Source organism: Nonomuraea sp. NPDC001699 (assembly GCF_053596455.1).
In genome coordinates this window covers 115343-227240 of record NZ_JBSFGF010000010.1, presented here as the reverse complement: position 1 = coordinate 227240, position 111898 = coordinate 115343, and the positions used below count along the sequence as shown (strand labels likewise).

Genomic DNA, 111898 nt, shown 5'->3' with positions numbered 1-111898 from the left:
CGGATCGCCACGGCGACCACCACCGGCCACCCCTTCACCACCCGATGAGGCCCCCGGTGGCCTCTCCCCGTCCCTGTCCCCGTCGCGCGGCGACCGCGCGGCCTTCCCCGACCCACGGAATGCGGTGATCATCTCGTGGCCGCCGAACTGAGACGTCTGACCCGGGCCGTGCAGGAGGCGCGCCCGCTGGTGGATGTCCTGCGGCATCCGGTGCGCCTGGCCGGCCCGCCCGGCCTCGCCTCCCTCTTGGGCCGTGTGACCCGACGGCTGGGCGCACCGGAGTTCGCACTGGACGACCACGGCTCGCTCGACACCTTCGAGCGCCTGGTCAGCGACCATCTCGCGCTGCGCGACGGCATGGGCGAGGACCTGCCGCCGGCCGTCGCCGACGAGGTCGTGGACGAGGCGGCGCGGGACGGCTTCGAGGGGCTGTGCGTCCGCGACGAGGTCGCACCGGCGGACGGAGGCCCGCCGCTGCCCGCCTACACGGCCGGCGACCCGGCGGCCCCGGCGGTCGTGATCGTGGCCGCCTGCGGCATGCCGGCCCGCCTGTGCGAGCAGTGGATGCGTTTCCTGTCCCGCACCCATCGCGTGCTGACCTGGGAGACCCGCGCGTTGTTCGGGCAGGCCCCGGCGGCGGACGTCCCCGACGTGGGGGTGACGGCGCAGGCCGGTGACCTGTTCGCGGTCATGGACCATTTCGGCGTCCGCCGCGCTCACGTGATGTGCCTGTGCGGCGGAGCCGTCATCGGCCTGGCCGCCGCGCACCTCGACCCCGGCCGCGTCGAGTCCCTCAGCCTCTGGCACGGCGACTTCGCCGCGGTGAAGGGCGCCGACCGCACCCACCACCAGCAGAACCTGGTGGCGCTCATGGAGATGGCCGCGACCGGCCCCGACCGGGCCGCCGCCATCCATCCCGTGCTCTGCCAGACGATGCTCGCCTCGGTGCCGCCCGACCTGGCGCACCTGGTGGTCTATCCGTACGCGACGCCCGAGCTGCTGCACCGCTACTGCCGCCTGAACGGCGAGATCATGACGACGGACGTGAGCCCCTGGCTGGGCGCGATCGACCAGCCCGTCCTGGTGGTCTCCAGCCATGACGACGAGACCGCCCACCCCGCGGGGTCGAAGGCGGTGGCGGCCGCGCTGCCGGACGCCGTCCTGCATCTCCGGGCGCACGGCGATCACATCTCGCTGTTCAAGGGTGACCCGGAGTTGATGGATATGGCGCGCGACTTTATTGATTCCGCGATGGCCCGATAAAGACCGAAATCCGCCTCCAGGCAATTCTCCGGACATGTCAGAGAATTGTGGTACGCCTTGTTAATCAGTCGATTGATGGGTAGAGGCAACGGCGACGTGAAATAAAGCCGAGGGGCGGAAAAATGAAGTCATCCGACGTCGCGCGACTTAGATCCGGACTGCGCTCCCTCGTCTCGCAGGAAACGTCCGGCGGTTGCTCGATCCGGGTGCCGAGACGCGCCAACATCTACAACTGCGGTCAGCGCGACAGCAACATCTACGTGATCGAGAGCGGCCAGATCAAGACCCAGATGTACGCCCGCTGCGGCAAGGAGTGTCTGCTGTCGATCTTCACCGCCGGCGACATCTTCGGCGAGTCCTCCCTGCTCGGGGCCGATCGCAGCGAGACGGCCACCGCCATGCGGACCACCTGGGTCCGCCGCATCCCGGCCGCCCGCTTCCGCGCCGCCATGGCCGAGAACGAGCTCATGGACGGGTTCATCGACTATCTCGCGTTACGACTGCGAGAACAGCAGGAAGTGATCGCGACAATGGTCACGATGGACAGCGAGCAGCGCCTCGCCTCCGTTCTTCTGCGCTTATCCAGAAAGATCGGTAAGCACCGTGCCCCGAATGTGCGGGCCATCGAGGAGCGCATCACCCAGGAAGAACTGTCCGGCATGGTCGGCACCACCCGGTCGCGCGTCGGATTCTTTCTCAAACGCTTCAAGGACGCCGGCCTGGTCCTGCCGACCTCGGACCCGTTCCTGGTCGTGAACGAGGAACGCCTGGCCGAATACGTCGACGAGGTCGGCTGACGGGTCCGCCCCCGGCCCGGCGGTGACAAGCCGGGCCGGGGGGCCGCTCAGCAGGCGATCAGCTCGAACGGCACCGCCGGACGGCCGCCGAACCGCTGACCGGCGGCGTTCACGAACCCCTCCAGCGGCACCCGCGCCCCACCCGGCGGCACCCCGAGCGCCGACAGGTACGCCGCGTGCGCCTCGACCGAGGCCAGCGCCGCGTCCAGGTACCCGGTCACGTCCACGGCGTGCGTCGGCCGGACGGAACCGGCGATCGCCACGTACTTGACGCCGTCCCACGGTTCGGCGCCGGCGTCGGGCAGGATCCAGCGGTTGCCCGCGTCGAGGACCGCGTCCAGCACGGCCCGTCCGGTGACGCGGTGGTCGGGGCTGTTCCACTTGCCGGTGAAGGTGAGGTCGTGGTGGTTGAACGTGATCACCAGCTCGGGCCGGTGCCTGCGCAGCGCCGCCACCAGATCGTGCCGGAGCCGGGGGGAACGTTCGATCGCGCCGTCCGGATGGTCGAGGAACTCCACCGACGAGACGCCGACGATGGCGGCGCTCGCGTGCTGCTCCTCCTCCCGCACCTTCCGCGCCTGCTCCGGAGGCATCGAGTCGATGCCCGCCTCGCCGCGGGTGAGCAGGAGGTAGCCGACCTGCTTGCCGGCCCCGGTCCAGGCGGCCACGGCGCCGGCGCTGCCGAACTCCATGTCGTCGGGGTGGGCCACGACGGCCAGGGCTCTGGTCCAGTCATCGGGCATGGGCTGTAAGTCGTCCGTCATGCCCTTCCCCCTGACATGCACGGAGATCGCTAAACCTCCGGCGACGACTGAGATCCAGGCCTCCGGGCGGCGGGCCTGGTCGCAGGTCGGCGGGGACGGCCGCCCGGGCTGGGTCAGCCGGTAGACCTGCGCTTGCGGTAGGCGCGTTGTTGGCAGGCCCGCGAGCAGTAGACGCGGGGGCGGCCCGAGGGGGCGGTTTCCAGTGGTGTGCCGCACTCGGGACACTTTTCGTCACGGCTTTCGTCACGCTCTCGGATCAGAACCTCGACGCCGTCCAGGAGGCGGCGCAGGCCGAACGTGAAGGAGTCCTCCGGGTCGTCCCAGCCGCCCGTCTCCCACAGGCGCGAGAGGGCGGGATAGCGGTCGAGGCGTTCGTACAGGGAGTCGCGGGCGCCCCACCACTCCTGCTCGGACACGCCGCTGCGGCGTTCCTCGCGCCGGGTCTCGGCCAGGAGCAGCGCCTCGGCGTCCACGAACCGGCCGAGCAGGCCGACCACCGCGACCACCTCGGACGGCCGCAGCGCGGTGCCGGTCAGCGCGCCGAGCATGTGGTCGTAGTGGGCGACCGCGTTCGGGCCCGGCAGGTGGCGGGAGCCGCGCACCTCGGCCAGCCACGGGTGGCGGATGCGGAGCTCCCACGCCCGCCGGGCCGCCTCCTCCAGCCGCCCCCGCCAGCCACCGTCGGCGTCCGGGACGGCGTCCGGGGCGAATTCTGGGCCGGAGTCCGGGGCGGCGTCGAGGGCTTCGCCCAGCACCTCGTCGCGCATCAGGTCCACGAGCTGGTCGCGGCCGGGGACGTGGCGGTAGAGGGACATGGTCGTGAAGCCCAGCCGGTCGGCGACCTTGCGCATCGACAACCCTTCCAGGCCCTCGGCGTCGGCCAGCTCGACCGCGGCCCGCACGATCCGGCCCAGGCTGAGGCCGGGCCGCGGCTCCCGTTCCGCGTCCCGCCACAGCAGCTCGACCCCGTGGTCCGGGTCCCCCGCCGCACCTCGCGCCATTGGCACCTCCCTCGTTTATGGTGTATTACTCCGTGTACGCCATAAACAGCAAAGGGGAAACCTGTGTTCCACTTCCATGTCGCACCCGGCGGGGACGACTCCTGGCCCGGCTCCCTCGAACGCCCCTTCGCCACCCTTGAACGCGCCCGCGAGGCCGCCAGGGAGTCCGGCGGGGAGTCCGTCGTCCACCTCAGGGGTGGCGTCCACGTGCTGAGCGAGCCGCTGGAGCTCACCGACGCCGACTCGGGCACCGTCTACCAGGCGTACGGCCACGGCACCCCCGACCAGGAGGACGCCGTGCTGAGCGGCGGCCGGACGATCACCGGCTGGCAGGTGAGCGACGGCGTCTGGCTGGCCGACGTCGGCGACCTGGAGACCCGCCAGCTCTACGTGGACGGCCGCCGCGCCGCCCGGGCCGCGATCGAGGAGCTGCCCGGTTCGTCCCCGGCCGCGACCGCCACCGGCTACGTCACCGACAGCGCCGCGCCGCTGGCCTGGACCAGCCCGCGCGACGTGGAGTTCGTCCACCGCGGCGTGTACCCGTGGACCGAGGGCCGCCTGCCCGTCGCGGACGTCGCCCAGGACGGCGACCGGACCGTGATCACCATGGCGGCGCCCGCCTTCGGGTGGGCCGCCGAGCTGTACAACTCCACTTGGGAGGGCACCACCTCCGCCGGGCCCGGCCTGCCCACCAGGATCGAGAACGACCCGAGCTTCCTGCGCGAGCCGGGCACGTTCGTGCTCGACCGCTCCCGGCCGGGCCACCACGTGCTGCGCTACCTGCCCCTTCCCGGCGAGGACCCGGAGCGTACGCGAGTGGTCGCCCCGGAGCTGGAGACCCTGGTGCGCGGGTCCGGCGCGCGGCGGGTGACCTTCCGCGGGCTGACGTTCGCCGAGGCGACCTGGTTGCGCCCGAGCCGTCCCGAGGGCTTCGTGCACTATCACGGCAGCGGCTTCTACGAGGGCGGCGGCGTCGGCGTGGCGGAGCTGGGCGAGGGGGCGTCCGTGACGTATCCCACGGCTTCCGTGACGATTCCCGCCTGCGTCACGTTCGAGGACTGCTCGGACGTGGTGATCGAGGGGTGCCGGTTCACCAGGCTGGGGGCGTTCGGGCTGGGGGTGTCCGGCGGCGAGGGGCAGGTCGTGCGCGGCTGCGACTTCGACACGCTCTCGGCGGGGGCCGTCGTGGTGACGGGCAGCCGGGGCACGGTGATCGAGGACAACCTGGTGCGCGGCGTCGGGCTCGAATATCCGGGTTCACCGGGCATCGCGGTGATGGGGACGTCCGGCTGCGTCGTCGCGCACAACGAGGTCAGGGACGTGCCGCACTGCGGCATCACCGCCGGGCCCGGCGAGGGCACCCGGATCGTCCGCAACCGGACCGCCGACACCATGCAGGTGCTGGCCGACGGTGGCGGCGTGTACGTGTCGGGGCCGCAGGGCGCTTCCCATGACGACGGGGCGCTGGTGCTGGGCAACGTCATCGAGGACACCCGCACGCCGTACAACTTCGGGCTCTACACCGACTACGGCGCCTCCTGGGTGCGGGTGGAGGAGAACGTCGTCGCGCGCGCCGACAACACGGCGGTGCTGCACGTGGGCCCGCCGCTGGAGAACGTCGTCTACCGGGGCAACTTCTGGGACGCCGACCCGCTCGGCCACGACGCCCCGCCGCCCGGGGTCACGTACGAGGAGAACCGCACCATCAAGGACGAGCAGGAACTGAACGCCGCGACCACCGCCATCCGCGCCCAGGCGGGCCCGCGCCGCGCCCTCTGACGAACGGACGCCCGAGCCGGGATCAGCCGTCCCGGCCGGGCCGGTCGCGGTAACCTTCTACTCCAGGTAGAAGGCGCGAGGAGGCGAGGGTGCAGCTCGGCAACCTCGAACGTTCGATCATGGAAGCCCTGTGGCGGCATCCTGAGGGCATGTTCGCCCACGACCTCGCGGCCGGCCTGCCCTCCGGTCCCGCCGTCACGACGGTGCTGACCGTGCTGATGCGCCTGGCGAACAAGGGCATGGTGGCCCGCGAGCGCGTCGGGCGGGCCCATCTCTACAAGGCGACCGCGGGCAAGGACGCCTTCGTCGCCGAGGCCATGCGCGCGGCGCTGGAGGAGGCCGGCGACGTGGTGGCGGCGGTGCAACGGTTCGTCGGCACGGTGACGCCCGAGGTGGCCACGGCGCTGCGCGCGGCGCTGGAAGGACAGGACGGACCGGAATGATGATCGCCTGGTTCGTCGCCGCCGGGGTGGCGCTGCTGCCGGTGACCCTGGGCGGCCGCGTCGCCCGCGCCCTGGCCGGAGCGGCCTGGACACACCGTTGCCCGCGTGCGGCGCTGGCACTGTGGCAGGCCATCGGCCTGGGGGCGGGGCTGGGCGCGGTCGGCCTCGGGCTGGTGGCCGCGGTCGCGCCGCCGGCGGCGGTGTTCCCGCACGGGATGCACACGCTGCTGAAGCAGATCGCCCGCGGGCACGGGCCGGACGGCCTCGGGCCCATGCACCTGCTGGCCCTGGCCTGGTCGGCGGGCCTGCTGGGGTGGCTGGCCGTCCACACGGCGCGCGTCACGGCCAAGACCGTCCGCGAGCGTCGGCGGCAGCGGCTGCTGGTCGACGTCGTGGCCGATCACCATCCGGCCTACGACGCCTACGTGCTGCCGGTGGCCGGGCATGCGGCCTACTGCGTGCCGGGCAGGCGCCGGCGCATCGTGCTGAGCCAGGGCACCGTCGACGCGCTGACGCCGGTGGAGCTGGAGGCCGTCCTGCGGCACGAGCAGGCGCACGCCCGCGGCCGTCACCACCTGGCCCTGCTGCCATTCGTGGCGTTGTCGCACGCGTTCTCGTGGCTGCCCGCCGCGCGGACGGCGCGCCAGGCGGTGGCCGTCCTGCTGGAGATGATCGCCGACGATCACGCCTGCCGGGCGCACGGCGAGCTGCCGCTGGCGCGGGCCCTGGTACGCATGGCGGGCGGCGGCGCGGAACCGTGGCCCCGGATCGTCGTGACCGGTGGGCCGAGGTTCAGGTGTGAGGGGACCACGGGCGGCGTCCCGGGTCACGCCGGTCGGCGGCGCCTGCCCGGTCGGCGTAGCGCAGCAGGTGCTGGGCGGAGGCTTCCAGGTCGGCGGCGGCCGTGACGCAGGATGTCAGGTGAGCGGTCACGGCCGCGCGCAGCCAGGGCGGCGTCCCGTCGCCGGCCTTCAGCCCCGCCTCGATCGTGCGCAGGCGCTCGGCGCAGGCGGTGAGGGCACGGGCGTCGGCACGCAGGACTTCGGCGTGGGCGATGATCGCGGCGATCCGGGCGGACATGGCTCCTCCGTCAGCCAGGCGGCACCGGGACGGCGGCGTCCCGGAGCGTCCGGCGGGTGGTGGCCGACAGGCACAGCAGCGGGCGGGCGCCGTCGAGGGCCAGCTCGCGGAGCCGTCCGGCCAGTGGATGGTCCGAGCCGGGCTCGACGGTCAGCCGCAGGGACGGCGCCACGTGCAGCCGGGCCCGCCCGCGGGCACGTACGCAGGACCGCAGGACGTCACCGGCCGTGCCGGAGTAACCGACCAGGCCGGGGTCGCGTACGGACAGCCCCGGGCCGAGCCGTCCGCGCAGGGTGAGGACCTGCGCGGCGGCGAGATGGGCGGTCCGGGCACCGAGCCGAAGCTCCAGGGGCGTCAGGTACGTCTCGCCGCCCCAGAGCCGCGGGCCGAACGCGTGCACGGCCGGGGAGTCGACCATGGAACCGACGAGAAGGCTTCCCGAGCGCCGGTGTCCGGCCTCCCGCAGCAGGTCAAGCCCGCCGGGCCAGCCGAGACCCCGCCGAGTCAGGCCGGGCGGCCCGGACCGCGCGGAAGCGCGGAACCCCCCAGGGCGGGCGTGGAACGGGCCGGGGACGACCACGCCGACCTGCATCTCCGCGTAACCCCCCGCGCTGGTCCGCCGGTTCCACGCGGCGTGCACGGCGACCAGCGCGCGGCCCCCCACCTGGACGGCGGGGCCCAGCCCCGTCCCCTCCAGCAGGCCGGCCGCCGCCACCGGGCTCACGGCGAAGTACGCCGTGAGGGCGTCGCCGTCGTGACACCTGACAGGCAGGCCGGCGGTGCCCCCAGGACCGTCCACGGCGTGGGCGGGCACGGCCGGGAAGGGGAACTCCGCCGGGTCGGGCGGCCGGTCGAACAGCAGGTACGCCTGGGAACGCACGACCCGTCCACGGAACGGCGCGAGCCGCTCCTCGATGAGGTCGCGGGCCTCGGGCAGGTCGTCGGCGATGTTGGCGAGGTAGCGCTCGATGCTGTGGCATTGCGGGAACAGGTGGGTGGAATCGCAGTAGTCCACCACGTACCAGTCGGGGTGCAGGTCGAAGCAGGTGCCGGCGCCCTGCCCGTCGAGGGTGGGGATGATGTCGTGCTGGTTGGTGATGCTGGCCACCCAGGTACGCGGGTCGGCTGGCCGTTTGAAGTCGACGGGCGAGCCGACGGCGACGGCGTGCGTGACCGTGTGCCGGGCGCAGAAGGCCGGGTCCTGCGCCAGGTTCATGATCGCCGCGCCGCCCGCGCTGTGCCCGACGAGCGCCAGTTCGGCGCCCGGCGGCGGCCCGTAGTCGGCGACGGCCAGGGCCAGGGCGCGGCTGTAGGGGCTGGCGGCCAGGACGGCGCTGCTGAACGCGCCGAGCAGGTCCTGGGGCGACTCGCCGTCGGGACGTCCGATGCGCATGCCCGGCGCGTGGAGGACGTGACGGATCACGCCGTCGGGGCCTTCGACGCTCTGGATGAGGGCCCGCCCGGTGGTGCCGATCGTGCTGATGTTGGCCAGGAAGCCGAGCAGCGACCCGCGGGTGCACAGCCGGGCGGACTCGGCCGCGGTCAGCTCGGCCCGGCGCGCGGCGCCCTCCCCGACGTCGAGAACGGCGATCGCCCTGTTGCTCAGGCCGATGACCGGATCGGCGGTGGCGAAGCCCCTTCCCGTCGCGATGAGCCAGGCGGTGGCGTCGTTGAGCGGGTTCTCGTCCAGCAGCGCGCGCAGCGCGAGGACCTCGCCGAAGACCGGCGCGAGCTGGCTGAGCGCGCGCACCGCGCCACGGTCCTTGAACAGCGCGCGCAGGGCCCGGACGGCCTCCAGGTCGCGGTCGGCGGCGGCCGCGTCGATGAGCCGGGCGAGCATGGGGTCCCCGGTCAGCTCCGGATGGGTGACCGCCACGGCCGCCACGCGCAGCCGCAGCGACGTGGCCAGCACCCGTACGGCCAGGCTCTCGGCCCCCAGCATGGCGCCGGCCTTGGCGGCCGCGGTGGCCACCCGGCCGCCGGCGAAGGAGTAGCCGAGGCCCTGGCGGTTCGTCGTGGCCCGGAGCAGCGCGCGGTAGGCGGGCCGGGCCGCCCCGGGAGCGCGCGGCAGGGCGCGCAGCAGCGCGTCGTCGGTGAGCGCGGCCGTGGCGTGCGCCGCCGCGTCCTGGATCGTGACCGCGACGTCCACCAGCTCGCGGGCCAGGTCGCGCAGTGGCCCGGCGGCCGGATCGTCCCGCTCGGTCATGGCCGGGGCCGCCGCGACATGCCGACCTGGCGGGGGGCCGGGTCCTCCGGCGTGTTGCGGCGCAGGACGTCCGACAGCGTGCGGGTGGCCGCGATGATCCGCAGGCCCTGCGGGGAGAACGTGGCGGCGTTGAAGATGCGCGGGGCCAGCAGCGGGTTGGTGAGCGCCTGGGAGAACGCGTCGATGGCGATGATCTTGGTCAGCAGCGGCGGCAGGATCGCCTCGGGGGAGCCGGGTTCCTCGGCGAACAGCCCGACGTACAGGTCGACGTCGTCGACGTCGCGGTAGAGCTCGCGCAGCGCGCCGCTGACCCGCCGGTCGCCGGTGATCTGCTCGAACGTGGGCACGGCGGGGAACCGGCAGTGCTCCCGGTAGCCGTTGTACGGCGCCAGTCCGAGCGCCCGCGAGTCGGCGATGCTGGCCACGTCGATCTCGCGCAGCACGGGGTCGGTGTTGAACAGGCCGATGCGGCCGGCGCGCTGGCGGGAGGCGTCCTCGAACAGCCGTCCAAGGCCGGGCTCGGGGATCAGGTCGCCGGCGAAGAAGGTCTCGGCCATCGGCAGCTCGCGCCCGCCCACCGACAGGCGGGACGGGACCAGGCTGTGCCAGCGGTAGACGAGGTTGAACTCCACCGAGGCCCAGTTCTGCCGGTGCCAGGCCGCGTGGTCGAGGCGCGCCGGCAGCCACGGGTCGAGGGTGAACCGGAAGTGGTAGGGGGTGATGTGGTTGATGTACTCCTCGACGACGAGCTTGATCAGCAGCACGATGAGGATGTTGCGGGCCGTCTGGAACAGCCGCTCGTCGTCCCAGCGCGGATTCTCCCGGGCCAGCAGCCGCGCCACCCTGTTGTGCTCGCGCAGGAACAGCACCGTGAGCATGGTGAAGCCGACCTGGCCGTTGCCCCGGTCGCTGCCGGTGGCGAACAGCGTGTCGCGCCGCGCGTCGGACAGGTGGTCGAAGCGGACGACCCTCAGCGGGGCGAACTCGGGCTTGATCTTGCCGTTCTCGCACAGGTAGGGCGGGAACTCGCCGCGGTTGAGGATCTGGCTCTTGAGCAGCCCGCCGTCGAACGCGCGCAGCGCGGCGGTCGCCGCCTCGTCGAGTCCGTACACCTGGTTGAGGTCGATGTGGTGGTTGGAGCTGTTCTTGCGCGGATCGCGTGGGACGTTGGTGTCGCCGCGCAGGAAACCGTCGGTGAACCACTGGGCGAAGTACGCGAACAGCACCGTGGAACGCGGGCAGGGGATCATCGACTCGCCGCGGGTGAACAGGTCGGCGGCCCTTTCGGCGCCGGGCAGCCTCCCTTCGGCGACGGCGACCGGGGGCAGGTGCCGGCCGCTGTAGGTGCGGTCGGTCAGGGAGGCCCACGAGGTGTAGTCGGCCATGGTGCTCAGCGGCTCGGGGCGCGGCGGCATCTCGCGGATCGCGTGGTCGATCAGCGAGGCGTTGATCCGGCGGCGGACCGGGCGGCTGCTCTGCAGCAGGTCCCAGATCGGCCGGCCGCTGGTCAGGGCCAGGAACCTGAGCCGGTTGGACAGGCCGTCCGTGGCGATGCTGCGTGCTCGGGGCGCCATCGTCAGCCGTCCTTGCGTTCGGGGCCGAAGCCGAGGGTGAAGGCGTCGGGGAAGATGCCGAGCGTGCGCTCGACGCGGCCCGCCGGCGGCGGGAGCAGCCGCACCCCGGGACGCAGCAGCAGGCGGCGCACGGTCTCGGCGATCACCACGTCGGCCACGTGCACGCCGAGGCAGGCGTGATGACCGGACCCGAAGAACAGCCGATGATGGCCGGGACGGTCGAGGCGGAACTCGCCGGGCTCCGGCACCACGGCGTCGTCGAACATGGCCGAGGCCGGCGCCGCCAGCACGAACGTGCCCGCCGGGATCGTCGTGGCGCGCGGGGTGCCGGCGGCCAGGACGTGGTCGCGCTCGCACAGCCGGGGAAGCAGCTTGAAGAACGGGCTGAACCGCAGCGCCTCCCAGACGTACGGATCGAACCGCCCGGGGTCGGCGGCGACGGCCATGGCCTCGGCGAGCACCCGCGGGCGCAGCAGAAGCTGCTCGACCGCCTCGACCATGGCCCCGGGCGCGCTCTCCACGAAGCCCAGCGGCAGCCCCGCCATGTTGACCACGATGCGGTCGTCGGTCACGGCGGACCCGGCGGGCAGGCAGGTGCGGACGAGGCGGGCGAAGACGTCGTCGGGGAGTTCGCCTCCGGCGCTCAGCGTGGCGCGGTGCTCGGCGAGGCGGTCGCGCACGTGTCCGACCAGCTCGGCGCCCGCCTTGACGGAGGCCGCCTGGAGCTCGGGATCGCCGGCGAAGTTGGCGAAGCCGTCGGCGACGATCGCCCGCGTCCACCGGCCCAGGGTCCGCGGGTCGGGGCCGGGCACGCCGAAGTACCGCGCGCACACGCCGAGGGCGATCGGGCGGAACAGCCCGTGGACCGCTTCCAGGCGTCCGCCGGGCCGGGCGGCGTCGAGCAGGTCGTCGGCGAGGCGGCCGGTCAGCTCGCGCACGTCGGCCGCGTCCTCGGGGGCGAGCAGGAGCCGCATCAGGCCCTTCTCCCGCCAGTTCATCGGCGTGGCGTCCCTGCCGAGCATGAACGGGGCGCCCAGCGCGGCGTCCAGGCGCGGGCCGAAGGCGCGTACGGAGAAGATCCGCTCGTGGGAGAGCACCTCGGCGACGTCGGCGAAGCGGGTCACGACCGTGAAGGCGGGGGTGACGAAGACGGGACGCCGCTCGCGCAACTCGGCGAACAGGCTCCGCCAGTCGGTCCGCATCCACTCCCGGACCAGGCCGAACGCGGATATCGGGTCCCTGGCCAGGGCCTCGTCGTACCTCTCCAGATAGCCGCCCGTCGTCGCCTGATCGACAGCACCCATTCCGCGGACCTTCCACCTGATGTCGGAGCGCACAGGGATGATCACGATGCGCAATCACAATCTAGGGATGCGTCACAGCCTTTCTTCATGCCGGGAGAGTGCATTGTTTGGTGCCTCACAGTAACTACTCCGTCACTGTCAGGACATTGCCGCAGTCCATGGGCCTGGTCATTGAATAAGGAGCCTGATCGCCCCGTGCCGCTCATCGGAGGAAACGTGACGTCACCCATGCCGCAGCCGGGCACGGCGGAGACGGTGACGGTCCCCACCGGCCGCCGCACCGCCTATCTGGTCGTCCTGGTCGTCCTGCCCGTGCTGCTGCTGGCCCTCGCGGTGCCGGCCGCCTGGGGCTGGGGCATCGGCCCCGGCGACCTGGTGATCGCGGTCGTGATGTACCTGGTGAGCATCTTCGGGATCGCCATCGGCTACCACCGCCTGTTCACCCACCGCGCCTTCAAGGCCAACCGGGGGCTGCGGATCGCGCTCATGCTGGCCGGCGGCATGGCCGTCGAGGGCCCTCTCACGCTGTGGGCCGCCGAGCACCGCCGCCACCACAAGTACGCCGACCGCGAGGGCGACCCGCACTCGCCGTGGCGCTACGGCGACAGCGGCCCGGCGCTGCTGCGCGGCATGCTGCACGCCCACATCGGCTGGTTCTACACGGCCCGTCAGCGCTCCAGCCGCCGCCACTGGGTGCCGGACCTGCTGGCCGACCCGGACGTGCGCCGCTTCGACGCCGCCTACCCCTGGGTCGTCCTGCTGTCGTTCGCGCTCCCGGCCGCGGCCGGCGGGCTGTGGTCGATGTCGTGGTCGGGCGCGTGGAGCGGGCTCCTGTGGGGCGGCCTGATCCGGTACGCCGTGGTGCACCACGTCACCTGGTCGGTGAACTCGATCGCGCACACCTTCGGCGACCGCCCGTTCCGCACCCGGGACCGTTCGTCCAACGTGTGGTGGGTGGCGATGCTGACGCTCGGCGAGGGCTGGCACAACTGGCACCACGTGGAGCCCGCCTGCGCCCGGCACGGCGTGCTCAGGGGCCAGCTCGACCCCAGCGCGCGGCTGATCCGCTGGTTCGAGCGGGCGGGCTGGGCCCAAGGCGTGCGCTGGCCGGCCCCCGACCGCCTCACGGCCCGCCGCGCCGAGCACCTCCCCGACTCCTCGCGCTGACCCGGCGGCCGGCGTTCGCGTGTGATACCGCGACGCGGCGTCCCCTTATGGGACGATGGAGCCAGTCAGGTCGCTTCAGCCCTCCTCCCACGAGCACGACGTTGGAGAGGACGGCCATGGAGATCAGGCCGCAGGCGGTCGTCATCCCTAAGGAGACCGGCCACCTGGAACAGGGCAAGTACGGGCCCGTCTTCCCGCGCGGCCCCGCGTGTTACGGCTTCACCATCATCGCCGGCGTCAAGCCCGGCCGGGCCGACGCGATCCGGAGCTACGGCGACACGCTCGCCGAGGCGCTGCGGGACGACCCGACCCTGCTGGCCCCCCTGAAACTGCACTACCTGCGCTGGGTGCTGTTCGACGACGACACCCGCTTCATGTACCAGGGGATCTTCGACACCGACTTCGACAAGTACACCGAGGACGCCATCGCGCTGTTCACCCGGGCGGGGGTGAGCACGGTCTTCGAGAACCTCGAAGGCTTCCCGGAGGACTGGAAGACCAACCCTGAGGCGTTCGTCAGGTTCGTCCGCGCGCATCACTGCCCGAGCTTCATCGAGTACGGCGAGTACCCGTACGTCACCGCCGACGAGATCAAGAAGGCCCTGCGGATCAAGGGCGCTCTGTCGGAGATGCTCGACCAGTTGCAGTGACGGCCTCGCACGGCGCAGGAGATCAGATGAGTGAGTCGAAGACGGCGCGCACCTACAACCAGGACCACGTGCCGCGCCCGTACGCCCCCGGCCGGCGGCGGGTGAGCATCTACGTCGCATGGAGCTACCCGGCCGAAGCGGGCCGGGACGTGACCGTGCTGGACAACCGGTTCTCCACGATGACCGAGGTGCGCCGCGTCCAGTGGCCGGCCTACGAGGACCCGCAGTGGTCGGACCCCATGCGCTTCCAGCAGGGCATCGCGGGCGGGCTGGAACTGTTCTTCTGGGGCTGGCTGCCCTTCCAGCGGTTCGTCCGGGAGGCCACCGGGTACCCGGTGCCCGTGTATCAGCGCGTCGACCAGGCCGGGTTCCACACTCCGCTGGACGAACGGGTGCTGGCCGACACCGACACCCTGTTCGTGTGGGGGCTGGACCACATGATCACGGGACAGGAGGCCACGCCGGCGGAGATCGAGGCGCTGCGCGAGTTCCTCACGCGTGAAGGGACCTGTCTGGCTCTGGGGCCGCATCACGACGTCGGCGCGACCGACGACATGGCGGTGCGTGACCTGGAGTACCACCATCACGGCGACGCGCTCGTGCCCCGCCAGCAGCGCTTCGGCAGGTACACCCGGTCGCTGATGGAAGGGCTGGGCGTGCCGGTGGAGAACCGATACGGCCTGCGTCCCGCGGTGACGGACGCGGGCACGAACGCCCCGCTGACCATCGCCAGGGACCTGGACACCCGGGGGTGGCTGGACGGGGTGTCCCACTTCAACTTCCACATGCACCTTCCCCACTACGCCGTGACCACCGACGACCCGGACGCCGTCCGGGTGCTGGGCCGGCAGCCGGTCGATCTGACCAGGCCGCCGCACCCGTTCGTCGAGGCCGGGAACACCGAGTTCAACATGTTCCTGTGGCTGCCTCCGCGCGGTGACCGGGCCGGGGACGTGATCCTCGCCGACTCCACGATCTTCAGCTCCCTGTTCGGCGTGGACGACAGCCTGCGCGCCTTCTGGAACAACCTCGTCAGAGCCACGTGAGCGAACTCCGGTGAACGAACACACTCCGGCCCTGCTCGACCTGGACGACATCCAGCGTGGCGTCCTCGGCGCGCGGCCGACCCCGTACGCGGCGACGTACCTCCTGTTCCGCATCGACGACCGCGCGCAGGGCCGGGAGCTGATGCGGCGGGTGAGCGCCGTGGTGACCTCCGCCGCCGACGCCATGAGCCCCCTGGGGGAGACGTGGGTCAGCGTCGCGCTCACCTACCACGGGCTGGACGCCCTCGGCGTCCCCCGGCGGTCGCTGGACACGTTCGCGTGGGAGTTCAGGCAGGGCATGGCCGCCCGCGCCGCCGCTCTGGGGGACACCGGGGACAGCGCCCCCGTCCATTGGGAGCCGCCGCTCGGCACCCCCGACGTGCACGTGGTGCTGGTGGCGGTCGCGCCCGACAGCGCGCGGCTGCGGGCCGCGATCGAGCGCGCCCGCCCGGCCTACGAGGCCCTGTCCGGCGTGACGGCGATCTGGCGGCAGGACTGTCACGCCCTGCCCACCGAGACCGAGCCCTTCGGCTACCGCGACGGCATCAGCCATCCCGCCGTCGAGGGCAGCGGCGTCGCCGGTTCCAACCCCCTGGAGGTGCCGCTCAAGGCGGGCGAGTTCGTGCTCGGCCACCCCGACGAGCTCGGCGGCACCCAGGCCCCGCAACCCGACGTGCTCGGACGCAACGGCACCTACGTGGCCTTCCGCAAGCTCCACCAGCGGGTCGCGTTGTTCCGGCGCTACCTCAAGGACAACGCCACCGGCCCGGAGGACGAGGAACTGCTCGCCGCGAAGATCATGGGACGCTGGCGCAGCGGCGCGCCGCTGGCGCTCTCCCCGCTCCACGACGACCCCGGCCTCGGCGCCGACGCCGCCCGCCGCAACGCCTTCCTGTACCGGCGGGACGACCCCGCGGGCCTCACCACGCCCGGCGGCTGCCACATCCGCCGGGCCAACCCTCGTGACGCGGAGGTGGCCGGAGTCCCGAGGTTGCACCGCATGATCAGGCGCGGCACCGTCTACGGGCCGCCGCTGCCCGACGGCGTCCTGGACGACGACGGCGCCGACCGCGGGCTGATGTTCGCCTTCGTCGGCGCCCATCTCGGGCGGCAGTTCGAGTTCGTCCAGAGCGAATGGATGAACGACGGCGTCTTCTTCGGCGCGGGCCCGGCCAGGGATCCCCTGACCGGCTCCGCCGACGGCTCCGGCGACTTCACCATCCCCCGGCGTCCCGTACGGCGGCGCCTGCGGTCCCTGCCGCGGTTCGTCGTCACGCGTGGCGGCGAGTACGGCTTCATGCCGAGCCTGACCGCGCTGCGCTGGCTGGGCGACCTCACGGGCTGACGTCCGTGGACGCCGTGCGCCCGTGCGGGTCACCGGCCCAGGTCGTCCCAGTCCTGGAGCAGGTGGGACGTGGCCGCGGCGGGGGCGGTGAACGACCAGCGGCCCGGCGGCAGGTCCAGGGCGCAGCCCCCGTCGGCCAGCCTGGTGGTCGGCAGCTGCTCGCCGAGGCCCATGAGGAAGGTTCCGTTGACGGCCATCCCGTCCCACGCGCCGCGTACGGGCAGCACCGCGCGTGCGGTCACGCCCTCCGGGACGGCGAACGTGAACTGCACCCCGTCCGGCCCGGCCCGCCAGCCCGACTCGACGGTCCCCGACGCGCTGTCGTAGCGGGCGTGCGCCTGCCGCAGCAGCGGGACGGGCCCCGGACGCAGCAGCAGCTCGCCGAAGCCGCCGTTCGTCCCGCGCGGGTCGTCGCCCAGGCCCGCCACGTGCCGGAACAGCCAGTCGCCCACGCAGCCGTAGGCGTAGTGGTTGAAGGAGTTCATGGCGGGGGTCTGCAGGCCGTACCGGTGATGCCAGGCGTCCCAGCGCTCCCACATGGTCGTCGCCCCGGCGCGGAGCTGGTAGCGCCAGGACGGGTAACCCTCCTGGTTGAAGATCCGGCACGCCAGGTCGTGGTGGCCGGTCTCCGACAGCACGGGCAGCAGCAGGGGGGTGCCGACGAAGCCCGTCATGAGCCGGTGTCCGGCGGCGCGGACCAGCTCGGCCAGCGCCTGCGCCGACGCGGCCCGGTCCTCGGGTGGGACCAGGTCCCAGGCCAGGGCGACGGCGTAGCCCGTCTGCGTCTCGGTGCGCAGCTTCGGCCCGTCGAGGAAGGCCCGCCGGAAGGCGTCCGTGACGCGGGCGGACGCCTCGCCGTACTCGGCGGCGTGCGGCTCGCCGAGCACGTCGGCCGCCTGCGCGACCAGGCGGAGGGTGCGGGCCAGGGCGGCGGTGGCGATGAGGTTCTTGGGCGTCTCGACCGTGCCGGGGGCCAGCCAGTCGCCCAGCGCCCTGCCCGGTCTGACGCCGTCCTCGGACTGGGCCAGGCAGTAGTCGGCCCATCGCCGCATCGGCTCGTACGCGCGGCGCAGCGTGCGGTCGTCGCCGTAGCGCCGCCACAGCAGCCACGGCACCTCGACCAGCGCGTCGGACCACACGGGGGAGTCGTACCCGTACTCGGGCAGGACCGGCGCGACGTGCGGGACCGCGCCGTCGGCGCGCTGCCCGTCGATCAGCGTCGTCACCCAGCCGGACAGGAACGCCTGCGTGTGCCGCAGGAAGCTGAGCGTCGAGCCGAACACCGAGATGTCGGCCGTCCAGCCGGTCCGCTCGTCGCGCTGCGGGCAGTCGGTCGGCACGCTGACCAGGTTGCCGTCCGCCGACGCGCCGATGTTGGCGACGAGCTGCCGTACGGCGGGGTCGCTCACGGTCAGCGAGCCCGTGACGGCGAGCGCGGACGACAGCAGCACCGCCTCCAGGTCGTCCGGCCTCAGCGCGCCCGGCCAGCCGGTGACCTCCGCGTAGCGGAACCCGTGCAGGGTGAACGCGGGCTCCACGACGTGCGATCCCGGGCCGAGGACGAACTCGTCGATCTGGTCCGCGGTGCGCAGGTTGTCGGTGTAGAGCCGCCCGGTCGCGGTCAGCTCCTCCCCGTGCCGCACCACGATCCGCACGGGCCCCGGCGCGTCGACGCGCAGCCGGACGCGCCCGACGACGTTCCGCCCGAAGTCGGCCACCTGCACGCCCGGCGCGGGTTCGGTCACCGACACCGCGGGCGCCGTGCCGATCACCCGTACCGGGGGAGCGGGGTCGGCCTCCACCAGGATCTCCGGGGCGGCCGCCGTCCCGGCCGGTCCGGCCTGGGGGGAAGGCGCCTGGACGGTCTCGCCCATCACCAGGTCGGCGCGCGGGCGGCCGAGGTCCCGCCGGGTCCAGGAGGCGTCCGTGGCGAACACGCGGCGCGGGCCGTCGTCGTCCCGTACGAGCAGCTGGGCGCTGGCGGCGGGCCGGTCGCCGTAGCGGCGCGGGCCGCCGCCGGCGACGTGACCGGCGTACCAGCCGGGAGCCAGCCACAGCTCCAGCTCGTTCTCGCCGGGCACGAGCAGGTCGGTGAGTTCCAACAGCCGGTAGCGGGTCCGGTGGCCGTAGTCGGTCCAGCCGGGGGTCAGCTCCTCCTCGCCCAGCCGCGTCCCGTTGAGCAGGGCCCGGTAGACGCCGAGCGCGGTGGCGGCCAGCCAGGCGCGCCCCGGAGCGGGACGCCAGGTGAACGACCCGCGCAGGCCCACCGCCGCCTGGGGGTCGCCCGGCAGCCAGGCGGCGTCCCACTCACCGCGCGCCCGCAGGCCCGTGGTGAACGCGCCGGTCGCGTGCCCGTCCACCCGCCACGTGTACGGCGTCAGCGGCGCCAGCCGCTCGTCCGGCACGTCCACGCCGTGCGCTCCGGCGGGCACGGACGACCGCCACACCTCGCGGCCGTCCGCGGACAGCACCACGGTGGCCTCCTCGGGCAGCCGGGCGTCCCACGACAGCCGGGGCGACGGCTCGTCCACGCCCACCGGATCCGCCAGACCACACGTCAGGCCCGCCCGCGTACCGGGCGGGACCGAACGGATGTAGGGCGTCTGCGCGCCCGAGACCTGCACCCCCGATTCCCGGTTCACGCATCTAGCCCGGTGGTGAAGGCGTTGTGCAGGCCGTCGACGTCGACGCCGTACAGGCTCGGCGCCATCACGTTGATCAGCAGCACGAAGCACGCGTCCTGCTCCGGGTACATCCACCACTGGCAGCCCGAGGCGCCGCCGTGGCCGTACAGCCGGCGTTCGAGCAGCCCGGGGGCCGAGTGGCGCAGGTTCCAGGTCAGGCCCCAGTCCTGCCCGGCGTTGACCGGGTCGGGCTGGAGCTTGACCAGGCCCGTCGTCTGCGGGGTCGTCATGGCGGCCAGCGTGGTCGGGTGGATCAGCGCGCGGTCGCCGCGCAGCAGCGCCCCGCCCAGCGCCAGGAGGTCCTCGGCGCGGGAGAACAGCGCCCCCGCCGGATGGCGGAGCCGGACGAACGCGTCGAAGTCGAAGCCGGGGCCGAGCAGCTCGACGCCGTGGACCTCGGCCGCCTCGCACGCCGGGTCGAACGTGATGCGCCCGCCGCCCGGCACCAGCGTGTTCAGGTCGGAGTCGATCAGGTCGGCCACGTCGCGGCCCGTGACGTCGCGGACCATCTCCGCGATCCCGGCGAAGGCCAGGTTGGAGTAGTGGCTGAGGGTGCCCGCCTCGAACATCGCCGGCGCGGTGACGAGGTGCTCCAGCAGGTCGTCGGGCGTGAGCGTCTGCTCGGCGATGCCGCTGGTGTGGGTGAGCAGGTGCCAGAGCGTCACGTCGGGCCGCGCGAAGTTCGGCAGCGCGTCCCGCAGCGGGCGGCGCAGCGACAGCAGCCCGCGCTCGACCTGGCGCAGGGCGAGCAGCCCCATCAGCGGCTTGGTCACCGAGAACAGGGCGAAGTGGTCCTCGGTCCTGGTCGCGCGGCCGTCGTGCTCGCCGAACGCCTCCAGCACCTGGATCCCGTCGGAGGTGGCGGCGCCGAACACCGCGCACGGCAGCCGTCCCTCCTTGATCTCGCGCCTGACCCAGTCGAGCGCGATGTCGTGCGTGGTCATCCCTTCAGTGCACCTTCCGTGAGGCCGGCCAGGACGCGCTTCTGCGCGACGACGTACACCGCCACGAGGGGCAGTGTGGTGAGCAGGACGTGGGCGAAGACGAGGTTCCAGTTCAGGCTCTGCAAGGTGCCGGAGGCGAACTGGAACAGGCTCAGCGGCAGCGTGGCGTTCGCGCTGCCCTGGAGCAGGAAGAGGGCGAAGAAGAAGTCGTTCCAGACGTTGATGATCAGGATCACGCCGCCGACGAACAGCACCGGCCGCAGCAGCGGCAGCAGGATGCGGACGAACACCTGCGGGCGCGAGGCGCCGTCGATGGCGGCGGCGTGCTCCAGGTCCGGCGGGAACGCCCGGACGAACCCGGTCGCCAGGAAGATCACGATGCCCAGGCGGCAGCCGGTCATCGTCAGCACGTAGCCGAGCGAGCCGCCGTCCAGCGACAGGGCGCGCAGCAGGTAGACGGTCGGGATGATGGACGGCGGCAGCAGGATCGACAGGCCCATCACGAAGTAGGCCGCCTGCAACCAGCGCGACCGGCTGCGCCCGAAGGCCCACGCCGCCGCCGCGCCGAGGAGCACCACGGCCACCACGATCGGCACCGTCACCTTGAGGCTGTTGAGCAGCCCGGTCAGGTAGCCGCCGCGGTCGAGCACGATGCCGTAGTTCTCGGCGATCGCCCACGTCCTGGGCAGGCCGAGGCCGAGCTCGGCGGCCTCGCCCGCGGGCTTGAAGGAGTTGACGACCACGAGCCAGACGGGCACCAGCACCCACGGGATCGCGAAGAGCGTCAGCGCCGCGTACTTGAGGGCCGCTCTCATCCCGTCACCTCCCTGCGTCGCAGCCACCACACCAGGGGCACGGCGGTGGCGATCACCAGCAGCGTCACGGTGAACCCCAGTGCGCTGGCCGAGCCGAAGAAGCCCTGTCCCCACTGCTGGCGCATCACCACGTTCAGCGCCCGCGTGTGGTCGCCGGGCCCGCCGCCGGTGGTGGCGGCGATCACGTCGTACGCGCTGAGCGCGCCCACCAGCGTGACCGCCACGTTGAAGGTCAGCGCCGGGGCGAGCATCGGGAACACCACCCGCCGGAGCCGGGTCCACGGGCCGGCCCCGTCCACGGTCGCCGACTCCAGCAGCGCCTGCGGGATGGAGTTGAGGCCCGCGATGTAGACGAGGGTGATCAGCCCGCTCCACTTCCAGGCGTCGATGAACGCGACCACCACCAGCGCGGTGGACGGTTCGCCCAGCCACGCCCACTCGATGCCGAGGAAGGAGTTGACCGCGCCGTCGGGGGCCAGCAGGCCGCGCCAGATGTATCCGGCGGCCAGCGGCGAGATGAGCGTCGGCAGGAAGAACGCCGAGCGGAAGACGGTGTTGATCCGGCTGGTCCGCTGGAGGGCCAGGGCCAGCGAGAGGCTGACGGTGTTCTGGATCGCCATGCACAGGATCGCGTACAGCACGGTCACGGTGACCGCGTTGGCCAGCAGGTCCTGGTCGATCAGCGTGCGGACGTTCTCCAGCCCGTTCCAGGTGATCTCGGCCCGGAAGCTCGTCCAGGAGGAGAACGCGAACCGCACGTTGAGCAGGAACGGGGCGACGAAGAAGACCGTGACCAGCACGATCGCGGGCAGGGCCCACGGCAGCCAGGCCGCCCTGTTCCGCATCACCATCCGGGCAGCCCTGCCGCCTTGGCCGCCTGCTCGACCTGGCCCTGGAGCTGGGTCGCCGCCTTCTGCGGGTCCTTCTGCCCGGCGATCAGCTCGGACATGAGCTGGGCCAGCCCGCCCATGCCGGGGATGTCGGAGTTGAAGGCGATGACCGCGCCGGTGTCGTAGGCCTTCTTGACGTCCTGCAGCACGGACGAGACGCCCTGCGGGTCGGGCACGTCCTTGAGCACGGGGAAGGTCTTGGACGCGGCGATGTACTCGGCGTAGGCCGGGCCGGTCATGAAGCGCACGAAGTCGAGCGAGGCCTTCTCCCGCGCCGCGTCCCCGGTCTTGGGCAGGTAGAACGTGCCGATCGGGCCGGGCGCGTACGTCACCAGCGGCTTGTCGCTGGACAGGCCGACGAAGCCGACGGACTCGTCCACGGTCTTCTGGTCGCCGCCGGCGGCCGCGAGCAGGGCCGGGAGCATGTCGGAGTGCTGGGCGACCATGGCGGACTCGCCGGTGACGAGGGCCTTCATGGAGTCCTCGAACTTGGCGGTGACGATGTCCTTGTTGAAGCAGCCGTCGGCCTTGAGCTTGGCGTAGGCGGTCAGACCGGCGACGAAGGGCGAGCCGGGGTCGGCCAGCGTGCTGCTGTGGCCCGCGATGGCCTTGCCGTACGCGTTGCCCTGGTTGGCGCCGGCCAGGTAGAGGATGGGCAGGATCTGCACCGGCCAGATCGACCCGCCCGACTCGAAGACCGGGGTGACCCCGGCGGCCTTGAGCTTGGGGCAGGCGGCGGCGAGCTCGGTGAAGTCGGCGGGCGGGGTCAGCCCGGCCTTGGTGAAGACCTTCTTGTTGTAGTAGAGGCCGAAGACCTGGGGGAAGCCGGTGATGGCCGCGTAGACCTTGCCGTTGACGGACCCGGCGGCCTGGTAGAGGTCGCCGGACCTGGCGATGTAGGCCTCGCCGGTCAGGTCGCGCAGGTTCTCGGCCGGGTTGAGGGCGAGCAGGCCGCTCACCGTCGCGTGGTACTCCAGGACGTCCGGACGGTCGCCGGTGGCCCACTTGGTCTGGGTGGTGTCCTCGAAGCCGTCGGACGGGATGGACACCAGCTCGACCTTGTGACCGGACTGCTTCTCGAACTTCTTGTACATCTCCAGCAGCGGCGCCGGATCCGCGCTGTTGTGCCAGATGGTCAGCTTCACCTGGCCGGTCCCCTCGGGGGCGGAGGACCCGCAGCCGGAGAGGGACAGGGCGAGGACGGCGCCGAGCGCCGCGCCGAGCGGACGAGTGGGTGCTCTCACGCTCGTTCTCCTGTTCGTGTGGGGGAGAATTGTGTAGAACGTTCTACGGCATCCCAGAAACGCCCGTCAAGGGGGTGGACCTGAGGAGTGGTGGGGCGTTAGCCTCTGCTCTCAGCAAATGTGTAGTTCGTTCTACAGGGACACATGAAGGACGGCGTGTGACGAGCGGACGAGTGACGATCGCCGATGTGGCCAGGCGGGCCGGGGTCTCCACGGCCGCCGTGTCCAAGGTGGTACGCGGGGCCTACGGCGTGAGCGCGGAGATGCAGGCCAAGGTGACGCAGGCCATCGACGAGCTGGGCTACCGCCCGCACGCCGCGGCCCGCGCCCTGCGCGGACGCACCTACACCCTCGGCGTCATGCTCTCCGACACCCGCAACCCGTTCTTCCCCGACATCATCGAGGGCATCACCGGCCGGCTGGGCGACACCGAGTACCAGGTGCTGCTCGGACCCGGCGGGATCGAGCCCAAGACGCAGGCCAGGATGACCGACGCCATGATCGACCGGAGCATGGACGGGCTCATCCTGATCTCGCCGGTCATGACGGACGCCGAACTCGCCGCCATCGCGGCGGCCGCCCCGGTCGTCGTGGTGGGCAGGCACGGCGGCGCCGCGGCCTACGACGCGGTCGTCGACGACGACGTGATGGGGGCCCGGCTCGTGGTCGACCACCTGGTCGGGCTCGGGCACACCCGGATCGCCCACATCACCCACCTGGAGCGGGCCCGCGCCCAGGGACTGCCGCACATGGTGCGCGCCGAAGGCTACCGCCAGGCGATGCGCGCCCACGGGCTCGCCGACGACGTGCTGGCCACCTCCTTCACCGAGGAGGGCGGCTTCGAGGGCGCGCGGGAACTGCTCGCCCGCGACGACCGGCCCACCGCGATCTTCGCCGGGGCCGACATCGCGGCGCTCGGCGTGCTGCGCGCCGCCGACGAGGCGGGCCTGTCGGTGCCGGAGGACCTCTCCGTCGCCGGATACGACAACATCGGCATCGCCTCGCTCAAACGCATCTCGCTCACCAGCGTCGACCAGGACGGACGGGTGATCGGGGCGACCGCCGCGCGCCTGCTCGTCGAGCGCATCGAAGGACGCACGCGATCGGTGGCGTCGTCGGTGTCGCCCACGCTGATCGTCCGCGGGACCACAGGACCACCTCGCCACTGAGGGCCCGGCCGCACGTCGGGGGACTGCCGCGGACCATGCATTAAAACGATTCGATGGAAGGACCCCCACGTGAGACGACTCGCTCTCCTAGCCCTTCTCCTCCCGCTGGTCGCGCCCGCGCAACCGGCCTTCGCCCGGCCGGCCGCCGCGACCACCTGCCCGGCCAGGGTCGACCCCGCCGCGTTCGCCTCCGAGGCCCGCCTGGGCACCCTGGCCGGGCAGCAGAAGGCGTTCGGGCCCCGGCCGACCGGTTCCGCCGCGCACGCCGGCTACGTCGACTGGCTGGAGCAGGAGATGGCGGCCATCCCCGGCCTCCAGCTCTCCTCCATGCCCTACGCCATCGACCGCTGGGACAACCTCGGCACCGGCCTGACCGTCGGCGGCACGTCCGTGCAGGTCGCGGCGCCCGTGCCGTTCTCGTCCTCGACCGGTGCGGGTGGCGTCTCGGCGCCGCTCGTCCACCTGGCCGCGGGGACGAACATCACCGCGGCCAACGCCGCCGGGAAGATCGTCGTCCGGGACCTGCCCTGGACCAACGTGCCCAACCTGCTGTTCTATCCGCCCACGCTCGGCTACTCCATGTACGACCCGGGCATGACGATCAACCTGCTCGGCTCGGAGTCGATGGAGGCCCCGGCCGCCGCCGACGCCGACCTCAAGGCGGCCGCCGCCGCGGGCGCGCTGGGCGTGATCGAGATCAGCCAGCTCCCGCACGCCCAGATCAAGGACATGTACGCGCCCTACGAGGGCCTGCCGTACGGCGTGCCCGGCGCGTACGTCGGCGCCGACCAGGGCAAGCAGATCAAGGACGCGCTGGCCGCCGGGCAGCCGGTGCAGGCCGCGCTGACCGTGAACGCCGCCTGGACGCCGACGACCACCCGGACCCTGCTCGCCACGCTGCCCGGCGGGAGCGCCCAGAAGATCGTCGTGGAGAGCCACACCGACGGCATGAGCCCGGTGTGGGACAACGGCCCGCTCACCATGATCGAGATGGCCCGCTACCTGTCGTCGCTGCCGGTGGCGTGCCGTCCGCGGACCGTGCAGTTCGCGTTCGTGACCGGCCACCTCTACCAGCACCTGACCGGTCCCGACGTCCGGGAGGGCGGCGCCGGCCAGCTCGCCGCCCAGCTCGACGCCGAGTACGACCAGGGCAAGGTCTCCTCCGTCGTCGTGCTCGAACACCTCGGCGCCAAGCGTTACGACGCGGTCGCCAGGCCGAACGGCCTGCCGGGCAAGCAGCTCGTCGCCAGCCCCAACCTCACCGAGCTGCTGTGGGTCCCCGTCAGCGAGAGCACGCCGCTGCGCGAGCTCGTCAAGGGCCACATCGAGTACTGGGACGTGCGGCGCACCGCGATCCTGAAGGGCCTGTCGGCCGCCGACCTCGCCACGGTCCCGCACCACTGCAGCTTCGGCGGCGAGGGCACGCCGTACAACCAGCACCTGCTGCCCGTCATCGCGCCCATCGCCGCGCCCAAGACGCTGTTCTCGCCGCAGTTCGGCGTCGAGGCGATCGACCTGCCGGTGATGCGCAAGGCGTCGCTCGCCTTCACCGACGTCGTGCTCGACCTCGGCCCGATGGCCCAGTCGGACGTGGCGGGCGACGTGACCGCCATGCGCCAGCAGCGCGCCTCCGGCACGCCGGGGTGTGCGTGAGCGTGGACAGGAGGGCACTCGTGCGCCGGCACACCGTCGCCGACGCCGGGTGCCCGCTCACCGTGGGAAACGGGGAGTTCGCCTTCACCGCCGACGCCACCGGGCTGCAGACCTTCGCGCCGCTGGGCACGCAGGCGCAGTGGGGCTGGCACACGATGCCCAACCCCAAGGGCCACGTGCTGGAGGACGCGCTCACCGACTACGACGGCGTCGGTTATCCGGACCTGTACCCGGCCACCGAGGCGGGCGGCTGGCTGCACGTGAACCCGCACCGCCTGCATCTCGGGCGGATCGGCCTCGACGCCGACGAGAGCGCCGCGCTCGGCCGGTCGGCGCAGACCCTCGACCTGTGGACCGGCACGCTGTCCAGCTCGTTCGAGCTGGGCGGCCTGCCGTACGAGGTGGAGACGGTCTGCCATCCCGAGCGGGACCTGCTGGCCGTACGCGTGGTGGGCGGCACGGGGATCAGGATCGCCTTCCCCTACGCCAGCGACGGCTGGCACACCACCGCCGACTGGGACAGACCCGACCGGCACAGCACCACGTGCACCCAGCGCGGCTCGCGCTGCGACTTCACCCGCGTCCTGGATCAGGACCGCTACCACGTGGCGGCCGAGTGGACCGGACCGGCGCGGCTCACCTCGCCCGGCCCGCACGTGTACCTGATCCAGGGCGACGAGCTGGAGCTCGTCGTCGAGTTCGCCCGCGAGCCCGTCGGCGCCGCCCTGCCGTCCTTCTCACAGGTCCGTACGGCCGCCGCCGCCCACTGGGAGCGGTTCTGGACGAGCGGCGGAGCGGTGAGCTTCGCGGGCAGCACCGACCCGCGGGCGCCCGAGCTCGAACGCCGGGTCGTGCTCTCGCAGTACCTCACCGCGGTCAACTGCGCGGGCTCCACCCCGCCGCAGGAGACCGGGCTGGTCGTCAACTCCTGGAGCGGCAAGTTCCACCTGGAGATGCACTGGTGGCACGCCGCCCATTTCGTCCTGTGGGGCAGGCCGGAGCTGCTGGAGCGGAGCCTGCCGTGGTACCGCTCGATCCTGCCGCGGGCCAGGGCCACGGCCGCGCGGCAGGGGTTCCGCGGCGCCCGCTGGCCCAAGCAGGTGGGGCCGGAGGGCCGGGAGAGCCCGAGCGAGATCGGCGCGTTCATCGTCTGGCAGCAGCCGCACCTGATCTACTTCGCCGAGCTGCTCCGCCGGGCCCGCCCGGGGGCGCTGGAGGACTACCGGGACCTGGTGTTCGAGACGGCCGAGTTCATGGCCTCCTTCGCCGGCGGCGGGCATCTGGGGCCGCCGCTGGTCCCGGCGCAGGAGTCCTACCACGAGTCCAGGCGGACGGTGCGCGATCCCGCGTTCGAGCTGGCCTACTGGTGGTGGGGGCTGGAGACGGCCCAGCGGTGGCGGGGCCTGCTCGGCCTCGACCCGGACCCGGAGTGGGCGCGGGTCCTGGACGGCCTGGCCCGGCCGCTGGTGCGCGACGGCGTCTACGCGGCCGTCGGCGTGGAGCCGTACACGGTCAGGACGGACCATCCCTCGATGACCGGCGCGCTCGGGTTCGTGCCGCCCACCCCGCTGATCGACCCCGAGATCATGCGGGCCACCCTGCACGACGTGCTCGCCGACTGGGACTGGGAGAGCGCCTGGGGCTGGGACTTCCCGATGCTCGCCCTGTGCGCGGCCCGGCTCGGCGAGCCCGCCACGGCCGTGGACGCGCTGCTGATGGACGCCCCGAAGAACACCTACCTGGCCGGCGGCCACAACCACCAATGGGACGGCCTGCTGCCGCTCTACCTGCCGGGCAACGGCGGTCTGCTGGCCGCCGTCGCCCACATGGCGGCGGAGGGGTGTTTCCCCCAAGGCTGGCTGGTTCAGGCGGAAGGGGTGGTCGCCATGCCGTGATCGGGGCCCGCGAGCAGGGCGACCGTGTAGTGGTAGAGGTCGCCGGCCGACGACGTCAGGGTGGCGGCGCGGCCCGCGCGCACCTCCGAGGCGACGTACTCGGTGGTCCCGTAGACGATCAGGCGGGGGATCGGGGCGCGCAGCGGCGGCAGCGCGGGATCCTCCGCCCTGGCCCGCGCGGCCAGCGCCCCGAGCATGTCCAGGAAGGGCCGGTAGGCGGCGTCACGCTGCTCGACGGCCCGCTCGCCCGCCCTGGGCAGCTCCACGAAGTACGCCTGCGCGTACTCCGGGCGCTCCTGCCACCAGCTCAGATAGGCGACCATGCCCAGCCGCAACGCCTCGCGCCAGCGGCCGCCGGTGCCCGACGCGGCCGTGTGGATCGCGTCGATCATGTCGGGCAGGTCGCGCTCGCACCCGGCGAGGAAGCACGCCTCCTTGTCGGCGAACTGGGCGTAGAAGGCGTTGCGCGAGACCCGCGCGGCGGCGATCACGTCCGGGACGCTCGTGGCGGCGTAGCCGCGCCGCGCGACGAGCCGCAGCATGGCCTCCACGAGGCGGTCGCGCTGGGACTCGCGAACCGTGTCGGGGGAGAGCCCGTGCCGCCCTCTGGGAAGTGGCCGGACCGCCGGAACTTCCTTCTGTTCATCTCTTGACATCGCTCACCGATCGTACTTCCCTCTCTTAGGAGACGTTCACGTCTCCAAATATCCCACGAGGTGACCATGGAGAACTTCACCCGTCGGCAGGCGTTGCGGGCAGGGGCACTCGGCCTCATGTCGGCCGGATTCCTGTCGTGGACCACCGAGGCCGGCGCCGCCTCCACCATCGAGACGACCTACAAGGCGACGGGTCCGTGGCAGGTCGCCACCGGCACCTCGGGCGGCCACCGGCTCTACTACCCGGCCGACCTGGGAGCGGGCGGCGTCACCCACCCGATCGTGACCTGGGGCAACGGCTCGTGGGCCACCCCCGACAACTACCCGGGGCTGCTCAACCACCTGGCCTCCTGGGGCTTCGCGGTGGTCGCCTCCACCGACACCACCACGGGCACCGGCGCCGAGATCCTCGCCGCCGCCCAGCACCTCGTCGGCCTCGGCGGCGACCCCGCCAGCGTCTTCCACGGCAAGCTGAACACCGCCCAGGTCGGCGCCGTCGGCCACTCCCAGGGGGCGGGCGGGGTCGTCAACGCGGCCAACCACTCCGCCGGGCTGATCAAGACCGTCGTGCCGATCGCCGTGCCCGCGCAGTGGATGGCCAGCCCCGGAGACGAGTTCTCGGTGGCCGCCCTGACCTGCCCGGTGCTCTTCCTCAGCGGCGCGGACGACTGGCTGATCTCCTCGGCCGGGACCGTCCAGGGCTACTACGACCAGGCCACCGCCGGAGCGGGCCGGGCGCTGCTCAAGGGCGCCGGGCACAACGACATCCAGAACACCGGCGGCGGCTTCCTCGGCTACGTGACCGCCTGGCTGAGGTACCGCCTCCAGGCCGACGCCCAGGCCCGCGCGGCGTTCACCGGCGGCGCCCCCGAGCTCCCCACCAACACCGCCTGGCAGAACCAGGCGCTCAAGAACCTCACCTAGGAGAACCACCATGGCGGATCTGACGCGGCGTGGGCTCCTCGCCGCCGGCGCGCTCACCCTGCTCGCCGGATGCGGCAAGGACCAGCCCCGGCAGCAGGCCGCGGGCGGCGGGCCGCGCGGCGAGGTCACCGTCTGGCTGCACGGCTCGCAGGACACCGGCCAGCAGTTCCAGGATCTCGTGCACCGCTACATCGCCGAGTTCAAGGTCGACGTGAAGCTGCTCTACCTGCCCGTGGGCCAGCTCGACGCCAAACTGCTGACCGCCTTCAGCGGCGGCGCCCCGCCCGACGTCTTCAAGATCGGCCACTGGAGCTTCCCCGCCCACGCCAGGAAGCAGCGGCTCGCGCCCGTCGACACCAAGGCGCTGCCGCTGCAGAACTACGAGCCGGGCACGACCACCCCGCTCACCTATCAGGACGTTCCCTACGGCGTGCCCATCGACTTCAACCCCTGCATGCTCTACTACCGCAAGGACCGGTTCGAGCAGGCCGGGCTCGACCCCGACAAGCCTCCGGCGACCTGGGAGGAGATCGCCGAGTACAGCGCCAAGCTCACCTCGAAGGACCGCGCGCTGGTCGGCCTCCAATGGCTCTATGGCGACCCGCAGTGGGCCCTCATGGCGCTGACCGCCCTCGTCCGCGGCAAGGGCGGCGAACTCGTCACGGCGGGCGGCACGAAGGCGTCGCTCGCCACCGAGCAGGGCATCGGCGCCCTGACGTACATGTCGGGGATCGGCAACCCCAAGCTCTCCAACCCGCTGGGCGCGCTCGGCCTGTTCTACTCCGGCCAGGCCGCCATGGTCGTCAGCGGCGCCTTCCTCGGCCCGGCGCTGGAGAAGCTCGGCAAGGACAAGCTCACCTTCGGCAAGCAGTACGGCGTCGCGCCCATGCCCACCTGGGCCGGCGGCCCGTCCGTCGTGCCCGCCTACACCTGGGGCTGGGGCGTGGCCAAGGACTCGCCCAACCAGTTCACCGCCTGGCACCTCGTCAACTACCTCCAGGGCGGCCCGTCGGTGACGGCCAACCTGGACAACGGCATCATCATCCCCACCAAGGGCTGGCGCGACGCCGGGCCGCGCGGCAAGTCCGAGATCATGACGATCGTCGCCGACAGCCTCCCGCACGTCGACTTCGGCCCGATCATCCCCGGCACCCTCGAACTGGCGAAGGCCGCGGCCGGCGCCGTGGACTCCGTCGCGCACGGCAAGGCGACCCCCGCCGAGGCCGCGGCGACCTTCGACGCCGCCGTGCGGCCGGCCCTGTGAGCGTGCTCGGCGAGGTCGGAGCCCGTCCCCGTGGGCCGGTGGGCGTGCTCGGCAGGGTCAGGGCCCGTCCCGAGGCCACGGCGGGCGTGGCGCTGACCCTTCCGGTGGCCGTCTTCTTCGTGGTGTTCTGGCTCGTCCCGTTCCTGTCGGCGATCTATCTCAGCTTCACCGACTACGAGATGGCCGGGACGCCCAACTGGATCGGGCTGGCCAACTACGAGCGCATGTTCGCCGATCCCGGCTTCCTCAACTCGGCGTGGATCACCGTCGTCTACACGGTCTGCACGGTCGTCCCGACGATCGTGCTGGCCCTGCTGGTGGCCGTGCCGCTGAGCAGGCCGGGACGGCTCAACCGCTGGCTCAGGGCGCTCGTCATGATCCCGGCCGTGATGCCGCTCGCCGCGACGTCGATGGTCTGGGTGATCATCTACTCCGACCGCGGCCTGGCCAACACCCTGCTCGGCCTGGTCGGGGTCGCGCCGCAGTCCTGGCTGACCAGCTCCGGCCTGGCCATCTGGGCGCTGGTCGTGATGGTCGTCTGGAAGAGCATGGGACTGTTCGTGATCATCCTGACCGCCGGGCTGCAGGCGCTGCCCGGCGAGGTGTACGAGGCCGCCGCCATCGACGGCTCGGGGCCGGTGACCACGTTCACCCGGATCACGCTCCCGCTGCTGCGCAGGACCCTGCTGTTCGTCCTGGTCATCTCGGTGGCCGGATCGATGCAGGCGTTCGTGCCCGCCTTCCTGCTCACCGGCGGCGGGCCCGCCGACGCCACCCAGGTGCTGCCCTACTACATCTGGGCCAACGCCTTCCCCTACGAGCACATGGGCTACGCCGCCGCGATGGGCATGGTGCTGCTGGCCGCCATGGTGATCGTCTCGGCGCTGCAGTTCACGTTCCTGAAGGGCGGCGACGAATGAGGGTCCTGCGTACCGCCTGGCTGATCGTCGCGGTCGGGTTCATGCTGCTGCCGGTCTACGCCATGATCGTGGTCGCCTCGGCGCCCGACGACACCGACCTGCGCGGGCTGGTCTTCAACGGCTTCCACCTGCCCGAGAACATCGGGGTGCTGTTCGGCGACGGCAACCTGCCCACGTACCTGCGCAACAGCCTCATCCTGTGCGTCGGCACCGCCGTCCTGGACGTGATCTTCTCGGCCGCCGCCGGGCACGCGATGGCCCAGCTGTCCTTCCCCGGCCGCCGCCTGCTGTTCGCGCTGGTCGTCGGCACGCTGGCGCTCACGCCGATGGTCCTGGTCATCCCGGTCTTCCTCATCGTGAAGGAGCTCGGCTGGGTCAACACGTTCCAGGGCATGATGGTGCCGGGCATGATCAGCGCGTTCGGCGTCTTCCTGGTGCGGCAGTTCGCCCTCGGCATCCCCAAGGAGCTGCTGCTGGCCGCGCGGGTCGACGGCGCGGGGGAGTTCCGCATCTTCGCGCGCATCGCCGTGCCGCTGCTCAAGCCGGCGCTCATCACCCTGTTCCTGGTGCATTTCCTGGCGCAGTGGGACAACCTGCTGTGGCCGCTGATCGTGGCCAACGAGCAGGAGCTGTGGCCGTTGCCGGTGGGGCTGGCCAACTTCCAGAGCGAGGTCGGCGTCACCTACCACCTGACCACCACCGCGGCACTGGTCACCGCCGTGCCGCCGTTCGTCCTCATGGTCGCGCTGCAGCGCTACTACGTGGCGGGGCTCACCTTCGGAGGGCTGAAACGATGATCCCGGACCTGGTCCCCGGCGCCGCGCGGATGATGGCGTGGATCGAGACGGTCACCTCGCGGGGCGTCAGGCGTCCCGGCTACCCGGCCGACGACTGGACCGCCGCGTGGGCGGCCGAGCGCTTCACCGGGTTCGGGCTGCGCGACGTCCGGCTGACGCCGGTCGAGCTGCCCGTCTGGCGGCCGGTGACGGCGGCCCTGGAGGTGTGCCTGGACGCCGACCCGTCCAGGGGCGTCCGGGTGGCGGCCTCCGCCCTGCCCTACACCACGCCGAAGGCGGTCGTGCGCGCGCCGGTCAGCCGCGAGGTCGTGCCGGGGGCGATCGTCGTGCCCGAGTACGCCTTCACCGAGCTGCCGCAGTCCTACGTCAGGGACCTGGCGACGGCCGTGCACGACCCCGAGGACGTCTTCGGCGAGCTGGTCCAGACGCTGCCGTTCCAGCTCGACCACCTCGACGTCCTCCAGGGCGTCATCGACGGCGGCGCCGCCGCCTTCGCGGGCGCGCTGACCGGGGTGCCGTGGGAGACCCGCGACTACTACGTGCCCTACGACGCCGTCCACCGCGGCCTGCCGGCCGTCTGGCTGTCGGGCGGCGACTCGCGCCGGGTGCTCGACCTGGTCGACGAGGGGCCCTGCACGGGCACGCTCACCGTCGAGTCGGAGACGGGCCCGGCCGTCTCGCACAACGTGATCGGCACGCTCCCCGGCCGCTCCGACCAGTGGGTGATCATCGGCTCGCACCACGACGCGCCCTGGGCCTCGGCCGTCGAGGACGCCTCCGGGATCGCGCTGGTGCTGGCCGCCGCCCAGTACTGGGCCGCGGTGCCCGAGCGCGACCGGCCGCACAACCTGCTCTTCCTGCTGACCGCGGGCCACATGGCGCACGCCGCCGGCACCCGGGCCTTCATCGAGGACAACCGCGGCCTGCTGGACGACGTCGTCCTCCAGCTCCACCTGGAGCACGCCGCCCGGCGGTGCGTGGTCGAGGACGGCGAGCTCACGCCCACCGGCGACCCCGAGACCCGCTGGTGGTTCACCAGCAGGAAGCCGGAGCTGGAGAGCCTGGTGGCGGCGGCCCTCGTCGCGGAGGACCTGAGACGCTCGTTCGTGCTGCCGCCGGACGTGTTCTCGCCGATGCCGCCCACCGACGGGGCCTTCTTCCATCCTGAAGGGGTGCCGCTCGTGCACTTCCTGTCGGCTCCCATGTACCTGTTCGACTCGGCCGACACCCTGGACAAGGTGGACGAGGCCGGGCTTGAGCCGCTCACCCGGGCGGCCGTCAGAATCGTCGAAGGGACGGCCGGATGGCGCCGGGCATGATCGTGCGTACCGCGTCGGGGCTGGTCGAGGGCATGGTCGAGGAGGGGGTGCTCGCCTTTCTCGGGGTGCCGTACGCCGCCCCGCCCTTCGGCGAGCGCCGCTTCGGCGCGCCCGTCCCGCCACCGGCGTGGGACGGCGTGCGGCCCGCCGTCACGCGCGGCCCCGCCGCCCCGCAGGCGGCCGGTGAGGACATCGGCCTGTACGCGCCCGACGTCTTCCAGGCCGGCGAGGACTGCCTCAACCTCGACGTGCGCACCCCGCGGACCGGCCCGGCGGGGCTGCCCGTCCTGGTCTGGATCCACGGCGGCGCGTTCTCCATCGGCGGCAACGGGGCGGCCTGGCACCAGGGCCACCGCTTCGCCCGCGACGGCGTGGTCTGCGTGGCCGTCAACTACCGGCTCGGCTTCGAGGGCTTCCTGGCCCTGGAGGACGCCCCGCTCAACCGGGGCGTCCTCGACTGGCTGGCCGCGCTGGAGTGGGTGCGCGACAACATCGCGGCCTTCGGCGGCGACCCCGGCAACGTGACGGTCGCCGGGCAGTCGGCGGGCGCCGCCGCCGTCGCCACCCTGCTGACGATGCCCCGTGCCGCAGGGCTGTTCCATCGCGCGATCGTGATGAGCGGCTCGGCCACCCTGGTCGCGGGCGAGCAGGAGGCCCGCGACCATGCCAAGGCGCTCGCCGCCCGGCTGGGCATCGCCCCGACCAGGTCGGCCTTCGCCGCGCTGTCCCCCGAGGCGCTCGTCGCCGAACAGCCGCCGCCGCTGACCGGCGACTCCGGCGGGCTGAACGAGTCGGTGCCGGTCAAGCCGGTCGTGGACGGCGACCTGATCCCGGACGTCCCGCTGGCCGCCCTGCGCGCGGGCGCGAGCGGGGCTCTGCCCCTGCTGGTCGGCTGCACGTCCCAGGAGGCCGACGTGTTCGTCCGCCGGATGGCCGCCGATGTCGACGAGGCCGGTGCGCAGGCCCTGCTGGACCATCTCGGCGTCCAGGTGGACGAACCCGGCCGCACGCCCGCCGAACGCGTCGGACGCGCCGTCACCGAGCACCTGTTCACCCGCGAGACTCGCTGGATCCGCGAGGCCAGGCCCGCCCACGGCTACGAGTTCCGGTGGGAGTCGCCCGTCGAGAGCCCGGTCGGCGGCGGACGCGTGGGCGCGGTGCACAACCTCGACCTGCCGTTCGTCTTCGACGTGCTGGACGCGCCCGGCGTCGCACGCACCGCGGGGCCGGACGCGCCGCAGGCGGTGGCCGACGCGATGCACGCCGCCTGGGTGCGTTTCGCCCGCACCGGCGACCCCGGCTGGCCGCTCGGGCACACCATGATCTTCGGTGAGCCCGCCGGCGGGTGAGGTTCGAGACCGCCGGCCCGGAGGAGATGACCTCCGGGCCGGAGGTGGTCAGGCGACTACCTGGTCAGGACCATCAGCGTGAAGAAACCGGTGTACTCGCAGAAGTACGACAGGTAGGCGCCGCTGGCCTTGAGCTGCTTGCCCTTGGCGACGCACTTCGCCTCGCTGGAGTAGTCGCCGTACTTGATCCAGGTGGACGCCGCGACCGAGGTGGACGACGTGGCGGAGGTGGTCGCGGAGCTGGCGGGCGCGGTCAGCGCGGAGCAGGTCGCGGCCAGGGCGACCGCCGCGAACGTGGTCGCGGCGGCACGGGTGAGCTTGGGCATAGCATCCCTTCGGGGGTGGGGCGGCCATCACGGCGGAACGGTAGATCATTTCCGCCGCGATCTTGATCATAATCATGCGCCCGGCACTCGCCCTACGCCGCCCCCGGTGATTCCAGCGTCCTGGATCGCGAAATAGGCCGATACCTCAGGGGATACCGGCGGCACCGCGCACGGCGTGGACCCCGAGCGGAGCGACAGGGTCGCGTGGTACGCCGCCGCCACGGCGTCCCGGGCGGCCACGGGCGAGGTGTCGGTGGCCCCGCCGTCCCTGGCGAAGCGGAGGAACTCCGTCATCAGCGCCCGGTCGGCCCCGCCGTGCCCGCCTTCGGCCTCGGGCACGGTGACGACCAGGTCGCCGTCGGCGTCGTAGTCGCGCCGGCGCCTGTTCCACACCCGTACGACGCCGGTGCCCCGATGGTCGCCGAAGTTCTCCAGCCTGCCCTCGGTGCCGATCACCGTGTAGTTGCGCCAGTAGTCGGGCGTGTAGTGGCACTGCTGGTAGCTGGCCTGCACGCCGTTGTCCAGCCGCATCAGGACCATCGACAGGTCCTCCACGTCGATGACCGGGTTGAGGCCGCGCTGGCTGAGCGGCGGCCAGTTGCGCCCGGGGTCGAACCAGTGCTCGTCCAGGCCGGGTGAGCGGTCCTCGACGCGGCCGTAGACGCCCAGGGAGCCCATGGCCGTCACCAGGCCGGTGCGCGAACCGGCCAGCCAGTGGATGACGTCGAGGTCGTGGGCGCCCTTCTGCAGCAGCAGGCCGGTGGTGTTGCGGCGGTCGGCGTGCCAGTCCTTGAAGTAGTAGTCACCGCCGTGGCCGACGAAGTGGCGGCACCAGACGGCCGTCACCTCGCCGACCGCGCCCTGCCCGATCAACGAGCGCATCTCGCGGACGACCGGCATGTGACGCATGTTGTGGCCGACGTACAGGCGGGCGCCGTGGGCGCGGGCCGCCTCCAGGACGCGGTCGGCGTCGTCCACGGTCGTGGCCAGCGGTTTCTCCACGAACGTGGGCAGGCCCGCGCTCAGGGCGGCGATCGCGTGCCCGGCGTGCAGGTGGTCGGGGGTGGCCACGATGACGGCGTCCGCGTCGAGGGCCTCCTCCAGGCGGGTCGTGGCGCGCACGTCGTCGCCGAACAGGGTCCTGGCACGGGCGAGGCGGGCCGGGTCGAGGTCGCAGACGGTCGTGATCCGGGCGCCCCGGCCGGGGCGGTGCGCCTCCTGGGCGATGCTGACCCGCTGGCCCGCGCCGACGACGGCGATGCGGAGGTCGCTCATGACGGGTGGTCCTCAGGGTGCGGGTCGAGGGCGTCGCGGCCCTCGAAGCGTCGTGCGGGGGACACGGGCGCTCCTCTCTGCTTCGCGTGGCGCCGATCATACGTAAGGCAAGCGTTTGCGGCAATTGCCGACAAGCTCTTGATGGCGGCGTCATCCATGGGATAAACAGGTTGCGCAACCGCTTGCCGCGATGGGGGAGTGCATGGCGAGATACGCCTTGACCGGCGTCCGGACGGTCCTGCCGGAGGAGGTCCGGGAGGACCTGGCCGTCGTCGTCTCCGGCGACCGGATCGAGGCGGTGCTGCCCGCCGGATCGCTGGACGGCGTGCCGCGCGTGGACGCCGGCGGCCTGTATCTGACGCCGGGCCTGATCGACCTGCACACGCACGGAGCCGCCGGGCACGGGTTCGACCAGGGCGAGGCCGCCGACTGGGCGGCGGTGCTGGCCGCGCAGACGCGCTTCGGCGTGACCGCGGTCCAGGCGTCGCTGGCCACGGCTCCCTTGGCCGACATGGCCGACCGCCTCGCGCTGGCCCGGACGTTCACCGAGCAGGACGAGCACCTGCGGGACGGCGCGCGGCTGCTCGGCGTCCATCTGGAAGGGCCGTTCCTGGCCCCCGAGCAGGCCGGGGCGCATGACCCGGGGCTGCTCCTGCACCCGTCGGGCGAGGCGGTCGGCGCGCTGCTGGCCGCCGGCACGCCCGGCATGGTCACCCTCGCTCCCGAGCTGCCCGGCGGCATCGAGGCCGTGCGGCGCTTCGCCGCCGCCGGGAGCGTCGTGGCCGCCGGGCACAGCCAGGCCGCCGGGGACGTCTTCGCCGCCGCCGTCGCGGCCGGGGTCACGCACCTCACTCACCTGTGGAGCGGGCAGTCGGCGCTGACCCGGCAGGGGCCGTGGCGGGTGCCGGGGCTGCTGGAGGAGTCGCTGGCCAGCGACGGGCTGACCGCCGAGGTGATCGCCGACGGCCGGCATCTGCCGCCGCAACTCCTGCGGATCGCCGCGCGCTGCCTGCCGGGGCGGTTGTGCGTGGTGTCGGACGCCACCCCGGGCGCCGGGTTGCCGGACGGCTCGCCGTACCGGCTGGGCGCGCTCGACTGCGTCGTGCGCGACGGGGTGGGGATGCTGCCGGGCGGCGCGGCGTTCGCCGGAAGCACGACCGGGCTCGGCCCGATGCTCGGCCACCTGCGGCGCGAGCTGGGGCTGAGCGTGCCGGAGGTGGTCGCGATGGCCACGGCCACGCCCGCGCGGGTGCTCGGGCGGCGCGACCTGGGGGCGCTGCGGGCGGGCCGCCTGGCCGACCTGGCGCTGTTCGACGACGACTTCGGCGTGCGGGCCACGATCGTGGGCGGGCGCTGGCTGCTGGACGAGGACGGGCTCCGGGAAGGGACTGCGTGATGGGCGAGGATCTGCTGCGGCTGGACGAGGGGACTGCCTGATGGGCGAGGATCTGCTGCGGCTGCGCGAGGGGGACGACGTCGCGGTCGCCTTACGCGACCTGCGCGCGGGTGAGCGGCACGGCGGGCTGGTGCTCGCCGAGGACGTGCCGAGGGGACACAAGGTCGCGTTGCGGGCGTTGCGGGCCGACGAGCCGGTGCTCAAGTACGGCCAGCACATCGGCGTGGCGTCGGCCCCGGTCGCGCCGGGCGCGCACGTGCACACGCACAATCTGCGCTACGACGACACCGCCCCCCGCCGGACGCCCCCCGCCCCACCACCACCGACCGCCACACCTCACGAAATGTCGTACTTCAATGGCTATGTACGGCCCAACGGCAGGGTCGGAACCCGCAACCACATCGGCATCCTCACCTCGGTCAACTGCTCGGCCACGGTCGCCAGACTCGTCGCCCAGCGCTTCCAGGACCACGAGGGCATCGACGGCGTCGTCGCCCTGACCCACAACACCGGCTGCGGCCTGGCCGACGACGGCGAGGGCCTGGCGATCCTGCGCCGCACCCTGGACGGCTACGCCGCCCACCCCAACTTCGGCGCGATCCTCATGCTCGGCCTCGGCTGCGAGGTCAACCAGCCCACGACCGACATCCCCACGATGACCATCCAGGAGCTCGGCGGCACGAGGAAGACGGTCGACGCCGCCACCAGGGCCGTCGAGGAGCTGCTCCCCGACGTCGCCAGGGCCCGGCGCACCCGCGTCCCCGCCTCGGAGCTGATCCTCGGCCTGCAGTGCGGCGGCTCCGACGGCTACTCCGGCCTGACCGCCAACCCCGCTTTGGGGGTGGCCGCCGACCTGCTGGTCGCCCAGGGCGGCACCGCCGTGCTGGGGGAGACCCCGGAGATCTACGGCGCCGAGCACCTGCTCGCCGAACGGGCCGCCGACCCGCGCGTCGCCGCCCGGCTGATGGAACGCGTCGCCTGGTGGCGCGAGTACGTCGCCGCGCACGGCGGCAGCATGGACCACAACCCCTCACCGGGCAACCGGGAAGGCGGGATCACCACGATCCTGGAGAAGTCCCTCGGAGCGGTCACGAAGGGCGGTTCCACGCCCTTGACCGCCGTCTACGAATACGCCGAACGCGTCGAGGCCAAGGGCCTGGTCTTCATGGACACGCCCGGCTACGATCCCGTCTCGGCCACCGGCATGGTCGCCGGGGGCGCCAACGTCATCTGCTTCACCACCGGCCGCGGCTCGGTCTACGGCTGCCGCCCGGTCCCCAGCGCCAAGCTGGCCACCAGCAGCGAGCTGTTCCGCCGCATGGCCGGGGACATGGACCTCGACTGCGGTCCCGTCGCCGACGGCCGCGCCGATCTGGAGACCGTCGGCAGGCAGATCTTCGACCTGGTGCTGCGGGTCGCCTCGGGTGAGCCGACGCGCAGCGAGGAGCTGGGCTTCGGCGCCGAGGAGTTCGTGCCCTGGCAGCTCGGCGCGGTGATGTGATGCCGCGCGTGGTCCACGTCGGCCTGGGCGCCTTCCACCGCGCCCACCAGGCGGTCTACACCGAGGACGCCGGATGGGAGGTGTGCGCGGTCGCGCCCCGCTCGGCCGAGGTCGTGCGCGCCCTGCGCGAGCGCGGGCACCGCTACACGCTGCTCGTGCGCGACGGCGAACGCGCCACCGCCCGCACGATCTCCTCGATCCGCGCCACCCTGCACGCCCCCACCGAACGCGACCGGGTCGTCGCGGTCCTCGCCGACCCGGAGACCACGGTCGTCACGCTGACCGTCACCGAGAAGGCGTACCGGCCGGGCGGCGCCGTCGTCGCCCTGCTCGCCGAGGGGCTGGCCGCGCGGGCGCGGAAGGACGCCGGGCCGCTGGCCGTGGTGTCGTGCGACAACGTGCCGGGCAACGGCCGCCGCCTCCGGGAGCTCTTCCAGGAGTACGCCGGGATCGGGGCCGAGGTCACCTTCCCCGGCACGGTCGTCGATCGCATCGTCCCCGCCGCCACCAGGGAGGACCGGGAGCTCACCGGCGACCCCGCCGTCGTCGTGGCGGAGCCGTACACGCACTGGGTGCTGGAGGACGGCTTCCCGGCCGCGCGGCCGGAGTGGGAGCGCGGCGGCGCGCTGTTCACCGCCGACGTCACCCCGCACGAGCAGGCCAAGATCCGCATCCTGAACGGCACCCACAGCACGCTCGCCTACACCGGCGCGCTCATCGGGCACGAGCACATCGCCACGGCGCTCGCCGACCCCGCGCTGGAGGCGCTCGCCCACCGGCTGACCGCCGAGGACGTCCTGCCCTCGCTGACTCCGCCGGACGGGCTCGATCTGGCGGTCTACACCGCCGCGATCCTGGCCCGGATGCGCAACACCGCGCTGCGCCACCGGTGCGCCCAGGTGGCGATCGACGGCTCGCTCAAGGTGCCCATCCGGCTGCTCGGCACCGTCAGGGACCGGCTGGCGGCCGGGGCGCACCCGCGCTGGGCCTGCCTGGCCGTCGCCGCCTGGCTGCGGCACGTCCGCGGCGGCGTGGACGACCGCGGGCGGCTCCTGGAGGTCTCCGACCCGCTCGCCGACCGGCTGCGCTCGCTGCCGCCCGAGGAGGCGCTGCGGGTGCCCGAGGTGTTCGGCGCGGACCTGCCGGACGAGCCCGCCTTCACCGGGCAGGTCCTCGCCGACCTGCGCGACCTGGCCCGGCACGGCGCCGCGGCCGTCATCAGAAGGGAAACCACCACGTGAACGAGCCCCTCGCCCGATTCGACGCCGAAGCGCTGCCGGTCGCCGTGTACGACGACCAGCGGGCCATGGCCGTCGCGGCGGCCGGCCACACGGCGGACGTCCTGCGCTCGCGCGTGTCGGCCGCCGGCGCCGCCCGGGTCGTGATCGCCACCGGCAACTCCCAGCTCGCCTTCGTCGCCGCCCTGCGCGAGGAGCAGGTGCCGTGGGAGCACGTGACCGTGTTCCACATGGACGAGTACGTGGGCATCGACGACCGGCACCCCGCCTCCTTCCGCCGCTGGATCAGGGAGCACGTCGAGGAGCCCTTCGCCCCGGCCCGGGTGTGCTACATCGACGGCGACGCGGCCGACCCCGAGGCCGAGTGCGCCCGCTACGAGGCGTTGCTCCGGGAGGCCCCGCTCGACCTGGTCTGCCTGGGCATCGGGGAGAACGGGCACCTGGCCTTCAACGAGCCGCACGACGCCGACCGCGACGACCCCCGATGGGCCCGGGTGATCACCCTCACCCCCGCCTCCCGGCACCAGCAGGTGGGGGAGGGGCACTTCGCCGGGTTCGACGCGGTTCCGGCCACGGCCATCACGCTGACCGTCCCCGCCCTGCTCGGGGCGCGGCACGTGCAGGCCGTGGTGCCGGAGGCGCGCAAGGCGCACGCGGTGCGGCAGGCGTTGCGCGGGCCGGTCGGGGCGCACTGCCCGGCCACGTGGCTGCGCGGGCAGACCGGGGCGCGGCTCTTCCTCGACCGCGACTCGGCCGCGCTGGTCACCGACGAGCCGGCGGTGAACGGTGGCTGAGCGCCGGCGCTACGCGCTGTCCGGGCTGAGCAGGCGGGCGATGTCGGTGTTCGTCCGCCCGCTGCTCGGCGCCCACGCCGGGGACGGGGAGATCGTCGCGGTGTGCGACCCCGACGAGGCCCGGGTACGCGACCTCGACCCCGCCCTGCCCTGGTACCCGCCGGACCGGCTGGACGACCTGATCACCGAGACCCGCCCCGACACCCTGCTGGTCGCCGGGCCCGACTTCACGCACGCCGAGGCCATCCTCACCGGCCTGGCCCGCGGCCTGACCGTGGTGTCGGAGAAGCCCATGGTCACCACCGCCCGCGACGCCGCCAGGATCGTCGCGGCCGACCCCGGCGGCCGGGTCCGGGTCACTCACAACCTGCGCTACGCCCCCCGCCACCAGGCGATCAAACGGCTGCTCATGGCGGGCGAGATCGGCCGGGTGGTCGGCGTCGAACTCGTCTGGAACGTCGAGACCCTGCACGGCGCCAGCTACTTCCAGCGCTGGAACCGCCGGGCCGAGCTGTCCGGCGGCCTCCAGGTGCACAAGAGCTGCCACCACTTCGACCTGGTCGGCTGGTGGCTGGCCGACGTGCCCGTGCAGGTCTTCGGGTACGGCTCGCGCGCCTACTACGGCGCCGGCAGCCCGCACGCGGCCGACGACCCCTACCGGCGGCGCTGGGCCGAGGAAGGCGTGTCGCTGCCCGACAGCCCTCTCGGTCACATCTACGACACGGAGATCGACATCGAGGACAACTACGCGGCCCTCGTGCGCTACCGTGGCGGCGCTCATCTGTCGTACAGCATCCAGTTCTCCGCGCCGTGGGAGGGCTACCGGCTGGGCATCAACGGCACGCACGGCCGCATCGAGGCCGGCCTCGAATACGGCAGGCAGGCCGTAGGCCCGCCCGAGCCGATCGTCGTCCACCCGATGTTCGGCGACCGGCGGGAGATCGTCGTCGAGGGGGAGGCCGGGGGGCATCTCGGCGCCGACGAGCTCCTCGTGCGCGACCTGTTCGCCGGGGACGGCGACGACCCGCTGGGCCTGCGCGCCGGCAGCCTGGACGGCGCCAGGGCCGTGGCGGTCGGCGAGGCCGTCCGGCGGTCGTCGCAGACCGGTCAGCCCGTGGATGTCGAAGCCCTTCTCGCAAGCGGTTGCCTATGATGGAAGCGGCAGAGAAAGCTGCACAATCGGAAACCATGCGCAACCGCTTGCGCTAGCGTCGCACCATGAAGGAAAGATGCCCATGACCGTCACGCTGGCCGATGTCGCCCAGGCGTGCGGCCTGTCGCCGTCCACGGTCTCGCGCGCCCTGTCCGATCCGGGCAGGGTCAGCGCGCAGACCCGCGACAAGGTGGCCCGGGTCGCCCGTGAGATGGGCTACACGCCCAACCGGGTCGCCAGGTCGCTGTCGATGGGGCGCACCGGCACGATCGGCCTCATCGTGCCCGACGTGGCCAACCCGTTCTTCCCGCCGATCATCAAGGCGGTGCAGGCCCGCGCGGCGCGCAAGGACCTCGTCGTGGTGCTGGCCGACACCGACGAGCGGGCCGCAGATGAGCTCGACCGGGCCCGGGTGCTGAGCAAGCAGGTCGACGGCCTGATCATGGTCTCGCCCCGCTCGCCGGAGCCGCGCATCGCCGAGATCGGGCGGCTCGGGCCCACCGTGTTCGTCAACCGGCGCGTGCCCGAGCACCCGTCCGTGCTGATCGACAACGCCGACGGCATGCGCCAGGCGGTCGAGCACCTGGTGGCGCTCGGCCACCGGCGGATCGGCTACCTGGCCGGCCCCCGGCGTTCGTGGTCCAACCAGCAGCGCCAGGCCGCGATCACCGAGGCGTGCGCGCAGCTCGGGGCCGAGCTGGTGACGTTCGGCCCGTTCGAGCCGCAGGTGCAGGCCGGAGTGCAGGCGGCCGACCTGCTGCAGGGCAGCCCGGCCACCGCCGTCATCGCCTACGACGACCTCATCGCGCTGGGCGTGATGGCCCGCATGTCCGAGCGCGGCCTCAGCGTCGGGCGCGACCTGAGCGTCATGGGCATCGACGACAGCCCGCTGTCCGGCATGGCCTACCCGACGCTCACCTCGATCCACGTGCCCGGCGCCGAGGCCGGCGCCACCGCCGTCGACCTGCTGCTCGACGTCCTCGACGGGCTGCACCGCGAGCCCCCGCCGCCCTTGGTGGAGCTGGAGACCTACCTGGTGGTGCGCAGCTCGACCGGACCGGCCCCGAGCCGGTGATCCCCGGGTTCGGGCCGTTCCTCGACGGCCGCTTCGACGTCACGCACGACCTCCAGGCCCACGTCTACCGGCGCACCGAGCGGCTGCTGTCGCGGTGGGAGGCGGTCAACGACGCGCTGTCCACTCCGGCCGAGGTCCGCGCCCGGCAGGCGGCCGTGCGCGCCGCCCTCACCACGAGCCTGTACGGCGAGACGCTCCCGCCCTTCGCGGAGGGCACGGCCCCGCCGGAGGTCGAGCACCTGGGCAGCGTGCGCACAGGTGACCTCGTCGTCGAACGCCTGCTGCTGCACACGGTGCCCGGTGTGCCGGTGCCGGCCAACCTCTGGCGGCCCGCCCACCTGCCCGAGCCCGCGGGGGCCGTGCTGTTCGTCTGCGGGCACGGCGGTCAGGCCAAGGCGCACCCCACGTACCAGGCCGTCTGCGCCCGCCTGGCCGGGGCGGGGCTGGTCGTCCTCGTCATGGACCCCGTCGGCCAGGGCGAACGCGCCCTCGCCGACCGGGGCGACGGCGGCGTCTCCGAGCACACCGACGCCGGGGTGACCTGCTGGCGGGCCGGCCACTCCCTGGCCGCCCACTTCGTGCACGACGCCCGGCGCGGCCTCGACCACCTGTGCGCCCGCCCCGACGTCGACCCCACGCGCGTCGGCATCACCGGCAACAGCGGCGGCGGCGTGCTCACCACGCTCATGATGGCGCTCGAACCCCGGCTGGCCGCCGCCGCGCCCGGCACGTTCGTCACCAGCAGACGCGCCTACCTGTGGGCCGGGCAGGCCCAGGACGCCGAGCAGATCCTGCCCGGCGGCACCCTGCTGGGCGTCGGCCACGAGGACCTGCTGATGGCCATGGCCCCGCGCCCGGCCCTGGTGCTGGCGGCCGACTACGACTTCTTCCCGCTGGACGGCACGCTGGAGACGGTGTCCCGCGCCGCCCGCGCCTACGCCCTGCTGGACGCCCCCGGCGCGCTGTCGGTCGCCCGCGCCCCCGTGGCCCACGGCTACCACCCGGAGCTGGCCCGCGCGGCGACCGCCTTCCTGGCCCGCCACCTGGGCGGCGTCGTGCGTTCCGAGGCCGAACCGGAGACCCTGCCCGCCGAGGCCCTGGCCTGCACCCGCGACGGCGTCTTCCGCGACCGTCCCGGCACTCCGCACGTGCCCGAGCCGCCGGCGCGGCCGGCCTCGATCGAGCAGGTCGCGGCGCTCGTCCGCGCCCATCGTGAGCCGCCCGCCGAGTTCTTCCCGCGTTGGTTCGACCGTCCCGAGGCGCCGGTGCCCGTCCGGCACGTGTTCTGGCGCTCCGAGCGTGACGTGTGGAACGCGGGCGTCCTGGCCGGAGCGCCGGACCCGGCGGGCACCCTGGTCGTCGCCCTGTTCGAGCGCGGCACCGCGTCCCTGCCCGACCGCCAGGACTGGATCAGGGAGAGACTCGGCACCGGCCGGGCCGTCCTGGCCCTCGACGTCCGCGGCGTGGGCGCGCTCGCCCCGGCCGCCGTCACCGCCCGCCCCGACGGCGCCTACTTCGGCACCACCTACAAGCTCATGACCGACCTGCTCTGGCTCGGCGACAGCCTCGGCGCCGCCCGCGTGCACGACGTCCTGCGCGCCCTGGCCTTCGCCCGCCACGAGCGCCTCGGCGCCACCGTCGAGCTGTACGGCGAGGCGGGCCAGGCCGTCTACGCGCGATGGGCCGCCAGGCTCGACGACGCGGTGGCGGCCGTCGAGCTGCGCGACCCGCAGGACGGCTGGGAGTCGGTCATCCCCGGTGTCACGGGATGAACAGCGACCCGCTCACCCCGACCGGCTCCCACAGGTCGAGCGCCCGCAGCAGGTTCCTGGCCAGCGCCCGGTGGCCGTACTCGTTGGGGTGGCAGCCCGACCCCATCCAGTGCTCGCCGCCGTCCCAGGTGGCGTGGTGGTCGACCAGCACGTCGGCGTCGAGCGAGCGCACCGCCTCGGCGTAGGCGGGCAGGTCGGCCCAGCCGGACTCCGGGGCCCGGTTGGGCGTCTGGAGCACGACCTTCGCGCCGGCCTCCCGTACGCGGGAGATCACCGCGGCGTAGTCGCGGACGAAACCGGGCAGCCCCGCGGGCCCGGCCGCGCAGTCGTTGAGCCCGAACATCAGCGCGACCACGTCGGGCCGGTGGCGCAGCACCGCGCCCTCGACGTCGAGCTGGGAGACCTTCTGGCCGCTGACGCCGGTGTTGATGACCGCGTCGGCCGGCCGGTTGAGCTCGAAGCGCACCCGCTCGGCGAACAGCTGGGTGTAGTCGCGCCAGCCGAAGGTGTGCAACGCCCCCTGGGTCACGCTGTCGCCCGTGAACAGCCAGACCGTGCTCATCCCTTGACCGCCCCGATCAGAATGCCCTTGGCGAAATGACGTTGCAGGAAAGGGTAGACGATCAGGATCGGCACCAGCGAGATGACCAGCACGGCCATCTGCAGGGCCTGCTGCGGCGGCGGCAGCTCGCCGGTCAGCGCGGTGTTGTCCACGCCCATCGTGGCGTTGTCGACCACGTACGTGCGCAGCACGAGCTGCAGCGGCCACTTGGCCGAGTCGTTGAGATAGAGCATGGCCGAGAAGAAGCTGTTCCAGTACGAGACCGCGTAGAACAGGCCCACGACGGCCAGCACCGCCTTCGACAGTGGCAGCACCACCCGGCGCAGCACCTGGAACTCGCCGGCCCCGTCGATGCGTGCCGAGTCGAGCAGGTCCCTGGGCAGGTCGAGGAAGAACGAGCGGACGACGATCACGTTGAACCCGTTGACCAGCACCGGCAGGATCAGCGACCAGTACGACTCCAGCAGGCCGAGCTGCTTGACGATCAGGTAGCTCGGGATCATGCCGGGCGAGAACAGCAGCGTGAACAGCACGAGCAGCAGCAACGGCCGGGAGGCGAAGCTGCCCGGCCGCGACAGCGAGTAGGCCAGCAGCGTCGTGCAGGTCAGGCTCAGCAGGGTGCCGACGACCGTGACGCCCAGCGACACGAACAGCGCCCGCGACACCACGCCGCCGGCGAAGATCGCCCGGTAGGCGTCGAGCGTGGGGTGCTCGGGCCACAGGACGTAGCCGCCGGCCAGGTTGATCTGCACCTGGTCGGCCAGGCTGGTGGCGATCACCGCGACGAACGGCAGGATCACCACCAGGCAGGCGGCCAGCAGCACGACGCCCTTGAGCGCCCTGATCGGCCGGCCCGCCGGTTCCAGGCCGTTGCGCAGCTCCCTGGGGCGCGCGTCGCGGCGGCCGGCCGCCCTGGTGATGTGCGCGCTCGTCATCGCGAGTACACGCCCCTCTCGCCGAAGATGTGCGCGATCTTGTTGGCGGCCAGCACCAGCGCCACCCCGATCACGCCCTTGACCAGCCCGACCGCGGCCGACACGCCCCAGTTCCCGCCGGTCACGCCGTTGTTGTAGACGTAGGTGTCCAGCACCTCGGAGGCGTCCACGCCCACCGCCCGCTGCTGGAGCTGGATCTGCTCGAACCCGACGGTCAGCACGTCGCCCAGCTTGAGGATGAGCAGCAGCACGATGACGCCGCGGATCGCGGGCAGCGTGACGTGCCACATCTGCCGCATCCGGCTCGCCCCGTCGACCGCCGCCGCCTCGTAGAGCGCCAGGTCGACCCGGGACAGCGCGGCCAGGAACAGGATCGTGCCCCAGCCGGTGTCCTTCCAGATCACCTGGGACGTGATCACCACCTTGAACAGGCCGGGGTCGCCGATCAGGTCGAACCCCTCCATGCCCTTGCTGCGCATCCAGGCATTGAGCAGCCCGCCGTTGCCCAGCATGTGCTGGAAGATCGCGACCACGATCACCCAGGACATGAAGTGCGGCAGGTACAACACCGACTGCACGACCCGCTTGACGCGCTCCGACAGCAGCGAGTTCAGCAGCAGCGCCAGCGCGATCGGCACCGGGAAGACGAACACGACCTGGAGGAACGAGATGACCAGCGTGTTCACCAGGGCGTTGACGAACGCGGGGTCGAAGGTGAAGATGCCCTCGAAGTTCCGCAGGCCCACCCAGGGCGCCTCGAAGATCCCGATGTAGGGCTGGTAGTCCTGGAAGGCCACCACGTTCCCCAGCAGCGGCACGTAGTGGAACAGGATCACGATCGTCAGGCCGGGCACGGCCAGCAGCAACAGGAACCTGTCGCGCCGCCAGCGGCTCTCCTGACGTACGGCAGGCGGCCTTCTGAGCAGCATGCGCACCCTTTCTCAGCTGATGAAACCCGCCGACGCGACCCTGGCGTACGGCAGGCACTGGGCGATCGCGCCGCCGTCCGGATAGGGATCGTGGCGCTCGAAGTCGGGACGGCCGTGCTCGGCCAGGTGGTCCAGGCGGGCGAGCAGGCCGCCGTAGCGGCGGTCGATCACGTCCCAGCCGAACGGCTTGTTGTCGCCGCACCAGACCCGGCGGTGCAGCTCGCGCAGGCGGCGCACCCCGTCGGTCAGGGCGGGCAGGTCGGCGTCGTCGCCGGTGTGCAGCCGCACCTTGGCGGCCAGCACCTCGGCGAGCAGGGCGGGGAAGGCCAGCCGGGCGTCGCCGGGCCTGAGCCGCGCGGCCTCCCGCAGGCGGGCGGCCAGGTCGTCGTAGTGACCGGCCAGCCAGGGCGGCAGGCCGGAGGTGAGGAAGCCGAGCACCGGGTCGTGCCAGAGCAGCCACTTGGCCGGGTTGCCGCGCCAGGCCACCGGGTCGCCGGAGCCGGGCAGCAGGTCCAGTTCGGCCGCGGCCAGCCAGCCGTCCAGCGTGGCGTCGCACGAGCCGGCGAAGGTGGCCGCCAGGTCCTCGTCCGGCCCGCCGTACGCCAGGTCGGCGAAGCGCTGGACGGCGGGAAGGGCGGAGAACAGGTCGCACTCGGTGCCGTCGTTGCCCCACAGGGTGACGGCCGCCTCGGCCAGGCCGGCGTCGCGGGCGGCGGCCATCCCGGCCGACAGCGTCGCCAGGGCCTTCGGCAGCGCGGCCCACATGCGGTGATGCGTCCAGCCGCTCGCCGCGAAGACCGGGTCCTTGCCCAGGCCCTCCCGGTGCCTGCGGATCCACTCGTCGTAGAAGGCGCGCTCGCCGTGCTCGTAGTCCCAGTAGACGAGCTCGACCGGCGCGGGGATGCCGCCCGCCACCCAGGACGGGATCACGGAGGCGGGGTCGTAGTAGTGGTCGATCGCCGAGCCGAGCCGGAAGTACATGTCGCTCCAGATCATCGGCCGCAGCCCGCGCTCCGCGCAGATCGCCACCACGCGTTCCAGATGCGCGGACAGGATCTCGAACGGCGGCCGCTCGCCGAAGCGGCGGCGGTACTGGCCCGAGCCGATGCCGTGGGCCTCGTCCATGCCGATGTGCACGCGGCGGCTGCGGAAGCAGGAGGCGACTGTTCCGATCATCCGGCCGATCAGCGCGTAGGCGTCGTCGTCCCCGGCCAGCAGCACGCGCTCGGTGTCGCGCAGCGGCCAGAAGCGCGGCCACTGCAGGATCTGCTCCAGGTGCCCGAGCGTCTGCACGCACGGGATCACCTCGATGCCCAGCCGGTGCGCCTGGTCGTCGATCGCGCGCAGCTCGTCGGCGGTGTAGGCGCCGCGGGCGTAGCCGAACAGGGGCTCGCCGGGCAGTTCGTAGACGTCCTCCATGTACAGCCAGAGCGTGTCGATGCCCATGAGCGCGCATTTGCGCAGGTAGGAGGCGATCGACGCGGGAAGCATGACGGCGTTGCGCGACACGTCCAGCATGAGGGCCAGCGATCGGAACGGACTGGACGCCGCACGCGGGGACAGATCGCCCATCGCGACGCCCAGGGCCCGGTAGGCGTCGCGCGGGCGGTCGTAGGTCAGGCGCCAGCCGCCGTCCTCCCGCTCGATCGCGTAGCCGGGCGCGTGGCCGGGGACCATCCGGACGCGGACGGCGTCCGGCCCGTCGCCGAAGCGCTCCGGGTACTCGGCGGCGATCTCGGCCAGGCCGGGCAGCGGCTCGCCGGGGGAGGTGAGGTGGAGGCGCACGTGGTCTTCCTCAGCTGGTCAGGATCAGGCCGGAATTGGGGATCAGGGTGACCTGGCCGGTGTGGGCCACGCCGTGCGAGTCGGTCCAGGTGCCCGGGGGCAGGGTGACGGTCGCGCTCTGGGTGGAGGACGGGTTCACCAGCGCCTTGCCGAGCTGGTAGTCACGCCGCCAGGCGCCCGAGGCGTCCTGGACGGGCGCGCCCGTGGGGGTGCCGAGGTCGACGTCCAGCTCGGGCCGGTCCAGCCAGACGCCGTACTGGTTGCGCCCGCAGAGCGTGAGCATCGTCCGCTGCTCGCGTACCAGCAGGTAGTTGGCGATGATCCAGTCGACCTGCTGCTGACTGGCGTCGGCGAGCGCGGTGGTGGTCGTCTGGTTCACCGTCACGACCGGCTTGACGCCCACGACCGAGCGGTAGAGGGCGAACGTCTGCGCCCACTCGTCGTCGGTGATGTTCGCGTCGCGGGCGCGGGTGAACCCGCCCTCGTGCAGCCACAGGTCGACGATCTGCACGGCCTGCGCCGACTGCTGCCGCTGCCAGGCGTTGACGCCCAGAGGGCTGATGTTGCCCGCCAGGGCCAGGCCCAGCTTGTGCATCTCCTCCTTCATCCAGCACAGGTAGTCGAGGAAGGCCGCGGCGTAGGCGGGGTCGTCGGTGCCGGACGCGTACTGCTGCACCCAGGTGCCGGCCTGGTCGTAGTGGCCGGAGGCGGCGGTCCAGTTCCACGGCACCACGTTGTCCATGGCGATCACCTGGTAGCCGAGCGCGGCGGCCGGCTTGACCAGGTTGTCCAGCATGAACTGCCGGGCCGCCGGGTTGGCCACGTCGAGGGTGACGGCCTGGGAGCTGCCCGACTGGAGGACCGGCGTGACCCGGTCCTCCTTGTACATGATCCAGTCGGGGTGGTTGGTCTGGTACCACGACAGCGGACGGTCGGGGCTGTTGTCGCGGATGACCGGCATGTAGCGGCTGGGGACCAGCCCGGCGGGCTGTCCGGTGATGGGGTAGGCGCCCCAGGTGAAGGAGACCTTCCCCTGGTAGACCGACTTGTCCGGCACCTGGCTGTCGAACACCTGGGCGCGGGCGATGCCGTGCGCGGGCGGGTCCGGCAGCACGAGGGCGGTCCCGCGGGCGGCGTGCGCGGTGCCCGGGAGCACGAGCGTGACGGCGAGGGCGGCCAGCACTAATCGGATCATCAGTTCCTCCCTGATTGCTGTAGCGCGTCCTGGTATTCGGCGCGCGTCTTGTCCCCGCCGCCCGACTTCCAGGCGGCCACGCCCTCGTCCCACGCGGAGACGGGCTTGCGGCCCTGGATGATGTCGGCCTGCAGGTCACGCATCCGCTTGTCGAGCGTCGCGCCCTGGCTCTGGTCGGTGGCCGAGTACAGGCCCCCGATCGGCCAGGGCTCGGCGTCGACGAGGGCGGCCTTCTCGGCCTCGTACTCGTTCCTGGTGATGTCGGGGTGGCCGGGCGCGTAGTGCACGACCGGCGAGGCCGCGATGTAGAGGGTGGGCACGGTGGTCTCCGACTTGCCCGCGTCGGTGTGGATCGGGTCGGTGCCCTTGAGCGTGAAGTCCCAGTCCTTGACCCCGTAGACGCGCTGGCGGTGCTCGGCGGTGCCGAAGGGCGAGACCAGCCAGTTGAGCACCCGCAGCACCTCTTCGATGCGGTCCTTGGGCGCCTTCTTCAGCCCGGTGATGGAGAAGACGGCCGGGCCGAGGTAGGTGGGCGCGGGGCCGCCGCCGTCGAACTTCGGCGGCTGCAGGGCCTTGAGCTCGGCCTTCGGGTCGGCGGCGCGGGCGGCGATCGCGATGTTGGACCAGGTGGACGCGCCCACGTGGATCTTGGTGGCGCCGCTGGACATCCAGGCGACCTTCTGCGCGCCGGTGGCGGTGAAGGCGTCGGGGTGGAAGACCTGGTCCTTCCACAGTCCCGCGACGACCTCCAGGGCCTTCTTCATCTCGGGCTGCTCGTAGTTCTTGGTGAAGCGGCCGCCCTCGACCTTCCAGTTGTTGGCGACGCCGAGCATGGCGCCGACGAACTCCAGGGTGCTGAGCGGCTCGTCGATGGCCCACTTGTTGGCCGAGGGCTCGGTCAGGCCCTTGAGCAGGGCGACGAACTCGGCGCCCGACCGCACGTCCAGACTCAGGCCCTTGGCGGCGACGATGTCGGCGCGGGCGGAGGCGGCCAGGCGGATCGCGGGCAGGTGGATGGGGATGCCGTAGATGCCGCCGTTGTAGACCGTGGACTGCCAGCTCGTGGTCGGGATGTTGGCGAGACCGGGGTAGTCCTTGATCTTGTCGCCGGAGAGGAACTCGGACAGTTCCTGAAATTTCGCCTCAAGGAGGCCGGGGAGCTGCGGCGTGTTGGCCCGCACCTCCATGGTGTCCGGCAGGTCACCGCCGGCCATCATGGTCTGGAACTTGTTGACGTAGTCGGCGGTGGGCGCGCCGGTGATCTTCAGCTCGGCGCCGAGCGCCTGGTTGAGCGCCTGCCAGTAGCGGTTGCCGGCCAGCGGGGTGGGTGGGGTGTTCATGGTGCAGAGGGCGTGCACGGCGCCGCCGCGCGCCGGGACCTCGGCGGTGAACTTCACCGGGTCGGCCGGATAGGCGAAGAACGCCGGCAGTGCGCCGTCGGCCGTGCCCGGCAGGTCCGCCTTGAGCCCGGTGAAAGGCACGTGACCCGGCAACGTCACCCGCGCGTTGGCCTGTGCGCTGCCGCTCCCGGCGCCGCCGGTGGCACTGCCGCCCGAGCCGCACGCGCCCAACGCGCCCAGCGCGGCGAGCCCGAGCGCGCCCTGCAGGAGCTGCCGTCTGCCCAGTCGGTTTGCGTCCATACGGTCGCCACGTCCTTTCGTGATCGCCCGTTCGTCGGGGGGGTGGGCACAAGATTGCAAGCGCTTGCCTACATTGTCAAGAGATGACGGGAATGAAGCAGGTTGGGGCACATTGTTGCGTGGCAATCGCTTGCCACTGTTGCGCATCTCCTGGGGCGTCGCCGCCTCGCCGCTTCGAGTGCCCGGCAGCCACGATCCGTAACGTATTCGTCACTCAAATGACTATGGTCACGGTTGGTGATGCCTCGACAGCATTGAGTCTTCCCAAGAGTGGAGGCAGAAGTGGCCAGTGAGTTCCAGCGCAAGAAGGTCGGCGGAGTCTTCCGGGCGATGGACCTGGACGGCGACGGCCGGCTGACCCAGGCCGACTTCCAGGCGCTCGCCCACCGCTGGACGGCCGTCGCGGGGTCCGTGCCGCCGGAGCGGCTGGTCTCCGTCATGACGGGCTGGTGGCCGGTGCTGCGGGCCGCTTCCGGCCCCGACGGCGACGAGGCCGTCTCGCTCGACCAGGTGCTCCACGTCGTGGACGGGCTCGGCGACCTGGCCGACGCCGTCGCCGGCACCGCCGACGCCATGTTCGAGGCCATCGACCTCAACGGCGACGGCCTGATCTCCCGTTCGGAGTACGGCGCGCTCATCGAGACGTGGAACGGCGCGCCCTCTGCGACCGACGAGATCTTCCCGCGCCTCGACCTGGACGGCGACGGCCACCTCACCCGCGACGAGTTCCGCGTCCACTGGACGGAGTTCTGGGCCGGCGACGACCCGGACGCCCCCGGCTCCTATGTCTTCGGCGCCCTGGCGGAGTAACGCGCCCTCGGCTGCCGGACGGCAGGGAAACGCCCCGGCCCCCTTCTCGGGGCCGGGGCGCGCTGTCAGCTCACCCCCGTCGCCCGGTCTCCGTCAGTGAGCGTTCGGGGGTGGGCCGCCCAGCAGGTGGGTCGCGCGGTCCGTGCGCAGGTGGAGGGCGGTGCGGCCCTTGCGTTGCGTGGACACCAGACCGGCCCCGCGCAACGCGCCCAGGTGTTGGGAGACCGCGCTCGGCGTGATGCCCAGGCGGGTGGCCAGCGCCGCGGTCGCCAGGGGTTCGGCCAGGGCGGCGAGAATCTGCGTCCTCGTGTGGCCGAGCACGGGGGCCAGGCCCGTCAGCGCCGGTGGGGGCGACTCCCAGAGCAGGCCGACGCCCGTCGCCGGGTAGCGGATCGACGCGGCGGTGACCGGGGCCTTGTCGACGCCCACGTCGGGCCAGTTGAAGACGCTGGGTTGCAGGACCAGGCCGTGCCCGCCGGTGTCGACCGTGTGCACGGAGTGCGGGGCGCGCCGGCCGTGCACCACGAGCTGGCCGTCGTCCCAGGCGATGTCCCGGTGCAGCTCGGTGAACAGCGCCTGCACCCCGCCCTCCACCAGGGTCAGCGCGCGCCGCCCGATGTCGGCCTCCAGAACGGCGCGCATCCGGCCCCACTGTGGCGCGATCAGCAGCTCGTGGCAGCGGCGCAGCGCCTCGGCCAGCCGCGGCAGCACGGTCGCGGGCTCGGGGGCGTTCTCGGCCGGCATGCCCAGGACCGCGCCGTACTCCTGCCGGAAGAAGTCCTCCGGCGTGGCCCGTACCAGGTCCAGCTCGGACGCCATCGAGGGCAGGCGCTCCCTCGGCGCGGGGAACAGGAACGACGGCAGCGGTCCGGAGATCAGCGCCCGCAACAGCGGCAGCTCGCGTTCGCCCGCCAGCAGCGGACGCGCCTGGCGCACCCAGGGCCGATGGACGGCGTGGCCGCCCGTGCCCAGCAGGATCCGCAGCGCCAGCACCGTCTCGCCCAGCGGTGAGACGGCGAATCGCACCTTGGCGACCGACGCCGCGGTGAACCTGATCTCGACCGCCATCCGACCCTCATCATGTAGCTGTGGCTAAACGATAGCCGAGCCGTGCCGGTCTCCCGCAGGCTGCGGAGCATGCACTTCTTCACCTCCTACGACGGCACCGAGCTCGCCTTTCACACGTTCGGCGACGGCGCCCCCGTGGTCTGCCTGCCCGGCGGGCCGATGCAGGCTTCCGCCTATCTCGGCGACCTCGGAGGTCTCCCGGCGCACCGGCAGCTCGTCATGACGGACCTGCGGGGCACCGGACGGTCCGCCGTGCCGGACGACACCGCCTCCTACCGTTGCGACCGCCTGGTCGAGGACGTCGAAGCCCTGCGCGAGCACCTCGGACTCGACCGGATGGACCTGCTCGCCCATTCCGCGGGCACGAACCTGGCCCTGCTGTACGCGACCCGCTTCCCGGAACGCGTCGGCAGGCTCGCCCTGATCGCCCCGAGCGTCGCCGCCGTCGGCATCCCGATCAGCGCGGACGTCCGGAAGGAGATCGCCCGGCTGCGCGAGGACGAGCCCTGGTTCCCGGCGGCGTCCGCGGCACTGGAGAGCGTCATGGCCGGACAGGCCACCGGCGACGCCTTCCGGGCCATCGCGCCGTTCTGGTACGGCCGCTGGGACGAGACGGCCCAGGCGCACAGGGCCGCCGAGGACGAGCAGCGCAACGACGAGGCGGCGGCGGTCTTCGGCTCCGAGGGCGCCTTCGACCCCGACGCCACCCGCGCCGCCCTCGCCCGCTTCACCTCGCCGGTGCAGGTGGTCGCGGGGGAGGTGGACCTGAACTCCCCTCCCGTCGCGGTGACCGAGCTCGCCGGGCTGTTCCCGCACGCGGAGCTCGTCGTCCAGGCGCGGGCCGGGCACTTCCCGTGGCTCGACGACGCCGACCGGTTCGTGGCCACCACGTCGGCGTTCCTGCGGCAGGGCCGGCAGGTGGCGCGGAGGGCGTGAAAGCAGAACACCGCATCGGATGAGTAGGGGATGTGACTGCCAATTCGACGGCTCCGGATCTCGCCGATCCGCGGGAGACGATCAGCGACGAGGCTCTGGTGGAGCTGTCACGCCGGTCACCCGACCGCTTCGGCGAGATCTACGACCGGTACGTCCGCGAGATCCACGCCTACCTGGGCAGACGGCTCGACGGGCAGGCCGCTGACGATCTCACGGCCGAGGTGTTCCTGGCCGCGTTCAAGAAGCGTGGGACGTTCGATCCCCGGCGTGGCACGGTCCGTCCCTGGTTGTACGGCTTCGCCGGCGTCGTGATCGGGCTGCACCGGCGGGCCGAGGCCCGGCGGCTGGCCGCGCTGCAACGCGGCGCCGGCGTGGACGACGACCGGGAGCACGGCCACGAGGACCGCGTGGTCACCCGCATGGACGCCGCGAACGCACAGGGGCGGCTCGCGGCCGGGCTGCGGGCGCTGTCCGACGGCGACCGGGACGTGCTGCTGCTGAGCGCGCTGGCCGAGTTGAGCCACCAGGAGGTGGCCCAGGCGCTCGACATCCCGTACGGGACCGTCGGATCCCGCCTGTCGCGGGTCCGCAGGAAGCTTCGTGCCGCCCTGGGCGGTGTCAATCCGCTGCTTGGAGGGTCTGATGGATGATTACCGGGCGGTGCGGGACCTGCTGCCCCCGCCGCCGTTGTCGCCCGAGGTCGAGCGGGCCGGGCGCGAACGGCTGGCAGCCGCCTTCGCCCGGGAGCGTCCACGGCGTGGCCGCACCAGGTGGAGTGCGCTGGCGCTCGGCCTGGCCGGGGCCGCCGCGGCGGCCGCGATCGTCGCGGTGAACGTCGCGGTGAACGTCGCGCCCGCCTCTCAGGGCGTGGCCGTCCAGGCGGACGGCAAGCGGTTCCTGCTGGTCGCGGCCGCCTCAGTGGCTGCCGTGCCCGACGAAGGCGGGTGGTGGGGCAGCACGGAGGTCCGCGGCCGGCAGTTCCACGAGCCGGGCGGACGGTACGTCCTGCGGGAGAGCGAGTCGGTCGAGACCTGGATGCCCGCGGACCCCGAAGGGCTCACCTGGTACCGCTCGACCCCCCAGGGGATCAGGCCCGCGACGCCCCAGGACGAGGCGGCGTGGGCCGCCGACGGCTCGCCGACGTCCTGGACGTACGACAAGCCCTCGGAAACCGGGCGCTCCGGTGTCGTACGGTCCGGACCCGGCGAGCGGCGGACCTGGTCGACCGAGGACTGGGACTTCCGCATCCTCACGGCGGGCAAGCCCCTGACCAAGATGAGCGAGGTGCCCGACACCCCTGAGGGGCTGAAGGCGTTCTTCGCCGCCGACGACCGTACGACCATCGACACCGCGGCGCGGCTGCTGTTCTTCGCGCCGGTGACGAACGCGACCAGGGCCGCCGCGTACCGGCTGCTCGCCTCCCTGCCCGGGGTCGCCGCCGTCGGGCAGGCGACCGACGTGCTGGGCAGGGCCGGGCAGGCGGTCGAGTACGAGTCCGGCGAGTTCGCGCCGCCGGACCACCGAGGGGCGACCAGGACCCGGCTGGTGATCGACCCCGCCTCCGGCAGACCTCTTTCCCTCGAAGTCCGATCCGCCGCGGACGGCCTGCTTCTGACGTACACCGCGATCCAGGACAGCCGCTGGGCGGATGCCAACCCGTTGAAGGAGAACGCATGAGAATCACCCTTGCCGTCGCCGCCGGGCTGCTGTTGGCCGGTGTGGCCGCTGTCCCGGCGTCCGCCGACGCGCCGAAGGGGGCGTACTGGCGGGTCGAGACGATCTACACCACCACCCACCCCCGCCCGGTCGGCAGCGGCTACCACCTGACCCAGCGCAACGTCACCACCGAGTGGCTGTCGCCGAACGGCAAGGCCTGGACCGGAATGCGTGAGCTGGGAGCCAGGCCCGCGACCAAGAAGGACGAGGCGGCCTGGCGCGCCGACGGATCTCCGACCACCTGGGACTACCGCACGGAAGGCATGAAGATCCACCTGTCCACCCGGCCGGGCAAGGGATCCGTCAAGGCGCAGGAGAACGGGCCCGACGGGTTCCGGCTGGGCGAGAAGTACGTTTCCTATCAGCAGCTCCAGGCGCTGCCGACGGACGCGGAGGCGCTCAGGAAGCAGCTGGCCGCCGAGGTCGACGCCTGGATCGACGAGGCCGCCGAAGAGGCGAAGACCACCGACCCGAAGGCCACGAAGAACGACTGGCTGGTCAACCTCGACCGGTATGTCGCCGAGCGGGCGGTCGAGCTCCTGTACGTGAACCCGGTGCCCGACAAGGTCCGGGCCGCCGCCTACCAGGTGCTGAAGACCACCAAGGGCGTCGGCGATCTCGGCCGGGACAAGGACCCGCTGGGCCGCTCGGGCCAGAAGCTCGCCCTGCCCGTCTCGTCCAGGAAGGGGACGGTGCTCAAGCAGCAGCTCCTCGTGGACACCTCGGCCATGACGCTGCTGGCCGAGTACACCGACCTCAAGGACGGCGGCAAGGCGGTGCTCGGCAAGTCCGGCGTGACGACGTACAAGGCCGGCTGGACGGACGACAAGCCCGCCGTTCCGGCCGCGAGCTGACCGGTCCACGGCCGAAGACGTCGACGTGACGCGTCGCGGCACGCGGCGCGTCACATCAGGGGCTGTGCTTGCGGGGGCCTGTGCTGTCAGGGGCTGTGCGGTCAGGAACGGGCGGCCTGCGCCTGCGTCAGGCGCGGGCGCGGCGTGAAGCGGACCTGGACGGCCGCCGCAGCCGCCAGCACCACCGCCAGGAGCGCGCCGGCGGCGAGCAGAGTGGTCCCGTCGGGGTGGATGAGCGCCTGGCCGCGCTGTGCCTGCCAGATCAGCAGCCCGGTGAGACCGGCGTAACCGAACGCGGCCACGATCACCAGCGGGACCCGGCGCACCCACAGCGCGATCAGCGGCAGCACCTGCAGCGCGTGCAGCCCGACGAAGTGGGCCGCCCGCAGGTCGCCGCCGCCGGTCGCCCAGCCGAGCAGCGGCATCCCCGCGCCGCCGTCCGCCGCGCCGACCGTGTGCGCGCCGATCGTGATCAGCTTGAGGCCGCCGGCCAGCGCCTGGGCCTGCTCCGGCGTCGGCGCGGTCATCAGGTAGCCGACCGACATGCCCGCCAGCGAGATCGCCACCCCCAGCGGGATCGCCCAGGCCATCGCCCGGTTCACCCGGCGCTGCATGACCAGGAAGATCCCCAGCGCCAGCGTGAGCGCCCAGCCCAGGTAGGCGGCCCCTCCCATCAGCATGAACACCGACTTGTCGAGCGTGGTGGCGAAGTTGAAGTGGCTGCGCACCCCGCGCACCGCCTGGAAGGTGATCGCGGAGATCTCCGGCAGCACGAACAGCGCCACCGTGACCGTGCCCAGCCACCACAGGGTCCGCCGCCACCGCTCCACCTGGCTGATCATCCAGGCGAGGGTGAGCGCGTACAGGGCGAAGGAGGCGGCGAACTTGAACGGCTTGAGCCACACCCCTTCGCCCATGACGGTCCGCCCGTCGACCACCAGGCCGACGCCGCTCACCAACGCGAGCGCCGCCATCGCGAGGGCACAGGCGACGAGCGGGCCGTGCCAGGTTCTCCAGCGCAGGGAAGTCATGACGTCTCCTTCAGATCGACTGAAGACAACCCTGCTGGCCAGGGACGACACGAACCAGAGACGTGATCATCGGCTGCACATGACATCGTCATGAATCGGGCAGACGGGTCGCGGAGACGTCCGGACCGCCCGGGCACGGGCCCGCACGATGGTTCAGGTCACGCCTTCGGCGAAGCGGCGGGTGGCCACCAGCGCGGCCAGGTCGGGTGCGAGCCGCAGTTCCGCCGTGTCCATGCCGGGGTGGTCGAGCCAGTGCATCCGGGCCCGATCGACGCTCCCGTCGAACCGGGGCGGCCAGTGCCGGGCTGGGGTCAGGTCGTCGATGACCACCGTCCCGCCGGGCCTGAGCAGCCGGTGGGGGTCGGCGGGCGGCTCGCCGTGCTTGCCCTGGCCACCTCCGTCGAGGACGAGCAGGTCGTACGGCGCGTCCTGGTAGATCTCCCGCCAGTCGCCATGGACGACCGACACGTGTGGCTGGTCGAAGAACACCTCGGCGGCCAGAGCCGCCCGATCCGCGTCCCGTTCGACGCTGACCAGCCGGGCCCCGGGCCGAGCTCCTGACGCCAGCCAGGCGAGCCCCACCCCGCACCCCGTCCCGGTCTCCCCGATCACCTCGGCCCCGGCCGCCAGCGCCAGCAGCAACCGGCCTTGCTCGGGACGGCAGGACGTCACGAAGCCCGCCCGCCGCGCGACCTCGACCGCCCGCTGCACCAAAGGCGGCAACCGTGCGGGATCGGCGTACCCTGCCGTGCCCTCAAGTGACATCGGTCAAGGCTAAGCCTGCCGACCGCCTCACGGCACTCGGCGGTCGAAGCGGCCGATCGAGGGGCCGTAGACGAACTCGCGCGACATCTCGATGAAGTTCTGCGGGAACCCGAGCGGGAAGGCGCTGGCCTCGTCGAGCCGCTCCACCACCTCCGGCGGCAACCGCAGCTCACAGGCGGCGAGGTTGTCGGTGAGCTGGTCGAGCGTCCTGGCGCCGGAGATCGGATGGATCCAGCGGCGGTGCGCCCGGGTCCAGGCGAGGGCGACCTGGGAGGAGGAGACGCCGAGCTCGTCGGCGACGGCGTCGACCTCGGCGGCGATCGCCAGATGGCGGTCGGGTACGGCGTCGCGGCTGATCCTGGACCCGGTGGTGGCGTCGGTGCGGGTGAACTTCCCGGACAGCACCCCGCGGGCCAGCGGCGCCCACGCGGCCACCGACAGGCCCAGCGTCTCGGCCATCGGCAGCAGCTCGCGCTCGATGTCGCGCTCCAGCAGGCTGTAGGACAGCTGCAGTCCGATGAAGGACGTCCAGCCGCGCAGTTCGGCGATGGTGTTGGCGCGCGCGATCACCCAGGCGGGCACGTCGGAGAAGCCCAGGTAGAGCACCTTGCCCGCGCGTACCAGGTCGTCGAGGGCGCGTAACGTCTCCTCGATCGGGGTGGCGGGGTCCCAGATGTGCACCCACAGCAGGTCCAGGTAGTCGGTGCCCAGGCGCCGCAGGCTCTCCTCCACCGAGCGCCTGAGGCTCTTGCGGTGGTTGCCCGAGGCGTTGGGGTCGTCGCGGTCCATCGACAGCGTGTACTTGGTGCTGAGCACGTACCGGTCGCGTTCCTTGCCGATCAGCTCGCCGACGATGCGTTCGCTGGAGCCCTCGGTGTAGCTGTTGGCCGTGTCGATCATGTTCCCGCCGGCCTCGGCGTACGCGGTGAACATCCTGCGGCACTCCTCAAGGGGAGCGCCCCAGCCCCAGTCCTCGCCGAAGCCCATCGTCCCGAGGATCATCTCGGAGACCCGCAACCCGCTCGTTCCGAACGTCGTGTATCTCATGGCGAGGACTGTACATAGCGTCTAGACAGGCTGTCTAGACGCTAGGATTCCGAGAATGGAGGCGAGAGCGGGCCGGCGCGCCCCACAGCCGAAGGACGATGGCCGCGACCTGCGCGAGGTGATCCTGGCCGCCACGCGCGGGCTCCTCGACGAGCGGCGCTTCGACGAGCTGAGCGTGGCCGACATCCTGGCCGCCGCCCAGGTGGCACGCGGCAGCTTCTACTTCTACTTCGCGAGCAAGCACGAGGTCCTGGCCGAGCTCGTCCGTCGTGCCATCGCCCGTGGTCACGAGGTCGCGCAGCCCTGGCTCACGCACGACGAACCCGACCAGCGGCGGGCCTCCGTACGGCACGGCATCAGCCACGGCGCCCGTCTGTGGCGCGAGGAGGCGCCCGTGCTGCGGGCCATCGTGGAGAACTGGCGCACCGACCCCGAGCTCACCGCGCTGTGGCGCGACCAGATGGCGGGCTTCACGGCCGCCACCACCGAACGCATCACCACTGACGACGCCACCGCGCCCGGCGTCGATCCGGCCGCCCTGGGCGCGGCGCTGACCTGGCTCGGCGAACGCCTCTACTACCTCGCCGCCCTCGACGTGGCCCCCTTCGCCGACGAGGACACCCTCGTCGAGGTCCTCACCCACATCTGGATGACCTCCCTTTACGGCGAGTCGGCCCGGTAGACGGTCCGGGCACGCGGAAATCGGGGTGCCGGAACCCGGCGCGGGTTCCTACGCTCACCCCATGCGCCACGAATCCGCCCTGCTGAACGTCATCGATGTGGAAGCCACCTGCTGGGACGGGCAACCTCCGCCCGGCTCCGTGAACGAGATCATCGAGATCGGCCTCACCGTCGTCGACGTGCCGGCCCGGCGCCGCGTCTCCCGGCACCGCATCCTGGTCCGTCCTGCCCGGTCGGCCGTGAGTGACTTCTGCACCGAGCTGACCGGCCTGACGCGATCCGAGGTGGACCAGGGCGTCACCTTCGCCGAGGCGTGCCGGATCCTCGTCGAGGAGTACGAGGCCGGGCAGCGCCCCTGGGCGAGCTGGGGCGAGTACGACCGCCGGCAGTTCGCCCGGCAGAGCAAGGCCGAGGGGGTGGCCTACCCGTTCGGCCATCCGACGGAACGCACCCACACCAACGCCAAGGCCGTGTTCGCGGCGGCGTACGGGCTGCCCAGGAAGCCCGGCATGGATCACGCCCTGCAGATCGCCGGACTGCCCCTCGAAGGACGCCATCACCGCGGCGAGGACGACGCGTGGAACATCGCGGCACTCGTCCTCGACCTGCTGGACCGCGGAGCATGGCCCCTCGCGGCCACAATCCTCTAGCGGTGCGCCCGGCCTTGGCATGATGAGAGACGTGACTGCCATCGACGGCCCGGACGTTCCTCTTCGGACTCGGCTGACCGAGTTGCTGGAGGGCGTCGTCCCCTGGGACGAGCAGGAGCGCGCGCACCTCACCACGGCGGTGGAGTGGATCGCCAGCGGCGCTCCGCTGTACCGGCTGCGGAAGCCCGATGTCCCGCCGATGCACCTGGTCAGCTACTTCGTGGCCCTCGACGAGGCCCGCGCGGAGCTGCTGCTCGTCGCCCACCGCAAGGCCGGCCTCTGGCTTCCCAGTGGCGGCCACGTCGAGCCGATGGAGGACCCGTGGGACACGGTTCTGCGCGAGTGCAGAGAGGAACTGCACATCGAGGCCGTCCCGTCGGCGGTCTCCGGAAACAGGCCGTTCTTCCTGACCGTCACTCGAACCCGCAGGTACGAACAGCACACCGACGTGTCGTTGTGGTACGTCCTGCGGTCCGCGGCAGGGGCCGTCACCTCCTTCGACGAGGGTGAATTCGAAGCGATCAAGTGGCTGCCGCTGCGACAGGTCCTCGCCGAGCCCGGCGACACCCTCGACCCCCACATGCACCGGTTCACCGGCAAACTCATGGCTGCCCTGGCCCGGTAGCCGTCCTCTCCCCGCGGCGCCGCCTCAAGGTCGCCGTGAAGAGCGCTTGAGCTGGAGTGAATAGACTTGTCGTCATGTTCGACGACAAAACGCAGGAGACCCTGCGGCGCCTGCTGGACCTCGCCGAACACCCTTCCACCCCGGACGCCGAACGGGCGCTGGCGTTCACGCGGGTCCGCGCCCTGGTCGCCATGCCGGCCGACGACACCCGCCGCAGGGCGCCCGTGGCCGGAATGGACGCCCAACTGCTCGGCAAGCTCAAGCCCCTGCTCCGGCACGTGGACGAGGACCTGGTCGACGACGTGCACGGCGACCTGCACTCCTTCGGCATCCGCTACCGGGTGGTCTCGGAGGTGGCCGGGGAGCTGGCCCACATTCTCGACCTGCGCTCCCGCCTCGCCCCCGACAAGCGGCACCGGCACGACGACGGCGTACGCCAGACGGCCGCCCGGCTGACCTTCCTGCTGGAGCGCTCCGACGGGTTCCGCACCTCCCGCTGGCGCACCAGACGAGGCTGACCGTCCTCCGCCCCCACGAGCCACGTTCGGGGAGCGGAGGGCCTCAACGTCGCGCCCTCGGCGACGGTCTCAGGCGGTCAGAGGCTGTTGGTACGGTCGCCGCAGTGCGGGTCCTTGCCGCTGCGGTCGAAGACGAAGTTGAAGTCGACGTGCACCTTGTCGCTCCGCTTGACCCTGAGGTTGGGGACCGACCTCCCGCCGCTGCCGGGCGACACGTTGTCCCCGGACGTGTACGACCAGATCGTCTTGTCCGGCAGTCCACGCCGCTCCAGCCGGATCCGCAGCCGGACGTTGTTCTTGTTCCGCAGGCCGGGACCGCCGAGGAACCAGTTGATCCGGTTGAAGTAGTCGTACTTGCCCTGGGTGTAGTAGTAGGCCTTGATGTTCCCCCAGTTGCCCTTCGCGGCCTGGCAGCCGCCGGCCAGGGAGGCCGCGGCGCTCGCGGTGACGCTGGAGACGCGCGCGGTTCCGACCCGCTCCGACGCCTGCGCGGTCGTGCTCACCATGCCCATGGAGAGCGCTGTCACGGCCACGGCGGTGGTGAGCTTCATGATCGGTTTCATGTCCTGCTTCCTCCGGTCGAGATCTTCCGTTCGAGCTTGTGAGAGGAAGGTAGGACGGCGGCTGTTGACGTCCTGTTGAGGATCTGTGAGGAACGGCGAAGACGGGTGCCATTCAGGCCGGGGGGCTCGGGTCCCGTGCCAGGCGAAGTCCGAGTTCTTCTTCCCGCGGCCGCCCGCAAATCCAGCGCATGGCGGCAATCCCGCGGACGCGAGTGGATGGGTGTGTGGCCAGAGCGAAGGCCGGCACCCTTGGACCGTGAGGCCACGACTGCATGCCGAGATGCGATAGGCGCGGGTCGGTCGACGCCGAGAATTCGGGGTGGAGCGCACTTCCGTCCTCGGCGCTGCGGGTCCAAGTCGGGCGTTTACGCATGCGAGGGCGTACGGGAGGCAGCGCGATCAGCAGCATGATGGAATGTCTGACGGACAACGTCAACAAGAGAGGATCCGAGCGGGATTCCCGCTCTATCGACCTCATCCAGCTCTTTTGCTGGAGAGGCTTGGTGGATTCGGGTACCTGGCCAGATGAACTGCGGAAAAGAACCCTGAGGGGAATCCGCGTCAGCGTTCACCGGGGGCAGGGTTACATCTTCCTGGAGTGGAACCCGTAAAGCTGAGAACGGACTAGAGAAAGGTGGAGTTCGACTCCGGTACTTCGGTAGCCTCTGATGGATCGCGCGATGATCTGTGAGGATTGCGGTGCTCTCGAAGAGAAAAGCGGTCATCATCCTGGTAGCGCTGGTGACCCTGCTGGGCGCCGCGACCGTCGTGGCCATATACGTGTCCGGTGCGCCAGTCAGGCCGTTGCTCACGGAGTGCCGGGACAGGGACAGCGCCCCGGCATGTGACCGGGCCTACGCGGCCTTCGTGGAATGCAGCGGGACGACACATGCCAATTGGGGGCTGACTGCGTGCCGCACCGCCGTTCAACTGCATGACGACTGCCACGAGATCTATCGGCAGAACCCGGCCGCCTGCAAAATGATCGCCCTCGACATGCTCGATTGTTCGGGCGATCGTGTCTCCGTGTTCGAATGCGGTGACTACGGATACTTCTATCTGGACTGCCTCGACGAGCCCGGAGCCTCTGTCGCAGGGTGCAAGGGCGACAGGCGAGCGCTCATCGACTGCCTCAAGCGAGCGAGCTGGAACGAGCCCAGATGCAAGGAGCTCGAGGACAGGAGGCAGAAGATGTCGCCCGCCGCGCTCCGGTGACGCGTCACGATCGGCTATGGGCGCGCGGCGAGGCGCTCGACGTTCTCCGTCTCGGCCGGCGTAGGTGAATTCCTCATCCCGGCTCTTCATGGTCACCACCGCGACGCCGTACGTGCGCCGCAATCTGGAAGCGGCGCCGCCCGCGCCCTCGGCTACCAGGGTGCCTACACCGATCCGGGCTCCGGCAAGATCAACATGGCTTCCCGCTGGTACCAGCCCAGGCGATGGAACACAGTGGGTCATCCTGCCGTGCCCGCTCACGTATGCCACACGAGGCGCTCGCGCTTCGTCCGGCGATACCGGCTGTGCGCCCGGGCCGAGAGCGTCCGGCACGCCGGACACGAGGCCTCGGCCGCCGTGGTACGCACAACGATGAGTACGGCACTGCCGATGTCCTCAACTTCAGAACATCCACGTTTTACCCAGATCGTTGACGAGCGGCTACCTTGATGTGAGGCCCGTTACAAGATCGCGACGATCCGCACCTGGAGCAACGTGTGCCATGCCGCGGGGCCCAGTCACCGCCGTCGACCCGATCACCCTCAGCTCTCAGGAGAGGACCATGGCTGTCACCCTCTACGAGACCCCCAGCGGCTTGTTTGTCATCGAGCGTTGGGACGAGGTGGCCTGGTGCCCCCAGAGCGTCGATCGGGCAGACCTGACGGGCCGGTTCGCCGAGCATGCCGAGGCTTGGACCAACAGCGATTGGGAACCGACCGAGGCTGAAGGCTGGCAGCCTGCGAACGTGGACGACCTCGTGGTGATAGCAGAGTGGGATTCCATCCACGGAGTGACGATCCAGATCCACCGTCACGAGCTTGGCGAAGCGGCGCAGGACTACCTGCCTCCCCTCATTGTGAAGAGCTTCACCTACACCCGCGAAAACGCCAACCCCGCCTGGGGCAGCGACGTCATCACCATCACAGCCTCCGGTACCAAGGTCACCGAAGAACACACCATCGACGGCGTCACCCATAGCGATCGTCATAGCTGGAGCTTCGCCGATGAATTCGACGTGGAGACGCACTTGCGCAAACGCGACCTCGATTTCGCCGGCGAAGGCTACAAGGGCCGCCCCACCTGAACGGTCAACGAGCGTCCAGATCCCACTGACATCGTGCCGGGCCCACCCTGAGTGATTGATCATCAAAGTGAGCCAGAGCCTCAGGAGGTCAGGTGCAGGACGGCATCCGCGCAGCACTGCACCAGGAGGCCACCCTGTTCATACCGTGCCTCCCGGGGCCGGTTCAACGGCCGCACATCTTCGAGCAGCACGGGCTCTTCGGCCGCCTGACCAGGATGGGAGGTCCCGCGGATGACAGCGTCCCCCGCCCTGCCGGCGCCGAGAATGAAGTGCCACGAAAACGGAGATGAGGAGGTGCCGATTTCTTGATCGCGATGTCCGGTGGGTAAAGAATGAATTGATATGACCACCCCTATGAAGGCAGGGCAGTGATCAAGCTCGCTGTCGTGGACGATCACCCATTCATGCTTGAAGGCATCACCCGCTTCTTCGAGCAGTCGTCGCAGGTCACCGTCGTGGCGAGCACCGCGGACCCGGCCAAGGTGCCCCATGAGGCGGATGTCCTGCTGCTGGATCTCTATCTGCAGAACGGCAGGCCATCGGTACCGGTCATCGCCGACTGGTCGGCCAGGTCCAGAGTTCTGGTGATGTCGGTCTCGGGCGAGCAGGCCGACGTGGTGGCGGCCATCCAGGCGGGGGCCAGCGGCTATCTGACCAAGAGTTCCGAACCCGCTGAGTTCCACGCCGCCGTGGTGTCGGTGGCCTCAGGGGGGTTCGTGCTCGGCAGCGGGCTGGCCGGCATCCTGCACGGCCAGCTCGCCACTCCCTCCTCGCTGCTGGCGGGCAGGCCGGCGTTGTCGCCGAGGGAAGCCGAAGTGCTGGCTCATCTGGCCAAGGGGCGGACCCGCAGGCAGACCGCCAGCAGAATGGGCGTGGCGGAGTCGACCGTCGACACGTTGATCAAGCGCATCAGGGTCAAGCTGGGGCTGGGGGCGATGGCGGACCTCGTTCGCGCGGCGGACGAACTCGGCCTGCGTCCTCCGGGGGAATGAGCGGCGCGGCCGGCCTCGCCGGTGGCGTGGCGGCCGCCGAACGCTGGCTGCTCGTGGCGTTCACGGTCGTCAGGACCACGTCGGCGGTCATCGTCGTGGCCATGGCGTTGAGCGGCGAGTCCCGCCACTGGCTGATGGCGGTCGCGCTGGCCGAGAGCGCGGTGGTGACCGGGCTGTCGTGGCGGGCTGGCAGGCTGCCGCCGGGCTGGGCCGTGCTGGCCGACGGGCTGTTCCTCGCCGCGATGACGCTGGCCGTGCTGACAGGCAGCGCCCGGCCGCACGAGTGGGACAACTGGCCGTTCGACTACGCGGTGCCGTACGTCATCGGGATCGGATTGGGCGGCGGCGGATGGCGCGTCTCCCTGCCCGCGCTGGCGCCGATGCTGGTCGCGGTCACCGCGGCCGCGCCGATGACCGGCAATCCTCTTCCGGACGCCTCCTTCGACCTGGCCACGCTCACCGTCAACACGATGGTGGGGGTTCTCGTGGCGCGAGCCGTACGCAGAAGGGGAGCGGAGGTGGACGCGGCGCGCCAGGAGGCGATGACCGCCGAGGCTGCGGCCGCGATCGTGAGGGAGCGGGCCGCGCACGCCCGCGTCATCCATGACCAGGTGCTCCAGACCTTGGAACTGCTCGGTCACCAGGGACGGGTCGCGGGGTCGGAGTTGCGGGATCAGGTCAGGGCCGAGGCGGGGCGGCTCAGAACGCTCATCGGCTCAGGCGGGCGGGGTACGGCTGGGGACGGTGGAATGGGCGCGGTCGCGGACCATGCCCGCCGCCTCGGTCTCGCTGCCGAGCTGACATCGCCGGACGGGCCGGCGGTGCCGGAGGAGATCGCCACCGCGGTCCGCGAATACGTCACCAGGCTGGCCGCGGCGGAGCGGGTCCCGGGCAAAGTCGTGATCTTCGCTGAGGTCGTGGACGCAGGCCCGCTGGTCACGATCACCCACCCGGGGCCGCCCGCCCAGGAGGGGGCACATCCCGGGGTGGAAACCGAGGTGATCTTCACACCGGGCGAGGGCAGCGACGTCGAGTTCCGGGTGGCCCGGCCATGAGGCCGTACGCGCTCGGCAGGAAGGGCACCGAGCACTCGCTGATGCTGGCCCTCGTCGCCCTGCGGGCGGGGTACGGCGTGCAACTGGTGGCGGCGGCCGTCAGCGGCCGTCTCGACGGGTTCCCTCTCTTCCTCGCCGCCGCCGTCGTGGAGGCGACGGCGCTCGTGGTGTGGGTCGCCCGCCGTCGTGCCCTCTCACCGGGGTGGATCTTCGTCGCGGACGCGGTCTTCGTCGCGGTCACGGCCGTGTTCTGCAGTCCCGCCACCGGTCAGTGGTGGACCTTCCCCTACGCCTATGTGGTCGTCGTCGGCGCGGGTCTCGCCCTGGCTTCCGCTCCGCTCCTCGTTGGCTCGATCACGCCGCTGACGGTGGCGGTCTCGGCCGGCGTGCCGCAGCCCGAGCGCCCCGCCGTGGCGGTCGGCCTGCCCGTCATCGCCGTGATGTCGTGGTACGTGGCCAGGACCCTGCGGAACTACTCCGACGAGGTGGACGCCGCCCGGGAGAAGGCGGTCGAGGCGGCGGCGGACCTGGCCGCGCAGCAAGAGCGCGCCGCCCACGCCGAGCTGATCAGTGAACGGGTGCTGCGGCTGTTCGACCGGCTGACGGGGGAGCATCAGGTCGCCGATCCGCAACTGCGTGGACACGTCGCCGACCAGGCCGTTTGGCTGCGTCGATACCTGGAGGGGGAAGACGGTCCCTCGACCGTGCGCGAATCCCTGACGGCGGTGATCACGCGTGCGCGGGCACTCGGCCTGGAGGTGGTCTCCGACCTCGCTGACAGCCCGCCGTTGCCTGCCGGCAGCGTCGCCGCGATGGCTGGAGCTGTTCAGGAGGCCCTGGCCAACGTGGTCAAGCACGCCGGCACCAGGCACGCCCAGGTGACCGCGCGACTGTTGGGTGGACGGCTCGTGGTACGGGTGGCCGACGACGGGTGTGGCTTCACCCGCGGGCACGGGCCAGGTTTCGGTCTCGGGCAGTCGATCGAGGGCCGGATCGAGAGCGCGGGCGGAACGGTGATCATCGACTCCGCGCCGGGGAGGGGCGTCACTGTGGAGATCGTCCTTCCTCTGTCCCCCGAAATGGGGACAGGGGCCGGGACAGACGCGAGTGGTGCCGTACGTCCATGATCTGGATGTGAGTACGGCACCACGGGAAGCAGGGGCCTGCTGGACGTCGGGAGGCGCCTCGTGAACCGGATGGAAGAGACCTTCGAACGGGCGCTGGAGCTGTACACGCGATCGGAGCACGAGTTCGCCGGCGGACACCTCAGGCTCGCCCTGGACACGACGACGGAGGCGATCGTGCTGCTCCGCGGCCTGACGCCGGAGCAACCACGCCTGCTGGCCCGCGCGCTGCACGGGGCCGCCCGCTACCTGCTGGCCCTGGACCGGGCGGCCGAGGCCCTGCCCCTGGCCCGCGAGGCGGTCGAGCTGGCCGCCTCCGTCGGCGCGGAGCAGCTCCGTCTGGCCTGCGCGGCCACCCTGGCCGCCTGCCACCGGGCCATGGACGACGTTCGCTAGACCGGCTCGGCGGCACAGTGGCCGGGTGCGATAAATGGTCCACGACGACCACCCACCCCCCTCCGGGAGAGAACATGTTCTGGAAACGAAGCACCGTTCTGCTGGCGCTCCTCCCGCTCGCCACCGCCCTGGCCGGCCAGTCCGCGGCCGACGCCGCCGTCGTGACCGGCGTCGTCCGCGCCGTGCCCGACGTGGGCCTGCGGTCGGAACCGCGCGTCGATTCGAAGGTGCCCGCACGGATCCCGACCGGTCACCGGGGCACGGTCAGTTGCTACGTGCGCGGCAGCCAGAGCATCAGCGGGTGGGGCGGTACCAACCCGTACTGGAACTACACCGAGATCGACGGCAGGACCGGGTACATTCCCGACGTCTGGCTCGACACCGGCGGCGACATCACCACCCAGGTGCCCGAGTGCGGCAGCCGGCGTACCAGGGAACCGGACGACGCCCGCGAGGGCCGGAAGGGCACGCCCGACGCCGAGGAGCCGCTCAAGACAGGGCAGGCCTGCGTCTTCCTCGCGCCGAAGCGCCCGGCGGTCGGCCCGGTGACGCTGGGCCATGTCGGCTGGGGATTCCAGGTCGGCCGGGACGAGTACGTCTACGGCGCCACGGAGAACCCCACGGCCCAGTGGAAGATCGACCCGGGCAAGGACAACGGAGCCTGGCGGGGCTCGGGCAACCTCACCACGATGCGGGAGGCGTTCCGCAAGGCCGAGGGATACAGCCAGTACAAATGCGCCGAGGTATCCGCGTGGAAGGAGTCAGCCGCCAGAGCGGCCGTCTCCGCCGCGGAGAACGGCGGTTATCTCATTCTCGCCAACAACTGCATGGACCACACCTACAAGATCCTCACGGCCTACGGCGCCGCCCTTCCCAACCCGGGCCCGAGGGAGAAGCGGACCTATACCAACCTGGTCCATGACGCGAACGTGCCGAGCTGGATCCCCCGGCTCTGGTTCGCCTCGATTCCCTGGGACCAGAAGTCCTTGTGACCCTGCTGCCCTCCCCCCGATTCCAGCCACGGACAGGATGTCGGATGAAATCGCGTGATGATCGTCCAGAGCGTCATGACGACCAGGCGAACGCGGCACGAGAGGCTGACGCCGGAACGCCGGCCGGCCCGAAATGGGGCAAGAAGTTCGCATGGCTGGCGACGGGGTGCGCCGCGATCGCGCTCGCGGTGGGGGGAGGCTGGTCCACGACGCTGTTCGGCGTGGTTGCCGACGCGGGTGCGGCCGGCGACCACGTGAACGAAGCCCTCGGACGCCCGGCCCTCGGCGTGACCGTCATCGAGTTGCGCGGGCAGCTGCCCACCATGGCGCTCGGGACGAGCCCGCGCGGGGCCGACAGGAGCGTCCTCCTCGGCGGACAGACCGAGGAGGGACAACTGCTCGGCCTGGTGCGGCGGCACGAGGGCGCCGTGGTGGGCAAGGCCGTGGTGCGGGTGGAGCTGACCGGCGGGCGCAAGGCGGTACGAATCGTCGGCGCCCGCCCGATCGTCAAGCGCGTCGGCAAGCCGCTGACTGCCGTCCTCCTCGCCTGCGAGACGCAAGGGGAGGAGGACACGGTCGAGATGGTGGCGCGTCTCGATCCGCTGTCACCGGCCTTCCTGGGCGCGCCGCCGAGCAGCCGCCCGTACTTCGAGACCAGGACCATCTCGCTGAAGCGGGACGAACAGCAGACGCTCGACATGACGGTGATCCCGGGACGCGGCGTCTACGACTTCACCATCCTGATCGACTACGCGTACGACGGCAGGACGGAGACCAGGGAGGTCTTCGACGCCGACGGCAGGCCGTTCCGGGTGACGAGCGCCGTCACGCCCGGGACGTACGGCACGGTGTACGTCCCGGCAGGAGGCTCGCGAGGCTACCGCGCCCTGCGCGCGCCTGAGGTCGCAGCCCGGTTCGCGCAGGGCGCCAGGGGGCCGGGATGCTGAGCGTGCGGCGTCTCCTGCCGGTGATGGCGCTGGTCGCGGCGGCGGCCATCGCCGTCGCGGCGAACTTGTCACCGCTTTCCGCCTGGTGGGCGACGCCGCCGACGCCGCCCTTGCCCACCCGGATCAGCCAGACGTGGTCGTTCGCCTCGCCCAGGCTCGCCGGTGGCCTGCCCACGCGTCTCGCGGCGGTCGTGGGAACCGAGGTGATCCTGCCGAGCGGGCCGACCCCGTCGCTGTCCGGAGACCTGGAGGCGCACGATGTGGCCACCGGGCGGACCCGGTTCTGGCGCCAGGACTTTCCCCTCGACGACGACCTGTCGGTGCTGGCCGGCTCCGTCCTCGTCCAGGCGGGGAACCGGTCGGGCCCCGGCGTCGTGACCGGATTCGGCGTGGGCCGGGACCGGAACCTGTGGACACGGGTGCTGCCGGTGCACGCGAACGCCCTGGTGGTCGCCGGCGGCAAGGCGGTCCTGACGTGGGGTTCGACCATTCAGGCGCTGCTGCCGGACAGCGGGCGGACGGCATGGGAGAAGCCACTGGACTGCGCCCCCACCGGTCTTGAGTCATGGGGACGGTACGCCGTCCTGGACGAGCAATGCGGGGGCGAGCCCGGCTACAGGCGTCTGGTCCTCGACGCGCGCGACGGCACGCAGGTGCTGGAGGAACGCGTCGGTGAGTGGAAGACGACCGCGTTGCGCGGGGCGCTGGGGGATCTGGTCGTACGGGAATCCTCCGGCGGGCTGGAACTCGTCGGAGCCGGTGGCGTCGTACGGCACCGCGTCCCCGGCGCCGGCCTCACGGTGGATCAGGTGATCCGGCGTCCGGAGGGCGGCCTGGTCATCGTGGCGGGCAAGGACGGCCGGTCGCTGACGGCCTATGACGGGACGGCGAAGCCGCTCTGGAGGCAACCCGGCGTGGCGGGATTCGACATCGACGACGAGGACTCCGTGGTGAGCCCGGATCACCGATTCGCCTATTCGCTCCTGAACCCGAACACCGACGACGTCGTGACGTTCCTCGACGTCCGCTCGCTGGCGGACGGGCGACGCGCGATCTTTCCGCTCCCGGTCCATCGACGGGGTGCCACGATTCTCGGCGTCGCGGGCGACTCCGTGGTCGTCAGAGCGGTCGGAGCGGACGGGCCCGCGGTGACCGTTCACCGCCTGGAGGGGGCGGACCGCGAGGAGAAGGCGGTCCAGGTGTACGGAACGCGCTTCGACGCCTGGCCGGACCCGTGCACGCTGCTCCCGGAGAACACGCTGCCCGGTGGCGGCAGGCCGTACGACCGCCGGCCGGCGGCCCGGTTCTCCGCCCCACACGCCACCTGCACGCTGATCCCGCACGACGAACACGAGCATGTCGTCCGGATCGGCGTCGCCTGGCTGTCGTCCACGCCTTCGTTCGCCGACCGGATCCTGGCCGCCGTGCGCGCGTCCGACGAGCAGTACGGTCCCCTCATGCGCCGCCCGCCGGACCTCGGGAAGGGCGCGTACCTGCGGCCCGACGTGAACGTGCACAACCAGCGGGATCAGGCCCTCGTGGCGGCGGGCGGGCTCGTCGTCGTCCTGCGGGTCGAGGACGACGAGCAGGCGACCATGAAGTACGCGAAGATCCTGGCCGCGCGCCTGCGCACCGAATGAGGCCGGCCTCGGATCGCGCCCGAGCACAGGTCCTTGCATCGTCCCGAACCCTCATGAGCCGGTGCGGCAGTCGGCGAGAGGTCTTCACTGCGTGAAGTGCACGGTGATGGACAAGCCGCCTTCGGGGCGTGCGCGGACGGCAAGGCGGGCGCGGTGGGCCTGCGTGACGGCGTTCACGATGGCGAGGCCGAGGCCGTAGCCGTCGCTGAGGCCGCGACGATCGGGCGCCAGCTTCTGGAAGGGCTGGAAGAGGCGCTGGAGGTCGCCTTCGGGGATGACCGGCCCGCTGTTGGTGACCGTCAGGGCCACCTGCGTGCCGGAGGTCCGGGTGGTGATCTGTATCTGCCCGTCCGGGTGGTTGTGACGGATGGCGTTGTCGATGAGGTTGGCGACGAGGCTTTCGACCAGTCCCGGGTCCCCGGCCGTCACCGCCGGCGTCAGGTGTTCGGCGAGGTCGATGCCTTGTTCCGTGGCTTGACGGCGGCGGGAGGCGAGCACTCCCTCGACGATGTGGGCCAGGTCGAGGGTGACCCGGCGGGCGACGCCGCGCTCGCTGGTGGCCAGGGCGAGCAGTGCCTGGACGAGCCGCTCCTGGTGCTCGCCGAGAGCGAGGGCCTCCTGGCAGGCCGAGCGCAGGGTGCCGGTGTCGGCATCGGGGTCGGCGAGGACGACTTCGAGCAGGGTGCGCAGGCCGGCGAGAGGGGTGCGCAGCTCGTGGGAGGCGTTGGCGACGAAGTGGCGTTGGGCGTCGAAGGAGGCCTGAAGGCGGGCGAACAGGTCGTCGAGGGTGTGGCCGAGTTCGGTCAGCTCGTCGATGGGCTCGCCGAGGTCGAGGCGCCGGTCGAGGCTTCCGGTCGAGATGATCTCGGCGGTCGCGGTGATGGCGCGCAGCGGGCGCAGGAACCGGCCGGAGACGAACCAGCCGAGCGCCAGGGCGACGGGAACCAGAAGGACCAGAGCGACGGCGGATCCCGTGAGGAGCTGGGTCAGGCTGATCCCGGGCCCGGTCCCGGTGATCGCACTCGATGAGGGGCGCCCTACGGGTGTCGCCGCATCGATGCCGGCGAGCGGGACGGCGACGAGGACGAGCACGAAGACGCCGGCGGCGTAGAAGCCCGCCGCGTAGGCGAGTGCCAGCCGCGTCTGAAGGGATCTTCTGGCGCGCCGCCGCGAGGTCATGACGGCCCGATGCGGTAGCCGCCCGCACGGACGGTCTCGATCACGGGCGGATCGCCGAGTTTGGCGCGCAGCCGGTGCATGGTGTGCTTGACGGCGCTGGTGAAGGGGTCGGCGGCCTCGTCCCAGACGCGTTCGAGCAGCTCCTCGGCCGAGATGACCAGGCCGGGCACGGCGAGCAGGCATTCGAGCAGGGCGAACTCCCTGGGGCTCAGCTCAAGGCGCCGCCCGGCCCGTGACGCGACACGGCGGCCCGGATCCAGGGTGATGTCCCCGCACGACAGGGTCGGCGGCAGCGGCGGGGTGGCCCGGCGGCCCAGGGCACGGACGCGGGCGACCAGTTCGGCGAACGCGAACGGCTTGGGCAGATAGTCATCGGCGCCGAGGCTGAGCCCGTTGACGCGGTCCTCGATCGTGCCGGAGGCGGTGAGCATCAGCACGCGGGTCGTGCCGCGGCTGTGGGTGAGTCGCCGGCAGATCTCGTCGCCGTGGACGCCGGGCAGGTCGCGGTCGAGGATCACCACGTCGTAGCGGGTGGCGGCCAGGCGGTCGAGGGCGGCGGTTCCGTCCAGGACGACGTCGACGGCCATGCCCTCGCGGCGCAGCCCGGTTCCGAGGGAGCGGGCGAGGACCTCGAAGTCCTCGACGACGAGGACCCTCATCGGCGCTCACCGCAGGTCGTCGTGCGGGCGGGGCCGCCGGGTCGGGGTGCCATGGGCCAACGATGCCAGACGCCCGGTCGCAGCCGGGTCGCGGCGGCCGCGACCCGGCTGGAACCGGGGGCCGCGTACAACCGTCGGCATGAGTTCGTTCTCGCCTCACCGATCCGGCCCGCCGTCCGGGCGCTTCCTCCAGATGTTGCGCGCGGAGTGGGTCAGGTTCCGCTCCGCCCGGGGCAGGGTGCTCGCCGTGGCGGCCTCCGTGCTGGTCACCGTGTCGCTCGGACTGCTGATCGCCGGGGGCGCCCACAGTGCCTGCGTGACCGGGACGGGCGAGGGCCCCTGCCCCCCGCCCTTGGTGGGACCCGACGGCACGGCGGTGAGGGACAAGTACTACTTCGTGCACCAGCCGCTCAAGGGGAACGGCAGCATCACCGCCCGCGTGTCGGACATGACCGGGCAGATCCGGCTGCCGGACGCGGTACCCGGGGTGCGCAACGTCAAGGAGGGGGTGGTGCCGTGGGCCAAGGCCGGCCTCCTGGTCAGGCAGAGCCTCAAGCAGGGGTCACCGTATGCCGCCGTCATGCTCACCGGGGATCACGGCGTGCGGATGCAGTACGACTACGTCCACGACGTCCCCGGCGGTCCGCACAACGGTCCGCAGTGGCTGCGGCTTACCAGGTCGGGCGACACCATCACCGGCTACGAGTCGGACGACGGCAAGACGTGGACGGAGATCGGCACGGCCGAGTTGACCGGGCTGCCGGAGACGGTCGAGATCGGGCCGTTCGCCACCTCGCCAGGCGCCTTGTGGGACATGGCGCAGGCCTTCGCCCAGACCACCGCCACCTTCGACCGGATCGAGCTGCGGGGCGCGAACGGTTCGTGGCGCCACGACGACGTCGGCGTCGTCCTGGAGTCCGACGGCAGGACCCCCCATCACCCGGGCGGGGTCGTCGAGTCCGGCGACAAGCTCATCGTGACCGGGAGCGGTGACATCGGGCCCGCCACGGTCGAGGGCGGTCTGCGCGCCGACCTCATGCTGATCGGCGGGGCCGTGGGACTGATCCCGCTGCTCGTGGCGGCGGTCACGTTCGTCACGGCGGAACACCGTCGCCGACCGACCAGGCCCGGCCCACCGGCCGAGCCGCATCAGGGTGAGCCGCATCAGGGTGAGCCGCATCGGGGTGAGCCGCATCGGGGTGAGCCGCATCGGGGTGAGCCGCATCCGGCGCGGCTGCTGGCGGCCAGGGCCGCGGTGGTCGGCGTGGTCGCGTTCGTGGCGGGGCTGGTGAGCTCGGGGGTCGTGGTCCCGGCCGGTCTGGCGATGTTGCGTGCGAATCGGAACCCGGTCCAGCCGATCACGCCGGGCACCGAACTGCGGATGATCGTCGGCTACGCGGCGCTGACGGCGGCCGCCGCCGTGCTGGCTCTGGGCCTGGCCGCGCTGGTCAAGCGGGCCGTCGTCGCCGTCGGGCTGGCCGTCGTGCTGGTCGTCGTGCCGTACCTGCTGGCGACCGCGGGTCTGGCGCCGTGGCTACTGATGATCACCCCTGCCGCCGGCTTCGCGATCACGCAGAGCGTCCCTACGTTCGCGCATGTGGACGTGGGCCCGTCACTGCTGGCCGGGTATCACCCGCTCCCACCCTGGGCGGGCTTGGCCGTGGCCTGCGGATACGCCGCCTTCATCCTTGGGTCGGCGATGGCCGCATCCCGTAGGAAGGTGCCGCACGCCGTCCACGCTGATTGACCCCACGGGCATGTTGACGCCCTTGGTCCGGCATGTTGTGATCCACATATGCGAATTTCGTACTTATTTAGTAGGAAATGAGGCGCTTGTGGGGTTCCTCCAGCGTGCCGCCGCGGTTGTCATGCTCCTGGTGAGCGCGGCGGGCATCCAGGCCGTGCAGAGTGGACCGGCGCAGGCGGCCCTGCCCACCACCGCCGTAGCGCTCGGCGACAGCTTCATCAGCGGGGAGGGCGCGGGGGACTACCAGCCCGTCGTCGACGCCTCCGGTACGGCGCAGGCCTTCCCCGGCTGGTCGGCGGCCAACAGCAACGCCTACTTCTGTCACCGGTCGGCGAACGCCTCGGTGTTCAAGGCGTCGCTCCCGGGCATCCAGCAACGCTTCAACCTCGCGTGCTCCGGCGCCCAGCCCGCCGACATCGCCAATCCCGCCAGCGCCCGGGACGAGGGCCGCACTGTCGCCTCGCAACTCAATCAGCTGCGCACCCTCGCGCAGACGCACGACATCGACGTCGTCCTCGTCGGACTCGGCTCCAACAACACCCAGTTCACCTTCGGCGACGTGGCCACGCTGTGCGCCAACCGCTTCATCGCCGACGCCTGGACGGGTTGGTGGGAGTTCTGGGCCTATCTGAAGGGCGAGGTGCCGCAGAAACCCTGCACCGCCTCGGACCTGGCCACCGACACCGAGGTCGCCGCCGCCACCACCGAGACGGCCGCGGCCCTGCGCCAGATCCTCGACACCCTCGACCAGATCGACGCCGACGGCACCCACCAGGTGATTCTGCAGACCTACACCAACCCGCTGCCGCCCGACGTCGCCCCGCAGTACTACGACGAGGACGGCCGCACCGACACCCGCGACAAGTTCCGCGCCCTCGGCGCCGAGCGCTACGCCGCCGGGTGCCCGATCCACCGTGCGAGCCTCGCCCCTGGGCACGTGTTCTCCCAGAACCTCGGCTCCCTGGTCAAGAACGCGTACGCCACGCTGGCGGCCGAACGCCCGGCGGCCGACCTGCGCGTGCTGGACGTCCAGAAGGCCTTCGACGGGGCCAGGCTCTGCGAGAACCCCGACAGCCCGGCGGGCGCGCTGGCGACGCCGGTCCGGGTGCAGGACGGGCCGTCCGGCACGTTCATCACGAGCCTGTCCGGCTGGGACAAGATCGGCATCCAGCGGGCGGCGAACACCTGCGTCACCTACTTCCAGACCTGCCAGGAGTCGTGGCACCCCAACGCCGCGGGCCACACGGTCCTCGGCCAGTGCCTGACCGGCGCGTTGGCCGCGGCGCCCCGCACGATCGTCACCTGCGCCCGCAACACGAACGGCACCCTCACCATCTCCTGACCTCTCCCCGCTACCCGTCCGGCTCCCCGGAGCCGGACGGGTCGCCCGGGATCCGGCCGGCGGCTATGCGTCGCGCATCCGCAGGAGCAGCCCGCCGCCCAGGAGCGCCGCGGTGGCCCAAGCGGCGAGTACGCTCAGGCCGGCCCATGGGCTGAGCGGGAGGCCGGCGAGGTCGGTGGTGGCCTGGATGGCGAGCCCGGCGTTCATCGGGGAGATCTGCCAGAGGAGCCGCTGCCAGTCCTCGTCGGCGATCACGAGAATGAGGGCGGGGAAGAGGTAGAGCAGGCCGAGCACGACCCCGATGGCGGTGGCGGAGTCTCGTACGGCGGTGGCGACCCCCAGGCTGAATAGGGCGATCAGCGCCAGGTAGAGGACCGAGCCGACGGCGGCGCGCAGCATGGGACCGCTGGTGAGGAGGAGCGTGTCGGCGGGGAACCCGTTGTCGAGCAGGATGCGCCGCGCGGCCAGCGCGGAGGCGAGCACGGCGACGCTCCCGGCGATCAGGGTCAAGCCGGCCAGAATGATCGCCTTGGCGGCCAGGACGCCGGTCCGGCGCGGCATGGCGGTCAGGGTGAGGCGGATCATGCCGGTGCCGTATTCGTCGGTGATCGCCAGGACGGCCAGGATGGCGACGACCGCCTGGCTCACCTGGACCCCGAACAGGCCGATCTTGGCGGGGTCGTAGCCGCAGTCCTCCGAGGCACAGGACACGACGGCGGAGGCCGCGACGCTGACGGCGACAGTCAGCACCACGACCGTGAGCAGCAGCCGGCCGGTGCCGGCCAGGGTACGGAGTTTCGTCCACTCCGCATGCAGGTGCTCTCTCACGCACTCCTCCCGCGACACCGGAGGAGGTCCCCATGGGGATGTCTCATGCGTCCCTCCTGCGGAGTCGAAGGACGGCCGATCCGAGGGCGAGCGCGGTATAACCGGCCAGCACGGCCAGACCGGCCCACGGCGGCAGCGGGTAGAACCCGGCGATGGGCGCGTAGTGGCCGAGCACGTGCGCGTACTGCGGGATGCTCTGCTGCGTGGCGAAGCCGGCCGCCGGGGTGAGGCGCAGCAGCCATTGCGCCGCGCTGTCCGGCAGGACCGAGGTGGTGGCGAGGACATGCGGGACCACGATCACCGCGACGGCGGTGATGACCGCCGCGACACTGCGCCGCAGGAGCGCGCCGAGGGCGAGGGCGAGCACGGCGGCCAGCGCGAACAGCGCCGCCATGCCGACCACGATGCGCACCTGGGTGAGCCCGGACACCGGGAGGACGGCGTTGCCGTTGTCGCGCAGGATCCGCCCGCCGACCGTGAAGGTGATCGCCGTGGCGGGCAGGGCGGCCGCGAAGGTGACCAGGCCGAGCGCCAGCGCCTTGGCCGCCAGCGTCCGGCCGCGGCGCGGGCCGGCCAGCAGGGTGAGGCGGATCAGGCCGTGCCGGTACTCGGCGGTGACGAACATGACCGCCACCACGATCACCAGGATCAGGCCGGTCAGCGCGCTGCTGAGGGGACGTTCGAGGGTCGGGCCCTCGATGGCCGGCGCGATGTCGCCGACGCCAGTGACGGAGAAGGCGCCGCCGGACCAGCCGGCGCGGCCCGGGTGGTGCTCGGCACCATCGGGACCGATGGTGACGCCGATGTCGTCGTTGCGCCACGCGCCAGGTGTGCTGCCCTGCAGCGTGACCTGGTCGAACTCGCCGGTGGCTTCGGTGAAGCGGGCCGCCGCGACGGACCCGCCGAGATCCCCCTGCGTGACCGTCAGATCCCCGGGGGAGGTCGCGAACAACCCGACCTGGACGGTCGCCGGTAGCCCGGCCAGGGCTGCGGTGCCGATCTCGGTCCAGTGCGTGCCGTCGGTGGACTCGTACCCGGTGAGGGTGTCGCCGGCGCGGGTCAGCCGCAGCCAGCGCGGCGACTGCCGGGAGACGCCGCCCGGCCGGCCGGCCGTGTCATGGGTGAAGTTGTGCTGCATCCGCACCCCGTGCGCGCCGGTCATCATCACCGCCGCGTAGGCGGAGCCCTGCTTGGTGCTCTCCTTGATCATGACTCCGGCCTTCGCCCACGGCACGAGCCCGGCAACCTCGTTGCGCGCCCCTGGGGTGACGTCGGGCTTACGGATCCTGCCGGTCATGGAGGTGAGGCGGACGGTGATGCCGCCGTCCCCGGCCAGCGGCCGATGCACGAAGGAGAACTTGTCGTCCACCGCTTCGCCGTCCGGCCCCGTCAGAGGCGGTGGACAGGCGACCTCGACCGGACCGGCGCTGCACGAGGCGTGGTTGCTGGACGCCGACAGCAACCCGAGCAGCACGGTGACCAGCGCCGCCGCCGTCAAGGTGACCACCCAGCCGCGCACCGTCCTGAACTTGGTCCACTCGGCGCGCAGCAACCGCCCGAACCCCCCGCGCCCGGTCCGCGGTTCCGAGCGGTGTGAAAAGGCGCTCATCGTGCCGTTCCCCGGTACTCGACCGCATCGGCGGTGAGGTCCATGTACGCCTGCTCCAGCGTCACCCGACGCGTCGCCACCTCGGAGAACGGCACCGCGTTGGCGTTGAGCACGGCCACGACGTGCTCCGACGGCAGCCCTGAGACGACGATCGTGTCGCGATCGGTGACGGCCGTCGTGGCGCCGGCCTGGCCCAGTACGGACATCGCCGCCGAGGGCGCCGCCGTCCGCAGTGTGACCCGGCCGCGGGAGGCGGTCGTGATGAGATCGGCCACGCTGGTGTCGGCGATGACGCGGCCCCTGCCCACCACCACGAGATGGTCGGCGGTGTCCTCCAGTTCGCTCATCAGATGGCTGGACACCAGCACGGCCCTCCCTTCGCCGGCCAGCGACCGCAGGAAGCCGCGCATCCACACGATGCCCTCGGGATCAAGGCCGTTGACCGGCTCGTCCAGCATGAGCACCGGCGGATCCCCGAGCAGCGCGGCCGCGATGCCGAGCCGTTGGCGCATGCCCAGCGAGAAGCCGCCCGCCTTGCGCCGGGCGGCGGAGTGCATCCCCACCTGCTGGAGCACCTCGTCGACCCGCCTGCCGTCCAGGCCCTGGGAGTGGGCCAGCCACAGCAGGTGGTTGCGCGCGGTGCGGCTCGGCTGCAGCGCCCCGGCGTCCAGCAGCGCGCCGACGTGGGTGAGCGGGTCGCGCAGGCTGGTGTACGGCCGGCCGCCGATCAGCGCGTGGCCCTCGTCGGCCGCGTCCAGGCCGAGGATCACCCGCATCGTGGTGGACTTGCCCGCCCCGTTGGGGCCGACGAACCCGGTGACCTTGCCGGGCGGCACGGTGAACGACATGCCGTCCAGCGCCAGGGTCGAGCCGAATCGTTTGCGCAGCCCGCTGACTTCGATGGTTGCTCGCATGCGATCGGTTGTACGGGCCCGGCTGTAACACGGGCCGAACGGAGGCTGTCACATCGCTGTCAGGTCCGGCACGGCCTCCTGGAACTCATGCGAAAGCGGCGACGAGACGGTCGTGGCCGTCCAGGATCACGTAGCAGTGGAGCCCGCTGAACCACCAGAGCAAGGCGGGCGGCAGGATTCCCTCCCGAGCCTGCTTGCGGTAGGCCTGCACTCTGCCGTGGCCGGGCGGTGACATCTGCCGCAGGGGCATGACCTTCCATGAGCCGGTGAACCAGTCGATGGAGCCGTCTGGATGATCAACGAGCAACAGGGAACGCCATCGGTCGGCCGACACGTCCTCCCCGGCAAGCCGCAGGGAGAGCACCCACCGCCCCTCGTGGAACGGACCGATGGGGGAGGCCGCCAGGGCGTCGGCGAAGCGATGCGCCCAGCGGGCGTACCAGGGCGGTTGCCCCGGCTCGGTGATCGCGCGCGTCTCGGCGGCCCGCAAGGGAGCCAGGGGTGACCGGTAGTTCTCCGTACGGGAGTATTCGACTCCGCCTCGGTCGTCGTCGATCTTGGCGAACAGCACCGCATCCGGCCCCTGCGACAGGACCATCCGATTCCCGTTCGCCGCCTCCGGCCGCAGTCCCGGCAGGGCCGCGTGCTGAAGCTCCAGGCCGAGGCCGACCCAGGATTCGCTGTCGGCCGCCCCTGTCAGATCCGTCCGGCGCACCCGGCCGATCCTATCTGCGGGCCGCCGTGGTGGGTGGTGAGGTCCGTGTCCGTCGCGGGGAAGCGGAGTCAGGCGATGGTGAGCGGCCCGCCGGCCAGGTACGCCGCCAGCGGACCGGTCATCCGGGTCCGTGCCGGCGGCTGCAGGGCCAGCTCATTGGCGCAGGTGGCGAGGTGGCCGACCTCGTCGGAGGCCGTGGGGTCGAGGTCGCCGAGCAGTTCGACCGCACGCGGGACCACCCGGGAGAGGGCGTCCTGCACGCAGTACCGGACATACAGCGAGTCGGCGAGCGTCGACTCGTCCGGGCCGCCGTCGTCGATCCGGCAGGCGACGGCCTCCGCGGCCGACATCGCGCCCTCGGTCTCCACCAGCAGCCGGACCCGTTCGGACTCGGGCACCCGGTCGTCGAGCAGCACCCGCTCGACCAGTGCGCTGGCGGCCCCGAGGCGGCTGCCGGTCATCAGCAGCTGGTACCAGGCGAAGCTCGCGGTCAGCAGCACGTCCAGTTGCCCGTCGAGGGACGAGGCGCGCAACGGTCTCAGGTGGTGGGGTGCGGGCAGTGGTTCATGAACCGTCGCGTCCGGGGCCGAGGAAGTGGCGGATCACCGCGGCCACGCGCTCGGGGCGACCGCGCTGGGCGGCGTTCGCGGTGGCGCTGTGGTCGAGCCCTTCCAGGAGCGTGCGCCGGGCGTGCGGCAGGACCCGTTCCAGCCGCTCCAGGGCGGCACGCAGGTAGGCGGGACTCTTGCTGCCGCCGAGCAGCAGCACCTCGGGCCGTACCGTCCCGTACTCGGTCAGGTCGCCCGACGCGTCCGCGGCCAGCCGGATGTCCTGGCGCAGTGTCGGAGCGAGCTGTCCGAACGTCGGTGGCCCGCCGGGCACGGCGTCCTTGCCCTCGCTCCTCAGCATCAGGCCGGTCAGCAGTTCGAGCACCCGGCGCGGCAGGACCTGGAAGATCGGCGGCCCGAGCCGGGCGGCCTTCATGCCGGTGACGAGCGCCGCCGCGGTCCGGCCTTCCACGATCTCCCGGTCGAGGCGGGGCAGGCAGGCGGCCGGGGCCGACCCGTCGGTGAAGAGCGGCGGCTCGAAGACGACGGCGCTGTCCAGATCGGGGCGGACGAGCAGGGTGCGCAACGTGATGATCGCGCCTGAGCTCACGCCCGCGACGTGGCGTGCGCCGGTGGCGTCGATCAGCGCCTCCAGGTCCTCCACCTCCCGGTGCAGGCCGTAGCCGGGGCCGACGGGACCGCTGCGGCCGCGGCCGCGACGGTCGGGCAGGTAGCAGGTGAAGTCCTGGGACAGGGCCTCGGCCAGTTCGAGCTGGCTGTCTCCCGTCTGCATGGCGCCGTGCAGGATCACCAGGCCGGGGCCGTGCCCGATCTCGCGGTAGCCGATCGTGGTGCCGTCGGCCGACGTCACCGAGCCGATGGTGGTCGTGGTCATGATGGCTTCCCTTCGTTGCGGTACGGGAAGGGAGCCCGGCTATCGTTGTCCGTGGTATCTCGTGGCCGGGGCTCCGCTTCGCGGTTTCTTCGGTTCCCGAGGTCTCCCGGCGGTGGTGTTGCAGCACCGCCGCCGGGATCTTTCACTCTTCGGTCGTGTGGAAGGCGCGCCAGGCGTCCAGGTCGGGGAACGTGCCCTCGGACAGTTCCGTCAGCAGCGAGTGCACCCAGGCGGCCTGTGCCTCCAGCATCGCCAGCGCGTACTCCGACTCGATGAGGAAGAGCCTGGGCACTTCGCCCCGCTCCTCCGCCAGGGTCCGGCGGGCGTCCTCGATGCGTTCCGCCAGCAGCCGCGACCGCCGCCGTAGCAGCGTTGCGACCTCGTCGGGACGGAGGCCGCCCATCACCGACAGCCCGGCCTCGAACGACGACGGCTCCCGTCGGGGGGTGGACAGCAGTTCGCGGGTCCAGTCCTCGGCCTCGCGGCGTCCGGCTTCGGTGACGCGGTAGACGGTCCGTTCGGGGCGGGCGCCCTGCCGGCCGCTCTCCACCGCTTCCAGCAGTCCGTGTTTGGCGAGGTTCCGTACGACGGTGTAGAGCGAGCCCCACTTGATGGGCATGTCCTGGTCCTTGCCCCGGGCCCGCAGTACGGAGGCCATCTCGTAGGGATGCATGGGCCGCTGGACGGCGATGGTGAGCACGGCCAGCGCCAGCAGATTCCTCACCGGTCGCCGCTCGGCCATCCTCATCACCTCCTCACTCGCACACGATTACTCGTAGACGAATATACGTACGCGAGCATCGAGCCGCAAGAGGCATCCGCAAGGCGCGGCCGTAGCCGTGCGTTCATCGAAGGTCGGTGAGCGGCCGGTGGTGGCGGTGGGCGGGTCGCCCTGAAGCGCCGCCGGCGGTTCCGCGCCTGCCGACAATCCTGTCCGGCCAGGTCATGGCCTTGCGTAGCCCGGACTGGCAGAGGCGGTCTCCACCCGTCCAGGCAGGAAAATCCGAGCGGCATGGTGATCGTTCGTGCGTCTTCGCCCGGCGTGTTTCACCGTCCGGATCAGCGCCATCTGGCGTGACTGTAGGGAGATCGATGTCGCGCTGTGCAACCGAACGGAATCCGGCGTGAGCCGCGTTCGGCGGCGGGAAGACGCTCGGCTCGTTGACCAGCGGGAACGTCGCGAACGCCGGATTCCGTTACCAATCTCTGCCTCCCGAAACGGGTCCCGCCTTCGAGGTGTACGGGTCCAGGGTGCTCGGCCCCGTCTACGGAGCCGGTGTGGCCTCGTCGGCCAACCCGGCCTGCCCGCCGCAGAACACCTGCTTGAGAAGGTTCGGCAGCGCCTTCGAGAACGCCTGTGCCAGGTCGGGCGCGACGTCCCCGAAGGTGATCGAAGCGGTCAGGGTCTTCTTTCCATCGGGCGTGCTGAGCATCGCCGTCGAGTAGCCCCCCGTGGCGCTGCCGTTGTGGTTGAGGACGATGCCGCAGCCCGGACCCAGGTCCTGCACGTACATCCCGAGGCCGTAACTGCCGAAGATGCCGGCGCTCTTCGGGTGCGGCTCGCGCATCTCGGCCAGCAGCCGGGCCGGCAGGAGCTTGCCGCCGTTCAGCGCGGAGAAGAACGTGTGGAGATCCTTGGTGGTCGAGATCATGTCACCGTTGCCGGCCTGCAGGGAGGGGTTCTGGCGGGTGACGTCGACCACCTTCCACCGGCCGCCCTCGTCCTGGTAGCGGTAGTAGCCGTGGGCGTGCGGGGCGGGGAGATCCGTGGTGCCCGGCACCACGGTGCCTCGCAGCTTGAGCGGCCGCAGGATCCGTCGCTTCATCTCCTCGGCGATCGAGTGGCCGGTGACCTTCTCGATCAGCAGCTGGGCCAGTGTGTAGTTGGTGTTGGAGTAGCTCCAGCCCTTTCCCGGCTCGAACCGCGCCGGCCTGGACATCGCGAAGCGCACCAGCTCCTCCGGCTGGTAGGTCTTGAACCGGTTGTCCACCCACTCCTTGCCCGCCGCGGGGATCCCCGGCTCGACCGAACCGTCAGGGCGGAACTCGCCGGTGTAGGCGTACAACCCGCTGGTGTGCTGCAGCAGCATCCGCACCGTGATCCGCCGGTCCAGCTCGAACTCGGGCAGGTAGTCCGCCACCGGCGCATCCAGTCCGATCTTGCCGTCGGCCACCAGTTGCAATACCACGGTCGCGATGAAGGGCTTGGTGGCGCTGCCGATCCGGAAGTGCCCGTTCGTCGGCGGCTTGGCGCTCGCGCCCAGCTTGCGCTGCCCGGCGCTGCCGACCCACTCGCCCCGCTCATCGTTCACGCGCGCCTGCATCCCGAGGAATCCGGCATCGACGAACGCCTGGATGGCCTTCTGCAGTTCCGGGCGGTCTTGTCCGGCAGCGGCCTTCGGCACGGCCCTGCTGTCCGCGGCGGCCACGGCCGGGGCGGCCGCCCCGGCCAGCAGCGCGGCCGCCAGCGCCGTGACCGCCACTCGCGGGGAGACCCGCGGCCTCCGCACCCTGATGCTCTTGACGGTATGGAGAGATTGACCCATGACCACTCCTCGCTACGCGATAGTACGTGTCTTGCACAGCTCGAAAGCTACGTTGCATTCAGAGATGGGTCAATCCGATGAACAACGTTTTCCCAGGTAAATGGCGACAAATTAGGCGCAATGACCCTGCGCTCGAAAGCAACACCATGTTGCAATGAATGGCGGCTAAGGCAACACTGGCGGCATGCCAGGACGACGATTGACCCAGCAGGACCGCCAGCGCATCGCGGCCGGACTCGCTGACGGACTCTCCTACCGCGAGATCGCCAGGCGGCTCGACCGGCCGACCTCGACGATCACCCGGGAGCTCGCACGCAACGGCGGCCCCGCCGGCTACCGGCCCCAGCAGGCACACCAAGCGACGATCCAGCGGGCCCGGCGCGGCACACCGGCCCCTCCGCTCGAGGCCACACCACCGGTCACCACGATGGAACAGGAGATCATCGAAATGGTGGTCAGAGCGGGGATGCCGAGGACGGCCGCGCGCGTGCACCACGACCTGATGCTGGCCGAGGACGGCAGGCGCACCGCCGCCGAACTGGCCCGCCGACTGAAGGTCAGCCCGGCCTCCGTCTCCGTGGCCGTGAACTTCCTGGCCCAGCAGGGATTCGTCCGTCGCGAGCGCGATCCGCGGCGGCGTCGCGACATCTACGTGATCGACGACGAGGCCTGGTACCACGCGATCATGATCAGCGAGCGGCGGACGCTCGAGACAGTGCGGGCCGCGACGGCGGCGGCGGAGACGTACGGGCTCGACAGCCCCGTGGGGCGACGGCTGGCCAAGACGGCGGCGTACCTGGAACACGTCAGCCTGGACATCATGGAGTCAGCCGGCCGCTGGCGCCACCTCCTGACGTGACGGGGCTCAGCCGAACCACCTGGCGAGCGCAAGATCAAACTTCGGCGACACCCTCTTGGATCTCAAGGCGCCGGACACGGCCATGGAAGGTGGTCGTCTGCGTCCGGAATCCACCGCGCCCGGATCCGTCAGGCGGCGTCCAGCGCGGGCCCGTTGCACCGCCTGGCCGGACGTCGTCGGTGGTATCGAGTGCGACAGAGATCGCGTGCCTGACCGGCTGGGCGAAGCTCAAGCACGTCGAGGATGTGACGGTGGAGGGGGCCCGGTACTGACGCCACTCGGTCCTCAGGGTCGCCACCATCGAAAGACGGCTCACCGCCCCCCTGCCCCTAGGCACAGCCCGCCTCCGCAAGGCGATCACGGCCGGATCAGGTCGGCGACCTCCCCGGGCAGGCCGGGTGAAGTCAGGACATGCCCCATCCCTGGCACGACGTGCAGTACCGCTCCTGGAATCGCGGCAGCCAGGGCCTCGCCGTGGCCGACAGGACGCCCCGCTCCAAGGTGTGCGCCAACGCCCAGGACATCCGTGCACTGGCGGAATTACTCCGCACTTTCGGTGCTCGGAAGCGTACGGAGGTAGAAGACCTCAGGATCACCTTCATCGAGGCCGTGCACCATCCCTACCGGCCGCCAGCCAACCCGCTGGAGCAGCCGCTGCATGGGATGGTTGGACAGGTTCGTTGAGGTGAACAGCTTCGCGGTCCGGCATGAAGCTGCTGCGGCGCGCAGTAGCCTCTCGCCGACGCCATGCCCCCGGGCGGCCTCAGCCACCATAAGCATCGTCACGAAGCCCTGCTCGAAGAAGGTGTACTCGACGACGCAGTAGCCGACCAGGCCGGCCGGAGTGCCGGCCACAAGGACGGACCCGTCGCGACACCAACGTTCGATGCTGCCGCGCCGCTCGCCTCCATCGGATCTCGCGACCGAATCAAGGACGACGAGGGCCTCGGCATCGACCGCTCCGCCGGCTCGAACAGACAGCGCACGGAAGTTGTCGGTGTTCATAGGTGCGATCTTCCTCTACTGACAAGATCCCTCCTGGTGCAGGGATGCATACGGCGCCGCCACCGTGGCGATGGTCTACAGCGCCGGCCCCGTCAACGGGCGCATGCCGGCGGCCGGGTCTCCGTCCTGTACTGGGGTGTACTGTCGGCCCTGGTAGCGGCGGTGATCCGGTCCTGGCCTGCGACACTTCGCTGTGGAGTGATGAGGTGTGGGTGGCCGACTCCACGCCGGTGGAGTGCGGCCGCTCGGCGGAGACCCGCGCGGCGCAGCGCCCTGGCCGGGTGGGCCGAGTCCGGCTACCGTGCCTCCCATTCCCGCTACTTCTGGGGGCTGCGCCTGCACCTGGTGGGCACCCTGGGCGGGTTGCCGGTGTTGTTCGCGCTGAGCGGTGCCAAGGCCGATGAGCGCGAGGTGCTGTTGGGCATGCGAGCCACCGCTCCCCGGGTACTGGCCGAGCATCGGCATCCGACGCTCAGCGCCGACCGGCAGTTGGCCTGGTCAGCGCAGTCGGAGACCAGGCCGCAGGGGGCGGCGTCGGCCGCTAGGTTCCGGCGTCGGCCGCTAGGTTCCGGCGGCGCGCTCGCGTTCGTATTCGGCGTTGATCCGCAGCGCCTCGGCGAGCTGGTCTTCCAGGATGATGATCCGGCAGGCTGCTTCCACGGGAGTGCCCTGATCGACGAGCTCTCGGGCGCGCGTGGCCAGGCGCAGTTGGTAACGGGAGTAGCGGCGGTGGCCGCCGCCGGAGCGTTTCGGCTCGATCAGGTGGGCGGCGCCCAAGGCCCGCAGGAACGTGGGAGTGACGCCGAGCATTTCGGCGGCAGCGCCCATGCTGTAGGCGGGGTAGTCCTCATCGTCGAAGCGGTCTTCGGCCGTGCGTTCGGCCGTTGTTTTCGTAATCCTGCCGCGAGCCAGTGTGTCACCCTCGGCAGCCGAGCGACGTTGATCCATATATTCCCTTCTCGTCACGCGTACAGGGGCCCCGGCGCCTGTTGCGCCGGGGCCCCGAAAGAGTTCAACACCATCTACCGGCCATCCGGCCGGCTCACTGTTGTGCGCATCCGCCGCAGAGAGCGGCGGTGATGCGCGGATCGCGGATGCGTGACCGTAGACCACCTTCCAATCCCGTGGAACTGCGGTACCCGAGCGGCGGAACTTCAGCCGGCAACGGGCGATCCCGATGGCGTCAACACTCCCTTCTTCTTTCTCTTCCGGATCACTTGCCAACTTCACCTTCGGCAGCGCGTCCACGATCAGGGCCCTTATCCACTGCGCTGGCCCGTCACGTCCGACCTTCTGCCGTCAACCTCTGACTTCGTCTTGCTACGGGCAGTTCGTCGTGATGCCAAGGAACTACTTCGCTGCCCGGTGGATCCGTTTCTTGCGATGTCAGAAACCATAATGCCCACACTCGCGAATGTCTATCCCCGCCACTACAGATTTTCGGCTCCGGGCGTGGCAGCGTTCCGACCGGCCGGCGGCGAGGGCGGCTGGGATGGGTCTCCAGCTGGGCGGCATTGGACGCGTCGTCCTCGCCGGCCATACACGACAGGCGGCCAGGGCCGGACAAGAAGCGGCCGCTCCGCGCGGCGCATCCGACGGTGTTCGACGACGGCACGGCGGCTTACGCGCGCAGACGTCGGCTGATGTGGCGTTCGTCGATCCGGGCAAGGGGTGGAGCGCTTCGCCGTACAGGGTGTAGATCTTGGGAAAGATGAGGCACTCGACGGCGGCGTCGTGGTCTTCGAGGGTGACGATCGCCCAGGGGCTGCCCTGCTTGGTGATCTCGCGCTGCAGACCGGAGACGATGCCGCTGACGCGGACGGGCGCGTCCTGTCGCCCGGAGGACCGCAGCTCGGCGATGGTGGTGTCGCGGTTGGCGTCCAGGACGTGTTCGGCTCCGTCGAGCGGATGGCTGCTGACGTACAGGCCGAGCATTTCGCGTTCGAAGGCGAGCAGGGTGGCGCGGTCCCATTCGCCCTGCGGGATCGCGATCGAGAACGCGCTGCTCCGGCCGCGCTCGCCGAACAGCGAGTCCTGGCCGTGGGTCTCGTTGCGCCTGAGGTCGACGACCGCGTCGACGGCCTGCTCGTGCACCGCCACCAGGGCCTTCCTGTGGTGGCCCAGGCTGTCGAAGGCGCCGGAGCGGATCCGGGCGACGTTGCGGGCGGCGCTGAACCACGCGGTACGTGAGGAACCTGATCGCCGTCGATCCGGCGCAGGGCGTCCGGTTGCCCGCGCCGGTGCGGACGCATCCGGTGGTGTGGACGGCTCGTCGGGAGACGGCCTGGCGGCGCGGGGAGGTGGCCGGACTACGTTGGCCGGAAGATCGGCAAGCCTCGGGAGGCGACGTGACTCACATGCGGCTCACCATGACTCGCGATCGTCTGACGCGACTACGGATCCGCGTGAAGCCGCAGGTGGGCGTGGTAGGGCGGGTGGGACTTGAACCCACGACCCACGGATGGCAGGTCGTTGGCGGGCGGCACGTGCGATCGGGTCGGTACAGGCTCCCTGGGGGCCACGTGCGGCCGGTCCTGGTACTGGTTCAGCGCCCACAGCCCCACGATGTCGGTGATCGCGAGGACGAGCACCACGAGGATGACCAGGATGAGCTGGCGTCTGCGCTCACGCCGTCGCCATTCGCCCTGGACCCGGCGGTAGGCGTCCGGGGCCGGCTGGACGCCGTTGGCGAGTTTGTCGAGAACCTCGCGTAGCTGGTCCTCGGTGCTGGCGGGGCCGGTCGTCATCGTCGCTCCTGCATGATCTTGGTAAGGGTGGCCATGCCGCGGCTGGTGTGCGCCTTGACCGCACCGCAGGAGATGCTCATGGCTTCGGCTATGTCGCTTTCGCGTAGACCGAGCCAGTAGCGCAGGACGAGGGCCTCTCGCTGCCGGGCCGAGAGCCGCTGCAGGGCCTCGATGAGCGCTTTCTGATCGTCGTGGAGCAGGGCGACGCTTTCGGCCGACCGCTCGAGGTCAGTGGTCCAATCGGTGTGCTTGCGGATGACCTGCAAGTGGCGCAGTCTCATGCGGGCCAGGTTGCACACCACCGAGCGCAGGTAGGGCAGGGCGGCCTCGGCCGAGCGCAGCCTGCTCCAGCGGCGGTGCAGCTGGCAGAACGCCTCGGCGACGATGTCCTCCGCGTCGTCGGCGCCGAGCAGCACGGCCAGCCGGAGCAGGCCGGTGTAGTGCGTCTCGAACAGCCGCGTCAGCGCGGCCTCGCGTCCGGCGTCCGGCGGGCCGGGGGTGGGCGGTCCCCCGGCGGACGGCCCGTCCGTCCGTGCCGGGGGCGGCGTGTCGACCGATACGGAGCCGGATTCGGCGAACGTCGGCAATGGTATGGGTGGCCGAATCCCGGTCATGTGATCGTCTCCGCTTCGGGGGGTAGGGGGACCGGAGAGCTCGACGCCGGAGTGTGCGTTCTGGCCACCCGGTTGAAGAGCGGGGTCAACGTCACGACGACGGTGAGGTTCAGTGTCATGGCGACCACCGCGGCGTATGCCTGGATCTCCTGGCCGCCCACGCCCAGGGGCACCAGCGACGAGAATCCGCTGTGCACCACCAGGAGGGTGCCCGCGGCCATACCGCTCATCCACCCGGCCAGTAACGCCCAGGGGTGCAGACGGCGGGTGAACACGCCGAGCGCCACGGCGGGGAAGGTCTGCAGGATCCAGACGCCGCCCAGCAGTTGAAGATTGATGGCGTCCTGGTTGCGCAGTCCGAACACGAAGACGACCGCCCCGACCTTGGTGCTGAGCGAGACCATCTGGGCGATCCGTGTCTGGTGCTTGGGTGTGGCCCTCGGATGGAAGTACTCGACATAGATGTTGCGAACGAACGAGGTCGCCACTGCGATCGACATGACCGCCGCCGGTACGAGCGCGCCCACGGTGAGAGCGCCGAAGACCAGACCGGTGAGGGCGGCGGGCATCAGGTCCTTGACGAGCAGGGGGACGGCGGTTTCCGCGCCCGTGGATGGGGGCTGGATGCCGGCGGCGAGCGCAGCGACGCCGAGCATGGCGAACAGTCCGAGCACCGCCGTCCACAGGGGCAGCGCGACCGCCGCGCGGCGCAGCGTGTCCGGGCCGGACGCGGCGAAGGCGGCCGTCAGCACGTGGGGGTACATCAGCAGGGCGAGGGCCGAGCCGAGGGCCAGGGTGGCGTAGACGGGGAACTGGCTCGGATCGAGCGTCAACGACGCCTGAGTCGTCTCCCCGCCGGACAGTGCGCGCTCCGCGCTGTCGAACATCGGCCCGGGCCCGCCGAACCGATCGAGGACGAGGAAGGAGACGGCCAGGATCGAGCAGAAGACGGCCGCGCCCTTCATCAGCGAGATGATCGCCGGCGCCCGCAGCCCGTGCCGGTAGGTCGCCACGGCGAGGACAGCGAACACGGCGACCAGCGCGAGGTCGCCGAGCGCCCCCCTCGGGTACAGCCCGACGGCGGACAGGATCGAACGGATGCCCACCAGTTGCAGCGCGATGTAGGGCATGGTCGCCAGCACGCCGGTCGCCGCGACGACCAGTGCGAGGGCGGGGGAGCCGTAATGACCCCGGACGAAGTCCGCGGGGGTGATGTACCCGTGCCGACGCGCCGCCGACCAGAGCCGGGGGAGCAGTACGAACGCCAGCGGGCACATGATCACGGTGTACTGCAGGGCGAAGAACCCGAGCGCGCCCGTGCCGTACACCAGACCTGGTACGGCGGCGAACGTGTAGGCCGTGTAGATGGTCCCGCCGAGCAGGAACCACGTCGTCGGGGTGCCGAACTGGCGGCGCGCCAGCGCCCAGTCCTCCAACGTGGGCAGCTCGGGAGGCGGCCGGAACCAGCGCGCGGCGACCGCGAGCAGGGAGGTGCCGCCGAGCACGGCGAGGAACGTCACCGTGCTCATCGGCTCAATCATCGGCCACCGTCCACAACGCCCGGGAAGTACTTCTAAGTTGCGTAATCCGCACTGCTGGTTGACACGAAATCTCCTCGAAATCGGCGTAAACCAGATCGGAACCGTCCGCAACCCTTGCAACAAGAACGCGGGAACATTCCGGAGGACGACGATGGTGAAGCCGACGCGGCGGGCGCGACGTTTCGCGGCCGGTATCTGTCTGGTCCTGCCCATCGTGGCACTCCTGTGGGTGCCCTGGTATTCCTACGACGCGCCACATCTGGCCGGAATGAGGTTCTTCTTCTGGTACCAGCTCATCTGGGTGCCAGGGAGCGTGGTGTTCATGGCCGTTGCCTACGTCCTGAGACGTGGCGCGGATCGCCCGCCTCGCGATCGTCATCTCACCTACGACCGGCGTCGCCGGTAACACCGACCACATCACCTCGTTCGGATCTCCGGGCGATTTTTCCCTCGTAGTACCGGCTGCTCTGCCATGCCCTGAGTTCAGGAGAATCAGCCATGCCCGAAAACGGCACCGCGAAATCAAGACCAACCCCCAAGTCGATCCTCATATGGACGGCAGTCGCCCTGGTAGGTGCGGTCGCCTGGGGGGTCGTCGCCCTGTCACAAGGAGAGGAGATCTCGGCGATCTGGCTGGTGGCCGCCGCCCTCGGTTCGTACGCGATCGCCTACCGGTTCTACTCCCGGTTCATCGCCCGCCGGGTGCTCGGCATCGACGACCGTCGCGCGACTCCCGCGGAACGGCTGGACAACGGGGTCGACTACCATCCGACCGACCGGCGGGTGCTGTTCGGCCACCACTTCGCCGCCATCGCCGGTGCCGGGCCGCTGGTGGGCCCGGTCCTCGCCGCGCAGATGGGATATCTGCCGGGGACCATATGGATTATCGTCGGGGTCATCGTGGCCGGGGCGGTCCAGGACATGGTCACCCTGTTCTTCTCGATGCGCCGTGACGGCAAGAGCCTGGGCCAGATGGTGCGCGAGGAGATCGGCCCGGTGGGCGGGACCGCCGCGCTGGTCGCGGTGTTCGCCATCATGATCATCTTGCTCGCGGTGCTCTCCCTGGTGGTGGTGAACGCGCTCGCACACTCGCCGTGGGGTACCTTCTCCATCGCGATGACCATCCCCATCGCCCTTTTCATGGGCTTCTACCAGCGCGTTCTGCGGCCGGGGCAGGTCATGGAGACCACGGTGATCGGGGTCGTGCTGCTGCTGCTGGCCATCGCGGGCGGCGGCTGGGTCCAGAACTCGGCCTGGGCCGACGCCTTCACGCTGAGCCCGCAGACGCTGGTCATCTGCCTGGTGGTCTACGGGTTCCTGGCCTCCGTCCTGCCGGTGTGGATGCTGCTGACGCCGCGCGACTACCTGTCGACGTTCATGAAGATCGGCACGATCGGGCTGCTCGCGGTCGGCGTGGTCATCGCGGCGCCGCACTTGCAGAACGAGGCGATCACCACGTTCGCGCTCAGCGGCACCGGGCCGGTCTTCGCCGGGTCGCTGTTCCCGTTCCTGTTCATCACCATCACCTGCGGCGCGATGTCGGGCTTCCACTCGCTCATCGCCTCCGGCACCACGCCGAAGATGATCCAGAAGGAGTCGCAGGTCCGGCTGATCGGCTACGGCGCGATGCTCATGGAGTCGTTCGTCGCCATCATGGCGCTGATCGCCGCGTGCGCGCTCGAACCCGGTCTCTACTACGCGATGAACGCTCCCGCTGGTCTGCTCGGCACCTCGCCGGAAAGCGCCGCCGCCGCCGTGGCGAAACTGGGCTTCGTCATCACCCCGGATGACCTGCGCGCCGCCGCGGCGGCGGTTCAGGAGCAGACCGTGATCGCCCGCACCGGCGGTGCCCCCACCCTCGCGATGGGCATCTCTGAGATCCTGTCCGGGATCTTTGGGGGCGCCGCGTTCAAGGCGTTCTGGTACCACTTCGCGATCATGTTCGAGGCGCTGTTCATCCTGACCACCGTGGACGCCGGCACCCGCGTCGCCCGCTTCATGCTTCAGGACTCCCTCGGCAACCTGTGGAAGCCGATCGGGCGGGTGAGCTGGAAGCCCGGCCTGTGGGGCGCCAGCGCCGCGGTCGTGCTGGCCTGGGGCTACTTCCTGTACACCGGCGTCACCAACCCGCTGGGCGGCATCAACCAGCTCTACCCGCTGTTCGGCCTCTCCAACCAGCTCCTGATCGCCATCGCGCTGACCCTCGGCACCACGATCCTGATCAAGTCGGGCAAGCTCAAGTGGGCGTGGGTCACCGGCGTACCGCTGGCCTGGGACTTGGCGGTGACGATGACCGCCAGCTGGCAGAAAGTCTTCCACGATGACCCCAAGATCGGCTTCTTCGCCCAGCGGGAAAAGTACGCCGACGCGCTGGCCGTGGGGAAGGTGATCGCGCCCGCCAAGAACCTCGACGACATGCAGGCGGTCGTCGTCAACTCCACCGTCGACGGCGTGCTGGCGGCGATGTTCGCGCTGCTGGTCATCATCGTCGTCGGCAACGCCGTGGTCGTGTGCCGGCGCGCCCTACGGTCCCGTGACCCCCTGCCGATGGCAGAGGCGCCCTATGTCGAATCCAGCATCGTGGCACCTGCGGGGTTATTCGCCACCGCGGCGGAACGGCGCGAGCTGGCCGAGGTGGGTGCGGGGAACAACGGAGCGGACGGCCAGCGATCATGACCGTGGTTTCACTGCTGCGCTTCGCCCGCTGGTACCTGCGCGAACTCACGGGTTCCGGTGAATACGACCGGTACCTCGCCCAGCACCGATCCCATCCGCACTCGCCGCCGCTGTCACGGCGGGAGTTCGAGCGGCACCGATCCGACCTTCGGGAGAAGAGTCCCGGCATCCGGTGCTGCTGAGGCGGGATCCGTCACCTGATCCGCTATCCCCGCCGGCCCCCTCCCACCTGCCCGCCCACCACTCTCGGGCGAGCGGGTGGGAGGGGCCGGCGTCCTGTCCTCACCTCGGGAGAGACGACGACACTTCAGGAGACGACGTGGCAACCCCATCGTCACCGCCGGCCCGGCCGGTCAGACACAGGACCTCCGGGCCCTGGGCGAAGCTGAGCATCGGGGCGCTGTGGCTGCCCTTCCCGGCGCTGCTCTGGATCGAAGGTTATGCGGGTGCTGAGCCACGGCTGTTCGGCCTCCCGTTCTTCTACTGGTACCAGTTCCTGTGGATTTTCCTGTCCTCCAGCCTCACCTGGTGCGCCTACCTTCACACGACCCCCACCCGCCAGGCTCGAACCGGCGCGCATCGGCCCGCCGGCCCCGGAGAGAGAAGCCGATGAACCGAGATAGCATCGACTGGACCGCTCTCACGATCCTCGTGATCTTCTTCCTGATCGTCACGGTCACGGGGTTCGCCGCGGTCCAGGGCAGGAAAGGCCGCCACATCACGGGCACCGTGAACGCGCTGGACCAGTGGGGGCTGGCCGACCGGGGCTTCGGCACCCTCACCTCGTGGCTGCTCCTGGGCGGCAACATCTACACGGCCTACACCTTCATCGCGATACCGGCGGCGATGTTCGCCTCGGGCGCGGTGAGCGGCTTCTTCGCCGTCCCCTACACCATCATCGTGTATCCGTTGATCTTCACAGTCATGCCACGTCTGTGGTCAGTGGCCCATCGTCGCGGCTATGTCACTCCCGCCGACTTCGTGCGCGGCCGCTACCGGAGCAGAGGGCTCACGCTCGCGGTGGCTCTTACCGGACTGCTGGCCACCCTGCCCTACATCGCGCTGCAGTTGGTGGGGATCCAGGCCGTGTTCGAGGTGCTCGGCCTGGGGAGCAGCAACCCTCTCGTCAACGACCTGCCTCTCGCCGTCGCCTTCACCGTCCTGGCAGCCTTCACCTACGTCAGCGGGCTGCGGGCGCCCGCGTTCATCGCCGCCCTGAAGGCCTTTCTGCTGTTCCTCGTCGTGACCGCCGCGTTCGTCGTCCTGCTCCCACGGCTGGGCGGCCTTGAGACGATCTTCGCCTCGGCCCAGGAGAGGATGGCCGCGCCCGATCCGAAGACCGGGCGCCCCACTGGGGTCTTCATCCCGGGAGCGAGCGGCTTCTGGCCGTACGCCACGCTGGCTCTCGGGTCGGCGATGGCCCTGGTGGTGTATCCGCACACGGTCACCACCGTGCTCGCGACCAGAAGCCGCGACGTCGTGCGCCGCGGCGCCGCACTCCTGCCGGCCTTCACGCTGGTTCTCGGCCTGTTCGCGCTGCTCGGCTTCTTCGCGATCGCGGCCGGTACGCGCCCTGTCGGCATGGACGGTCAGCCCAACCCCCAACTCGTGATCCCGCGGCTCTTCGCGGACCTGTTCCCGAGCTGGCTCACCGGCATCGCCCTGGCCACCATAGCCATCAGCGCTCTCGTACCCGCCGCGATCATGTCCATCGCCGCCGCCAACCTCGTCAGCCGTAACGTCTATCGCGAGTTCATCAGGCCGGACGCGAGTTCCCAAGACGAGCTGCGCGTCTCCAAGGCGGCCTCCCTCTTCGTCAAGTTCGGAGCGCTGGCCTTCGTGTTGTTCCTCGACAGGAAGTTCGCGCTGGACTTCCAGCTCCTCGGCGGAATCTGGATCCTGCAGACCTTCCCGGCGATCGTGGTCGGGCTCTACACCCGCTGGTTCCACCCCGGTGCGCTGCTCGCCGGCTGGGCGTCCGGCATGGTGTACGGCACCGTTACCGCCTACGGCATCGTCAACCCCGGAACCGGCAGGCACTTCGGCGGATCGCTCGCGGAGATCCCGGTCATCGGCGGCGGCCGTCTCGGCTACGTCGCCCTGACCGCTTGCGTGCTGAACGCGGCCGTGAGCGTGGCCGCCACTCTCGCGTTCCGTGTGGCGAAACGGCCGGCTGGCCGCGATGAGACCTCGGCCGACGACTACCATGCGGATATCGACGATCCGCGCGTCGAACCCCTCCGGGAACTCATCCGGTGATTCCGGCTGGCGGGAACAGGATCATGGGGGCGCGGAGCGCCCATGGGAGCCCGGGCGATGACGTCGCCGAGGCGCAGCGGCTCCTTCGGTCGTGGCAGGAGGTCGCGAATCTAGCGAGGCCTCTGGTCGTATCGGTACTTGGCGGCGAGGCGGACAGACGTGATCTGGCGTGCTGCGCTGCGCATGGTTCGTGGGGAGGACCAGCCAGACCAGAGGGTGCAAATGAGGATCGATCCGATGGAAGGGCCCTTCCCGCGGCATGCCTTCCCCTGGCGAACAGAGGCTTCCTTGTGCGCAGGCTAGAAGGTGTAGCGGGTGTGGCTGAACACCTGGCTGTCGTGCCCGAAGCTGTACGCCGTGCCGGGTGCCACCGCGAACAGCAGGTCGTCGCCCTTGCGGATGCTGTCGCCGAAGCCGTAGAAGGTCCCCTCATGCGAGGTGATGTGGTCCCCGTACTGCGCCTCGAACGCGGTGATGACCTCATCCTGCCGCGCCGGATCCGTCACCCGCTCCGCCATGCCCTCGATCACGATGTCGAGACCTTCGGAAAGAGAGTTGTGCCCTGTGGTGAGTGCGCAGTGGGCGTTGCCGGCCAGGTTCTTCGCCTTCTGCTCGTCCCGCCCGGTGCTGAAGTGCAGCGCCCCGTCGTGCCAGGCGGCGATCAGCGGCGTGACGTGCAGCCGGCCGTCCGCCCTGACCGTGGTGATCCAGAAGATCTCGGCGGCCCGCAGCCGGCGCTGGGCCTCGGCCCACTCGGTGGCGGTGACGTTCTCCGCGCCCGGGCGCGGGTTCAACGCCGAGCTGTAGCGAGCATCGAGCTCGGTCCTGGGCTGCTTCGCCGTCATGCGGGACTCCTTTCGCCTTCTTGTGACGAAGCCTACGCAACCCGGCGCCCAAGCCCGGCTTCTGACACAGATCGAGCTCTTCGCGAGTCCCGACGGATGCCTCACCCCGCACCATCCACTCCGGCTGTGTGAGTCAATGACCAGGAAGTGCGGCGCTGCCGACCGCTCGTGCCAAGGCCCTCCACCTCGACACCGCACACCACTGCTGGTCCACCGGCCGGTCACGTCCACGGAGGTGGTGCATGAATCAGCCTTCGCGTGATCCTGTTTCTGCGGGTTAGGCGGGTAAGTGCCTGCGGGAGTGAGTTCGGGGCTGGTGTGTCACTCGCGAGGAACCGGACGCGGGCCTTGGCAAGCACATCAGGCCCATGTAGCGGCGAGCCTCGGTCCATTCGTCGGTCTGCTCGACCAGCACCGCGCCGACCAGCCGGATGATCTCGGCCGAGAGCGGCTTTGCGAGCCCCTGGACGGGCCTGAGGGTAAGTCGGGCGCGGCCTGCCATGCGCCCCTTGCATCGCACCCCTTGCCTTGAATGCCTGGCGGGTCCGGCTTTACCCATCGGGGCCAGGCCGCCCGGCAGCCGCCTACGCGAGGCGGGCATTCCATCCCTGGACACAGCCCACTGACATGCCGAACCCGTGCCGAAGAGCATGTGACGAGCATGATCTCGGCCATTCTCACCTCTCGGAGACGAGCCGAGAATCGAGAAAGCCCAGGTCAGATGGGGTATGGAATGGTAGGGCGCCCGGGGCTCGAACCCGGAACCTACGGATTAAAAGTTCGTGAAGTGATTTCGGTCTGATCTCGGCCCGGGCCGAATGCTCAGCCACCAGCGGCCCGCTGCGACCAGGCCACACGGACGCCCGCGCCGGATTCCGCATCGGAATACTCAGCCTGTCATTCAAGCAGGTCCGGACATCGGTGCAGGTGCGTGCAGGTACGCCCAGTGTCGTGGTGCATCGCCACGTACACGGGATGTGTCCGCCAAGCGATGGCGTGTCGTGTTCCCCGAAAGTGGCCTCGTCGCACATCGACCTACCTGGGCCACATGCACCGGCAGGCCGGGGCCCGGGCCCGGACCTCTACGACGAGGCCACGCTGGATGCCGGGCGTGCCCGGGCACTGCCGTCGCTGACGCCGTCTGTCGTGCGGCGGATGCGGATCTGCCGCCGCCAGTGGTTGGCTGAGTGGACGATGTCGTGGTTGACGTGTCCGAGGAACTGGCTCACGTCCTGCAGGCGGGCGCCGCCGGGCGTGGTGGCGCCAAGGACCTTGGCTCCCTGCTCGGCGATGTCGGCCAGTTCGGCGTTCACGCGGGCGCTGTCCAGCACTGCCTGATACCAGGCCTCGTCGTCGACGATGTAGCGTTCGCGCCCTCGCTGAAGGGCGCGTTCCCGCTGGATCAGTTCTCGTTTTTCGAGGTAGCCGATGGCCTTGGAGATCGAGGCTGGACTGACCCGCAGTTGCTGGACCAGCTCGGCTGAGGTGAGGCTGCCGGTGTCGGTGGCGTACAGACAGGCCAGCACTCTGCTCATCATCGACGGGATCCCGGCCCTGCCCAGCACGGCGGCGAAGCGCTCCCGGAAATCTTGCACAGCTTCGGCGGCCCGTCCATGCGTGGCGGTGGCTGGTGGCGCCGGGGACGGTGTCGGCGGTGCCGATGTACGCCGCTGGGCACGCCGCTTGGTGGCCTGATGGGCCTGGTCTGCCCGGTAGCCGACAGGCCCTCCGTTGCGCATGATCTCGCGGGTGACGGTCGAGGCCGGGCGTTGCAGGCCCCTGGCGATCACGGAGTAGGTGAATCCTGCGGCCAAGCCGGCGGCGATGTCCCGGCGATCCTGGTAGGTCAGCCTGTCTCCCGGCATACCTGTGGCTCCCTTCGCTGCCGCGGTGTCGCCGCACAGTATGCATTAACTCGAACCTCATTGCAAAGACGCCAGTATTGTGCATTAACTATGACCCCATTGCAAGAAATCATCGGCATCTACCTGGAGTTTCATTCAAACGAAGAGCTTTCACATTGAATGAATAGCGAACGCGATATAGCGTGTCCGTCATCCGCAAGGCGAGAACTCGCGTACTCGCCCCCACAAGGAGTTGAGATGACCACCATTGGCCCCAAGCCGTCCCGCTCGCGCACGACCTGGGCGAGCGCCGGTCTGCTCACCGCCGCGGTTGCGGGCGCTGCCATGGCCGCACCCGCAGCAGCGGCCGGCTCAGGCCCCACCTCCGACCACCCCGGAGTGCAGCAGGCGCTCGATCGGGCCGTGACCGAAACCGGCCTTCCCGGCATCCTCGCGACGGTCCGCGAGGGCGATGACCAGTGGTTCGGTACGGCGGGCGTGGCCGATACCCGAACCGGTCGCAAGCGCCTGCCGCAGGAACGCTTCCGCATCGGCAGCATCACCAAGACCTTCACCGCCACCGTCGTGCTGCAACTGGCGGCCGAAGGCAAGCTCAGCCTGGACGACACGGTGGAAAAATGGCTGCCCGGCCTGGTGCGCGGCAACGGCAACGACGGCCACCGCATCACCATCAAGCAGCTGCTCAACATGACCAGCGGCCTGTTCAACCACCTCAACGACAAGCAGATGCTGACCCGCCTCGCCGGCCCTGGCTTCCTCAAACACCGCTATGACCGTTACCAGCCCCAGCAACTGGTGAAGATCGGCACGGCCAACGCACCCGACTTCAAGCCAGGCCAGGACTGGACCTACACCAACACCGGCTACGTCCTCGCCGCCATGATCGTCGAGAAGGCGACCGGCAAGACCTACGCCGAACAGGTCTCACAGCGGATCATCCGCCCACTCGGCCTGACCGGCACCCACGTACCCGGAGGCGAGGAAGTGCGGATCCGCGGACCCCACGCCCGGCACTACTCCACGCTGTACTCCCAGGAGCCGAAGCCCACGATCTACGACGTGACCGAGCTGAACCCCTCCGCCGGCTGGGCGGCCGGCAACATCATCTCCACCGCCGCCGACCTCGACCGGTTCTTCACCGCGCTGCTCAAGGGCCGGCTCCTGCCGCAGGCCCAGCAGCGCCAGATGTTCGCCACCAATCCGGTCCCCGACGGAAAGTGGATACCCAACACCACCTACGGCCTCGGCATGTCGTCGGTGAAACTGTCCTGCGGCACAACGGTCTGGGGCATGGGCGGCGCACTACAGGGTTCGTGGTCATACGCCTACGGCACCCGCGACGCCACACGCATGCTCGTCCAGAACGTCAACGGCGACTGGAACAACCCCATCGCCGCCTTCACCAACGTCCTCGAAGCCGAATTCTGCGCCCCCTGATCCCGCTGACACCCCTCTGAGCGGGAGGTGAAACCCTGCGCGAACGTCCACTTCAGGCCTCGCAGGTCATGCCTTGCCCCCAACTGTGAGGGCCCAGGATCTGATGGCGGGCGGCTGCCGGCTTATCGTCCCGCAGACCGGACGGCGCAGAGGCAGCCGCCATCCAGGTCCCGCTCAGCCGTACCAGCCGCACAATCCGTCATCGACCATGCCCTCGGCGGCATTCACGCCGGCACCGCGCACGGCAACATCCAGATCGGCGAACCTTCGTCTGACCCGGGAGAATCCGCCATGGGGTTACCGGCGGATCGCAGGGGAACTCGCCGCTCTGGGCTACCGGGTAAGGGCCTCCACCGTGTGGCTCATCTTGAAGCAGGCCGGTATCGACCCGGCGCCGCGACGTGAGGGACCAAGCTGGAGTGAGTTCCTGCGTGCGCAACCGCTTCTAGAGGCTCCTGACGGACGTCGGTCTCACCGATGTCGATCTGGCCACCTGATCGTCGGCGTGCAGCGGCTCGGTGCCCATGTTGTCGCGTCCTACGGTCCAGGCACCCTGGTCTTTCCCAGGACGAGCTGCTGTTGCCGCCCGGTGCGCCACTCGACCATCAGCACGGTGGCGTCGTCCTGGAGTCGGCCGTGCTGGTGCTGCAGGATGCTGTGGATCAGCCGGCGGAGCGTTTCCGGGGCGGAGGTGCCGTCGGCCTCGTGACGGACGATGAAGTCGATGAAGCGCTCCAGCCCGAAGGGTTGCCCGTCCGGGTCGGTGTAGAAGAGCAGTCGGTCTCCGGGTTCCAACTGGTAGCGCAGCAGTCCGGTGGACAGACTCAGGCAGAAGCCCATCGGCGGATCGGGCACGCTGTCCAAGGTGGCGACCTGCTGGCTCTTGCGGATCACCAGGGGCGGATGGTGCCCTCGGTTGACCCAGCTCAGCCAACCGGTTCGCAGGTCCAGATCGGCCAGGACGCCTGTGGCGAAGCGGTCGATGAACTGCTCGTCGATCGCCTTGCTCGTCGCGGGCAGGCCCTTGCCCTGGCGGCGGCTGGTGCGACCAGCCCCCATGGCGACGGTGGCGGTGAGGCCGGCCGCAGTGTCGTGTCCCATCGCGTCGAAGATCGACACGCGCAGTGCCGCTGTCGATCGCGTAGTCGTAGGCGTCGCCGCCCACCTCGTAGGCAGGTTCCAGCGCGGCGCTGACCACCACGTCGTCATCGGCAAAGGCTCGCGGCGGGAGCAGGTTCCACAGCACCTCGGCCGACAGCGTCATCGGCCGAGCGCGTACCAGGCGCGCATAGGAGTCGCTGTGCGGGCGTTTGCTGATCACCAGCAGCGAGACGAGGGAGGCCAGTCGGCCGGCCAGCAACCCCACGCTCTCCGACCCCTGCGCCACGGTCACTCCCAGGACGCCGACCCGCTCGGTGTCGCTCAGCAACGGCACCCACAGGCGCTGCGGCCCATCACCTGCCGGCGACGTCGGCGCGGTCTCGGGCGCGGCGGGATCCAGCACGTGCCGGGCCTCGACGATCTCCATGTTGCGGAAGGCACGTCCTGCCATGGTGGCGTCGATCCGGATCGGTTCGAGCGGCTCGCCGAACACATCACGCTGCCCGGTCAGCGGGACCAGCACCTGCTGCTGCAGGTCGGCTACGTAGACCATGGTCTGGGAGAAGCCCGCCGACCGTCCGTACTCGGCGACCAGGCCTGGCAGATCCTCCAGCGAGGAGAGTTGGCTGGCGCTCAGCGAGCCGCCCAGCAGCTGCTCGCCATCACCGGTCACCGCGATGCCTTCCCTGGAGGCCCTTCCTCTTGCACTAGTTTCTCTTCCCACCTGTACGAGCTTCTCCCCAACGTGCTGACCAGGGCTAACGTCTGTCAGGTCCGCCCTGGGGCGGGGCGCTGGTGCGCAGCGTGTGCTTGTCGGCCACAGGTCGATGGAGCGGGTCGTGGCGGCGGGCCCGACCGTCACCCCCAGCCCGGTCACGACGTAGAAGGCGACGGCCAGCAGCAGGTCGGTGGGCTGACGCCGATTCCCCACGCCGGCCAGGGTCCGGCGCCCAGTGCGAAGAACGGCGCGATCACGATTGCGGCGGTCAGTGTCACCGGGGGTGATGCCGGCCCGCGCGGGTGTCGCAGGCCGAGGGAAGGGCGAAGTGCCGTCATGGCCGGGTCGTCGCGGCGAGCTCGCGGGTGGGTGGTATGCCGGTCATGCGATGATCGGGAATCGGTGGCCCAGGCCGGTGATGTGCAGCAGCCGGGTCATGCGCGGCGGAACGCCGGTCAGGGCGAGCGTGATGCCCAGTGACCGGGCCCGGCCTTGAGCGCCGACCAGCACGCCCAGCCCGCCGGCGCCGCAGAAGGTCACCTGGGACAGGTCCAGGACGAGCAGGTCGGTGCTGTGGGCGAGAGTGTTGATCAGCCGCCTGCGCAGCTGAGCTGTGGTGAAGATGTCGATGTCCCCTGCCAGGTGCACGATGGTCGGCGCCGAGGCGCCCGCCTCGCCGAGTGGGGCGGTGTCGATGACGGTCATGGAAGCCTCCTGTGGCTGGAAGGGGATGAGATGCCTGCCGGCCGGAGATCGGCCCGCCGCCGGACAACGGGCGATGCCTGGACCGCTCAATCCGGCCGGCAGGCGGCACGTGGGTCACGCCAGGACTGGTCGTGCCGTGAACGAGGCCGCCTTCTGCCCGTTGACCGCCCCGCCCTCGTTCTCCCAGCGGGCTGAGTCGGCCGTCGCACGCGGACCGGGGCCCGCCGGCAGGTGCGCCAGAGTGAGAATGGCGTCGGCCGTCAAGCCGGCGGTGTCCTGGGCGGTGAGCTTGAGAATGGCCTCGGCGGCGCCGGCGGCAGTTCCTGGCGGGATGATCAGCAGGACGACCGGCTCGCCGGACGTGAAGCTGAGAGTGATCATGCGCGGGTCGGTGTGGCGGAACCAGCCGACGCGGACCTGCCGCCCGCGGGCGGGGATGCGGCGCGGGATGTTCTGCCACGCATCGCAATGCACGCCGACGCGGAGCGTGACCTGATCAAGCAGCCGGTCGACGGCGGCGATGAGACCGGGCAACTCCGCGGCGGTGTCACTGGAGTAGGGCCACCAGGCCCCGTCCACCACCGATCGCCGATTCGGCACCGGGTGGAGACTGAGCCGTAGTGCGGAATCGGCTCGAGGCATCGCGGACGAGGTGGGGCTGAGCGGTGCGGGCTGAGAAAGAAGTGTCGGCGTCATGGTCGCTGACCTATCCGGGCCCCTCAGAAGGGGCCGGTGGTGGTTCGCCGGGGGCGACGCAGACCTGAGTGCCAACGCTCGAGAAGTCCTCGGTAGCTTCATTCTACCTCCTACTTCCGGAATCATGTAATTCCGGAAGTAGACTTTGTAGATGACTTCCGGAAACTCGCCCTCGGGAATCACGGAGCCGGCCGGAGTCGCTGCCGGAAACCTGCGCCGGTCGCGGACCGTCCCGCTCCCCGCTCCCCACGCCGCCGTCCTGGCCGACTACACCGCCGCACTTGAGCGCGCCCCGCTGGCCGACTCCACCAAGACCAAGTACACCTCCCGGCTGCGCGGCTACCTGGCCTGGCTGGCCGTCCAAGCCGACGCCGCCCTGGGCGGCGATCCGCTCACCGATGCGGTTGCGGCCGCCGGCGCGGTACGCGACTTCCGCCGCCACCTCAAGGGCGGACGCCGCGCTCCCAACACCGTCGACGCCTACCTGTCGGCCATCGACGACTTCTACGCTCGCCGCGGCCTCGGCAAGCCCCAGACCCGCCGCGAACGCGACTCCCGGCGCACCACCCCCCGAGTCCTGGACGCCCGGCGCACCCGCCGCTACATCCGCCACGTCCAGCTTGCCGCTTCCCCGCGCGACAAAGCCGTCGCCCTGCTGCCCTACTACGCCGGACTGCGAATCTCCGAAGTCGTCGGCCTCGACCTGACCGACGTGCGCCTCTCAGCCCGCACGGGCGAACTGCGCATCCACGGAATGGGCCGCGACGGCGGCAAGATCCGCCTGCTGCCCGTCCATGCGGACCTGCGCGAGGCCCTGACCGACTGGCTGGCAACCCGCGCCGGCTGGAAGGGAGCCGGCTCCCACCCCGCGCTGTTCCTCAACCAGCGCGGCGGTCGCCTGAGCGACCGTGCAGCCCGCGACATCATCACCGGCCTCGGCGACGCCGTCGGTCTGGGTGACGACCCTACCGAGCCCTTCAGCTCGCACGTCCTGCGCCACACCTTCGCCACCCAGCTCATCCGCCACGGCACGGCCCCCATCCTGGTCGCCGAACTCCTCGGCCACGGCTCGTTGGACACCACCCGCCGCTACGGCCTGCCGACCGAAGCGGACAAGGCGGCCGCCTTGAACGCCCTGATCAGCGACCATTAGCCTGTACTGACCACAGAGGTCAGGCACAGGCACGGCACGATATCGATGATCTTGTGAATGGGTGAGGGCCTTCGGTTCGGTGTGGATGGCGACATCTACACGCCGACCAGAAAAGCCCTCATGATCCACCGTAACGCGCCGCTGACCGAACTCGGACGCCTGCGCCTGGCCCGCAGTGCCCGCCCGGCTGAACGACGCTCTGGTCCGCCGGCGCGTCAACGCCCGCTTCCTGACCGCGGTGTACGTGATGCTGCGGCCGGGCCCTGACGGCGGCGTCGGGGGTCTGGTCAGTCTGGGCGGTCACGCGCCCGCTCTGATCCGGCGTGCTGACGCGACCGTGGAGGAGGCGGGTCGGTCCGACCTGCTGCTCTGCACCGATGGGGTCACTGAAGCACACGGCCGCAGCGGGCACGCCGTCCGGGGGCTGACCGCGCTCAGCGCGGTCCTGGCAACTGCGACGGCTTGAACGCCGAGCAGGCGCTGGAGCGCATCACGACCGCTTTGAGTGGGTATGGAGGGACCACCGCAGCTGCTGCTCCTGCGCGTACCCCCGCTGAGGAGAAGCCATGACGACCGGCCGTACCGAACCGCGCCGGTGACAGGACGGACGCCGCGACACATCAGAGAGCGGACGCGGGGCAGAGGGCCTCCCGAGAGGAGGCGTCGATGCCTTCGCAGCCGATGTCGAACGACCCGCCGCCCTTGCGGCTCAGCGTGCGCGCGGCGCCTCCAGGCCAGGTGGTGGCCATACATGGCGCACTGGACCTGAACACTGCCACGCACCTGGAACACGAAGTGGTCAAGGTGTGCCGGCAGCAGAACCCACCGTTAGTGATCATGGACATGTCCGGGGTGGAGTTCTGCGACTCCTCAGGACTGAGCAGCCTGGTCCGGGTATGGAGACAGATCGACCATGACGGCGGCGCGCTGGCCTTGATCGGCCTGCACGGTACATGTGAACAACTGCTCCGCAGGACCGGCCTGCTGGGGCGCATATTTCCCACCCACCCCACTCTGGCGCAGGCACAGGACGCGCTGGCCCGGACACGGCAGTGATCGGCAAACCGCCATCGTCAACCCCGGAACCAAAGACGTCGGTGACCTCGCCCGTGCCGGCCGCCTGATGGCGTTCACCCTTCCGCGGTGCTCACCGCAAGCCAGGCCGGCACCACGCAGACCGCGGGGCCGTGACGCAAATTATCTGCTTCAGCTTTCCCTCGCCGAAGCCGGGAAGTGCGCCTGTCTCCGACCGGTGGGGAAGTTTCCCGAGCGTGAATTCACCTCAGGAGCGCCTGTTGCGGTTGGTGCCTGCGACCTTGGCGAGGATGGCCGCGTGGGGCGCGTGTCTGATCGTCATCGGCATCGTGGCCAACTATGTGCTCGGTTTGGTGGCGACGATGCGCATCGTCGCCCTGCCGGTGGCGGTCGCCCTGTTGCTGACCGCGCTGCTCTTCCCGCTCACCCGGCGGCTGCGCGAGTCGGGTCTGCGCGCGATCTACGCCACCTGGGTCACCATGCTGGTCGCGCTCGCCGTGCTGGGCGGGACGGGCTGGATCATCGGCGTGCGGGCCAATGAGGAGTTCCCCGGCCTGTTGACACAGGTCAGGCAGACGGCCAAGACGGTGGAGGGCTGGCTCTACACCGGCCCTCTGCACGTGAAGCCCGTTCAGCTCAGCGGCTGGGTGGACGAGATCGCCAAGCTGGTCACCGAGCGACAGCAGCAGATCACTTCGACGGTCGTGGCGGGGACCGTGGTGGTGGTGGAGGCGCTGGCCTCGATCGTGCTCCTGCTGTTCGTGACGTTCTTCCTGCTCAAGGACGGTGACCAGATCTGGTCCTGGTTCCTCAAGTGGTTCGGCCGGATGGCGTCGCGGGTCGACCGGGCCGGACGGACCGCCTGGACCACGCTGTCGCACTACGTGCAGGGCACGGTCGCTGTGGCCGCGGTGCACGGCGTGCTCATGGGTGTGGTGCTGGCCGTCATGGGAGTTCCGCTGTGGGCGGCACTGGCCGTACTGATCTTCCTGGCCAGCTTCGTCCCGATCGTCGGCATCCTCTTCGCCGGCGCGGTCGCGATGCTGGTCACGCTCGGGGCGAAGGGCCCGATCTACGCGCTGATCTTCGTCGGCATCCTGATCGTCGAGCAGCAACTGGAGAACCACGTGCTCCAGCCGCTGATCGTCGGCAGAGTGCTGCACTTCCACCCGCTGGCGATCATCATCGTGCTGGCCGTCGGCGGCATCCTGGCCGGGATCGCGGGCGCGGTCGTGGCCGTGCCGATCGCCGCCATCCTCTACCGGGCCGTGCCCGAACTCTTCAAGGACGACCCGCTCGCCCTCCCGGCGGGACCGGTCCCCGAACCACCGGAGCAGACGGCGCCTCGTGGGAAGGAACCCGGACAGAACGACTGACGGGCCCGGAGGCAGGTGCGGGTGGTGTCCGGGTCGTGGCGGGCTCATGCGGGACGGGCGCGCCCAATCCGCTTGCGGCGGGATGACAACGCCGGTCATCGGGTGCATCGCCGAGGGCCCGCGTCGGTCATGACGCCGGATTCCGCTAGGTTTCACGGCGCGCATCGATCTGCGGCGCTGGCCGCCGCCGTGCCGGTGGCCTGGGGGTGGAGCGGCGGGTCCTGCGCGTCGGCCTGCACTTCGACACCTGACACAACATCCCGCATCGCATCGCCGCCCCCGGCCGCCAGGTCAGAGAAGGCTGGTTCCGCGCCATCGACCCTCACCTGATCAACCTCATCATCCCGGGGATTGAGCCGATCAACCTCCTGGTCATCCCACCCGCAGCCCCCGAGAAGGCACTCGCCCTGGTCACCCGATGCCGAGGCCGCGCCCGCTCCGGCGACGTCCTCACCGCCGCGGACCACGACGGCCCCACCGACACCGCCGCCGAGGAGGAGCAGCGCCTGGCCGGTTGGGACAACGAAGGCGGCCGGACCCCACGGCCCGCCCGCGAGGACCCCACACTCTGATCACGCATTCGGTGGCGCACTTCAGCGGCGACGCCGCCTACTGCTCAGCGGGTGGTCGTGCGGCGGTCCTGGTGGTCCTCCATCGCGTTCACGACAGTGCCGCACCTGACACGGAAAAGTCAGTCCTGCAGACGGACGACGATGACGACGGTCGTGCCGGCCGGGCCGGTGGTCACCGTGAGCGAGTCGCTGAGCTCGGCCATCAGCCACAACCCGCGGCCGTGGTCACGGTCGCGGGCAGGCATCGATGCCCGCTGCTGGTAGTGGCGGGCCGGGATCCCGGGGCCATGATCGCTGATCTCGCAGCACAGCAGGCCATCGGCCTGCCACAGGCGGACCCGCCCGGATCCACCACCATGATCGAACACGTTCGCCACGCCTTCTTGCACCGCCAGTTCAAGATCTGCCCGCCGAGCCGACGACAGCCCCTGCTGGGTGGCATGGGCGCTCACGCCCTTCCGTAACGCGCTCTGATCGTACGCGGCCGCGCCACCCGGCCCGGACGTACTCAGTGCCCAGGTCAGCAGCGGGTCTCGGCATTCCGGCGGCGGCCCGAACAACCCGCTCACCGGTCACGCCCACTCATCGCCGGTCACCGGGACGGCCGGCTGCTGTCCGAGGGAACTGCCGCCTGAACGCGCCGCACGCCCGCCCCTCGTCGCGACATGTCGACAGCGGCCGGGACATCAGATGTCGGAGGGGCCGCGACGGTCGGCACGGGCATGGGACGGCTGACGGCGCCTTGGACATCATGGTCCCTTCGATGGCGCGATCAGCGTGACTTGCGGGAGCGACGACAACCGCTGTGCAATCAGATCCTGGCTCGCGACATCCCTGCCCCTGCGGCGAAAGGGGAAACGTCCCAGGGGAAGTGACAGATGCCCAGACGGACCGTACAGCCCTCGCAAGATCGGTCACGGTCGGGGCCGGAGGGGGTCTGATGTCGCGGGGACGGGTCTGCAACGGGGCGCGGGGCGGTCACGTCCAGCAGGAGCAGCCCGTCGAAGTCGGAGATGCCGGGCTCGAGCCGACCCGCTCACCCAGATCCACGAGCAGGTTGCGGGCCTGCTGAGCCGTCCAACTGCCGGCGGGGTTCGCGGTCACGCCCAGGATATACACGCGCCGAGTGGCCACCTCCATGACGAACAGCACGTACAGGCGCTTCAAGAAGATCGTGTCGACATGGAAGAAATCACAAGCCGACAGGCCTTTCGCCTGGGTGCGCAGGAACGTCCGCCACGAGGTGTCGCCGTTTCGGGGAACCGGGCCGAACAGCCGACTCCGGAGGATCCGCCGCACGGTTGCTTCGCTGACCTCGTGGCCGAGCCGGACGAGCTCACCGTGCACCCTGCGGTATCTCCGGGCTGGGTTCCCCCGCGCCAGGCGCACCACCAGGTTCCGGATCTCCTTGCTCGTCCTCGGGCGGCCAAGCCGCCTCGGATACGTCCAAGGTGTCTGACCAGGCGGCGGTGCCAGGCCAGCAGCGTGCTTCAAAATGGTGACCGAGACGGCCGACCACGTGACCACGAGGTTGGCGCAGACCCTGATGATGGTCGTCATCGCCGCGGCCGTGCCCGGTGCTCTGACGGCAGGCCTCCTGCGGCTTGCCTCGGCGCCCGGGTGGCTTGTCGCCATCGCGGGAGTGGGCGTCATGGTCGTGGTCGGGGCCGTGTGCTTGAGGTGGATCAGCGCCCAGCACCGCAAGAGCGAGGAGCCGATGAAGGTGGAGGAGCAGCGGCCCGGCTCCTAGCCGTCATCGTGGCGGCGCGCTTGTTGTGAGAGCCGCCCGGAGCATCCGGAACGCCGAGCCGAACATGGCCGACGCCACCGGCTGCTCGGGGCGGCTCTCAACATGAGCGCCCCACCTCACATGCACCTAAGAACGGCACTTTGCGATGCTGGCCTGCCCCTGATTGTCCGCGGACGATTCTGGGGTTCGACCCGATGTAAGGAACAGCACCTCTTGCTGGGCCCTCGTACTTCAAGGGTGACGGGAAGCTTCTTGGCGAAGATGGGCGTGGCGTATCCCCGGAGCTCACGAGGTGGGGGATGCCGACGAGGCGAGGTTGCTTCAGCAACAGCAGCGAGTACGCCGACGCCCATCGAGGGACAGAATGTGGGTGCTTGAGTGCGGCCCCCACAGACGCTGCCTATACGGCCCCCCGGTTTCGTCGCCCACCATCGGGTTGGCCCTGTCTGGTCGCGTGCCCGGCGTACGGGCCCGCGCTGCTCGACGAGCACGCCGTCTCACGTTCCGCTGCTTCTTGTGCGTCCTTGTGCGTGAACCGGGACTGCTTCGGTCCTCCAGTACTGTCAGGTCCGTCGTGCGGTGCTGTCACTGCTCAGAAACCGTAAGCCGCCAGAACTCCACCGGCGTAGGCGGCGATCGGTGCCGCCACGTGCTCGGCGTCGCGGTGGACGCCGCGCAGGGTGTTGGAGGCGAAGGAACGCTGGAACTCCAGTCCGACGTAGCCGAGCCCTAGGT

The 111898-nt window shown here is 71.1% G+C and carries 108 protein-coding genes and 1 pseudogene (2 of these 109 cut by a window edge); 59 read left to right on the top strand and 50 right to left on the bottom strand.

Features of this window, described 5'->3' with window-relative positions; all coding sequences use genetic code 11:
• The 3 genes from ACWCSU_RS29310 to ACWCSU_RS29300 form a co-directional block, all read left to right on the top strand.
• On the top strand, positions 1-48 hold the 3' portion of the coding sequence (locus ACWCSU_RS29310; protein WP_449939228.1) for a chlorinating enzyme. The gene continues 897 nt to the left of window position 1, outside the view; 48 of the gene's 945 nt are visible here — the last part of the coding sequence; its start codon lies beyond the left edge, outside the window; the stop codon is at positions 46-48.
• Positions 49-135: 87 nt separating this feature from the next.
• Positions 136-1263 (top strand): alpha/beta fold hydrolase, encoded by a 1128-nt coding sequence (locus ACWCSU_RS29305; RefSeq protein ID WP_449939225.1) that lies wholly within the window; start codon positions 136-138, stop codon positions 1261-1263.
• A gap of 122 nt (positions 1264-1385) precedes the next feature.
• Entirely contained in the window at positions 1386-2060 is a 675-nt protein-coding gene (locus ACWCSU_RS29300) for a Crp/Fnr family transcriptional regulator (RefSeq protein WP_357703608.1), read from the top strand.
• 47 nt (positions 2061-2107) lie between these two features.
• On the opposite strand, the gene ACWCSU_RS29295 is transcribed toward ACWCSU_RS29300, so the two are convergent.
• Both ACWCSU_RS29295 and ACWCSU_RS29290 read right to left on the bottom strand, forming a co-directional pair.
• Complete coding sequence (locus ACWCSU_RS29295; RefSeq protein WP_364093428.1) at positions 2108-2824, bottom strand: PIG-L deacetylase family protein; 717 nt, start codon at positions 2822-2824, stop codon at positions 2108-2110.
• A gap of 113 nt (positions 2825-2937) precedes the next feature.
• Positions 2938-3825: a TetR/AcrR family transcriptional regulator gene (locus tag ACWCSU_RS29290; protein ID WP_449939222.1), complete on the bottom strand. Its 888-nt coding sequence runs from the start codon at positions 3823-3825 to the stop codon at positions 2938-2940.
• A gap of 63 nt (positions 3826-3888) precedes the next feature.
• Here ACWCSU_RS29290 and ACWCSU_RS29285 point away from each other — a divergent pair, with 63 nt between their 5' ends.
• The 3 genes from ACWCSU_RS29285 to ACWCSU_RS29275 all read left to right on the top strand — a co-directional run bounded on the left by ACWCSU_RS29285 (position 3889) and on the right by ACWCSU_RS29275 (position 6955).
• Positions 3889-5604, top strand: coding sequence for a right-handed parallel beta-helix repeat-containing protein (locus ACWCSU_RS29285; RefSeq protein ID WP_449939220.1), 1716 nt, complete (start codon positions 3889-3891; stop codon positions 5602-5604).
• An 89-nt stretch (positions 5605-5693) separates the two neighbouring features.
• On the top strand, positions 5694-6047 hold the full coding sequence (locus ACWCSU_RS29280) for a BlaI/MecI/CopY family transcriptional regulator (RefSeq protein ID WP_449939217.1): 354 nt from the start codon (positions 5694-5696) through the stop codon (positions 6045-6047).
• Positions 6044-6955, top strand: coding sequence for a M56 family metallopeptidase (locus tag ACWCSU_RS29275; protein ID WP_449939215.1), 912 nt, complete (start codon positions 6044-6046; stop codon positions 6953-6955). Before ACWCSU_RS29280 ends, ACWCSU_RS29275 begins: the two co-directional genes overlap by 4 nt.
• On the opposite strand, the gene ACWCSU_RS29270 is transcribed toward ACWCSU_RS29275, so the two are convergent.
• The 4 genes from ACWCSU_RS29270 to ACWCSU_RS29255 are packed head-to-tail and all read right to left on the bottom strand — an operon-like array spanning position 6840 to position 12211.
• The gene (locus ACWCSU_RS29270) at positions 6840-7127 is read right to left on the bottom strand and encodes a hypothetical protein (RefSeq protein ID WP_357703598.1); all 288 of its coding nucleotides are present in this window, start codon (positions 7125-7127) and stop codon (positions 6840-6842) included. The genes ACWCSU_RS29275 and ACWCSU_RS29270 overlap by 116 nt on opposite strands.
• Positions 7128-7137: 10 nt before the next feature.
• Positions 7138-9333 (bottom strand): hypothetical protein, encoded by a 2196-nt coding sequence (locus ACWCSU_RS29265; protein ID WP_449939211.1) that lies wholly within the window; start codon positions 9331-9333, stop codon positions 7138-7140.
• The gene (locus tag ACWCSU_RS29260) at positions 9330-10907 is read right to left on the bottom strand and encodes a peroxidase family protein (RefSeq protein WP_357703592.1); all 1578 of its coding nucleotides are present in this window, start codon (positions 10905-10907) and stop codon (positions 9330-9332) included. Before ACWCSU_RS29260 ends, ACWCSU_RS29265 begins: the two co-directional genes overlap by 4 nt.
• A gap of 2 nt (positions 10908-10909) precedes the next feature.
• Complete coding sequence (locus tag ACWCSU_RS29255; protein WP_449939207.1) at positions 10910-12211, bottom strand: cytochrome P450; 1302 nt, start codon at positions 12209-12211, stop codon at positions 10910-10912.
• A 216-nt stretch (positions 12212-12427) separates the two neighbouring features.
• Between ACWCSU_RS29255 and ACWCSU_RS29250 the strand changes: the two genes are divergently transcribed.
• From ACWCSU_RS29250 to ACWCSU_RS29235, 4 genes are all read left to right on the top strand, one after another.
• Complete coding sequence (locus tag ACWCSU_RS29250) at positions 12428-13378, top strand: acyl-CoA desaturase (RefSeq protein WP_449939204.1); 951 nt, start codon at positions 12428-12430, stop codon at positions 13376-13378.
• Positions 13379-13494: 116 nt separating this feature from the next.
• Positions 13495-14028: a hypothetical protein gene (locus ACWCSU_RS29245; RefSeq protein WP_364093451.1), complete on the top strand. Its 534-nt coding sequence runs from the start codon at positions 13495-13497 to the stop codon at positions 14026-14028.
• A gap of 26 nt (positions 14029-14054) precedes the next feature.
• Positions 14055-15074 carry a hypothetical protein gene (locus ACWCSU_RS29240; protein WP_357703583.1) on the top strand — a complete coding sequence of 340 codons (1020 nt, stop codon included), beginning with the start codon at positions 14055-14057 and terminating at the stop codon, positions 15072-15074.
• Positions 15075-15084: 10 nt separating this feature from the next.
• Entirely contained in the window at positions 15085-16419 is a 1335-nt protein-coding gene (locus ACWCSU_RS29235) for a Dyp-type peroxidase (protein ID WP_449939200.1), read from the top strand.
• Between the two features lie 29 nt (positions 16420-16448).
• Here ACWCSU_RS29235 and ACWCSU_RS29230 read toward each other — a convergent pair whose 3' ends face one another.
• From ACWCSU_RS29230 to ACWCSU_RS29210, 5 genes are read right to left on the bottom strand one after another with little or no spacing between them, the layout of a single operon-like run.
• Positions 16449-19061: a family 78 glycoside hydrolase catalytic domain gene (locus ACWCSU_RS29230; protein ID WP_449939197.1), complete on the bottom strand. Its 2613-nt coding sequence runs from the start codon at positions 19059-19061 to the stop codon at positions 16449-16451.
• A complete protein-coding gene (locus ACWCSU_RS29225) occupies positions 19058-20047 on the bottom strand; it encodes a serine hydrolase domain-containing protein (RefSeq protein ID WP_357703575.1) in 990 nt (329 codons plus the stop codon). The genes ACWCSU_RS29230 and ACWCSU_RS29225 overlap by 4 nt, the downstream gene beginning before the upstream one ends.
• The gene (locus ACWCSU_RS29220) at positions 20044-20862 is read right to left on the bottom strand and encodes a carbohydrate ABC transporter permease (RefSeq protein ID WP_357703572.1); all 819 of its coding nucleotides are present in this window, start codon (positions 20860-20862) and stop codon (positions 20044-20046) included. Before ACWCSU_RS29220 ends, ACWCSU_RS29225 begins: the two co-directional genes overlap by 4 nt.
• Positions 20859-21713 (bottom strand): carbohydrate ABC transporter permease, encoded by an 855-nt coding sequence (locus ACWCSU_RS29215; protein ID WP_357703570.1) that lies wholly within the window; start codon positions 21711-21713, stop codon positions 20859-20861. The genes ACWCSU_RS29220 and ACWCSU_RS29215 overlap by 4 nt, the downstream gene beginning before the upstream one ends.
• A complete protein-coding gene (locus tag ACWCSU_RS29210; RefSeq protein WP_449939191.1) occupies positions 21707-22996 on the bottom strand; it encodes an ABC transporter substrate-binding protein in 1290 nt (429 codons plus the stop codon). Before ACWCSU_RS29210 ends, ACWCSU_RS29215 begins: the two co-directional genes overlap by 7 nt.
• 158 nt (positions 22997-23154) lie before the next feature.
• Here ACWCSU_RS29210 and ACWCSU_RS29205 point away from each other — a divergent pair, with 158 nt between their 5' ends.
• The 3 genes from ACWCSU_RS29205 to ACWCSU_RS29195 all read left to right on the top strand — a co-directional run bounded on the left by ACWCSU_RS29205 (position 23155) and on the right by ACWCSU_RS29195 (position 27713).
• Complete coding sequence (locus ACWCSU_RS29205; RefSeq protein WP_449939189.1) at positions 23155-24165, top strand: LacI family DNA-binding transcriptional regulator; 1011 nt, start codon at positions 23155-23157, stop codon at positions 24163-24165.
• Between the two features lie 69 nt (positions 24166-24234).
• Entirely contained in the window at positions 24235-25818 is a 1584-nt protein-coding gene (locus tag ACWCSU_RS29200; RefSeq protein WP_449939187.1) for a hypothetical protein, read from the top strand.
• Between the two features lie 20 nt (positions 25819-25838).
• Positions 25839-27713, top strand: a complete 1875-nt coding sequence (locus ACWCSU_RS29195) for a hypothetical protein (protein WP_449939185.1) — start codon at positions 25839-25841, stop codon at positions 27711-27713.
• Here ACWCSU_RS29195 and ACWCSU_RS29190 read toward each other — a convergent pair.
• Entirely contained in the window at positions 27683-28369 is a 687-nt protein-coding gene (locus tag ACWCSU_RS29190; RefSeq protein WP_357703558.1) for a TetR/AcrR family transcriptional regulator, read from the bottom strand. The genes ACWCSU_RS29195 and ACWCSU_RS29190 overlap by 31 nt on opposite strands.
• Positions 28370-28435: 66 nt before the next feature.
• On the opposite strand from ACWCSU_RS29190, the gene ACWCSU_RS29185 reads away from it, so the two are divergent.
• Genes ACWCSU_RS29185 through ACWCSU_RS29160 form a run of 6 tightly spaced genes read left to right on the top strand, consistent with a single transcriptional unit; the run spans position 28436 to position 34942 of the window.
• A complete protein-coding gene (locus ACWCSU_RS29185) occupies positions 28436-29293 on the top strand; it encodes an alpha/beta hydrolase (protein WP_357703556.1) in 858 nt (285 codons plus the stop codon).
• A gap of 10 nt (positions 29294-29303) precedes the next feature.
• The gene (locus ACWCSU_RS29180; protein WP_449939182.1) at positions 29304-30557 is read left to right on the top strand and encodes an extracellular solute-binding protein; all 1254 of its coding nucleotides are present in this window, start codon (positions 29304-29306) and stop codon (positions 30555-30557) included.
• 2 nt (positions 30558-30559) lie between these two features.
• Complete coding sequence (locus ACWCSU_RS29175; protein WP_449939180.1) at positions 30560-31477, top strand: carbohydrate ABC transporter permease; 918 nt, start codon at positions 30560-30562, stop codon at positions 31475-31477.
• Positions 31474-32274 carry a carbohydrate ABC transporter permease gene (locus tag ACWCSU_RS29170; RefSeq protein ID WP_357703550.1) on the top strand — a complete coding sequence of 267 codons (801 nt, stop codon included), beginning with the start codon at positions 31474-31476 and terminating at the stop codon, positions 32272-32274. Before ACWCSU_RS29175 ends, ACWCSU_RS29170 begins: the two co-directional genes overlap by 4 nt.
• A complete protein-coding gene (locus tag ACWCSU_RS29165) occupies positions 32271-33593 on the top strand; it encodes a M28 family metallopeptidase (protein ID WP_449939178.1) in 1323 nt (440 codons plus the stop codon). The genes ACWCSU_RS29170 and ACWCSU_RS29165 overlap by 4 nt, the downstream gene beginning before the upstream one ends.
• The gene (locus ACWCSU_RS29160) at positions 33590-34942 is read left to right on the top strand and encodes a carboxylesterase/lipase family protein (protein WP_449939176.1); all 1353 of its coding nucleotides are present in this window, start codon (positions 33590-33592) and stop codon (positions 34940-34942) included. The genes ACWCSU_RS29165 and ACWCSU_RS29160 overlap by 4 nt, the downstream gene beginning before the upstream one ends.
• A 56-nt stretch (positions 34943-34998) precedes the next feature.
• Here the strand turns inward: ACWCSU_RS29160 and ACWCSU_RS29155 are convergent, their stop codons facing one another.
• Positions 34999-35268 carry a hypothetical protein gene (locus ACWCSU_RS29155; protein ID WP_357703542.1) on the bottom strand — a complete coding sequence of 90 codons (270 nt, stop codon included), beginning with the start codon at positions 35266-35268 and terminating at the stop codon, positions 34999-35001.
• 72 nt (positions 35269-35340) lie between these two features.
• The gene (locus ACWCSU_RS29150; RefSeq protein WP_449939174.1) at positions 35341-36543 is read right to left on the bottom strand and encodes a Gfo/Idh/MocA family protein; all 1203 of its coding nucleotides are present in this window, start codon (positions 36541-36543) and stop codon (positions 35341-35343) included.
• A 202-nt stretch (positions 36544-36745) separates the two neighbouring features.
• Between ACWCSU_RS29150 and ACWCSU_RS29145 the strand changes: the two genes are divergently transcribed.
• The 7 genes from ACWCSU_RS29145 (at position 36746) to ACWCSU_RS29115 (ending at position 45472) form a co-directional block, all read left to right on the top strand.
• The gene (locus ACWCSU_RS29145; protein ID WP_449939171.1) at positions 36746-37939 is read left to right on the top strand and encodes an N-acetylglucosamine-6-phosphate deacetylase; all 1194 of its coding nucleotides are present in this window, start codon (positions 36746-36748) and stop codon (positions 37937-37939) included.
• A gap of 40 nt (positions 37940-37979) precedes the next feature.
• On the top strand, positions 37980-39440 hold the full coding sequence (locus ACWCSU_RS29140) for a UxaA family hydrolase (protein WP_449939168.1): 1461 nt from the start codon (positions 37980-37982) through the stop codon (positions 39438-39440).
• Positions 39440-40681, top strand: coding sequence for a mannitol dehydrogenase family protein (locus tag ACWCSU_RS29135; protein WP_449939166.1), 1242 nt, complete (start codon positions 39440-39442; stop codon positions 40679-40681). The genes ACWCSU_RS29140 and ACWCSU_RS29135 overlap by 1 nt, the downstream gene beginning before the upstream one ends.
• A complete protein-coding gene (locus ACWCSU_RS29130; RefSeq protein WP_449939165.1) occupies positions 40678-41472 on the top strand; it encodes a glucosamine-6-phosphate deaminase in 795 nt (264 codons plus the stop codon). Before ACWCSU_RS29135 ends, ACWCSU_RS29130 begins: the two co-directional genes overlap by 4 nt.
• A complete protein-coding gene (locus ACWCSU_RS29125; protein WP_449939163.1) occupies positions 41465-42625 on the top strand; it encodes a Gfo/Idh/MocA family protein in 1161 nt (386 codons plus the stop codon). Before ACWCSU_RS29130 ends, ACWCSU_RS29125 begins: the two co-directional genes overlap by 8 nt.
• An 82-nt stretch (positions 42626-42707) precedes the next feature.
• Positions 42708-43700, top strand: a complete 993-nt coding sequence (locus ACWCSU_RS29120) for a LacI family DNA-binding transcriptional regulator (protein WP_449939162.1) — start codon at positions 42708-42710, stop codon at positions 43698-43700.
• Positions 43697-45472, top strand: coding sequence for an alpha/beta hydrolase family protein (locus ACWCSU_RS29115; RefSeq protein ID WP_449939159.1), 1776 nt, complete (start codon positions 43697-43699; stop codon positions 45470-45472). The genes ACWCSU_RS29120 and ACWCSU_RS29115 overlap by 4 nt, the downstream gene beginning before the upstream one ends.
• Here ACWCSU_RS29115 and ACWCSU_RS29110 read toward each other — a convergent pair.
• From ACWCSU_RS29110 to ACWCSU_RS29085, 6 genes are read right to left on the bottom strand one after another with little or no spacing between them, the layout of a single operon-like run.
• Entirely contained in the window at positions 45462-46034 is a 573-nt protein-coding gene (locus tag ACWCSU_RS29110; RefSeq protein ID WP_449939157.1) for an SGNH/GDSL hydrolase family protein, read from the bottom strand. The genes ACWCSU_RS29115 and ACWCSU_RS29110 overlap by 11 nt on opposite strands.
• Positions 46031-46969 (bottom strand): carbohydrate ABC transporter permease, encoded by a 939-nt coding sequence (locus ACWCSU_RS29105; protein WP_449939155.1) that lies wholly within the window; start codon positions 46967-46969, stop codon positions 46031-46033. Before ACWCSU_RS29105 ends, ACWCSU_RS29110 begins: the two co-directional genes overlap by 4 nt.
• Positions 46966-47898 (bottom strand): ABC transporter permease, encoded by a 933-nt coding sequence (locus tag ACWCSU_RS29100; RefSeq protein ID WP_449939154.1) that lies wholly within the window; start codon positions 47896-47898, stop codon positions 46966-46968. The genes ACWCSU_RS29105 and ACWCSU_RS29100 overlap by 4 nt, the downstream gene beginning before the upstream one ends.
• A gap of 12 nt (positions 47899-47910) precedes the next feature.
• Entirely contained in the window at positions 47911-49683 is a 1773-nt protein-coding gene (locus ACWCSU_RS29095) for a family 20 glycosylhydrolase (RefSeq protein WP_449939153.1), read from the bottom strand.
• Positions 49684-49693: 10 nt separating this feature from the next.
• Positions 49694-50878 (bottom strand): putative glycoside hydrolase, encoded by a 1185-nt coding sequence (locus ACWCSU_RS29090; RefSeq protein WP_449939152.1) that lies wholly within the window; start codon positions 50876-50878, stop codon positions 49694-49696.
• Positions 50878-52518: an extracellular solute-binding protein gene (locus ACWCSU_RS29085; RefSeq protein WP_449939151.1), complete on the bottom strand. Its 1641-nt coding sequence runs from the start codon at positions 52516-52518 to the stop codon at positions 50878-50880. The genes ACWCSU_RS29090 and ACWCSU_RS29085 overlap by 1 nt, the downstream gene beginning before the upstream one ends.
• 282 nt (positions 52519-52800) lie before the next feature.
• On the opposite strand from ACWCSU_RS29085, the gene ACWCSU_RS29080 reads away from it, so the two are divergent.
• Complete coding sequence (locus ACWCSU_RS29080) at positions 52801-53328, top strand: EF-hand domain-containing protein (protein WP_449939150.1); 528 nt, start codon at positions 52801-52803, stop codon at positions 53326-53328.
• 93 nt (positions 53329-53421) lie between these two features.
• Here ACWCSU_RS29080 and ACWCSU_RS29075 read toward each other — a convergent pair whose 3' ends face one another.
• Positions 53422-54396: a DUF5937 family protein gene (locus ACWCSU_RS29075; protein ID WP_449939148.1), complete on the bottom strand. Its 975-nt coding sequence runs from the start codon at positions 54394-54396 to the stop codon at positions 53422-53424.
• A 69-nt stretch (positions 54397-54465) separates the two neighbouring features.
• On the opposite strand from ACWCSU_RS29075, the gene ACWCSU_RS29070 reads away from it, so the two are divergent.
• From ACWCSU_RS29070 to ACWCSU_RS29055, 4 genes are read left to right on the top strand one after another with little or no spacing between them, the layout of a single operon-like run.
• Positions 54466-55332, top strand: coding sequence for an alpha/beta fold hydrolase (locus ACWCSU_RS29070; protein WP_449939147.1), 867 nt, complete (start codon positions 54466-54468; stop codon positions 55330-55332).
• A gap of 32 nt (positions 55333-55364) precedes the next feature.
• Complete coding sequence (locus ACWCSU_RS29065; RefSeq protein WP_357703531.1) at positions 55365-55982, top strand: RNA polymerase sigma factor; 618 nt, start codon at positions 55365-55367, stop codon at positions 55980-55982.
• Entirely contained in the window at positions 55975-57009 is a 1035-nt protein-coding gene (locus ACWCSU_RS29060) for a hypothetical protein (RefSeq protein ID WP_449939146.1), read from the top strand. The genes ACWCSU_RS29065 and ACWCSU_RS29060 overlap by 8 nt, the downstream gene beginning before the upstream one ends.
• On the top strand, positions 57006-57902 hold the full coding sequence (locus tag ACWCSU_RS29055; RefSeq protein ID WP_449939145.1) for a hypothetical protein: 897 nt from the start codon (positions 57006-57008) through the stop codon (positions 57900-57902). The genes ACWCSU_RS29060 and ACWCSU_RS29055 overlap by 4 nt, the downstream gene beginning before the upstream one ends.
• Positions 57903-58003: 101 nt before the next feature.
• Here the strand turns inward: ACWCSU_RS29055 and ACWCSU_RS29050 are convergent, their stop codons facing one another.
• The 3 genes from ACWCSU_RS29050 to ACWCSU_RS29040 form a co-directional block, all read right to left on the bottom strand.
• Positions 58004-58933, bottom strand: coding sequence for a hypothetical protein (locus ACWCSU_RS29050; RefSeq protein ID WP_449939143.1), 930 nt, complete (start codon positions 58931-58933; stop codon positions 58004-58006).
• A 153-nt stretch (positions 58934-59086) separates the two neighbouring features.
• A complete protein-coding gene (locus ACWCSU_RS29045; RefSeq protein ID WP_449939142.1) occupies positions 59087-59698 on the bottom strand; it encodes an O-methyltransferase in 612 nt (203 codons plus the stop codon).
• 27 nt (positions 59699-59725) lie between these two features.
• Positions 59726-60745, bottom strand: a complete 1020-nt coding sequence (locus tag ACWCSU_RS29040; protein ID WP_449939140.1) for an aldo/keto reductase — start codon at positions 60743-60745, stop codon at positions 59726-59728.
• A gap of 55 nt (positions 60746-60800) precedes the next feature.
• Here ACWCSU_RS29040 and ACWCSU_RS29035 point away from each other — a divergent pair, with 55 nt between their 5' ends.
• The 4 genes from ACWCSU_RS29035 to ACWCSU_RS29020 all read left to right on the top strand — a co-directional run bounded on the left by ACWCSU_RS29035 (position 60801) and on the right by ACWCSU_RS29020 (position 63219).
• A complete protein-coding gene (locus ACWCSU_RS29035; protein WP_364093552.1) occupies positions 60801-61427 on the top strand; it encodes a TetR/AcrR family transcriptional regulator in 627 nt (208 codons plus the stop codon).
• Between the two features lie 61 nt (positions 61428-61488).
• Complete coding sequence (locus ACWCSU_RS29030; protein WP_357703514.1) at positions 61489-62076, top strand: 3'-5' exonuclease; 588 nt, start codon at positions 61489-61491, stop codon at positions 62074-62076.
• Positions 62077-62107: 31 nt separating this feature from the next.
• Complete coding sequence (locus ACWCSU_RS29025) at positions 62108-62701, top strand: NUDIX domain-containing protein (protein WP_449939138.1); 594 nt, start codon at positions 62108-62110, stop codon at positions 62699-62701.
• 74 nt (positions 62702-62775) lie between these two features.
• Complete coding sequence (locus tag ACWCSU_RS29020) at positions 62776-63219, top strand: hypothetical protein (RefSeq protein ID WP_357703509.1); 444 nt, start codon at positions 62776-62778, stop codon at positions 63217-63219.
• Positions 63220-63296: 77 nt separating this feature from the next.
• Here the strand turns inward: ACWCSU_RS29020 and ACWCSU_RS29015 are convergent, their stop codons facing one another.
• Entirely contained in the window at positions 63297-63782 is a 486-nt protein-coding gene (locus ACWCSU_RS29015) for a hypothetical protein (RefSeq protein WP_449939135.1), read from the bottom strand.
• 687 nt (positions 63783-64469) lie between these two features.
• Between ACWCSU_RS29015 and ACWCSU_RS29010 the strand changes: the two genes are divergently transcribed.
• Positions 64470-64997 carry a hypothetical protein gene (locus tag ACWCSU_RS29010; protein ID WP_449939132.1) on the top strand — a complete coding sequence of 176 codons (528 nt, stop codon included), beginning with the start codon at positions 64470-64472 and terminating at the stop codon, positions 64995-64997.
• A gap of 562 nt (positions 64998-65559) precedes the next feature.
• Entirely contained in the window at positions 65560-66081 is a 522-nt protein-coding gene (locus ACWCSU_RS29005; protein WP_449939130.1) for a hypothetical protein, read from the top strand.
• Positions 66082-66161: 80 nt separating this feature from the next.
• Here the strand turns inward: ACWCSU_RS29005 and ACWCSU_RS29000 are convergent, their stop codons facing one another.
• Complete coding sequence (locus ACWCSU_RS29000) at positions 66162-66479, bottom strand: hypothetical protein (RefSeq protein ID WP_449939128.1); 318 nt, start codon at positions 66477-66479, stop codon at positions 66162-66164.
• Between the two features lie 6 nt (positions 66480-66485).
• Between ACWCSU_RS29000 and ACWCSU_RS28995 the strand changes: the two genes are divergently transcribed.
• The 7 genes from ACWCSU_RS28995 (at position 66486) to ACWCSU_RS28965 (ending at position 73227) form a co-directional block, all read left to right on the top strand.
• The gene (locus tag ACWCSU_RS28995) at positions 66486-67073 is read left to right on the top strand and encodes a LuxR C-terminal-related transcriptional regulator (protein WP_449939125.1); all 588 of its coding nucleotides are present in this window, start codon (positions 66486-66488) and stop codon (positions 67071-67073) included.
• Positions 67070-68128 carry a hypothetical protein gene (locus ACWCSU_RS28990; protein WP_449939123.1) on the top strand — a complete coding sequence of 353 codons (1059 nt, stop codon included), beginning with the start codon at positions 67070-67072 and terminating at the stop codon, positions 68126-68128. Before ACWCSU_RS28995 ends, ACWCSU_RS28990 begins: the two co-directional genes overlap by 4 nt.
• Entirely contained in the window at positions 68125-69255 is a 1131-nt protein-coding gene (locus tag ACWCSU_RS28985) for a sensor histidine kinase (protein ID WP_449939121.1), read from the top strand. Before ACWCSU_RS28990 ends, ACWCSU_RS28985 begins: the two co-directional genes overlap by 4 nt.
• Positions 69256-69315: 60 nt before the next feature.
• The gene (locus ACWCSU_RS28980) at positions 69316-69648 is read left to right on the top strand and encodes a hypothetical protein (protein ID WP_364093571.1); all 333 of its coding nucleotides are present in this window, start codon (positions 69316-69318) and stop codon (positions 69646-69648) included.
• A 74-nt stretch (positions 69649-69722) separates the two neighbouring features.
• Entirely contained in the window at positions 69723-70640 is a 918-nt protein-coding gene (locus ACWCSU_RS28975; RefSeq protein WP_364093575.1) for a hypothetical protein, read from the top strand.
• A 44-nt stretch (positions 70641-70684) separates the two neighbouring features.
• On the top strand, positions 70685-71587 hold the full coding sequence (locus ACWCSU_RS28970) for a hypothetical protein (protein ID WP_449939119.1): 903 nt from the start codon (positions 70685-70687) through the stop codon (positions 71585-71587).
• Between the two features lie 2 nt (positions 71588-71589).
• Positions 71590-73227, top strand: a complete 1638-nt coding sequence (locus ACWCSU_RS28965; RefSeq protein WP_449939116.1) for a hypothetical protein — start codon at positions 71590-71592, stop codon at positions 73225-73227.
• Positions 73228-73311: 84 nt separating this feature from the next.
• Here the strand turns inward: ACWCSU_RS28965 and ACWCSU_RS28960 are convergent, their stop codons facing one another.
• Positions 73312-74406 carry a sensor histidine kinase gene (locus ACWCSU_RS28960; protein WP_449939114.1) on the bottom strand — a complete coding sequence of 365 codons (1095 nt, stop codon included), beginning with the start codon at positions 74404-74406 and terminating at the stop codon, positions 73312-73314.
• Positions 74403-75065 carry a response regulator transcription factor gene (locus tag ACWCSU_RS28955; protein ID WP_449939112.1) on the bottom strand — a complete coding sequence of 221 codons (663 nt, stop codon included), beginning with the start codon at positions 75063-75065 and terminating at the stop codon, positions 74403-74405. Before ACWCSU_RS28955 ends, ACWCSU_RS28960 begins: the two co-directional genes overlap by 4 nt.
• Positions 75066-75204: 139 nt before the next feature.
• On the opposite strand from ACWCSU_RS28955, the gene ACWCSU_RS28950 reads away from it, so the two are divergent.
• Together ACWCSU_RS28950 and ACWCSU_RS28945 are read left to right on the top strand one after the other, a co-directional pair.
• Positions 75205-76812 (top strand): hypothetical protein, encoded by a 1608-nt coding sequence (locus ACWCSU_RS28950; protein ID WP_449939109.1) that lies wholly within the window; start codon positions 75205-75207, stop codon positions 76810-76812.
• An 88-nt stretch (positions 76813-76900) separates the two neighbouring features.
• On the top strand, positions 76901-78154 hold the full coding sequence (locus ACWCSU_RS28945) for a hypothetical protein (protein ID WP_449939107.1): 1254 nt from the start codon (positions 76901-76903) through the stop codon (positions 78152-78154).
• Between the two features lie 63 nt (positions 78155-78217).
• Here the strand turns inward: ACWCSU_RS28945 and ACWCSU_RS28940 are convergent, their stop codons facing one another.
• The 8 genes from ACWCSU_RS28940 to ACWCSU_RS28905 all read right to left on the bottom strand — a co-directional run bounded on the left by ACWCSU_RS28940 (position 78218) and on the right by ACWCSU_RS28905 (position 86209).
• Entirely contained in the window at positions 78218-78982 is a 765-nt protein-coding gene (locus ACWCSU_RS28940) for an ABC transporter permease (protein ID WP_449939105.1), read from the bottom strand.
• Between the two features lie 43 nt (positions 78983-79025).
• Complete coding sequence (locus ACWCSU_RS28935) at positions 79026-80591, bottom strand: ABC transporter permease subunit (protein ID WP_449939103.1); 1566 nt, start codon at positions 80589-80591, stop codon at positions 79026-79028.
• The gene (locus ACWCSU_RS28930; protein ID WP_449939102.1) at positions 80588-81505 is read right to left on the bottom strand and encodes an ATP-binding cassette domain-containing protein; all 918 of its coding nucleotides are present in this window, start codon (positions 81503-81505) and stop codon (positions 80588-80590) included. The genes ACWCSU_RS28935 and ACWCSU_RS28930 overlap by 4 nt, the downstream gene beginning before the upstream one ends.
• 85 nt (positions 81506-81590) lie before the next feature.
• Positions 81591-82220: a hypothetical protein gene (locus ACWCSU_RS28925; RefSeq protein WP_449939100.1), complete on the bottom strand. Its 630-nt coding sequence runs from the start codon at positions 82218-82220 to the stop codon at positions 81591-81593.
• A 68-nt stretch (positions 82221-82288) separates the two neighbouring features.
• Positions 82289-82753, bottom strand: coding sequence for a hypothetical protein (locus tag ACWCSU_RS28920; protein WP_449939098.1), 465 nt, complete (start codon positions 82751-82753; stop codon positions 82289-82291).
• A 31-nt stretch (positions 82754-82784) separates the two neighbouring features.
• Positions 82785-83663, bottom strand: coding sequence for an alpha/beta fold hydrolase (locus ACWCSU_RS28915; RefSeq protein ID WP_449939095.1), 879 nt, complete (start codon positions 83661-83663; stop codon positions 82785-82787).
• 142 nt (positions 83664-83805) lie between these two features.
• Entirely contained in the window at positions 83806-84405 is a 600-nt protein-coding gene (locus ACWCSU_RS28910; protein WP_449939092.1) for a PadR family transcriptional regulator, read from the bottom strand.
• Between the two features lie 523 nt (positions 84406-84928).
• Positions 84929-86209, bottom strand: coding sequence for a serine hydrolase domain-containing protein (locus tag ACWCSU_RS28905; protein WP_449939089.1), 1281 nt, complete (start codon positions 86207-86209; stop codon positions 84929-84931).
• 184 nt (positions 86210-86393) lie between these two features.
• Here ACWCSU_RS28905 and ACWCSU_RS28900 point away from each other — a divergent pair, with 184 nt between their 5' ends.
• Positions 86394-87068 (top strand): helix-turn-helix domain-containing protein, encoded by a 675-nt coding sequence (locus ACWCSU_RS28900; RefSeq protein ID WP_449939086.1) that lies wholly within the window; start codon positions 86394-86396, stop codon positions 87066-87068.
• A gap of 540 nt (positions 87069-87608) precedes the next feature.
• On the opposite strand, the gene ACWCSU_RS28895 is transcribed toward ACWCSU_RS28900, so the two are convergent.
• A complete protein-coding gene (locus tag ACWCSU_RS28895) occupies positions 87609-88073 on the bottom strand; it encodes a GNAT family N-acetyltransferase (RefSeq protein WP_449939084.1) in 465 nt (154 codons plus the stop codon).
• Between the two features lie 170 nt (positions 88074-88243).
• Between ACWCSU_RS28895 and ACWCSU_RS28890 the strand changes: the two are divergent.
• Positions 88244-88559, top strand: a pseudogene (locus tag ACWCSU_RS28890) (IS982 family transposase); the annotation flags it as partial.
• Positions 88560-88634: 75 nt separating this feature from the next.
• Here ACWCSU_RS28890 and ACWCSU_RS28885 read toward each other — a convergent pair.
• The 5 genes from ACWCSU_RS28885 to ACWCSU_RS28865 all read right to left on the bottom strand — a co-directional run bounded on the left by ACWCSU_RS28885 (position 88635) and on the right by ACWCSU_RS28865 (position 92963).
• Positions 88635-88901: a helix-turn-helix domain-containing protein gene (locus ACWCSU_RS28885; protein WP_357703728.1), complete on the bottom strand. Its 267-nt coding sequence runs from the start codon at positions 88899-88901 to the stop codon at positions 88635-88637.
• A 558-nt stretch (positions 88902-89459) separates the two neighbouring features.
• The gene (locus ACWCSU_RS28880; protein ID WP_449939082.1) at positions 89460-90173 is read right to left on the bottom strand and encodes a hypothetical protein; all 714 of its coding nucleotides are present in this window, start codon (positions 90171-90173) and stop codon (positions 89460-89462) included.
• Positions 90174-90466: 293 nt separating this feature from the next.
• On the bottom strand, positions 90467-90820 hold the full coding sequence (locus tag ACWCSU_RS28875; RefSeq protein WP_449939079.1) for a hypothetical protein: 354 nt from the start codon (positions 90818-90820) through the stop codon (positions 90467-90469).
• Positions 90817-91434, bottom strand: a complete 618-nt coding sequence (locus tag ACWCSU_RS28870; protein WP_449939077.1) for a SigE family RNA polymerase sigma factor — start codon at positions 91432-91434, stop codon at positions 90817-90819. Before ACWCSU_RS28870 ends, ACWCSU_RS28875 begins: the two co-directional genes overlap by 4 nt.
• Positions 91431-92963, bottom strand: coding sequence for a sodium:solute symporter family protein (locus ACWCSU_RS28865; protein ID WP_229824078.1), 1533 nt, complete (start codon positions 92961-92963; stop codon positions 91431-91433). The genes ACWCSU_RS28870 and ACWCSU_RS28865 overlap by 4 nt, the downstream gene beginning before the upstream one ends.
• Positions 92964-93126: 163 nt before the next feature.
• Between ACWCSU_RS28865 and ACWCSU_RS28860 the strand changes: the two genes are divergently transcribed.
• The 5 genes from ACWCSU_RS28860 to mctP all read left to right on the top strand — a co-directional run bounded on the left by ACWCSU_RS28860 (position 93127) and on the right by mctP (position 97910).
• Positions 93127-93381 carry a DUF3311 domain-containing protein gene (locus ACWCSU_RS28860; protein ID WP_189648233.1) on the top strand — a complete coding sequence of 85 codons (255 nt, stop codon included), beginning with the start codon at positions 93127-93129 and terminating at the stop codon, positions 93379-93381.
• A 92-nt stretch (positions 93382-93473) separates the two neighbouring features.
• The gene (locus ACWCSU_RS28855; RefSeq protein ID WP_189648232.1) at positions 93474-95651 is read left to right on the top strand and encodes a carbon starvation CstA family protein; all 2178 of its coding nucleotides are present in this window, start codon (positions 93474-93476) and stop codon (positions 95649-95651) included.
• Positions 95648-95833, top strand: coding sequence for a YbdD/YjiX family protein (locus tag ACWCSU_RS28850; RefSeq protein WP_189648231.1), 186 nt, complete (start codon positions 95648-95650; stop codon positions 95831-95833). The genes ACWCSU_RS28855 and ACWCSU_RS28850 overlap by 4 nt, the downstream gene beginning before the upstream one ends.
• Positions 95824-96264 carry a DUF3311 domain-containing protein gene (locus ACWCSU_RS28845; RefSeq protein WP_449939073.1) on the top strand — a complete coding sequence of 147 codons (441 nt, stop codon included), beginning with the start codon at positions 95824-95826 and terminating at the stop codon, positions 96262-96264. The genes ACWCSU_RS28850 and ACWCSU_RS28845 overlap by 10 nt, the downstream gene beginning before the upstream one ends.
• A complete protein-coding gene (mctP, locus tag ACWCSU_RS28840; protein WP_449939072.1) occupies positions 96261-97910 on the top strand; it encodes a monocarboxylate uptake permease MctP in 1650 nt (549 codons plus the stop codon). Before ACWCSU_RS28845 ends, mctP begins: the two co-directional genes overlap by 4 nt.
• A gap of 299 nt (positions 97911-98209) precedes the next feature.
• Here the strand turns inward: mctP and ACWCSU_RS28835 are convergent, their stop codons facing one another.
• Together ACWCSU_RS28835 and ACWCSU_RS28830 are read right to left on the bottom strand one after the other, a co-directional pair.
• Positions 98210-98755, bottom strand: a complete 546-nt coding sequence (locus tag ACWCSU_RS28835; protein ID WP_449939070.1) for a pyridoxamine 5'-phosphate oxidase family protein — start codon at positions 98753-98755, stop codon at positions 98210-98212.
• Positions 98756-99837: 1082 nt separating this feature from the next.
• Positions 99838-100620 carry a helix-turn-helix domain-containing protein gene (locus ACWCSU_RS28830; protein WP_449939068.1) on the bottom strand — a complete coding sequence of 261 codons (783 nt, stop codon included), beginning with the start codon at positions 100618-100620 and terminating at the stop codon, positions 99838-99840.
• Positions 100621-100857: 237 nt separating this feature from the next.
• Here ACWCSU_RS28830 and ACWCSU_RS28825 point away from each other — a divergent pair, with 237 nt between their 5' ends.
• A complete protein-coding gene (locus ACWCSU_RS28825) occupies positions 100858-102057 on the top strand; it encodes a serine hydrolase domain-containing protein (protein WP_449939067.1) in 1200 nt (399 codons plus the stop codon).
• 537 nt (positions 102058-102594) lie between these two features.
• On the opposite strand, the gene ACWCSU_RS28820 is transcribed toward ACWCSU_RS28825, so the two are convergent.
• From ACWCSU_RS28820 to ACWCSU_RS28810, 3 genes are all read right to left on the bottom strand, one after another.
• On the bottom strand, positions 102595-103158 hold the full coding sequence (locus tag ACWCSU_RS28820) for a PP2C family protein-serine/threonine phosphatase (protein ID WP_449939066.1): 564 nt from the start codon (positions 103156-103158) through the stop codon (positions 102595-102597).
• A gap of 1099 nt (positions 103159-104257) precedes the next feature.
• A complete protein-coding gene (locus ACWCSU_RS28815; protein ID WP_449939064.1) occupies positions 104258-104581 on the bottom strand; it encodes an STAS domain-containing protein in 324 nt (107 codons plus the stop codon).
• Positions 104582-104695: 114 nt separating this feature from the next.
• The gene (locus ACWCSU_RS28810; RefSeq protein ID WP_449939062.1) at positions 104696-105223 is read right to left on the bottom strand and encodes a DUF5994 family protein; all 528 of its coding nucleotides are present in this window, start codon (positions 105221-105223) and stop codon (positions 104696-104698) included.
• A 205-nt stretch (positions 105224-105428) separates the two neighbouring features.
• Between ACWCSU_RS28810 and ACWCSU_RS28805 the strand changes: the two genes are divergently transcribed.
• The 4 genes from ACWCSU_RS28805 (at position 105429) to ACWCSU_RS28790 (ending at position 109413) form a co-directional block, all read left to right on the top strand.
• On the top strand, positions 105429-106430 hold the full coding sequence (locus ACWCSU_RS28805; protein ID WP_449939061.1) for a tyrosine-type recombinase/integrase: 1002 nt from the start codon (positions 105429-105431) through the stop codon (positions 106428-106430).
• Positions 106431-107096: 666 nt separating this feature from the next.
• On the top strand, positions 107097-107486 hold the full coding sequence (locus tag ACWCSU_RS28800; protein ID WP_449939059.1) for an STAS domain-containing protein: 390 nt from the start codon (positions 107097-107099) through the stop codon (positions 107484-107486).
• A 269-nt stretch (positions 107487-107755) separates the two neighbouring features.
• Positions 107756-108841, top strand: coding sequence for an AI-2E family transporter (locus ACWCSU_RS28795; protein WP_449939057.1), 1086 nt, complete (start codon positions 107756-107758; stop codon positions 108839-108841).
• A gap of 257 nt (positions 108842-109098) precedes the next feature.
• The gene (locus ACWCSU_RS28790; RefSeq protein WP_357700989.1) at positions 109099-109413 is read left to right on the top strand and encodes a DUF5994 family protein; all 315 of its coding nucleotides are present in this window, start codon (positions 109099-109101) and stop codon (positions 109411-109413) included.
• A 119-nt stretch (positions 109414-109532) separates the two neighbouring features.
• Here the strand turns inward: ACWCSU_RS28790 and ACWCSU_RS28785 are convergent, their stop codons facing one another.
• Complete coding sequence (locus ACWCSU_RS28785) at positions 109533-109982, bottom strand: ATP-binding protein (protein ID WP_357700983.1); 450 nt, start codon at positions 109980-109982, stop codon at positions 109533-109535.
• A 409-nt stretch (positions 109983-110391) separates the two neighbouring features.
• Positions 110392-110760 carry a hypothetical protein gene (locus tag ACWCSU_RS28780; protein WP_449939055.1) on the bottom strand — a complete coding sequence of 123 codons (369 nt, stop codon included), beginning with the start codon at positions 110758-110760 and terminating at the stop codon, positions 110392-110394.
• A gap of 148 nt (positions 110761-110908) precedes the next feature.
• Here ACWCSU_RS28780 and ACWCSU_RS28775 point away from each other — a divergent pair, with 148 nt between their 5' ends.
• A complete protein-coding gene (locus tag ACWCSU_RS28775; protein ID WP_449939054.1) occupies positions 110909-111163 on the top strand; it encodes a hypothetical protein in 255 nt (84 codons plus the stop codon).
• A gap of 592 nt (positions 111164-111755) precedes the next feature.
• Here ACWCSU_RS28775 and ACWCSU_RS28770 read toward each other — a convergent pair.
• Positions 111756-111898, bottom strand: the 3' end of a protein-coding gene (locus ACWCSU_RS28770) for a flavin-containing monooxygenase (protein ID WP_449939053.1). Its footprint extends 925 nt past the window's final position; 143 of the gene's 1068 nt are visible here — the last part of the coding sequence; its start codon lies off the right edge, out of view; the stop codon is at positions 111756-111758.

What these genes read in the sequence shown, in the direction of transcription:
- ACWCSU_RS29155 (WP_357703542.1), bottom strand. Translation starts at nt 35,268, where the DNA reads ATGCCCAAGCTCACCCGTGCCGCCGCGACCACGTTCGCGGCGGTCGCC.
- ACWCSU_RS28990 (WP_449939123.1), top strand. Translation starts at nt 67,070, where the DNA reads ATGAGCGGCGCGGCCGGCCTCGCCGGTGGCGTGGCGGCCGCCGAACGC.
- ACWCSU_RS29135 (WP_449939166.1), top strand. Translation starts at nt 39,440, where the DNA reads ATGCCGCGCGTGGTCCACGTCGGCCTGGGCGCCTTCCACCGCGCCCAC.
- ACWCSU_RS28850 (WP_189648231.1), top strand. Translation starts at nt 95,648, where the DNA reads ATGACCGTGGTTTCACTGCTGCGCTTCGCCCGCTGGTACCTGCGCGAA.
- ACWCSU_RS28935 (WP_449939103.1), bottom strand. Translation starts at nt 80,591, where the DNA reads ATGAGCGCCTTTTCACACCGCTCGGAACCGCGGACCGGGCGCGGGGGG.
- ACWCSU_RS29020 (WP_357703509.1), top strand. Translation starts at nt 62,776, where the DNA reads ATGTTCGACGACAAAACGCAGGAGACCCTGCGGCGCCTGCTGGACCTC.
- ACWCSU_RS28835 (WP_449939070.1), bottom strand. Translation starts at nt 98,755, where the DNA reads ATGACGGCGAAGCAGCCCAGGACCGAGCTCGATGCTCGCTACAGCTCG.
- ACWCSU_RS29170 (WP_357703550.1), top strand. Translation starts at nt 31,474, where the DNA reads ATGAGGGTCCTGCGTACCGCCTGGCTGATCGTCGCGGTCGGGTTCATG.
- ACWCSU_RS29150 (WP_449939174.1), bottom strand. Translation starts at nt 36,543, where the DNA reads ATGAGCGACCTCCGCATCGCCGTCGTCGGCGCGGGCCAGCGGGTCAGC.
- ACWCSU_RS29290 (WP_449939222.1), bottom strand. Translation starts at nt 3,825, where the DNA reads ATGGCGCGAGGTGCGGCGGGGGACCCGGACCACGGGGTCGAGCTGCTG.
- ACWCSU_RS28915 (WP_449939095.1), bottom strand. Translation starts at nt 83,663, where the DNA reads ATGACCACGACCACCATCGGCTCGGTGACGTCGGCCGACGGCACCACG.
- ACWCSU_RS29075 (WP_449939148.1), bottom strand. Translation starts at nt 54,396, where the DNA reads ATGGCGGTCGAGATCAGGTTCACCGCGGCGTCGGTCGCCAAGGTGCGA.
- ACWCSU_RS29255 (WP_449939207.1), bottom strand. Translation starts at nt 12,211, where the DNA reads ATGGGTGCTGTCGATCAGGCGACGACGGGCGGCTATCTGGAGAGGTAC.
- ACWCSU_RS28895 (WP_449939084.1), bottom strand. Translation starts at nt 88,073, where the DNA reads ATGAACACCGACAACTTCCGTGCGCTGTCTGTTCGAGCCGGCGGAGCG.
- ACWCSU_RS29055 (WP_449939145.1), top strand. Translation starts at nt 57,006, where the DNA reads ATGAGAATCACCCTTGCCGTCGCCGCCGGGCTGCTGTTGGCCGGTGTG.
- ACWCSU_RS29040 (WP_449939140.1), bottom strand. Translation starts at nt 60,745, where the DNA reads ATGAGATACACGACGTTCGGAACGAGCGGGTTGCGGGTCTCCGAGATG.
- ACWCSU_RS29245 (WP_364093451.1), top strand. Translation starts at nt 13,495, where the DNA reads ATGGAGATCAGGCCGCAGGCGGTCGTCATCCCTAAGGAGACCGGCCAC.
- ACWCSU_RS29060 (WP_449939146.1), top strand. Translation starts at nt 55,975, where the DNA reads ATGGATGATTACCGGGCGGTGCGGGACCTGCTGCCCCCGCCGCCGTTG.
- ACWCSU_RS28975 (WP_364093575.1), top strand. Translation starts at nt 69,723, where the DNA reads ATGTTCTGGAAACGAAGCACCGTTCTGCTGGCGCTCCTCCCGCTCGCC.
- ACWCSU_RS28910 (WP_449939092.1), bottom strand. Translation starts at nt 84,405, where the DNA reads ATGGCCGAGCGGCGACCGGTGAGGAATCTGCTGGCGCTGGCCGTGCTC.
- ACWCSU_RS28820 (WP_449939066.1), bottom strand. Translation starts at nt 103,158, where the DNA reads ATGGGACACGACACTGCGGCCGGCCTCACCGCCACCGTCGCCATGGGG.
- ACWCSU_RS28995 (WP_449939125.1), top strand. Translation starts at nt 66,486, where the DNA reads ATGCTTGAAGGCATCACCCGCTTCTTCGAGCAGTCGTCGCAGGTCACC.
- mctP (WP_449939072.1), top strand. Translation starts at nt 96,261, where the DNA reads ATGAACCGAGATAGCATCGACTGGACCGCTCTCACGATCCTCGTGATC.
- ACWCSU_RS29050 (WP_449939143.1), bottom strand. Translation starts at nt 58,933, where the DNA reads ATGACTTCCCTGCGCTGGAGAACCTGGCACGGCCCGCTCGTCGCCTGT.
- ACWCSU_RS29070 (WP_449939147.1), top strand. Translation starts at nt 54,466, where the DNA reads ATGCACTTCTTCACCTCCTACGACGGCACCGAGCTCGCCTTTCACACG.
- ACWCSU_RS29275 (WP_449939215.1), top strand. Translation starts at nt 6,044, where the DNA reads ATGATGATCGCCTGGTTCGTCGCCGCCGGGGTGGCGCTGCTGCCGGTG.
- ACWCSU_RS29085 (WP_449939151.1), bottom strand. Translation starts at nt 52,518, where the DNA reads ATGGACGCAAACCGACTGGGCAGACGGCAGCTCCTGCAGGGCGCGCTC.
- ACWCSU_RS28985 (WP_449939121.1), top strand. Translation starts at nt 68,125, where the DNA reads ATGAGGCCGTACGCGCTCGGCAGGAAGGGCACCGAGCACTCGCTGATG.
- ACWCSU_RS29090 (WP_449939152.1), bottom strand. Translation starts at nt 50,878, where the DNA reads ATGATCCGATTAGTGCTGGCCGCCCTCGCCGTCACGCTCGTGCTCCCG.
- ACWCSU_RS28795 (WP_449939057.1), top strand. Translation starts at nt 107,756, where the DNA reads ATGGCCGCGTGGGGCGCGTGTCTGATCGTCATCGGCATCGTGGCCAAC.
- ACWCSU_RS29270 (WP_357703598.1), bottom strand. Translation starts at nt 7,127, where the DNA reads ATGTCCGCCCGGATCGCCGCGATCATCGCCCACGCCGAAGTCCTGCGT.
- ACWCSU_RS28950 (WP_449939109.1), top strand. Translation starts at nt 75,205, where the DNA reads ATGAGTTCGTTCTCGCCTCACCGATCCGGCCCGCCGTCCGGGCGCTTC.
- ACWCSU_RS28875 (WP_449939079.1), bottom strand. Translation starts at nt 90,820, where the DNA reads ATGACGACCGGCCCCGCCAGCACCGAGGACCAGCTACGCGAGGTTCTC.
- ACWCSU_RS28870 (WP_449939077.1), bottom strand. Translation starts at nt 91,434, where the DNA reads ATGACCGGGATTCGGCCACCCATACCATTGCCGACGTTCGCCGAATCC.
- ACWCSU_RS28900 (WP_449939086.1), top strand. Translation starts at nt 86,394, where the DNA reads ATGCCAGGACGACGATTGACCCAGCAGGACCGCCAGCGCATCGCGGCC.
- ACWCSU_RS29105 (WP_449939155.1), bottom strand. Translation starts at nt 46,969, where the DNA reads ATGACGAGCGCGCACATCACCAGGGCGGCCGGCCGCCGCGACGCGCGC.
- ACWCSU_RS29265 (WP_449939211.1), bottom strand. Translation starts at nt 9,333, where the DNA reads ATGACCGAGCGGGACGATCCGGCCGCCGGGCCACTGCGCGACCTGGCC.
- ACWCSU_RS28855 (WP_189648232.1), top strand. Translation starts at nt 93,474, where the DNA reads ATGCCCGAAAACGGCACCGCGAAATCAAGACCAACCCCCAAGTCGATC.
- ACWCSU_RS29185 (WP_357703556.1), top strand. Translation starts at nt 28,436, where the DNA reads ATGGAGAACTTCACCCGTCGGCAGGCGTTGCGGGCAGGGGCACTCGGC.
- ACWCSU_RS29300 (WP_357703608.1), top strand. Translation starts at nt 1,386, where the DNA reads ATGAAGTCATCCGACGTCGCGCGACTTAGATCCGGACTGCGCTCCCTC.
- ACWCSU_RS29035 (WP_364093552.1), top strand. Translation starts at nt 60,801, where the DNA reads ATGGAGGCGAGAGCGGGCCGGCGCGCCCCACAGCCGAAGGACGATGGC.
- ACWCSU_RS29160 (WP_449939176.1), top strand. Translation starts at nt 33,590, where the DNA reads ATGATCGTGCGTACCGCGTCGGGGCTGGTCGAGGGCATGGTCGAGGAG.
- ACWCSU_RS29180 (WP_449939182.1), top strand. Translation starts at nt 29,304, where the DNA reads ATGGCGGATCTGACGCGGCGTGGGCTCCTCGCCGCCGGCGCGCTCACC.
- ACWCSU_RS29045 (WP_449939142.1), bottom strand. Translation starts at nt 59,698, where the DNA reads ATGTCACTTGAGGGCACGGCAGGGTACGCCGATCCCGCACGGTTGCCG.
- ACWCSU_RS28970 (WP_449939119.1), top strand. Translation starts at nt 70,685, where the DNA reads ATGAAATCGCGTGATGATCGTCCAGAGCGTCATGACGACCAGGCGAAC.
- ACWCSU_RS28825 (WP_449939067.1), top strand. Translation starts at nt 100,858, where the DNA reads ATGACCACCATTGGCCCCAAGCCGTCCCGCTCGCGCACGACCTGGGCG.
- ACWCSU_RS29220 (WP_357703572.1), bottom strand. Translation starts at nt 20,862, where the DNA reads ATGAGAGCGGCCCTCAAGTACGCGGCGCTGACGCTCTTCGCGATCCCG.
- ACWCSU_RS28860 (WP_189648233.1), top strand. Translation starts at nt 93,127, where the DNA reads ATGGTGAAGCCGACGCGGCGGGCGCGACGTTTCGCGGCCGGTATCTGT.
- ACWCSU_RS29165 (WP_449939178.1), top strand. Translation starts at nt 32,271, where the DNA reads ATGATCCCGGACCTGGTCCCCGGCGCCGCGCGGATGATGGCGTGGATC.
- ACWCSU_RS29100 (WP_449939154.1), bottom strand. Translation starts at nt 47,898, where the DNA reads ATGCTGCTCAGAAGGCCGCCTGCCGTACGTCAGGAGAGCCGCTGGCGG.
- ACWCSU_RS28815 (WP_449939064.1), bottom strand. Translation starts at nt 104,581, where the DNA reads ATGACCGTCATCGACACCGCCCCACTCGGCGAGGCGGGCGCCTCGGCG.
- ACWCSU_RS29260 (WP_357703592.1), bottom strand. Translation starts at nt 10,907, where the DNA reads ATGGCGCCCCGAGCACGCAGCATCGCCACGGACGGCCTGTCCAACCGG.
- ACWCSU_RS28885 (WP_357703728.1), bottom strand. Translation starts at nt 88,901, where the DNA reads ATGGGCGCTGCCGCCGAAATGCTCGGCGTCACTCCCACGTTCCTGCGG.
- ACWCSU_RS28800 (WP_449939059.1), top strand. Translation starts at nt 107,097, where the DNA reads ATGCCTTCGCAGCCGATGTCGAACGACCCGCCGCCCTTGCGGCTCAGC.
- ACWCSU_RS29110 (WP_449939157.1), bottom strand. Translation starts at nt 46,034, where the DNA reads ATGAGCACGGTCTGGCTGTTCACGGGCGACAGCGTGACCCAGGGGGCG.
- ACWCSU_RS28905 (WP_449939089.1), bottom strand. Translation starts at nt 86,209, where the DNA reads ATGGGTCAATCTCTCCATACCGTCAAGAGCATCAGGGTGCGGAGGCCG.
- ACWCSU_RS29215 (WP_357703570.1), bottom strand. Translation starts at nt 21,713, where the DNA reads ATGGTGATGCGGAACAGGGCGGCCTGGCTGCCGTGGGCCCTGCCCGCG.
- ACWCSU_RS29225 (WP_357703575.1), bottom strand. Translation starts at nt 20,047, where the DNA reads ATGACCACGCACGACATCGCGCTCGACTGGGTCAGGCGCGAGATCAAG.
- ACWCSU_RS29240 (WP_357703583.1), top strand. Translation starts at nt 14,055, where the DNA reads ATGAGTGAGTCGAAGACGGCGCGCACCTACAACCAGGACCACGTGCCG.
- ACWCSU_RS28955 (WP_449939112.1), bottom strand. Translation starts at nt 75,065, where the DNA reads ATGAGGGTCCTCGTCGTCGAGGACTTCGAGGTCCTCGCCCGCTCCCTC.
- ACWCSU_RS28810 (WP_449939062.1), bottom strand. Translation starts at nt 105,223, where the DNA reads ATGCCTCGAGCCGATTCCGCACTACGGCTCAGTCTCCACCCGGTGCCG.
- ACWCSU_RS29005 (WP_449939130.1), top strand. Translation starts at nt 65,560, where the DNA reads ATGGCTGTCACCCTCTACGAGACCCCCAGCGGCTTGTTTGTCATCGAG.
- ACWCSU_RS29145 (WP_449939171.1), top strand. Translation starts at nt 36,746, where the DNA reads ATGGCGAGATACGCCTTGACCGGCGTCCGGACGGTCCTGCCGGAGGAG.
- ACWCSU_RS28930 (WP_449939102.1), bottom strand. Translation starts at nt 81,505, where the DNA reads ATGCGAGCAACCATCGAAGTCAGCGGGCTGCGCAAACGATTCGGCTCG.
- ACWCSU_RS28865 (WP_229824078.1), bottom strand. Translation starts at nt 92,963, where the DNA reads ATGAGCACGGTGACGTTCCTCGCCGTGCTCGGCGGCACCTCCCTGCTC.
- ACWCSU_RS28830 (WP_449939068.1), bottom strand. Translation starts at nt 100,620, where the DNA reads ATGCCGGGAGACAGGCTGACCTACCAGGATCGCCGGGACATCGCCGCC.
- ACWCSU_RS29015 (WP_449939135.1), bottom strand. Translation starts at nt 63,782, where the DNA reads ATGAAACCGATCATGAAGCTCACCACCGCCGTGGCCGTGACAGCGCTC.
- ACWCSU_RS29140 (WP_449939168.1), top strand. Translation starts at nt 37,980, where the DNA reads ATGGGCGAGGATCTGCTGCGGCTGCGCGAGGGGGACGACGTCGCGGTC.
- ACWCSU_RS29030 (WP_357703514.1), top strand. Translation starts at nt 61,489, where the DNA reads ATGCGCCACGAATCCGCCCTGCTGAACGTCATCGATGTGGAAGCCACC.
- ACWCSU_RS28960 (WP_449939114.1), bottom strand. Translation starts at nt 74,406, where the DNA reads ATGACCTCGCGGCGGCGCGCCAGAAGATCCCTTCAGACGCGGCTGGCA.
- ACWCSU_RS29295 (WP_364093428.1), bottom strand. Translation starts at nt 2,824, where the DNA reads ATGACGGACGACTTACAGCCCATGCCCGATGACTGGACCAGAGCCCTG.
- ACWCSU_RS28805 (WP_449939061.1), top strand. Translation starts at nt 105,429, where the DNA reads ATGACTTCCGGAAACTCGCCCTCGGGAATCACGGAGCCGGCCGGAGTC.
- ACWCSU_RS29190 (WP_357703558.1), bottom strand. Translation starts at nt 28,369, where the DNA reads ATGTCAAGAGATGAACAGAAGGAAGTTCCGGCGGTCCGGCCACTTCCC.
- ACWCSU_RS28775 (WP_449939054.1), top strand. Translation starts at nt 110,909, where the DNA reads ATGGTGACCGAGACGGCCGACCACGTGACCACGAGGTTGGCGCAGACC.
- ACWCSU_RS29120 (WP_449939162.1), top strand. Translation starts at nt 42,708, where the DNA reads ATGACCGTCACGCTGGCCGATGTCGCCCAGGCGTGCGGCCTGTCGCCG.